This window comes from Acinetobacter sp. ANC 4910 (assembly GCF_004331035.1).
GTDB lineage: Bacteria > Pseudomonadota > Gammaproteobacteria > Pseudomonadales > Moraxellaceae > Acinetobacter.
The window spans coordinates 115,343-230,685 of record NZ_SJNT01000004.1 but is presented as its reverse complement, the minus strand read 5'-3'; the positions used below and the strand labels follow the sequence as shown (position 1 = coordinate 230,685).

The window sequence follows — 115,343 nt, the reverse complement described above, 5'->3', positions numbered from 1 at the left end:
CTGAAACAGCCATTGTTTGTATATTTAGGACACTGCTGGATTAGAATTTTTTCAGCATTTGGTAACGCGGATTTGTTATTTAGCAGGATTTATACATTCAAAAATTAATTTTATAGTGATGACTGATTTATGGGGGAGGCGACGAGTCAATTTAATATTTTATATAAGACATAGTAGGTTATTTTGATCAGGTACAGAGAGTGAATACACCCTCATCTGTACCCGAGGATTTAAAGTTTTACGCTAAGCTATTTCGTTCTAAGATCGCTTGATCAAACAGTTGTTTTTCTTTGATTTGATGTTCTACAGAGAAGCGAATGAAAATCACACTGAAAGCTGCAACCGTAACGAGTCCACCTAAAATCATAAGACAAGTTTGAACATCAAGCAGACCTTTAAGCAGGAAACCTGCTGCGACTGCACCCACATTACCCCCAGCACCAATAATCCCTGCAACACCTCCTAAAGCATCGCGGTCAATAAAAGGCACTAGTGCATAAGTTGCTCCACATGCCATATGGGTAAAGAGCGCAAAAACAGTCATGCTGATGATCGCAAGGCTAACTACATTCATTTGCGAGAATAGTATAAGGAATAAACCTTCGCATAAAATTAGGATGAATAAGATTTTGGTGCGTCCATCTAAGCCTTTTGCAACAGCAACCTTATCCGAAATAATGCCGCCCAAAGCACGGGCAAAAAGTGCCAATAAACCAAAGATACCTGCGGTTAAACCTGCTTCTTTAAGTCCCATATTGAAGTGATCCACATAATACATTGCAGCAACATTATGAATGAAAATTTCAATACCAAAACATGCAGCATAAGATACAAAAAGAATCCAAACACGGTAATTGCGAGCAGCTTGCAGCAAAATTGCTGTACCGCCTTTTTTGCCGCTTCCCACTTCAATGCCTTCTTTACGAAGTTCTTTAAAATTCCCTTGAGGGCAATCTTGAGTGAACTTCCAATATAAGATGCCCACAATGACCATCATGATACCTGGTACAAGCAGGGCAATACGCCATCCCATGCTTTGTTCTACGCCAAACATTACAATTGCCCCAAGAATAAGTGGCATGAGGGCTTGTGTTGCGCCGCCGCCTGCATTACCCCAACCTGCCGCCGCCGCGTTTGCTGTACCCACGACATTGGGTGCAAACATAATACTGGTATGATATTGGGTAATGACAAAACTCGCGCCAATGGCACCAATCAATAGACGGAAAAATAAAAAGGATTCGTAGGTATTGGCAGCTGCAACGCCAAATACAGGAATACTGCCGAGTAATAAAAGGGCAGTATAGGTCTTTCTGGGGCCATATTTATCACACAATGGACCAACAATCAGGCGAATTAAAATAGTAATGGCAACGGCTGCAATATTAATGTTGGCAATTTGATCTTTGGTTAAATTAAATTCGCCTTTAATCACAGGCATGAGCGGCGCGCAGGCAAACCATGCAAAGAAGCAGACAAAGAATGCGAGCCAAGTCATATGGAACGCACGCATGGCGGGTGTAGAAAAATTAAAAAGTTTAATTTGTGTCGCTTTTTTTGCATCGCTATTTATTGTTGAAGACATAACCATCCCCTGAACTGAGCGTAATTTTGTTTACAAGTTTTTTAAGTTGCTTGTAATCCGATCAGAACGGACATCGTTGGCCGTCTATATGTATTGTGAATCTACGTTGATTCATCTTATAGAGATAAAGCAAGCAATATGCCAAAAGTACTGATGGATATTGGGTTTTGTTGTAGTGCTATTAAGAATCTGATTTATATTTAAATTATTTTTTTTACTGATGTGACCTGTCGATTGTTTATGTTTAATGGAATACTAAATTGACTGAAAATAATTCAATACTGGATGATGTGTTTAAAAATGCATCGCAATAATGCATATGAATAAAAAAGGACTGTTGGGATGTGATTTCATCAACAGCCCTTTTTTAGCCTCAAGATGAATTGAGAAAGTAGGTAGAGTATTACTCGTTTTTTAAAAGCGATAACCAATGCCTGCATAAGCGAGAATTGGATTAATTTCTATGTCCGCTTTGGAGCGGATAAGTTCACCGAGTTTGGCATCGGTCACAGTAATGGTGGTGTCATTACTGAGTTGAGCATAACTGACCGAGCCTACAGCAAACCAATTGCTATTAAAATCGTAGGTAAATCCAACTGTGGCAATCGGTGCAAAGGCATCAGATGCTTCAAGATCCACTTGAGGATTGGCAGAACTGGTTTTACCTTCTAAAGATGCTCCTGCATGACCTTCTTTAATATTGGCAATCATATGACCTGCAGCAATTAAATCCTGCTCAATTCTTGGATTCATTTCCAATTCATTAAAATAAGCATACATGACACCTAAACCGATATAGGGACGAAACTTATTAACCCCAGTTTTGCCAAAATGATATTGGAGCTCAAAAGCAGGTGTCCATGCCCGAGCCGAAGCAGCAGCACCATGAGCAGCCAAATCGGTAATCAAAATATCATTTTCAAGTTCCAGTTGACCTAAAACACTGCCTAAAGGACTGGCAATAGCTGAAAAGGGAGCATAGATTTTTCCTTGACCTTGTAAATCGACTTTAGGAGGAATCCCTGCTTTGACCTCAACTGAAATATGGTCTGTAAAGAAATAATTACTCATGATGCCTAAAGTTGTAACATCATCTGCTTGAAGTCCAGTACCTGCATTATCCCATTGGCTTAAGCCTTGTATTTCGGCAGTACCACTTAGACTTGAGGGAATAGGTGCATCAATAGCAGCTAATCCTTGAAGTGTCGCGTTGAGCAATGGATTAACTTCACTGCCCGATCGAATATTGTCTAAAACAGTCTGAGCTTGAATAGTACCGACTTTCGCAGTTTCACCTTCTTTAACTGCCGTATTGACCCGGAACGGTTGGGCTTGACCTTGTGGCATGACGTGCAGGGCACCGACAGAAACGGAGAAGCGTTTAAAGCCATCGCCATCTTGTAGGCTGAAATAGGGGGATTTAGCATGGCTAAATGTAGGAATAAGGGTCATCGCAATTGAGAATGCTAATCCTGTTTTTTGCATAGGGGACTCCATGTCCATTCTTCATCATTTTTATTCAGGGGCATTATTCAATAGTGTAGTTAAAGAAAACTGTTGTTTTCGAACGGGAATCTTTTTTAAAGATTGTGAAAAATACCGTGATTTTTTTGTGATTATGTTAATTACGAATAGATCGTGTAATTAGGAAATAGGAGGATTAATCTTGGTTTTTAAAGTTGGAAATTGCTCCTAAATAGCTATAAGTGAATAAAAAAATATTCTAGAAGCATGATTTTTTGACATAAAAAAGATCACCCGAAGGTGACCTTTTTGACAACGAACTTAGCGTTTAAGCCAATGACACAGATTCAGTTTGAAAACGTGATAAATCTTCTTCTGGACGGGCTGTTAAAATTTCAACACCGTCTTTAGTCACTAAAATGGTGTGTTCATATTGTGCAGATAATTTATGGTCTTTGGTCACAACAGTCCATTTATCACCCAGTAATTTGGTTTGCCATACCCCTGCATTGACCATAGGTTCAATGGTAAAGGTCATACCTTCTTCAATAATCATACCGCTGTTGCCTTGACCATAATGCAATACTTGTGGCTCGTCATGGAACACCGTGCCAATACCGTGACCACAGTATTCACGAACGACGCTAAAGCGTTCAGACTCAACATATTTTTGAATCGCTAAACCAATATCACCAATGGTCGAACCTGGTTTTACAGTTGCAATACCACGGTACATGGCTTCTTGTGCTACTTTACACAAGCGATCTGCAAGAATAGATGTTTCATCTCCAACCACGTACATCATATTGGTATCGCCGTGGTAACCATCTTTAATCACGGTGACATCAATATTTAAGATATCGCCTTTCTTTAAGATTTTACTTTCAGATGGAATACCGTGACACACCACGTGGTTCACAGAAGTACAAATGGTATGTTGAAACGCAGGACGACCCGGTGCTGCACCATAACCTAAACATGCAGGGATCGCATTTTGTACGTTCACAATATAATCGTGACAAATCGTGTCTAATTCGAGGGTCGTTACCCCTGGTTTGATATGCGGTTTGATCATATCCAACACTTCGGCCGCCAGTCGTCCCGCCACACGCATTTTTTCAATTTCATCGGCAGTTTTAATTAATCGACGGGGAGCTTGATAAGTTGTATTCATGATCTCTAAAAACTTTTGGAAATTTATATGTGACTATGGTATAAATAGCCGCCCATTTTATCAAATGCTTTTTCGTGAATATCTTTACGAGTCATTTGATTGAAATAGGTAAAAAATCCGCACATATATCGACACATTACTCTGGGTGCCCTTAACGGGTGGAGAATGCGGATATATGGAGGCCTAACCCAAACTTTAAGGTAAAGAAAATGGCAGATTACAACGTAAGCATGCGCGACCTTCTTCAAGCAGGTGCGCACTTTGGTCACCAAACTCGTTTCTGGAACCCAAAAATGCGTCAATACATTTTTGGTGCGCGTAACAAAATTCACATCATTAACCTTGAGCACACTGTTCCTGCGTTAAACGATGCTTTGAACTTTGTTAACAATCTTGCAAGCAAAAAGAACAAAGTATTGTTCGTTGGTACTAAACGTGCTGCTTCTAACATCATCCGTGAACAAGCTCAACGCGCTGGTCAACCATATGTAGATCACCGTTGGTTAGGTGGTATGTTGACGAACTGGAAAACACTTCGCCAATCTATCAACCGTTTGAAAGACCTTCAAACTCAATCTCAAGACGGTACTTTTGCTAAGCTTACTAAACGTGAAGCTTTAGAACGTACTCGTGAGATGGACAAACTTGAACGTGCTTTAGGCGGCGTTAAAAACATGGGTGGTTTACCTGACGCATTATTCGTAATCGACGTTGACCACGAATCAATCGCGATTAAAGAAGCTAAAAACCTTGGTATTCCTGTAATCGGTATCGTTGATACAAACTCTAACCCAGACAACGTAGATTTCGTTATCCCGGGTAATGACGATGCGATCCGTGCAGTAACACTTTACGCTTCTGCTATGGCTGATGCGATCCTTGCTGGTAAAGAGTACGCTCAAACACAAGCAAATGCACAAGCAAAAGGCGACGAAGCTGCTAAAGAAGCTCCTGAGGCTTAATGCGTTTTGACGCAAGCTTGTCATTTTTGCGACATGTGATGGTGGCAAAGTAAGCGTCATGTATGCAGACGGCCCATGAGCATCCCTCTGGGCCGTTTCTGTTCTAAAAAGAATTCATTTTCTACCGATTTTTAGGAGATACACATGACTGCTATTACTGCAAGCATGGTTAAAGAATTGCGTGACCGTACTGGTTTAGCAATGATGGAATGTAAAAAAGCATTAACAGAAGCGAATGGTGACATCGAATTAGCGATTGATAACCTACGTAAATCTGGTCAAGCTAAAGCTGCTAAAAAAGCGGGTAACATCGCTGCTGACGGCGCGATCACTATCGCTCAAGAAGGCAACAAAGCTATTCTTTTAGAAGTAAACTGCCAAACTGACTTCGTTGCTAAAGACGAAAACTTTGCTGGCTTCTCTGCTAAAGTTGCTGCTGCTGCACTTGCTGCTGGCGAAACTGATGCTGCTAAAATTGCTGAACTTAAACTTGAAGATGGCACGACTGTTGAAGAAGCGCGTATTGCTCTTGTTCAAAAAATCGGTGAAAACATCCAAGTACGTCGTGCTAAAATTGTTGAAGGTGAAAACCTTGCAGTTTACAAACACGGTTTAAAAATTGGTGTTGTAGTTGCTTATACTGGTCAAGCTGACACTGGTAAAGGTGTTGCAATGCACGTTGCTGCGTTCAACCCAGTTGCTGTAACTGCTGAAGGCGTTTCTGCTGAGCTTATCGCGAAAGAGAAAGAAATTGCTGAAGCGAAAGCGATTGAATCTGGCAAGCCAGCGAACATTGTTGAGAAAATGGTAACTGGTTCAGTTGAGAAATACTTGAACGAAGTTGTACTTGAGCGTCAAATGTACGTAATTGACAACGATAAGAAAGTTGCTGACGTATTAAAAGCGACTGGTACAACTGTTGCTCAATTCGTTCGTTTCGAAGTGGGTGAAGGCATTGAGAAAAAAGCTGAACTTTCTTTTGCTGAAGAAGTTGCTGCTGCTCAAGCTGCTGCAAAATAATTTTATTTTGCAAAAAAAGCCCCTTCTGGGGCTTTTTTTATATCAAATAAAAAGGATAAAAAATGATGAATAAAACAAATTTGAGAATAGGCGTTGTTATTCTGGTGCTTATTGCTGCATATCTAGGAATAAACCGAGAACAGCATACGCCTCCTAAAAATGAATCTCCAATCACAACGCCATCGGAAACAGTATCAACAGTTGATGATCATCAGAAAATACAACAGGCATTTCAGCAACAACAAAATAATATTCAAGTCCGTGCAAGTGGCGTGGTAAAAGCGATTCTTGCGGATGACCATGAAGGATCAAGACACCAGAAATTTATATTGTCGTTGCAGAATGGCTTGACTGTATTGGTCGCGCATAATATTGATTTAGCACCCAGAATAGAAAATCTGCAAAAAGCCGATACGGTTGAGTTTTATGGTGAATATGAATACAACCCAAAGGGTGGGGTAATACATTGGACGCATCATGATCCAGAGCGTCAGCACATTGATGGTTGGTTAAAACATCAGGGAAGAATTTATCAATAAAGAATGAGAGAGCAATTTTGTTCTATACAGCAAAAATAGACATGCTATTTTGCATGTGCAATAGGTTTGACTGGCATGAATGAAGAATTAATTGTATGAGTAAAGTGAAGCATGAGTTTGTAAAATTTAAGCATGTCCAAGAATTGGGTGGCTTAGAGTTACTGAATGCTTCGTATATACAAAAGCAATTCTCTAAACATGTGCATGAAGGCTATTGCATCGGGGTGATAGAAGAGGGCGCACAATCATTTTATCGCACAGGTGCACTGCATATTGCACCTAAAGGACATATTATTTTGGTGAATGCAGATGAAGTGCATACGGGTTCATCTGCAGTGGAAACAGGATGGCGTTATCGCGCCATTTATCCGACACCTGAAATGTTAAGAGATGTGAGTCAAGACCTTTTCCAACCTTCAGGAACCATGCCGTGGTTTCCACATGCCGTGATTCATGATGAAGGCTTGGCGCAACAACTTAGCTTGTTATTCGACCTGTTAGAAAATAAAGATAATCAATTGTTTAAACAAACTTTATATCTATCTACGCTGGCTTATTTAATGTCACATCACAGCTGCACTAAGCTGGGTGAGTTGCCATTACCTGAAGCGCAAAATCGTATATTGATGATTAAAGATTTATTGGCGAGTGCACCTGAAAAAGAGTATTCACTGAATGATTTGGCTGAAACAGCGGGCTTAAGTCCTTGGCATTTTTTACGGCAATTTAAAAAATATACGGGTCTTCCACCACATGCATGGCTTATTCAGTTTCGTTTGCATCAAGCGAAGCAGCTTTTAAAACGTGGTGAAAATATTGCTTTGGTGGCAGATTTATGTGGCTTTTCAGATCAGAGTCATTTTAATCGGCATTTTAAAAAATCGGTGGGTGTGACACCTTTGCAATACGTGATGAGTCTACGTTAGAGAAAAACTGCTCTGATCTGAAAGATATACTTTAAGTCACTTATATTTATTGTTTTAATTGAGAACATTTGCCACGTATTTGAGTTTTTATAATTCCAGAATAATTAAGCAATTTTGTACAAGATCATCCTGCTGCAAAACGCCTATTTTATAGGTGTGTTCATTCGGTAGATGTCTTTATGGATTTTTCTCCTCAGCAATTGATTGCTGCAAGTAATCATAAATCTCAAGATTTTATCCAAGGTGCTTTAGATATTTTCCCTTTATCGATTGCGGTACTGCCATGGGGTATTTTGGCGGGTTCAGTTGCCATTGATGCGGGGTTGAGTATTCCACAAGCGGTGGCGATGTCAGCGGTTGTGTTTGCGGGTGCGGCACAACTAGTAAGTTTGGGAATGTGGTCTGCGGATGCAACAGCACTTACAATTGCAATTACAGTATTTTTTTTAACCAGTCAGCATTTTATTTATGCCTTAACTTTGCGTAAAGATATCTCTATTTTGGCGAGTTATTACCGAATTCCTTTGGGATTCTTATTGACGGATGAATTATTTGCAGTCGCCATGACTAAGCAACTGCGTCGTCCATATTATTTATTGGGAGCAGGCTTATGTTTTTATCTCGCGTGGATACTATTTAGCCTATTGGGAATTTATTTGGCTTCGACAGTTCCTAATTTGTCGAACTTGCATTTAGATTTTTCTATTGTCGCTGTTTTGGTGGCGATTATTGTTCCCTTTATTAAAAATTGGATGAGTTTGATTGGGGTCATCACCACAATTCTAAGCTCGCTGTGTTTAACCGTGTTGCATATAGAAGCATCAATTTTAATCTCTGGCATGTTGGGAATGTTTGTTGCGGTGTGTCTAGAACGTTGGGAGAAAAAAACATGAGTTGGGCATTTATTTTTTTGTTGGCTGCAATTGTGTTTTTTAATCGTTATCTATTTTTAGAACCTAAAGTTGCTATTCAATTTCCGATGTTTTTCGAGCGAATGTTGAAATATTCAGCACCCTGTTTATTAAGCGCAATTTGTATGCCGATTATTTTTTTTGATCAAGGTGAATGGAGATCGTTGCAGGGCAATAGTTATTTTTATGCCACGATATTTTGCGTTCTTGTATGCTTCTTTTTAAGAAAAATTTTAATCAGTTTGGTGTTGAGTCTGCTGTTTTTTTATGCATTAGAAGCTTGGGTGTTTTAATCGAGTTCACGGTGGAAAACATTGGGAAGATCCAATTCCACTGTGGAAATTGTACTTGTGCGCTAAATGGCGTTCATTTGCGCTCTAACGCGGGTTTTTAATTTGGGCACCAGTTTATTTAGATATGCATCCATACACCAAATTGGGTCAATGAGGAGAAATTGGAGGTCTTTGAAGAAAGAAGGTTTCTTTCCTTCAATTTTATGTCCATAAAACTGCCCAATCCAAGCAAAAATGAACAAAGCAATATAAAAACCGACCCCAACAGGTAAAATTAAAACCAGCCATGCCATTACAAAAATCAGGGCTGCCATTGCTACAGCTAAAACAAGATCAAGTCGACTATAAAAAATAAGAGTGAGGGTTATAATGAGAGCAGTAAGCAGTACACTAAAATGCGCCAAAATACCAATAATTGAAAATAGGATTGTTGGTACGCAAAGCCAGTGAATCATTTTATTGGTTTTATTTTGGTGGCTTTCACTGTATTCATCGAACCATTCGTTTATCGTTTTCATGCGTTGCTCTTGTAATTGTTTATTGTACTTTTTATGTCCTTGTTTCGAAGAAACTATAAAATAGAAAATAAATGAGATCAAAATTTGAAATTAAATTTTAGTCCATTTCTATCATTTGTTTTGTCATTCAGTAACGCAGCTCAAGTCGTTTGAACTGCGTTATGTTGGCTTTCACAGATTTAGTTTCCTGTATGAAAAACTTCTTTACCTTCTTTGAAAGTGGCAAGCACTTTAATATTTTTAATTTGATCAGTAGGAACAGTCATGGGGTTCTGATCTAGAATCACAAAATCAGCTAATTTCCCTGGAGCCAGTGAGCCTTTGCTGTCTTCTTCAAAATATTGATAGGCGGCCCAACTGGTCATGCTCTTGAGCGCAAGATAGGGACTTACACGTTGATCGGTACCTAAAATTTTACCGCTACGCGTTACTCGGTTTACAGTGGTGTCCAAGGTCATCATGCTATTGGGAGGAATGACGGGTGCATCATGATGTTCGGTAAATAAAATCCCTTTTCTTAAGGCTGAGCCAGTCGGGGAAATATTTTGGGCGCGTTGTAGACCTAAAGTCTCATGAATATGCCAGTCTCCCCAGTAATAAGTATGCAGAGAAAAGAAAGAGGGTATCAGCTTCAGTTCTTTGGCTTTATCCAGTTGATCTTCCCGCATGGTTTGTGCATGAATAATTACATTGCGTCGATCTAGGATTGGAAATTTAGCTGTGGCTTTTTCAATGGTATTTAAATATTGATCAATTGCGGCATCGCCATTGGCATGCGCTAAAATTTGCCAATTATTTTGGAAGGCTAAATCAATCAGATTTTGTACCGTACTTTGTTGTGGGAAGGCTGCATAACCCCGATAAGATTTTTTTTGGCCTTCAGGTGGGACTAGATAGGGTTTGGTGAGCCAAGCAGTTTTACCTTGTGGAGATCCATCCAGACTAATTTTGACGCCCCCAATTCTATAATGGTGTTTATATTCTCGATTGGTGCCATGTTGCAGCATATAGTTTTTTTCGGTACTGATATCTGGATAGACCACCAAATCTACTGGCAATTTGCCATTTTTCGCTAAATCTCGCCACATTTCTGAAGTCCCTGCATCTGCTCGACCTTCTTGAATGGTGGTGTATCCATTTTTGACATAGGTCTGCACCGCAGTGAGTGCCATTTTTTCCATGGTTTCAGGTGGCATATGCTGGAAAATTTGAATCATGGCTTTAAAAACCACACTTTCCTCAAGTACGCCATTGGGTTCTTTTGAATTTGCTTTACGACGGATGACCCCACCAGTTGGGTTTGGTGTTTGGGCGTCAATTTTGAGTAGTTTGAGGGCTTTTGTATTGACCGTCGCCAAATGACCAGATTGATGTAAAATTATGATAGGTTGGTCTGTTGAGATTTTATCTAGTTCAGTCGCGGTAGGGTGGCGCTTTTCAGTTAATTGGGCATCATCATATCCGTTGCCAATAATCCACCCCGAAGCTTGTTGAATGAAAGCGGGATTATTATTTTTCCATGTTTGCATTGCTTGAATCAGAGAGGGAATATCTGTGACTTTGCCATCTGGTGGGGCATAAAGATTAGCAACGCTTTGTTGTAAGCCAACACTATTGGCATGGCTATGTGCATCGATCAGTCCGGGAATCACAGTATGGTTTTTTAAGTTAAAACGCTGTGCACGCAAATTGAGTCGTTTTGCATCAGCAAGAGAGCCAGTAAATTTGATCATCCCGTTTTCAACTAACATCGCTTCGACATATGTCGGGGTATCGCCTTGCATGGTGAGAATAGGGCCGCCATGCAGAATAAAGGTAGAATCTTGTCTGGGGTCTATTTTTTGACCGCGATGAATATGTTCTGAGATGGAGTAGCTACACGCAGACAATAAAACCGTACTCATTAGAGCAAAAACTTTCAAATGCGAAGTTGTTAAATATTGGATTGATTTTGTCATTAGATCGTTTCCCCCGACAGGTCGTCGATTTTTTGTCTTTTTTTTAAAATAACATATTAATTAAATTAGAAAATAAAAAAAGCCACTTAGATGTGGCTTTTTATCAAATGTATTGTGCATCAGTGAAATTAAGAATTGGGACCTGCAACGCGTTCAATGCTTACTTTTGCTGTTCCTGCATTGGTGATACCAAGTTGTTTTGCAGCACCATAAGAAAGATCGACCACACGGTTGCCATGGAATGGACCACGGTCATTGACTTTCACAACCACACTTTTACCGTTATTTTTGTTGGTCACACGAATGTAGCAGTTAAGTGGCAAGCTACGATGAGCTGCTGTTAATGCATTCATGTCAAATGTTTCACCATTTGCGGTTTTACGACCATGGAACTGACGACCATACCATGAGGCAACACCAGTTTGGCTAAATTGACGAACAGTGTTTGAGGCAACATCATTTAACTTGTCAATGACTGAGGGCTCATTTGCTGGGATTTCAATTTTCGCAGCAATCGTTTCGCGGCGAATTTTATCTCCAGAACTCTCAGTAATTGAAAGGCTATTTAGATTTGAAAAGTGAGAGTTAAAACTCTGAGCATCTTTGTTTAAAACACGTGCTGCTAAACGTGAATTATCATTGTCATTATTTAACGACGATGATTGAACCAATTCTGCCTGTGACTGGGTCAGGGCGAATGTGGTGGTTATGGCAAGAATATATTTCATTGAAGAATGCATAAAATCTCCTAAAGGCGGGTTTGCAGAGCAGTAATTCAGTAGTAAAACCTTGAATTACAAGCAAACGGGCCGATTTATTCACTTGTGCAACTACATTTGACGAGATGGATAATATTCATGCCACGGTAAAGGTGTCTAGTCTTTATACCGAAATCTTTACAAAAAGTAGGTAATTAAATTGTTTTGTGGTTAATAAATATACAATATTGTAACATAATATTTAATTTGTCTATTTTATGCACTTTTTGATTAAAAAAAAGATTGACTTATTTATTTTTTGTAAAAAGCTAGCCTTAACGGCTAGCAATTTCAGTGCCTAATTGCCACACAGCGGTGGCATACATACGGCTCTTATTATAGGTAGTAATCACTTGAAAATTCGGGTAAGTAATATAGTAAATTGAGCCATAACTCTCTTGAAGTTGAATGACATTAACCATATCTAAATCATCAATTTTTACCACTGGATTGATGGGTGAAATACCCTGCGGTTTTAACACGCCATAAGGTGTAGGTTGTTCAAGGTTTTTGGCAATAATGGCATCAGGTGTCGAACCTGTGTAACGCGCCGCAAAACCAATCGGTTGATTGCGCTGCCAGCCATGTTGCGCGAGATAGTTGGCAATAGAACCAATCGCATCAACTGCTGAATTTCTTAGATCAATATGTCCATTACCATCGTAGTCCACGCCATATTTAGGAATGTTACTGGGCATAAATTGTGGATAGCCAATTGCACCTGCATAAGACCCTACGACAGAGTTGGCTGGCACACCATCTTTATAAGTCCATGCAATCAGTGCAGACAGCTCATCTTGGAAATAGGCAGCACGACGTTCATAACCAAATGCAAGCGTCGCTAAGGCATCTCGAGTGATGAAATTGCCTTTATTTGCACCAAAACCTGTTTCTACGCCTAAAATGCCCAAAATCACCGATTGCGGAACGCCGAACTGCTGTTCAGCTCGATTTAAGGTATCTGCATATTGATTTTTGAATCGAACACCACGTTGAATGGTGCTTTCCGACATGAAATTGGTTTTGTAGTCATACCATGGCTTACTTTCGCCTGGTCGGTTCATAATATTGATAATGTTGGGAAGATTTTGAGCACCATTCATTGCCCAATCGACTTGTTCAGCCGTTAAACCATAGCTTTGCATGGTTTTTTGTTTGAAACTGGAGTACTGGGGATTATTGGCAAAATCATTTGCTTGGCAAAAACTGGTAATTGAAAAAGCACCAATAAGTAAAGATAAACGCTTCAGTTTTTTATAAATAGACAAATTCGTCATATAGGTTAAATCCCAAAAATTATCGATGTGTATGAATTGACATCACAACGCCAAAAGTGGCCATTAGAGTAATAATTGCAGTACCGCCATAACTCATAAAAGGTAAAGGCACACCCACTACCGGTAAAATACCACTGACCATGCCCGCATTGACAAAGACATATACAAAAAATGACAAAGCAAAACTGCTTGCTACTAAACGTCCAAAGTTATGAAAACTGTTTAATCCAATTTGAAACGTTCGGCTAATGATTGCAAAGTACAGTATAATCAATATGATAATACCAATCAGCCCAAATTCTTCAGAAAATGCAGCAATAATAAAATCGGTATGACCTTCAGGTAAAAAATGTAAGTGAGATTGAGTGCCTAAGAGGTATCCTTTACCTAAAACTCCACCAGAACCTATGGCAGTTTCTGATTGAATAATATTCCAACCTGTACCCAGTGCATCTTCTTCGGGATGAATGAGCGTCAGAACACGTTGTCGTTGATAATCATGGAGTAAAAATTGCCAAGCAATCGGGATGATGAGTGCGGCAAGTCCAATTGCGACGGTAATTAAGCGCCATGACAAGCCACTTAGAAATAAAACAAAAATCCCACTGGATAAAACCAATAAAGAGGTGCCGAGGTCAGGTTGCTCAGCAATAAAAATAAAGGGAATGCCAATAAAGATTAGACAAATGCCAATCTGACTGATTTTAGGGGGTAAAGGTCGTCGAGCTAAAAACCATGCAATCATTAAAGGCATGGCAATTTTCATAAATTCACTGGGTTGCACACTGCCGAGTCCAGGAATGTCGATCCAGCGCTGTGCCCCTAAACGGACCTCTCCAAATAGTTTCACTCCTATTAGCGACAAGAATGCAAATATATAAAGATAGGGAGCAAAGGATTGATACACCTTGGGTGGAACCTGTGCAAGCGCTAACATGGTGAAAAAACCAATCGCAAAACTGATGGCTTGTTTCGACACTAGATTCCAGTCTTGCTCGGAAGCACTATAGAGCACGGTTAAACCTAATAATGCAGTGAGCAATAAATAGAGGCATAACCACGGATCTAAGTGTAATTTGTGCCACTTTGATGGTAGGGAAGTAGTACTTAAACCATCACGGGGTGCATGGCGTAAGAATTTGGACTGTGGAGGAATAGTCATGGAAGATATTAATAGAATAAAGTCTTAGGCAGTATTTTGCGCTTGCTACCATATACCTGTGTATTGAAGCTGTATATCAATATTTAGCAATAAAAAAACCTAGCAAAAGCTAGGTTTCCGATAGTTTAATTTTCTATCAATGATGGAACAGCGTATCGTGATACTCTGCCATAATTATAAGTTCTTCCTTGGTTAAATGTGGGAAGATTTTATCAATTGCAATATGCACCGCTTTAATGACCGCCGCAGAGCCGATATCCGCCGCTTTACGCTTAATCATGCCCAAATCGAGGGTTTTGTTAAAATCATTCATGAAATGACGTACAGTTGCTTCTGCGAACTGTTTGTACAATTCGACCATCACCGATTTGTTAATGTCAGCCCCTGAACGAATTTCAGCAAAATTTGACTTTAAATTAGTCACCAAGCTGGCATCTAAACTTTCACCAACACGATATTGAGCTTGTGCATCTTTAAATAAGCTTTTTTCAGAAAACTCGATAGATTGTTTAACCACATCATTTGGAGCTTTACTTAAAAGTTGCTTCAATAGCACCGCAACCGTGGATTTAATGTAACCTGCTAATTTCTCAGCAGTATCACGTTTATCACTTGGCGGAAAACGACGGACTAACTCCGTTAAAATGGCGTCAATAATTTCGTCATTAATCAATAAAGCAGTTTGGTCACGTAAAGGGTAGAGTACTTCACTCGAGTTTTTCTTTTGCTGACCAGTTTGAATACTATTTAATAGTGTTTCAGAAGGGACAAAACCAAAAAAAGGCATTGTTATTTAACCTCAGTATTATTCATTTTATTGTCGCGCCAAGCGAATTGGGCGAGGCATCCATGTTAAATCCGATACCCGACAAGGATTGATGTCTAAACCACCTCGGCGGGTATAAGCTGCATAAACCATAAGCTTTTCAGGTTGTAGATTTTGCCAGATATCGGCATAGATCTGTTCCACGCATTGCTCATGAAAGCCATTATGCTGACGGTAGGAGATAATATAGGCTAAAAGTGAGCGATAACAAGGCTTTTTACCCTGATAACGGATAAAAACTGTACCCCAATCGGGTTGACCTGTCACTGGGCAGTTACTGCGCAGTAAATGTGAATAGAGTTGGATTTCCAGATGATCCGTATTTTCATGATCGAAGCTGAGCAGGGAAGCATCGGGTTGATTTTCCAGACGTTCAGGGACTAAGTCATCAATACAGATACCTTCGGGCTGATAAATGGCTAAATCATCCACTTGGAACAATTGAATTGTTACTGTCGCGCCCGCAGCCGCAGATAAATCTTTTTCTACAGTAGCTATAAATGTGGCTTCAGAATTGAATTGAGTAAAGTTCAGACTATTAAAATAAAGCTTGAGTGATTTGGACTCAATTAAATTAGGTGAAGACGCAGGTAGCGTTAAGCGACCAATTGCAACTTGAGGAATACCTTGAGCATTAAGCCAAGAAATTTCAAACACGTGCCACCAGTCTTTGCCCTGTTGAATGCCTTTAATATGGGCATAGCTTGAACGTGCTTGTGCACGAGCAATGGGAAAAAGAATATCTGGTTGATATGTTGATGGATATTGGGTGTCTTTACCGAGTAAAGAATGTTCTACACTCATTATTCACGCATTCCTGAGCCACGAGAAAGTAAATAATACGCTATACCGTAAAGGACAGCACAACATAAAGTCACTACGGTGAGTGAAATCGAAACGTTCACATCACTATGACCTAGAATTCCGAAACGGAAAGCATTGACCATATATACAATAGGATTAATTAAAGACAGATTTTGCCAAAATGGGCTAAGTGCACTGATGGCATAAAACACACCGCCTAAATAAGTTAAAGGGGTCAGTACAAAAGTTGGAATGATTGAAATATCGTCAAAAGATTTGGCGTAAACAGCATTAATAAAACCACCCAATGAAAATAATAATGAGGTCACAATCACTGTATATATAGTTACAAACCAGTTAGTAATATATAAGTCAGTGAAAAAGAGACTCATGGCGGTGACAATAATACCTACCAAGACCCCGCGAGATAATCCGCCCAACACATAACCCCAAAGGACTAAATGTAAAGGGACTGGACTCATAATTAGTTCTTCAATACTTTTTTGGAATTTGGCACTAAAGAAACTAGAGGAAACGTTGGCATAGCTATTGGTAATTACCGCCATCATAATTAAGCCAGGCACAATAAACTGCATATAGCTAAAGCCACCCATTGAACCAATCCGTGAGCCGACTAAATTGCCAAAAATCACAAAATAAAGACTCATGGTAATCGCTGGCGGCAATAATGTTTGTGGCCAAATTCGCATAAAGCGGCGAACTTCTTTATGAACCAAGGTGAAAAGAGCAACACGCATTTGAGTCATGTTCATGGTGTAGCTCCTTCCAAATTTTTCTCTACAAGTCTGACAAACAGCTCTTCTAAGCGGTTGGATTTATTTCGCATACTACTCACTTGAATGCCTTGTGCTTCAAGTAACTGAAATAATTGATTTAAGGTATGAGCTTTGTCCATGGTGACTTCAAGCGTGACTGGATCAATTAAATTGAACCGCACCCCAATAATATCAAGATGTAGGGGTTGAATTGGTTCTGCCAAGTCGAAAATAAAGGATTCTTCATGTAATTGGTTGAGGAATGCTTTCATGGTGGTGTCTTCTTTAATCACACCGCGGTCAATAATCGCAATGCGGCGACACAACATTTCAGCTTCTTCTAAATAGTGTGTCGTTAAAATGATGGATGTCCCATTTTCATTCATTTCTGTCAGGAAGTCCCACATTGAGCGGCGTAGCTCAATATCGACACCTGCTGTAGGTTCATCCAGAATAAGGAGTTTAGGTTCATGCATCATGGCGCGTGCGATCATGAGGCGACGTTTCATACCACCTGACAGCATACGACCTTGGGTATTTCGTTTTTCCCAAAGCCCTAATTTTTCTAAATAATGCTCGGCACGTTGCTCTGCAATTTTACGAGGGATACCGTAATAGCCTGCTTGAGTCACCAAAATATCGAAGGTTTTTTCAAACTGACCAAAGTTAAATTCTTGCGGCACAACGCCTAAGCATTGCTTGGCGTGTGATGGGTGCGTATCAAGATTATGACCAAAAATTTCGACAGTGCCCGCGGTCTTTTTGGTTAAAGAACTAATGATACCGATGGTCGTCGATTTGCCAGCACCGTTCGGTCCAAGAAGCGCATAAAATTCACCTTCTGGTACGGTTAAATTAATTCCTTTAAGGGCTTGAAAGCCATTACGATAAGTTTTGGACAAATCTCTGATCAGTAATGCATCGGTCATGAAGTTCTCACAGCATATAGAGTGTGACTATTGTGAGCGATCTTGATAAATAAACCAAGTAAATTACAGGGAATACTGCGTTGCATACTTAGAACATTGATTAAACTCTAATCATAAAAATGAATGATTTATATATAGTTGCTTTCACTTCTTTATTTTTTTGCTATGATGTGCACGCGCGGCCATAGCTCAGTTGGATAGAGTACAAGTTTCCGAAGCTTGGGGTCGTGGGTTCGATTCCCGCTGGCCGCACCATTTTTCTGTTCTTTGATGTTTTAAGTTGCTCTAAAAAATTATAAATTTTAATAAGATAGAGAAAATTTAGAAGACATGATTCAATTATCCTTTCATCGCTTAAACATTTAATCCAATCATAGCTTTCTGTTTTAAATATTTTTTTTTGGAGTGACTTTAGATTTTAAAGTGCTAGATGATAGTGTAAAAATCTATAATTTAAATTTAACTAACCTGAATCGCGGATAAGAAATTAACTTGAAAGCCATTAGGGAGTTACCACACAACCTATGCTTTCAGCCATCATGTTTGATTTTACATATTTCTTTTGCATAATCGATGACTTTTTTCAGAAATTCGAAGTAACCTATTGGCTATTTTTAAAACGCAGCAACAAACGTTCAAGAATATGAAATCTGTTGAACTCTCAACATCAGATGAATGCCACTTAAAGCAGCATAAGAAGATAGAGACTTTATTTAGCCTGTTAAAAGGGAAGTATCATTTGGTGACGAGTAAGGCTAGAAGCATTGAAGGATACTTAGCTGGGATTTATGCTTCTTTATGTGCTTACCAATTATGCTATCAAAACAAGCCAACTATTCGAGTAATGCAACTATTGGTTTAAACAGGATTCGGGTTAATAATAAAATATGGAAACTTTCATAATAAAAAAATAAATCTTTATCAAAAATAATGTTTATGAAGATGAGGGGTATTTATTGAGGTTTTGGTGATAAAGGTAAAATAAAAATAAATTAAAACTTATAAATATATAAATTTGAATGTGAATAAAATCATGGGTTATATTTTAAAAAATGATTTTATTTTCGGATTAAATTATAAATATAAGAAAAAAATAGTGCTAGCTTAGGTTTTATAACCATCTAACTGAGTTTTTATAATGACTTCAAAAATTGAAATAAAATTGGAAGACGCGCAAAACATTCCAAGGGATTTTTATCAACAAGAGAGTCTGGCTCATATCATCCGCTCAGATGAAGAAGCCATACAAGTTGCTAAAACGCTGGCAGTAGAATTTGTGAAAGAAGCCTCTCAACGTGACTATCAACGACAATTGCCATTGCGAGAAGTGCAACAATATTCAGCATCGGGTCTTTGGGGTATTACTATTCCTAAGCAATTTGGCGGTGCGGGTGTCAGCTATAAAACTCTTGCAGAAGTGGTCAAAATTATTTCAAGTGCAGATTCATCTTTAGGGCAAATTGCACAAAACCATTGGGCGTTTTTAGAACATATTCGTTTGGATGCTTCATTGGAGCAGCAAGAGTTTTTCTTTGCTCAAGTTTTGCAGGGAAAACGTTTTGGCAATGCATTTTCTGAAAAAGGTTCTAAAACTGTTGCAGACTTAACAACAAAAATTGAATTTAAAGATGGGCACGCTGTTATTAATGGCCAGAAATTTTTTGCCACAGGCGCATTACTCGCCCATTGGATACCTGTAGTGGCTGTAAGTGAAGAGGGTAAGCCGTTTGCTGCATTAGTGCCTCAACACACGCCAGGCTTGACGATTGTAAATGATTGGAGCGGATTTGGTCAGCGTACTACAGTCAGTGGTTCAGTACATTTAAACAATGTTCAAGTCGATTTAAAATACATTGTACCAATTCATCAAGCCTTTGAACGTCCAACCGCAGCAGGGGCAATTTCGCAATTTATTCAATCTGCTATTGATGCTGGCATTGCACGTGGTGCAATTGATGAAACGATTGCGTATGTCCGTGCTTATGCACGCCCGTGGATTGATTCGGGCTTAGAACAGGCATCTCAAGATCCGTACACCATTGCCAATATTGGTGAGTTAAAAATTAAACTGCGTGCAGCAGAAGCTGTTTTGGCTTTAGCGGGTGAAGCAATTGATCGCGCGTTGTCGAATCCAACAGAAGAAACTGTGTCTGAAGCAACTTTAATTACAGCAGAATCTAAAGTGCTGACCACAGAGATTGCCTTATTGGCAGCCAATAAGCTATTTGAACTTTCGGGTACACGTTCAACACTATCGGAACTGAATTTAGACCGTCATTGGCGTAATGCGCGTACACATACTTTGCATGATCCCGTCCGTTGGAAACTGAATATTGTTGGGAATTATTATTTGAATGATGTTCCTCCACCACGTCATGCATGGAGTTAATAGGAAAATATTATGACTATTCAAAATAATCAAAACTTGTCTTTAGGGGCTCATTACGAGCAAGTGGCTGGAAAATTCCGTGCTATTTTTCAGCGCATCGCAGAAGGTGCACTAGAGCGTGAAAAAAACCGAATATTGCCTTATGAACCGATCCAATGGTTAAAGCAGGCAGGTTTTGGCGCGGTACGTGTTCCTGTAGCTTTTGGTGGAGATGGCGTATCGCAAAGACAATTATTCCAACTCTTAATTGAGCTGGCAAAAGCAGATTCTAATGTGGTTCAGGCATTGCGTGGACATTTTGCTTTTGTGGAAGATCGTTTAAATGCCCATAAGACAGAGCCACAAACCTTATGGTTTGAGCGTTTTGTAAAAGGTGACCTTGTAGGAAATGCATGGACGGAAATAGGCAATGTGGAAATAGGTGATGTCGTCACTCGTGTGACAGAGTCCCAAAGTGGAAAGCTCGTTGTGAATGGCCAGAAATATTATTCGACAGGGACTATTTTCGCAGATTGGATTGATTTATTTGCCTTCGATGAAACAACAAATCAGCACGTTATTGCTGCTGTTTCAACACAGGTAGAAGGTATTCATATTGTTGATGATTGGGATGGTTTTGGCCAAAAAACCACGGGCAGTGGAACATTAAAAATTGATAATGTACAAATTGCTCGTGACCATATCTTGCCATTTCAAGAGAGATTTAAATATCAAACTGCATTTTATCAAGTCGTACATTTAGCGACTTTGGCTGGTATTGCACAAAATGCGGTAGAAGTTTTTACGCATGAAGTGCGTAAGCGTACCCGCATCTTCAGTCATGGCAATGCAGAGTTGGTTCGTAATGATGCACAAATTTTACAAGTGATTGGCAAAGCCTCTGCACAGGCATATGCGGCTGAAGCAATTGCTTTAAGCACTGCTGATGCATTAGACCAAGCGTATTTGAGTCATTTCCAAAATGATGAAAATACAGAATTACAAGCGAATGACTCTGCTGAACTCGCATCTTCACAAGGGCAGGTAGTCATTTCGGAATTGGTGCTAAATTTAACGACAGAACTGTTTAATGCATTAGGTGCATCAGCTAGTACAACAGAAAAGCAACTAGACCGATTCTGGCGCAATGCACGTGTGGTTTCTTCCCATAATCCACTTATTTACAAACAGAAAGTGATAGGAGATTGGGTGGTAAATCAGGCACCTTTGCCTTATGTTTGGCAAATTGGAAACAGTCCAGTACTTAATCAAAAAGAAATTGCCGCTTAAAATATACGGATAAAGAAACCGTATAAATATACGGTTTCTTTATGAGAGTCTTAAGTAATGATAATAAGTGATTCATTTTAAAATAATATTTTTGATGAAATTGGTTGCACAAACCTGTTGATCATCCTTTATAAAATATTCTTTACAATATTAAAAATGAGATAAATTTAAAGCAGCGATTGCAGAATATGGAAAAGATCTATGGTGTGGTTCTTTTATCAACTAAATAGATCATCATTTAAACTAGAAAAATCAAGATCACCAGATTTTAATATATCTTTAATTATATCAATCACTTTTCTACATGGTGGCGTTAAATAGGTATGTGGTGACATAGATAATGATAAATAGCGCTTAATATTCGGATGGATAATTTTGACAGCAGTCAGCTTTTTACCTTGAACATGATTTTTTATTGCTTGAGGACCTAAAATTCCATAATAATTTCCACTTTCTATTAGATGCATTTGCATGCTAATTGAATCCGCTTCAAAATTAATATTGAGCGTTGTTTGTTTTTGGCGTGCAATATTTTCCAAATGAGTCACCCAGCTACTTGGTCGGCAAAAAGTGACTAAAGGTAAGCCATCCAACTGAGTGAAATCGATACTTGGATTTTTTAATAAAGGATCTTCTTTTCTACCGACTAAATAAGTTTCAACTTCGGCTAAATATAAATCACCATTTTTCGATGATGCATTAAAACGATAGTGTAAAGATAAATCTACCGATCCTTCTTCCAGCCATTTTTCTAATTGCACGCCTTGTCCTTCACGTACCGAAAGTTCAATTTGTGGATATTCCTCTTTAAGACGATGACTCACAGTCGTGAGTAAAGGATGTGCAGTAGAAGGAATACCACCAATTCGAACTTTACCCATTAAGTTTTTACTGGAATGGTGAATATCATTTTGTAATTGTTCCGTCAGTTTGACCCAATGGCGAATTTTTGGAAGTAGAAATAACCCTAAATCCGTAAGGGTGACTCCACGACCTGTACGATGAAATAATCGTCCACCACAGAAATCCTCTAACTCTTGTAATTGGCGACTGACGTGCGGTTGGCTCGTGTTATAGAACTGAGCTACTTTACTTAAACTGCCCAAATCATTTGCATCTAAGAATAATTTCCATTGCGTGTAATTCATTTCATCACTCCTGTGAGATATACCAATTCAGTATAGCTGAAATAAGGAAATTACGGATTCTCGAAGAATTTCATACAGCCTATACTTTAATCATAAAGTTTAAATATTCAATTAAATTATTGAATTATATTAATTTTATAGCTTTAATTTGATGATATACAAGGATGCAAAAAATGAGCATTGATTTACGCGGTTTAACACCAGCCCCTGTGACTCCATTTACTCGTGATGGTGCAGTTGACCATGCAGCAATCCAACGACTCGGTTCTTGGCTTGGTAGCATTGATGGAGTTAAAGGTTTGGTTGTTCTGGGGCATGCAGGGGAAGGTACATTCCTCTCTCAAAAAGAACAGCAACAAGTTATCGAAAGTTTTGTGAAGTCTGTCGATAACAAAATTCCAGTAATTGCAGGCATTACCTTAGAAGGAACTGAAGTTGCTGCACAAGAAGCTAAGCGTGCAGTTGCAGCAGGCGCCGCTGCTGGTCTCATTTATCCATCACATGGTTGGTTGCGTTTTGGTTATCAAAAGGGTGCACCGCAAGACCGCTATAAAGCAATTTATGAAGAGAGTGGCTTGCCTTCGATTTTGTTCCAATATCCAGATGCAACAAAAGCAACGTATGACTTAGATACTTTATTAGATATCTCTGCTCAACCAGGCGTTTTTGCAATGAAAAATGGTGTGCGTAATATGCGTCGTTGGGATGTGGAAATTCCAATTATTCGTCGCGAACGCCCTGATCTGCAAATCCTTACTTGTCATGATGAATACCTATTACACACCATGTTTGATGTCGATGGTGCACTGGTAGGGTATGGGAATATTGCACCTGAACTTTTAATTGAAATGATTAAAGCAGGGAAAGCAAAAGACTATGCAAAAGCACGTGCGATCCATGATCAGTTGTTACCTGTAACACGTAATGTTTACCATCGCGGTTCACATATGGAAGGAACAGTTGCACTCAAACATGCCTTGGTTGCGCGGGGTATTTTAGATCATGCAACTGTACGTTCACCATTGTTACCGCTAGCAGAAGGTGCTGAGCAAGAAATTCATGAAGCGATGCATTTAGCTGGTATTGGCAAGGTGGCTGAAAAACAGGCGGTTGCCTAATAGCATCAGGGCTAACGTAAAACGTTAGCCCTTTTATCATGTACACTGCCTGAGGCAAAGTTCGGACATGAACCAAAAACAAGAATTAAAAAGTACGACATTGCTGGCGACAGGTAGTTGCAGCGCATAACAAAAACTACGAGGAGCGTAGTTGATAAGGAGATTGAAGATGACAAATCTAGCGGATATGGAATTAATTCATCATCATCAACAAAAAAATGCTGAAATTATTGCAAGACTTGAAAGAATTCCTGTGACACGTCGGTTGCAATTTATGCGTGTCACCATCGGTATAGCAACATTTTTTGATGCCTATACTGTTCTCGCAATTGCCTTCGCTTTACCCCAATTGATTAGTGAATGGCATTTAACCCCTGCATATGTGGGCGCAATTATTGCGGCTGGATATGTTGGTCAATTATTTGGTGCTGTTTTCTTTGGATCACTGGCTGAAAAGGTGGGTCGGTTAAGAGTTCTTTCATTTACTATTCTACTTTTCGTGGCGATGGATATTGCCTGTTTATTTGCATGGAGTGGCTTATCTCTATTGATTTTTCGATTCTTTCAAGGTGTAGGGACAGGCGGTGAAGTACCGGTTGCAAGTGCCTATATCAATGAATTTATTGGTGCAGAGAAACGTGGCAAATTTTTCTTATTGTACGAAGTTTTATTTCCTTTGGGATTAATGTTTGCGGGAATGGCAGCTTATTTCTTAATGCCTATTTATGGCTGGAAGGTCATGTTTATTGTTGGACTTATTCCCTCAGTATTTGTCATTCCCTTACGATTTTTCTTAAAAGAATCACCACGGTGGTTAGCATCGAAAGGACGTTTTGAAGAAGCTGACCGTGTTGTAACACTTTTTGAACAGGGTGCGATAAAAAATGGAAAAATTCTACCTGAGCCTGTAGTGAAGGAAATTAATCCGCAATCAATGGCAAAAACAGATTGGCGTGAACTTTTTAGTGGAATCTATCGTAAACGTACCTTCACACTCTGGGGTATGTGGTTCTGTGTTTATATGGTGAATAATGCAATGGTGACGTGGTTGCCATCGCTTTATAAACAGCATTTTGGTTTGTCATTGCAAACTAGCTTAGGTTACGGTTGGATTACTTCTGCTGTTGGAGTCATTGCTTCCATTATCTGTGCATTAATGATTGATAAGGTGGGGCGACGTCCTTGGTATACTGCTGCATTCTTTCTCGCCATTATTCCACTCATGAGTTTGTCTATGTTGGGTGCTAAAACAGCGACAGAAGTTGTTGTTCTGGCGACATTAAGCTACGCAATTTTACAGACCATTTCTTTTTCCTTGTATTTATATGCCGCCGAATTATATCCGACAAGATTAAGAGCAATGGGTATAGGGTTTAGTACAGCTTGGTTACGTGCAGGCTCTGCCATTGGACCACTCATGGTTGGGCTGGTTGTGTCAGGTTATGGTATCCAATATGTATTTAGTGTTTTGGCCGTAGTTGCATTGATTGGTGGGCTTGTAACATTCTGGTTTGCGATTGAAACCAAAGGCCAAATGCTCGAAAACCTCTCTCCTTAAATCACTTTCTTATTTTCTATAGTGAATTTTGCCTAACTGTAAAAGTTAGGCAAAGGGTCATGTATGCCAAAAAAAAGGACTTTTAAATGAATCCATATATTTTTTGTGGGGTGGTGGGGTGTTTGTTATCTACATGGAGTTATGCAGAACAAACATCTGATTTCGGAACATTTGAATTAAAATTGAATACTCGCTATTGGAATGATGCAGGGGTGGCTCATCCAACTTTAAACAATACTCACCCTTCTGAAGTCAGCTATGAACAAAGTGCTTTAGGTGCTGAATTTAATTATAGCTCCAAATATTGGAAAAACTGGCTGGGAATGGATGGGTCGTTGTACGCAGTAACCAAATTGTTCGACGCTGGTAAACCAACAACCCAATTATTAGAAGTCCAACCAAATGGAAAATTAGATCAAAATTTTGCGACTTTGGGACAACTGTATCTTAAAGTCAAAGTCTTAGATATTGGTGAGATGAAAGTCGGGCGCCAGTTACAGGATTCATTATTGCTGAAAAGCACGACGAATCGTGCTGTTCCCGATACATTCTCTGGAGCGAGTGCGAAGCTCAAACTCAATGATCAAGTTAAAACATACATCTCTTATTATGATCAATGGAAGCCACGTAGCATGGATTCTTTTGAAAAATTAGTCACGGACAATAATGAGAGAATTTCTTATGTTGGTCTTATTGGTGGGTCATATCAGATTCAAAATTTAAATATCTCAGCGGAATATTTAAAGAGCAAAAACTATTTAGAAAAATATGGTGCAATTCTTCAATACAAATTGCCAGTTGCAGACAATATGTGGCGCATGAGTGGTGGCGCATTTTTTTCTCGTGATGGCGGTACCTTGTTTAAGTGTGGTGCTGAATTGGATTTAGATTGTGTGAAAGGGCAAGACATTGATAACCGAGGGAGAGGATATTTCTTAGACCTGAATTGGTTAAGGCATAACATAGAGGCAGGATTTGCGGTTTCTAAATTTGATGGATTTTGGATAGAAGATAATTTTTCTACTTATTCAGATCGAGTGAATATTTTAACTCAGGACCATGGTACCAATCCATTTCCTACAGCTTCTGCAATAGGACCTGATTTTAGCAATAACGATGAAACAGCTATTGCATTACGGCTTAAATACGATTGGAAAGATAAGATCAAAGGTTTAAAAACCGAAGCTAAATATATTCATGGTTTTGGAGCTCATCAAAGCAACATAAGTAGTACCATTGAAGGCGAAGAAAATTTCTTAGATCTGACGTTGAGTTATGCAATTCCTTGGGTGAAGAATATGGATGTTCGATATTCTTATTTGAATTACGACTCAAAGTTTAAGCATGGGCAACTCGGAGAAAAAATTAATGGGATGACTCGTAAAGATTGGGATCAGCATCGTGTATTAATCAACTATTCATATCAATTTTAGGTGATTTGAGCGAATAAAGGTTAATGAAGTGAAAATCTAAAGAATTACCTTGAGCTTGATCAAAGTTTAAATGTGAATAAATAAAGGTTAAATATTAGACCACTTACTTAATAATTATTCAATGTGTTTTTGATATGTTCCTTGTGGCTTAATGTCACAGTGACTTGCCAAATCTATGGCATAGACTTATAGTGAAACTACAGTAGCTAGCAACACAAAGAGCTACGAAGTAGTTGGACGGATCATTGACAGCTAATTGAATTTGCAACGTTAAGTTCAAATAAAAAATCAGCACTAGCCATCCAACATAAAAGAACTCGCAGAAATGCGAGTTCTTGCTGTTATAAGATTCTATATTTAACAACAGCATTTATTACATTACTTATAACAATCATAAATCTTCAATTTTTATTGCAACTTGACGTACACATCATATTTTTTCAATTCTAAGATCAGACCATTTATCATTTTATTTGTATCAATATTGAATTGTTCAGAATTCAATTCTTTCAAATGTGTTCCATCAAAATAAGATATCGAGACGATTTCCCAATGCTGAATGACTTCAGTTTGCTGAATCTCTAAACTTTGCAGTTGCCACTGTTTGTCCATTTGCGGTGGAATTACACTGCGAATAATCAATTGTGAACTACATTCCAGAGGTGAATCAGGTGGGAAGCTAATGACCCAATTGCCGACTTTTTTAAGATGTGCAGGATGATCATCTGGATGAAAAATTAAAATGTACGGCATTATTTCAGAACCTAAATAGCTCTATTTCATTGGAAATTAGATTTAAAACTATATGACTTAGGTAGAAAAATGCCATGCAAATAATCCTAACATTCGGCATATCAATTGATTATTTAGTGTCAGTTAATTGATTTATCAAATGATTTCTCAATTCATTTATTCATAAGTAAAACACTATTCAGAATAGCCTAAAACAAAATAAGTCTTAAAATTTCACGCTGGATTAAGCCGTTGCAGTGAAAAATTAATTTGATGCAAAATTCGATTCAGTTCTTTGGGCGGAATGCGAGTTTCCTGTAGCTGAGTAATCCATTGCATCTGGCATAATTTGAGCGCACGAATATCCTCTGATCCTTGAATGCGTAGAATCAGTTGTTTTGCCATGAGCCCGCAGTATTTTTGCAGCAGTTGCGCCATTAAATATTTAACATCGTCAAAATCCAACGCGACTAAATCTTCAAATTTAGGTTCAACTTCTATAGGTGAGTTAGGTTGAACGATTTGTTCTTCACTGAGTCGTACAGCTTGTGGTCTAGGTTCAGTAATAACTGATTGAATGGGCTGTTGAGGTTCTTGCGTTAGACCGTGGGTAAAAGCATTTTGCTGTGCTGTATGCAGTGTTTGAAGCGATGTTGTTTGAATTTGATCAGTTGTTTCAGTCTCAGCCAAAGACCGAATACTTGACGCCATAATTAGCCCCATTTCGCTTAACTGTTCAATCAGTTCTGGTGGGGCAAGGCGCTGTTTGAAGATTTCGTTCATGGACTCAAAATCTTCAGTTCCGATAAGAACCAGCAAGCGACGCTGTCTTGCATTTAATGGCAAGCTACGTTGTTTTAGTGCGTCATGTCCTAATTGTGTTTTAGAATAGTGAATCATGTCTTAATTTATTCCATGAGATAAATTAAGCAGACTATACTGCGTGAAAATTACACTATTGTTAAAATTTAATTACAAATCATAGATTTATAATGTGACTAAATTCGCATTTTCTAGTGCCTTACGTAGGTAGGGATCAAGCTCATCTTGGCGAAGTAACCATTGGATATAGTCAGCAGGCAGGTCTGTAATATTGGTGCCGCGATGTTTGCCGAAGTTAATGCTTCGTGGAATTCTCGCATCTTCAGAAGCAGCATAAAGTTCTTCAATACTGTTAATATTTAGTTGATGAACAATGTGCATTAAAATGTTGGCAGTCAGAATAATGTCCATATCTGCACGATGTGCTTTTTTAATCATTTCTCGGGCTTTTTCACTGCCTTTGCTGATCATATAGATTAATGCTGAGATATTATGCGCTTCAGCATCGGGCCAAACGCGACGTGCCAGTGCTAATGTGCAGATTGCTTTTATTGAACTGGTATCGACACCACATTTTTCAATGGCGCGAATATCATAATCGACATTATGGCCAATAATATATTGTGTATCGGTTGGGAGGATAAAACTACTGTAGTGAGGTCGATCTATCAGGTCAGATTCTAAAATATGATGTACTGCCATAGCTGCAAAAGAGATCGGCTCATCTACGCTATAGAGTTGGTCAAATAATTTGGACTTATCTAGAGTCAGTTTGCCATTTTCGACTTCAATAGGTGCATATGCAATTTCGATGGGTTGACCATTTAAGGTATGAGTTTCTGTATCCAAAATAATGGCATGCATATAAAAATCCTAAAGTGCAGCAGAATGCCTCAATTTAACATTTTCGGGACTTATGAAACAAATTTAATGTGTCGATGGGCTTTGATTGCGGAAGGTAAATGCTGAAAGATGTTTAAGATTTATGTTGTCCAAATTGAAATAAAATTGAACATGATGATAAAAAAGAGTAAAAATAAAACGTTGCTGAGAATAAAGCAAAAAACAATAAAAACTGAATAAGGATATAAACGATGCAGAGAAGAATGCTGATCGCCGTTTTGACCAGTACGGCTATGTTATTAAGTGCGTGTCATGATGATGATCATGATTCTTATAATTCGGGGGATAATATTCCCAAAAACAACATTGCAAATCCTGTTGTTTCTACACCAACACTTTATAACCTAACTGACATGTCTGCGACAGCGGGTGAAAGTGTGGTCATGACTTATAAAATGCTCGGCATTAATAATGAAGAAGTGCAAGCTACGGCTTTGGTCTTTACACCAAAAACAGCACCGCCTGCCAAAGGTTGGCCAATTGTAGTTTGGGCACATGGTACTACTGGCGTTGCGGATATTTGTGCACCTAGTCGTAGTCAATTAAATAGCTATATTAAAGCGATGATTGATGGTTTATTAGCGGCAGGCTATGTAGTGGTTGCTCCAGATTACGAAGGTTTGGGTGAGCCTGCAAATAATGAATTACATCCTTTCTTAAATGTAAAAAGTGAGGCATTTTCAATTACTGATGCAGTTGTCGCTGCACGAAATTATTTGGGTAATAAAGTGTCGAATCGTTGGATGACTGTCGGGCATTCACAAGGTGGACATGCCGCTTTGAGTGCGGCGCAATATCAGTCCAGAGCACAACTGGATTATAAGGGAACCGTAGCGGTTGCACCTGCTTCCAATCTTGAATTGACTTTGCTGGCTGGCGAGAGTCTTGCAGCGCAACAAACCGATTTAAAGAAAAAAATTGATACTCTGGCTTCCTTAGATACCTTTACAGCTTTAATTACCGCAGGCTTACGTAATCCAAATCCAAGCTTGCAATACAGCCAAGTGTTTAAGTCCCCAACCGATAAAATTGCTGACAATGCTGAAACGGATTGTTATCCCTCTTTGGAGCAAGAGTTTGGTTTAGGTATGAACACTTATGCAGAAGCGAACGCAGATGATATTACCAACTACCCAAGAACTCAAAGTGGTTTTATGACCTTATCTCCAGTGAAAAAGTTCTTAGATATAGATTCACAGCCCCTTCAGGTTAAAATAAGTACGCCTATTATTATTTATCAAGGTGCTGCCGATACTACAGTTCCAAAACTGGCGACGGATAGTTTATTAAGTGGAGATGCCGCTAAAAACTCTCCAATTACTTATAAAACCAATACGACTTGGGATCATGGTACGGCTTATGTGCTAAATATTCCGAATATTTTGATAGATGTACAAACATTAATGCCAATTCAATAAGTTGAGTTGAACAAAAGAAGCTTATGTTTTTTATCAACATGAGCTTTTTTATGTAAAACAGAGCAAACATCGTTCTCAATATTTGCAAACTTCGTGCTACAATACGCGCCAATCTTAGCACGGCTTAAAAGCCCTAAATACATAGGACCTCGCTAATGTTTGCCAATATCTCTATTGCTGAATTTGATCCAGAATTAGCTCAAGCAATTTCTAACGAAGACGCTCGTCAGGAAGCTCACATTGAGTTAATCGCATCAGAAAACTATTGCTCACCAGCAGTAATGGAAGCTCAAGGATCAAAACTCACTAACAAATATGCAGAAGGCTACCCAGGCAAACGCTACTATGGCGGTTGTGAATATGTAGACGTAATTGAACAATTAGCAATTGACCGTGCTAAAGAGCTTTTTGGTGCAGATTACGCAAACGTGCAACCACACGCAGGTTCACAAGCAAACTCTGCTGTTTACTTAGCGCTTCTTAACCCAGGCGATACTGTTTTAGGTATGAGCTTGGCTCACGGTGGTCACTTGACTCACGGTGCTAAAGTTAGCTTCTCTGGTAAAACATATAATGCAATTCAGTACGGTCTAAACCCAGAAACTGGCGAGATCGATTATGAAGAAGTTGAGCGTTTAGCTGTTGAACACAAGCCACGTATGATTGTTGCTGGTTTCTCTGCTTATAGCCAAATCGTCGATTGGCAGCGTTTCCGTGATATCGCGGATCAAGTGGGTGCTTACCTATTTGTAGACATGGCACACGTTGCTGGTTTAGTTGCTGCGGGTGTTTACCCAAGCCCAGTACAAATTGCTGACGTAACAACGACAACTACGCATAAAACTTTACGTGGTCCACGTTCTGGTTTAATCCTAGCAAAAGCGAATGAAGAAATTGAGAAAAAACTTCAATCAGCAGTATTCCCAGGAAACCAAGGTGGTCCATTAGTTCACGCGATTGCGGCTAAAGCAATTTGCTTTAAAGAAGCGATGGCACCTGAATACAAAGAATATCAACAACAAGTAGTTAAAAATGCTCAAGCGATGGCTGAAGTATTAATTGCTCGTGGTTATGATGTTGTTTCTGGTGGTACAGAAAACCACTTGTTCTTGTTATCTTTAATTAAACAAGACATTACTGGTAAAGATGCAGATGCTTGGTTGGGTGCTGCTCACATTACTGTGAACAAAAACTCAGTACCAAATGACCCACGTTCTCCGTTTGTTACTTCGGGTATCCGTATTGGTACACCAGCAGTAACGACTCGTGGTTTTGGTGAAGCAGAAGTTCGCGAATTGGCGGGTTGGATTGCTGACATTCTAGATTCAAAAGGTAGCGAAACTGTTATTGCAACAGTTAAAGCGAAAGTTGAAACTGTATGTGCTAAGTTCCCAGTATATGCAAAATAATTAGCAATATGCTTGAGAAGCCTCCCTCAAGGGGGGCTTTTTTTATATCTATACAAAATGCTTATCATCACCATTCTTCATTTTCTGTTATAAATAAATCAGTACGTGAAAATAAAGAACAAACAAATCATTACTTCAACATGATTTTTTAAAGAAGGACGGTTTTATGGACAAACCTACCATTATTGTTTCTGAACAAGACCTGAATCGTTTAGAAACCATGTTAGAACACCAATCAAAATTAACGCCGACTATGGAACATTTAGAAGAGGAGTTGGCGCGTGCAAATGTTGTTGCTCCGCAAGATGTTCCTGCCAATGTCGTGACCATGAATGCACGTGTTTTGGTGACCATTGCGCCAGACACGACGGCTACCGAAATTACCTTGGTTTATCCGCATGATTTTCGTGGAGATAAAGGACAGGTGAATGTGCTTGCTCCTGTAGGTGCAGCAATTCTGGGACTCGCTGAGGGGCAGGAAATTGAATGGCCACAACCTGATGGACATTTAATGAAAGTTAGAATCGAACGCGTGTTGTATCAACCTGAACGTGAAGGCGATTATTTATAAGTTTGACGCTTAACGCATGCAATTAGGTCAAATCTGATCTGTCGAAAAGCCATCATAATGCTATGATGGCTTTTTTATGAAATCTTAGAATTTATCTTTAGATTGATTCTCTAAACTGTTGTGGAAAGGCGTTTTATGCGTGGTTTATACCTCATTACCAATGATGATCCGTTAAATATATTGCTAGAAAAATTACACGCAGCTTTGGCAACTGGACAGATTGCTATTCTTCAATATCGCCGTAAAAAAATAAGTCAGGCGGATCAGCCAGTAGAAGTTGAGCAAATTAAAGCAGTATGCGAGCAGTATGCTGTACCTTTTGTGATTAATGATGATTTGGCTCTTGCACAACAATACGGATTGGGTGTGCATTTAGGGCAGGATGATGGTGAAATTGCTGATGCAGTTGCCCGTTTGCCACAAGGGGTAATTATTGGGCGCACCTGTTTAAATTCTTTAGCCTTAGCAGAAAAGGCGATTTTGGAAGGTGCGACTTATGTGGCATTTGGTGCCGTCTATGCAACCGCAACCAAGCCAGAAGCAGGGAATGTGGGTATTGAAGTGATTGCTCAGGCGAGGCAGAAATTTGCAGTGCCTATTTGTGCAATTGGTGGTTTAAGCGTTGAAAATTCAGGGCTTGTGATCACCAAAGGTGCGGACCTTTGCGCGGTAATTAGTGATATATTAGCGCTGAACGTAGCTGACATCCCATCCCGTGTGCATGCATGGGCACAGTTATTTGCTAAAACAGCATAATGTTGTAAGTCGATTATTTTCTATTTAGGTTGAGTAAATTCATGAGTTTATCTCCAAAGCAAGAACAACTATTTAAACAAGCCAGCAAACATATTCCAGGTGGGGTGAATTCGCCTGTACGTGCATTTAATAGCGTGGGTGGTACACCCATCTTTATTGAAAAAGCGCAAGGGGCTTATTTGTTTGATGTGGATGGTAAACGCTATGTGGATTATGTTGGCTCTTGGGGGCCAATGATTCTTGGACATGCCCATCCCGCTATTATTAAAGCAGTTCAAGAGGCTGCGGTAGATGGTTTAAGTTTTGGTGCACCAACAGTACATGAAACCACTTTGGCCGATGTGATTTGTGAAATTATGCCATCGATTGAAATGGTGCGTATGACCAATTCAGGTACTGAAGCAACCATGACGGCGATTCGTTTGGCACGCGGCTATACCGGTCGTGACAAAATTGTAAAATTTGAAGGCTGTTACCACGGTCATTCTGACTCATTGTTGGTAAAAGCGGGTTCAGGTTTATTAACCACAGGTGAGGGGGAAGCGACTTCTGCGGGTGTGCCTGCCGATTTTGCCAAACATACCTTAACCCTACCGTATAACGACATTGCAACCTTAAAAGAGTGTTTTGCTAAATTTGGTTCTGAAATTGCGGGTGTAATTGTAGAACCTGTAGCGGGCAACATGAACTTGGTAAAACCTATTGAAGGTTTCTTACAAGCTATTCGTGAAGTCTGTGATGAACATGGTTCTGTGTTCATCATTGATGAAGTCATGACGGGTTTCCGTGTTGGTTTAGGTGGTGCACAGGCGCATTATGGCGTAACTCCAGATTTAACCACTTTAGGTAAAATTATTGGTGCAGGTTTACCAGTCGGTGCTTTTGGTGGTAAACGTGAAGTCATGCAATGCATTGCACCTTTAGGTAAAGTGTACCAAGCGGGAACATTGTCGGGTAACCCATTGGCGATGCGTGCAGGCATTGAAATGTTCAAACATCTACGCCAACCAGGTTTTTATGAAAACTTAATAGCCCAATTAGAAAAGCTCTTGGCAGGATTACAGCAAGAAGCGGATGCTGCTGGCATTGCTTTTAAAACTCAACAAGCGGGTGCCATGTTTGGTCTTTACTTTACCGATCAAGAAGACATCACCAGTTTCGATTCAATGCTGAAATGTGATGTAGCTGCATTCCGTAAATTCTTCCATGGGATGTTAGACCGTGGCGTGAACTTGGCGCCATCGGCATTTGAAGCAGGCTTCATTTCAAGTGCACATAGTGATGAAGATATTGCATTTACCATTCAAGCTGCAAAAGAAACCTTTGCTGAAATGAAAGCATAAGACGCAGTGATTGTTCAAAAAAGCCTGTGACCATGTTGCAGGCTTTTTTATGTAAGGAAAATTGATGAAAACCAAATATTGTTTAGAGTTGGCTGATGCTGAATTGATCTTAAATGCAGCCTATGCGTATGCTTTACAACATGGCTTTGCGGTGAGTATCGCGGTCGTTGATGAAACAGGCTGTTTGTTGAGTATGAAGCGTATGGATGGTGCATCTCCAATGACTGCGAGATTGTGTCATGAAAAAGCACAATGTTCGGCCATCAGCAAACGTCCTACTAAATTGTTTGAAGATTTAATTCGTAATGGACAAGATGGATTCCTGACAGTCGAAAGTCTTTCTGGAATGCTTGAGGGGGGTGAACCTATTTTATATCAAGGGGAACTCATTGGGGCAATAGGAATTTCTGGTGTTAAATCATTTCAGGATGCAGAAATTGCTCAATATGCCATTCAAAAATTTCTGGCACAGGTTCAGCTTTAAGCTTACTAAGCATTACTCAAAATGACTCGACTTAAATCTTCTTAAAAAGAATGAACGCTAAGCTTTACATAAAATTTTTTGGTCATGGATTCTCTTGAGCCAAGCATTCTCGGTGAGGTAAATATTAAAGTAGCGATTAAAGCTACAGCGTTGAATTCACAATGCTAAAGCACAGGATGCTCCCATTTGAGATTTAGAGTGAACATACTGGGTTGAAACCATTGGAGATAAAATCTTTAGAACCGACTGATCGGATGAGTACGTAGATGTGTATTGAGAGCGATACTATCGATGCAGTTTTAGGTAGGAGAATCGTTTGCGTGAGATTTGGCGCAGGATTTTAAAGCCTATGTTGTTGATTTTATGATGGTGATGCGTTTAGGTAAATTATGTCGTGCCAATCATATCCATATTCATCATTAAGCTGTGAAGCAAAGCATAACTGTCAAAAAAATGATTCAGTGCAGGACGCATAATTCTGAATGTGAGTGAAATCGAACTTTTTTGGATAAAATCGTAAAAAACGCTGACTTTTGTCTATTTTTGCATTGTAATTTACAAAGGAGCTTCTTATTATTGCCCGCTTGTTTGCACAGTCAGCTTGGAATATCTCTTGAGTCAATTTCTGAATGAACATCTGATCCACCGTGACGAGAATTTTATGGTAATCCATAAACCCGCGGGGATTCTTACAGTGCCAGGAAAAACGGCTGACTTACAAGACTGTGTGATTAATCGGTTGCTCCAAGAAGAGCCGAGAACCTTGTTGATTCATCGTCTAGATCGAGATACCTCGGGTATTTTGGTCTTTGCACTTTCTAAATTCGGACAAAACCGAATTTCACGTCAGTTTCAAGAACGCCAAACGTCAAAAATTTATCAAGCGGTGGTGGCTGGACACTTGCAAGGTGAGGGAACTGTAGATGTACCTGTGGTGTATGATCCATCACGCCCTCCGTTGCATATTGCTGACCCAAGTCATAACAAACCAGCCCTAACTCATTGGAAGGCGACCGAACATTTTGAAATGCAAGGTCAGCCTGTGACTCGTGTAGAACTAACACCGATTACAGGGCGTTCGCATCAGCTCCGTGTACACATGCAATATTTGGGACATCCTATTGTAGGTGATACGTTGTATGCCACGCCAGAGCAACTGTTATTGGATCGCTTATGCCTACATGCAGAGCGTTTAAGCTTTCTACATCCTAAAACAGAGCAGTTAGTTGAATTCTACTGCCCAGTACCGTTTTAAGGCGAAAAAAATACGCTTCAGATTCGAATAAGCCCACTTTTTTAGTGAGCTTTATGTCAAAATATATTGCTTAAAGCCATGAAACTTTGTTCAAATAATATTCTCTTTTGAGCAATTATTTCTTGGTCTACATTTGAGATAAAGGTGGAAAAATTGCAGCAGTTTGCTATTGGTCAACGTTGGTTATCTGACACAGAAACAGAGCTTGGCTTAGGGGTATTAATTGACGTTGATGAACGATCGATTAGCATCTTATTCCCAAAAAGCGACGAAACGCGAGTATATGCCCGAAACAATGCCCCTTTATCTCGTATCGTATTTAATACGAATGATGAAGTGCATGATCAGGAAGGAACGCAATGGCTGGTCGAGTCATTGGAGCATCATCATGGTGTGGTACGTTACGCTGTCGTGCGTAGCTTAGAAGATGGTACGCAAGAACGTAAAACCCTGAATGAAACCCGTATTGGCGCTCAAATTCAATTATCTAAGCCTTTAGATCGATTATTGGCAAGCCAAATTGACTATAAAGAATGGTATGACCTGCGTATTGAAGCCATGCTGATGCAAGCCAATATGCAAAGCAGCCCATTACGTGGCTTGGTTGGTGCGCGTGTTGGTTTAATTCCACATCAACTTTATATTGCACATGAAGTGGGTAAGCGTTTTGCACCGCGTGTTTTACTGGCCGATGAAGTCGGTTTGGGGAAAACCATCGAAGCGGGTTTGATTATCCACCAACAATTAAAAACAGGCCGTTCCGAACGTATTCTGATTTTAGTTCCTGATTCATTACAGTATCAGTGGATGATTGAAATGCGCCGTCGTTTCAATCTAGCATTCTCTATTTTTGATTTGACCCGTACCGCGTCTATTAAAGAACATGACCCTGAACTCAATCCATTCTTGACTGAGCAATGCATTATTGCCAGTGTTGACTTGATGATTGACCATGACGACTTACGTGAACAAGCATTGGAAGCTGGTTTCGATTTGTTAGTCGTGGACGAAGCTCATCACTTAATGTGGAATGAGGAAGACGGTGGCAATGATCGTTATGATCTGGTCGAAGAGTTGGCTGAACAAACTCCGGGCGTATTATTGTTAACGGCAACACCAGAGCAACTGGGTGTTGAAAGTCATTTTGCCCGTTTACGTTTACTCGATCCGCAACGTTTTAGTTCATTAGACCGTTTCTTGGATGAAGAAGAAAAGTATCAACATACTGCAAAAATTGCAGAAGTGCTGATGTCTGATTTACCTCTAGAAGACAGTCATTTAGCAGCAATTGAACAGTTATTGGGTCACCGTATTAGCGATGAACCAGAACAACGTTTCCGTGCAATCCATGAATTACTTGACCGTCATGGTACAGGTCGTATTTTATTCCGTAATACCCGTGAAGCGATTCAAGGCTTCCCAGGTCGTGACTGTCAGCCTGCACCATTACCTGCACCAGAAAACTGGTCGAAAGATGGCAAATTGCGTGAGCAAATGTGGCCTGAAGAAGCACAGCTTGATGGTGCTTGGATGGAATTTGACCCACGTGTGGGCTGGCTCATGGAAATGTTACGTACTCAGTTAAAACACAAAAAAGTGTTGTTGATTGCACGTAGTGGTCCTGTGGTAGAAGCTTTGGAAAATGCGCTGCGTTTACATGCAGGCATTCGTACCGCCATGTTCCACGAAGGTATGAGTTTGCTTGAGCGTGACCAAGCAGCAGCTTATTTTGCTGAAGATTCTTATGGTGCACAAATTTTACTCTGTTCTGAAATTGGTTCAGAAGGTCGTAACTTCCAATTTGCATCGGACTTGGTGTTATTTGACTTACCTGCCAACCCTGACGTATTAGAGCAGCGTATTGGTCGTTTAGACCGTATTGGTCAAGAAAACCGTATTCAAATCCATGTGCCATACCTAGAAGGTACTGCCCAAGAGCGTATGTTCCGTTGGTATAACGAAGCGCTGAATATTTTTAGTAATATTTCGCCGACGGCACAAACGCTACAAGAAAACTTTATTGTTCATTTAAAAGACTGTTTGCTTGCAGATATGGGGCAACAGTTCGAAGATTTGCTTGAAGAAGTTAGCGTACAACGTGAAGCATTAGAAGCGGAATTACAAGCAGGGCGTGACCGCCTACTTGAATACAATTCATGCCGTCCGATTGTGGCGCAAGAAATTGTGCAAGCACTTGAAGATTATGATGACAACACTACTTTGCCAATGTTTATGAAGCGATTTATGGCTTCAACCAACATTGATTTTGATGAGCAAAGCAATGGTACGGTCATTATTAAACCGACAGATCAAATGCAAGTTCAGGGCTTAACCTTGGATGAAGATGGAATGACTGCGACGTTCTATCGCGATCAAGCCCAAGTCCGTGAAGATGCACAATATTTGACTTTAGAACATCCATTCACTGAAAGTGTCATGGAAATGATCAATACGCAGGCCTTTGGTAGTACCAATGTTGCGATTTTAAAGTCGAATGCATTAAAACAAGGTTCAATTCTGTTAGAAGTTTGGTTCAAGGTCGATGTAATTGCACCGAAAGCATTGAACTTACCATCAAGCTTGCCACAACAATTAATTCGCGTATTACTCAGTGAAACTGGGCAAGATTTGTCGATGAAGATTGAACCAAGCATTCTTAAGCCGTATTTACATCATTTAGACAGCAATAGTTGCCGCCAAGTGGTGAAAGCACGTCGTGATGTGATTGAAGAGCGTTATCAACAAGCCTTGAATATTGCCAAAACTGCTTTGCCAGAAATGAAGCAGCAAGCCAAAGAAATTTATGGTGGAAAATGGCAATATGAAATTGACCGTTTAAGCTACTTGAAGCAATTTAATCCAAGTATCCGTGAAGACGAAATTACACGTTTGCAAAAATTGCAAAAAGAAGGCATTGCTTTATTGGATGGTTTATCTGTGACTCCAGACGCCATTCAAGTGTTAGTTGTGGTTAAACCATAAGGTTTAACTTTCGATTTAGCCAATAAAAAAGCACCTGATGGTGCTTTTTTATTGGGAATTTTAACTGCTGATATATTTAATGAATTTGTGATTCATCCAAATGACGCGCACCTTCCAAAATCATACGAATCATAATCATGGTTTGCTCTGCCATTGCTTTACGTTCTTCATTCGGTAAATCAATGACTTTGGCTCCCATGTTAAATACCAACTGGGTAATGGCTTTGGCTGCTAAGTCAGGGTGTGCCATTTTGCTGTGATTGAGACGTTCAAGGCGGATCAAGTCATCTTTAAGTTCTTGCTGGAAATAATTGAGCTGTCGATCTACTGCAAGTTTATACGAAGCAGAGCCTGTATAACCTTCACGTAATAGCAGGCTTAAATTACCTTCATCGGTATTCAACTGCTCAATAAATACTTCAACCGAACTACGAATAATGCTGCTTTGCTTGATCGCTTGTAAACGTGCTTCATGCAGAATCTGACGTAACACGTTCCCTGAACGGTCTATCAGTTCAATGGCAAGCTCATCTATATCTTTGAAATGTCGATAAAAACTATTAGGTGCAATACCTGCTTCACGCGCAACTTCACGTAGACTTAAAGAGGCAATACTTTTCTGTGGTCCAATCAGTTTGAGTGCTGCTTGGAATAATTCATCTTTCGTAATGGTAGCTTTACGACCGACAGAACGTACCACAACGGGTTCATGTGCCGTACTAAGGTCATGAGTCGTAGTATCGTGTTTTGTTTTGATCGAAGGCTGGTTCATATTTTTCAATAGATTAAATGCTTTTTTGCATTATAGCCTTTACTGCTTGTGATGGGAAATGAATAAAAAAATACGAATATATATACAAATATATATACATGTGTATAATAATTAAAAGTCAATTGCGTGGTCTTAAAGATGTTCATGCTAAAAAAATCAAATTCTCCCCTTAATTTTTTAGTCGACAGTGTTGTTGATCAGCACTCGTTGAATTTCTGGTTACAAAAACTCAATCCCCTTTGGTCGGTTGACCAAGCCCTCGGCAAGATTGTTCAAAAGGACAATACTGCTGAAGAGATGGTAAGTTTGACGATTGAAGTCAACCGTCATTTCAAAATGGGTCAAGCGGGTCAGCATCATCCTGTGATGGTGGATGTGAAAGGTGCACGTTATGAGCGGACGTATAGTTTGACTCAAATTGATGCCCAGCATGTCTTGCTCACGGTTAAAAAAGTGGAACAAGGTAAAGTCAGTAATTGGTTGATCAACCAAGCTCAAGTCGGTGATGTACTTGAATTTGGTCAGCCTTATGGCGATATGTTGTTGCCTGCACAAAAGCACCCCTTGATTTTGTTGGCCGCAGGTAGTGGTATTACCCCAATGTACAGCTTATTGACTGCTTTAACTCAGTTGGAGCAATTACCCGAGCGTAAAGTGCACGTGATGTATTGGGTGAAACATTATGCAGATTTCGCATTCAAATCTTATTTTGAACAATGGGCGAAGCAATATCCACAGTTTTCTTATCACGTGTTTTATACCCAAGAAGAAAATGCAGATGCACGCTTAAACGCTGCTCAGGTGGACGCATTGACAGATATTGATCAGTCAATCGTGTATGCCTGTGGTCCTTCAGGTTTTGTACAGCAAGCAGAGCAATTGTTTGCTCAAGCACAACTGTTCCAAAGCGAAGCCTTTAGCATGACGCCTGTGGCAAATGATGATACGGGCTTTGTGAATGTGACTTTAAGTAAATCCAACAAAGTGGTTGCAATTCCACGCGGACAATCCATTTTGGTGGGATTGGAACACGCCAATGTCAAACCAACTTATGGTTGCCGTATGGGTGTTTGCCATAAATGTGTATGTAATAAAGTACAAGGCTCAACCCAAGACATGCTGAATGGTCAACAGAATAGCGAGCCAAGTAATCCATTAAAACTGTGTGTAAGTTCTGCCAAAACAGATCTTGTGATTGATTTATAAGAGAGTTCAATATCATGAATATGCCTGTAAAAGCACAATATTTTAAGAACCCAAAAAATCGTGAACTTACTCAATTTGAGTTAGATGAATTGGCGCGTGAATTAGACGCGATTAAACAAGAAGTCTTGGATGATATTGGCGAAAAAGATGCCAAATATATCCGCCGTGTTTATTCAACGGTACAGTATGCTTCAATTGCTGGCCGTGCCTGCTTATTTGCAGGTTGGTTCCCACCAGCATGGATTTTGGGTACAGGCTTATTGGGCTTTGCCAAAATCATGGAAAATATGGAATTAGGGCACAATGTCATGCACGGTCAATATGACTGGATGAATGATCCTAAATTTAGTGGTCAAAACTACGAGTGGGACATTGTTGGAACCGCCGACAACTGGCGTCAAACCCATAATTATAAGCATCATACCTATACCAACATTAAAGGTATGGATGATGATATTGGTTACGGTTTGCTGCGTTTATTCCCAGAACAACGTTGGAAACCAGGCTTTTTATTACAGCCTTTGTATAGCATTCCATTTTGCTTGTTGTTCCAATGGGGTGTCGCCATTCAGAATCTTGAAATTGGTAAAGTTTGGTTTGGTCGTAAATCTAAACAAGAACTGAAAGAAGAGTGGAAACCGTTACAACGCAAAATTGGCAAGCAATTGTTTAAGGATTATGTATTCTTTCCATTGATTGCAGGTCCAGCAGCATTGCCTGTATTTACAGGGAACCTTGTAGCAAACGGGATTCGTAATATCTGGACTTTTAGTGTAATTTTCTGCGGTCACTTTACCAAAGATGTTGAAGTGTTCCCGAAAACAGTCTTGCAAAATGAAAGCCGTGGCCACTGGTATATGCGTCAAATTCGTGGGTCTTCAAACTTGACGGGTTCAGAAGCATTCCATATTTTGACTGGGCATTTAAGTCATCAAATCGAACATCACTTGTACCCAGATGTACCTGCGCGTCGTTACCGTAAAATGGCGCCTAAAGTACAAGCAGTGTGCGAGAAATATGGTTTGAATTACAGCAATGCTAGTCTGGTAAAACAGTATGGCAGTGTAATCAAACGTATTGTGAAATATGCTTTCCCATTCAAGAAATAATTGAATAAAAACCACTTCTTCGGAAGTGGTTTTTTTATGTCTCCTCAAGTCCAGTTTTTTACTGGATAGTTTTTGGTTAGATCAGAATAAAAATACAACATCTTCAATAGATTGAATTTCCAAACTGGCTTGAATGATTTAGCATGAGACATCACAGATTATTGTAGAGTCCAACGATGTTAGAACGCGGTATTTATCAGCACTATAAAGGTCAGTTGTATCAGGTATTTTCTGTCGCAACGCATAGTGAAACTGAAGAAAAGTTGGTGGTCTATCAATGCTTATATGGCGATTATTCTTTATGGGTGCGTCCTTTAAGTATGTTTACCGAGCAAGTCACTTTAGACGATGGGAAAACGGTTCCTCGCTTTAACTTGATACAAAAAACTGCTATATGAATAGACAACATGAAATAAAAAATGAAATTTAACGTATAGCCAATTTAAAAGTGGAATGTCTCGATGAGTATGAGTCAACAATTTAAAGCAAGAATAAATGATTTATATGTTTCTTTTAAAAAGCATGATGTCACTCAAAAAGACCGATTACGACGTTACCGCAATATTGAACCAGATTCTGCCCAGTTTTTAGCGATGCAAATTCGGATCCAGAAATCCAAGAAAGTTCTAGAAATTGGAACATCGACAGGTTATTCGACCTTGTGGTTGGCAGATGCCTTACAAGTCACGCAAGGACAGCTCACCACCTTAGAAATTGATGCTGCACGCAGTCAGCAGGCACAGCAGTTCGCGCAAGAATTTGGCTTGGACTCATTAATACAGTTTTGGGTGGGAGATGCTAAAAATTATTTAGCTGAATGTACCGAAAAATACGATTTGATTCTACTTGATGCGGAACGCGATGCCTATGTGGACTATTGGTCAGATTTAAAACGCTTATTGTCTAAACAAGGTGGAGTTTTAATTGTTGATAATGTGATTTCACATGCAGAAGAAGTCAAGACTTTCACACAATTAGTGAAAGAAGAGGGCAATTATTTGGTATCGACTTTGTCATTGGGTGCAGGCTTATTGTTGATTACTGCTAAAGATTATGATTTTTGATGTGATGCAAACCATTGATGTGAAAAATCAGGGTTTACCCTGATTTTTTTATTGTTATTTATTGGATGGTAATGCGTGTGAAGTGCAAGTCGTATTCTAGATATTTGTGTACAAAAGCGGCTTTATCACTACAACGTAGCATGTTGGCGTAAACAAATTGGGGCACAGGATGGTAGAGTTCTCCAGAACCATTATTATAAAAAATTTTTAAGTATCTTGAAGTCGCATTGTATTTCCAAGAAGTCACGGCAAGCATTATTCCCATACATACCTCCTTGAATTTGTGAATAAACTCAATGAACCCTTCTGTTTGATTCAACATAAATAAAACAAAAGGCTTACTTCAATGTATAGCAGAAATTACAGGGACTTCAAATATATTCTAAATAAAATTACATGAAATTTAGTTGTAAAAAAACCACGCATAAGGCGTGGTTTTTTGATTCAATCTAATTTAAAAAATTAGATTTTACCTACTAGGTCGATAGACGGAGCAAGAGTTGCATCGCCTTCTTTCCATTTAGCAGGGCACACTTCACCTGGGTGAGAGTGAACGTATTGAGCAGCTTTAACTTTACGAAGAAGTTCTTGAGCATCACGGCCAATACCACCAGCGTTGATTTCAACGATTTGGATTTTGCCTTCAGGATCAATAACGAAAGTACCACGGTCAGCAAGACCAGCAGCTTCGATTAATACTTCGAAGTTTTTAGCAAGCGTCCAAGTTGGGTCGCCAACCATTGGGTATTCAATTTTTTTAATTTCAGCAGAAGAATCGTGCCAAGCTTTGTGTGTGAAATGCGTGTCAGTAGAAACTGCATAGATTTCAACGCCTAATTTTTTGAATTCAGCGTAGTTGTCAGCAAGGTCACCAAGCTCAGTTGGGCATACAAAAGTGAAGTCTGCTGGATAGAAGAATACTACAGACCATTTGCCTTTAAGATCAGCTTCTGTAACTTCAATGAACTGGCCGTTCAAGTAAGCTTGTGCTTTGAATGGTTTAACTTCGGTATTAATTAAGCTCATCATTGTCTCCATGATTGAGGTTAGTTTTTGAATTTGGAAGTAGAATATCGAATTTTTTATTATTGCTGAAACAGTATTTTTACATCACAAGCATCGGAAAAACCGAATAAGTAATTTAAACACCATTCCACTCAATAGCATCATCGTTCATTACAAATGAATTTGATGATGAAAAAATGACAATACGTCACAATCAAATTGTCGTATTTAGATCGTTATTCAACATGCAGTCATCTGTCTAGAATTTCAAGGCTAAAATTGAAAAAAGATATTTTATGTTGGTGTAGTTGTCTATTTTTCTGACAAATTCAAGTACGAAATGCGGTAAGACGCTTTCTCTCTGCTTTAGTATTAAGCCTTTAATTTTAGCTATGAAATGATTAAATGGAGTGAAATATAACCATATTTCATGAGCAGATTCGCTATCGCGTTGAAGATGCTTTCTCTATGGCAGCTTAAGGCGTAAAATGATCGATTCAAATTTTTACTGGGATAACTCATCTGTGCAAAGTCATTTAAATATCGATCAATGGGTTATGGCCCGCGACCGTCATCGTTTAAATCGACTACGCCGTAGCAAAGATGGTGATCCACAGCAATATCAAGAGCTGTTTGAACAGTCTAATCTTAAAGTTCGTGCGCGTTTTGCCCGTCTGCCACAAATTAAACTGAATCAAGACCTGCCTGTTACGCAGTCGGCTGAACAATTGATGGCTGCGATTCAACAGCACCAAGTCATTATTGTGGCAGGTGAAACAGGTTCAGGTAAAACCACACAGTTACCGCAAATTGCCATGTTAGCAGGGCGTGGCTTAACAGGCATGATTGGCCATACTCAGCCACGTCGTTTGGCCGCACGTAGCGTTTCACAGCGTATTGCTGAAGAAGTGGGCGAAAAACTCGGAGAATCCATCAGCTTCAAAGTTCGTTTTAATGAACAAGGCTCGCAAGACTCGATTGTGCGCTTAATGACAGATGGTATTTTGCTGGCTGAGCTTTCGCATGACCGCTATTTAAGTAAATACGATACGATCATTATTGATGAAGCGCATGAGCGCTCGTTGAATATTGATTTTATTATGGGTTATTTGAAGCAGTTACTGCCAAAACGTCCTGATTTAAAAGTCATTGTGACTTCTGCAACTTTAGATGTGCAGCGCTTTAGTCAATATTTTTACGGTGCGCCCATTTTTGAAGTGGAGGGTCGAAGCTTTCCTGTCGAAGTGCGTTATCGTCCAATTTCCGAGTTAAGCATCGGTGGGAGTGATGATGACGAATTTGATGATTTTGAAGAGAATCTGCCACGTGCGGTAGTACAAGCGGTAGAAGAATGTTTTCAAGATGCACAGGAAAAAGGTCATCCTGAACATGCTGATATTCTAATTTTTGCCAGTACCGAGCAGGAAATTCGAGAATTACAAGAAACCTTGCAGAAATATGGTCCACGTCATACTGAAATTTTACCGCTTTATGCGCGGTTGGCTTTGGCAGATCAACAAAAGATTTTTAATTCCTCAGGTGGTGGTCGACGCATTATTATTGCGACTAACGTTGCCGAAACCGCTTTGACTGTACCGAATATTCGCTATGTGATTGATAGTGGTTTTGCCCGTATTTCACGCTATAACTATCGTTCACGTGTGCAACGTTTACCCATTGAAGCAATTTCTCAAGCGGCAGCTAATCAACGTAAAGGGCGTTGTGGACGTATCGCACCGGGTGTATGTATTCGTTTATACAGTGAAGAAGATTTTCAAAGTCGTCCTGAATTTACGGAACCTGAAATTAAACGCACCAATTTGGCTTCTGTTATTTTGCAAATGCAAAGTCTGAATTTGGTTTCGCTTGAAGCCTTCGATTTTATTGAGCCACCAGATCACAGGCTTGTGAATGATGGTCGTAAACTCTTGGTTGAACTGGGTGCAATGACTGAGAAAAATCCTTCTAAGCCTTCTTTGGATAAAGAAGGACTTGAAAAAACGCCTCTTTCTAATAAAGGGGTTGGGGGAGACTCTCTCACCAAAATTGGTCAACAAATGGCAAAAATGCCAATTGATCCACGTTTAGCCCGTATGATTTTGGGTGGGGCGCATTTTGGTGTTTTAAATGAAGTCCTGATTATTGTCGCGGCTTTGGCAGTACAAGATCCTCGCGAGCGCCCTGCGGATAAACAAATGCAGGCAGATCAAAAACATGCCTTATTCCGTGAAGCCGATTCAGACTTCCTGTTTTATTTGAAGTTATGGGAAGCGATACATGATCCTGTTGAGTCCATGAGTGAGAACAAGCGTCGTACTTTCGCACATCAACATTTTTTAAGTTGGTTGCGCCTACGTGAGTGGAAGAAAACGCATGAACAATTGTTGGATCTGGCCAAAGGCTTAAACCTTTCCTTTAATGATAAAAAAGCCAGTTATGAAAACTTACATCGTGCTTTATTAACAGGACTCTTATCGTTTATTGCCAATAAAACCGATGAACGTAATGTCTTTATGGCAGTCCGCCAACAGAAAGCACGTGTATTTCCGGCTTCAACTTTACATAAGAGCAATACGCCGTGGATTATGGCGTTTGAAATGGTGGAAACCTCACAGGTTTATTTGCGGACCTTAGCCAAAATTGAACCTGAATGGATTCTTTTGGCTGCTCGTGATTTATTGAAATACCATTATTTTGAACCGCATTGGTCGAAAAAAGCCGGTATTGTAAATGCCTATGCACAAATTTCATTGTTTGGTTTGATTATTGAGCCAAAACGAATGATTAATTATGAAAAGGTTGATCATCTTGCAGCGCATGAAATTTTTCTAAGAGATGCCTTAACCACAGGTAATTTGGGCATACTTCCGCCATTTTTAAAGCATAATTTATTAAAACTAGAAGAAGTGGAACGGGTCGAAGACAAATTGCGTCGACGTGACCTCGTGGTAGATGAAGAAACGATTTATCAGTTCTATGCGGCTAAAATCCCCGTTGAAATTGCCAGTCGTCGTAGTTTTGAAGATTGGCGTGCCACCATTGAGCCTACGCAACCTCGTTTCTTGTACGTAGAAGATGATTCATTGTGGTTGAATGATCGTCCGACCACACAACAGTTCCCTGATTATTTGCATAATGGTGAGCTACGTTTAGCTGCAAGTTATCGTTTTGACCCAAGCCATGATGAAGATGGGGCTACGGTTAAAATTCCTGTGCAGGCTTTACCACAAGTGGATGAAAACATTTGGTCTTGGGGAATTCCAGGTTGGCGACAAGATTTAATTGAAGCCTTATTAAAAGCGTTGCCAAAAGATAAGCGTCGTAATTTAGTTCCGATTCCTGATACTGCAAAAAAAATCATGCAGCGGATAGATGCGGTACATCTACGTGAGCATTTATTTAGCTTCTTGGCATTTCAACTCCGTGGCGAACAGATTACTGAAAAAGATTTTTCTTTTGAAAGAATAGATCAATATTTGCTGCCTTTCATTAAAGTGATTGATGAAAAAGGGCGTGTAATTGAGAAGGGGCGTAATTTAGCTGAATTAAAAGCACGTTGCCGTACCGAAACCCATAGTCCCGTCAAGCAAGCCAAAGGACAATTCCAAACTTTCCCTGAAGATTTTGTGTTTGAAGCTTCGCATAAAGTTACAGGGGTTGTGGTCAAACAATATCAAGCACTTGTTCCTGTTAAAGTTTTTGCAAATTTAGATGCTAAAGATACTTCAGGCATTGTGATACAGACCTTTAATGACCAGAATGAAGCGATTAAGCAGCATCGTGAAGGGATTATTCATCTGATGCATTTACAATTGGGCGACTTGGTTCGTCAATTGAAAAAGCAAATTTCCAAGCCAATGGCGCTGGCATATTCGCCACTAGGTGACAAGGCAAAACTGGAACAGATGTTGGTTTATGCCACGCTACAATTAGCCATTACTGAACTGCCAATTAATCAGGCGGAATTTCAGCAATTACTGCTCAAGGTTAAACAAAACTTTTTAACGCACGGTCAACAGGCGTTAAAAATGATGAGTGAAATTTTTATTCAGTGGCAAAGCATCCGCCAGAAATTATTAATGCTAGATGGCGATATATTTGGACGTAGTATGGATGATATTGAAGACCAATTGGACCTAATGCAATTGGCGAATTTTGTCTATAGCAAACCCGTCGATGTGTGGACTGAGTATTCACGATATTTAGCAGCTTTGCTATTGCGTTTGGACCGCTTGCCCAATAATCTCCAACGAGATATTGCTGCCATTGGACAGATTGATCCGTGGATGGATAAATTATTTCAATATAAAAATGACGTTCGTTTGAAAGAATTGTATTTCATGATCGAAGAGTTACGTATTTCGTTGTTTTCTCAGCCGATGAAAACCAAGATGCCTATTTCTGCGACACGGCTACAAAAGCTATGGGAACGTCTTAGTATCGGTTAAAATTGAGCGAATTTAGAGAAGGAGTTTTACATGGGCATTCGTATTACAGGTACAGGCTTGTTCCACCCAGAACACGTCATTACCAATGAAGAGCTAGTTGAAAGTCTAAATGCTTATGTGGAACAGTATAACCTTGACCATGCTGAGCAAATTGCAGCAGGCGAGTTAGAAGAACGTCGTGGTTCTAGTGCCGAATTTATTGAAAAGGCCTCTGGTGTAAAGCGCCGTTATGTTGCTGAAAAAGCAGGTGTATTAGATCCAAACCGTTTACGCCCACGTTTAGCTGAGCGTAGCGATGATGAGCTATCCATTCAGGCTGAGTGGGGCGTGATTGCTGCAAAGCAAGCTATGGAAAATGCAGGTGTGACTGCAGAAGACATCGATGTTGTGATTTTGGCATGTTCAAATTTACAACGTGCCTATCCAGCGGTTGCGATTGAAATTCAGACGGCACTGGGTATTCAAGGTTATGCCTATGACATGAATGTGGCATGTTCTGCGGCAACCTTTGGTTTAAAACAAGCCTATGATGCCATTAAGTCGGGTGCGCGTCGTGTGTTGTTAGTAAACGTTGAGTTAACTTCAGGTCATACCGACTACCGTTCACGCGATTGCCACTTTATTTTTGGTGATGTTGCGACGGCTTCAATTATTGAAAATACTGAAACTAAATCTGGTTTTGAAATTTTAGATACCAATTTATTTACGCAGTTTTCCAACAACATTCGTAATAACTTTGGCTTCTTAAACGGTTCTGAACTCACTTCACGTGATGACAAGCAATTCCGTCAAGATGGTCGTAAAGTGTTTAAAGAAGTTTGTCCTTTAGTGGCAAAAATGATTACGGCTCAGTTGGAAAAGAACAACATCTTGCCGAGTCAAGTGAAGCGTTTTTGGTTACACCAAGCCAATGTCAACATGAATGAACTGATTTTGAAATTAGTTGTGGGTAAAGAAGCAGCTGAAGCGGATCCAAGTTTAGTTCCTATTATTCTCGATGAGTTTGCCAATACCTCTTCTGCAGGTGTCATGATTGCATTACATCGTTCTGCGCACGAAGTGAATGATGGTGAATATGGTGTACTGTGTTCGTTCGGTGCGGGTTATTCTGTAGGATCAATTTTGGTTCAAAAGCACGTCGCTTAAGCTTATAGCGTTGAAGCCTGTATTTTTGGCTTAGCGTTATAGACTCGAAAACATCCTCTCATATTCAGGGTTATGGGCTTGAATGATGAGGGGATGTTTTTTATGTTGAATTAACATAGAAAGCAGTAATTTCTATTTTAAATGAATAACATAAGATTAAAAATTAAAACCATCAGGCCGCTTGAGTCACTTGATGGTTTTAAGTTTCACATGAGCATCAAAGATTAAAATTTCTTCTCTACGCTGAACAATATGCTAGGAATGGCTTGACTTGTACGTGCTTGATAGAGGCTGCCATCAGATTGATCACTCAGACGTTCTTTGTAGTCAGTACTTAACAGGTTACGCGCGCTTAATGTGGTCGCCCAACCCTGTTTAAAGCGTTTGGTTGCACTGATGTCCAAATTGACTCGTTCGTTACTGGTTCGATCATAGGGCTGATTTTCTAAAGCACGGGTAAACTCTGGGGTATAGCTGAGATTGGCACTGGTCGAAATTTGCCACGGCTGATAGTTATAAGAAAGCCCCATACTGGCTGAATAGGGTGCAACATCACTGACTAAACGATCTTGATGCGTTATATCATCTTCGACTTTGGCGCGAATGGTCGAGAGTTGACTATTGAGCATCCATGAATGCCCTTGAGCAGTTTGTTTTAATGCATAACGTCCAGAGAGCTCGACACCATAGGTGGTTGCGTGATCTTGGTTTTGAGGGCGTTTTACATAACGTCCATTTTCTTGTTGAATTACAGATTCAATATAATCATCAATTTGACGGTAGAATCCTGTGATGTTTACGCCACCCGCAGGCATATTAAAACCTAAAGTGGACTCATAAGCGGTAATTTTTTCAGGACGTAAAAATGGATTGCCGCCGCGGTCTGGGTTATTTAGGCTGCCTGCATCACTGTCAGTCGAAACAGACACCGTGGGTAATAAGTCGTCAGCTTTGGGGTTACGAAATGCCTGACTGATATTGGTTTGAAGTGACCAATGATCATTAAAATTATAACGATGTGCAACGACTGGGCTAAGGTTTTGGTCATCATAATCGACTAAGCCCGTACGATGTATCCATTCTTGACGTAAACCAAGAGTCAAAGTTTGTTGATCAGTAAAACGCCAACTGCCTTCGCTATATAGGGCATAACGTTGTTCATCTAAGGTATCGGCTGTATTGCTTTCTAAGCTGCTTGAACGTGTATCTAAGCCAAACTTAATTTGACGATGTTCATCAAATTGGCGGACACCATCATATGCCAAACCCAGTTCTTCAATCTGCTGATCTATATACTGGGAGGAAAGTGGAGATCGGGTCAGTTCAGTTTCATTTTGTTTTTCATAAGACAGACGGACTTTGTCCGAGTTCTTATTCACCTGACGTTCGAAGCGCGTGTTCAGGCGCATACTGTCATTTTTGTCTTGTTGAACTTGATCGGAACGTGATCCATCCCGTTCATGGTTACGATAAAACAGTTCCGCCACAACCTTCTTTTCATCATCAATTTCATATTCCAGGCGTGGACTAATCATGGATGCTTTACGCTCAGAAACATTCTTTTGTACACGAGTTTGGTTTGCCGTTTGAGTTTGTGTTATTGAAGTGGTGTCGTCCCAATTTTGATTGGCAGATAGGCTATATAACCAAGGGCTATCACGACCATCCATTTGTAGCGTGACATTCTTGCGCTCTTCTTCTGAAGCTCCAGAGTGGTTAAATCCATAGCCAACTCGAGCTGTTCCACCAAGACGTGAACTTTGTAATGGTTCTTTTAAAATAATATTAATGACGGCAGAGGCGGCAACAGAAGCTTGAGTGACACTCGGCTGCTTGGTAATTTCAATACGCTCAATCATGTCTGGCGTAAGGGTATCAATAATGGACATACCCCCACGAGGTCCGCCTTGTACAGGTTCACCGTTGATCATGAAAATAGGTGCACCGCCACCACGGAAGCGCATACCTGATGCTCCACCTGGACCACGCGGACCAGTAGCAGATGGCATTTGAAAACCTGTTGCACGTCTTAAGGCATCGCTGACAGATTGATCGCCATATTTCAGCATTTCTTCACGATTGATAATGGTTTTTGCAATTGCACTAATATCATTATTTTTATTTGTAGGTGCGTTGGCTTGGAGCTTTAATGTTTTTAGAGTTTGTATAGGTTCTTCGGTCACTTTGGGGGTTGAATCAGCCGCCCAGCTCACTGAATATAAGCTGAGTAAGGCAACAGTTAAGGCACTCTGTTTCCATGCAGACGATAAAGCATCCATGAACAATGTTTCCAAATGTAATTTCGCGTAAGATTAAACTAAAATTGTGTAGAAAGATTGTGGAAGTGTAGATTTCATCCTATTTGGGATAAATCCAAACAATACAGCCAATTTTTTATTATTTTTTGATGACTTAGCTTTTATCGTATGGTTGTTTATGTATGATTTATTTTGATGATGAATAAGGTGATGAGTGAGCAGACAAGATAAGAAGGCAGAGTTGCTTATTTTAATGGCTATGATACAACAGAGAAGTGTTGGTCATGATTTAAATTGCTATGCAAGTTACTGAACTGGTTCCTTTATTTGAAATAGAGGTGAATCGACAGGAAGTTTTGGCTATTCAACGGAATGAATTGGTCCCTATTTTTAATAATGCGGCGTTGTTGTCTGGCTACGCTGAGCAGCTTGTTCAAGCTCAGTCCGTCTTGTTACAAGGCGTCGATCCATTGATGACTCAGCAGTTTAGACAAAGTATTGAAGAGCTTATTCAAGCCTTGACGCAATCGAATAAATACCTAAAAAAGCGCAGATTTAATGCGTTGCAAAAGTGGCTTGGCATAGACATTGAACATGGTTCGGGACAAATTGACTATTATAAAAACCTTGATGTACTTTTGGATCGTTGCCAACATTTAAGCCAAAAATTACGCTTAGAAATACAAAAGTCACAATCGAGATTTCAGCAATTACTGGGTTTACGGTTAAGAATGGCAAATTATGTGGTTGCGGCACAAGAGTTTGTACATGAGTATCCTAAAATGCTACGTACTCAGCATCCTTTAGATCAATTTTCTGAACGGTTGTTGAAGAAAATTCACAGTTTGCAAACCGTACAAGCCAGTAATGATATTGCCATGCAGCAAATACAACTTTCTCAGCAATTGTCTTTAGGCTTACTTGACCGTTTTACCGAAGCGCAGCAAGTGCTAATTCCTGCTTGGCAATATCATGTCAAACAAAGTCAACAGACAGACTCGACTTCCGAGCTATTAAAGCTAGATAATAGCCGTGAAAAATTGATTAAAACTTTAAGAAAATCATTAGAGAAACCTTCGGGAAACTCTTCATAAAATTAGGTGAATTATGACCAATTCTGAGCAAAATAATTTAACTGTAATCATGACACCAGAGATGGTGGAACAACAGTTTCAGCAACTCAATTTAAAAGAGCTAGGCTTGCAAGCCTCAGATTTGGCTGAGGTGATGACTGCAACCAAAGAATTGGAAGAGATGAGCCATCAGAGTGTTGCTGAATATGGTAAGCATATTGCCACGCAAACGTCTACTTATACGGATGAATTGTTAGGTTTGGTACAAAACAAAGATTTAGATGCAACGGGACAAAAGTTGAATCAAGTTGTACAAGTGGCACAGCAATTAAACAGTAGCAGTATTCTAAATCAGTCTAAAAGTTCGGGCTTTTTGGGCAGTATTTTGAGTAAATTCAAAGGGGCGAAGCAGAGTTTTGATCAGCACTTTAATACCACCAAGGAGCAAATTGATGCTTTGGTTAAAGAAATTGAAGCGTCGCAATCGGGCTTAAAAGATCGAGTTAAAACCCTCGAACATATGTTTAATTCAGTCCAAGATGAATATAAACAGTTAGGCGTTTATGTGGCTGCAGGCAAGATTAAGCAGCATGAAGTGCAACAGCAAATTGCTCAACTCACTACACAAGAACAAGATCAAACCCTTACCCAGAAAATTTACGATCTGAACCATTTATCGAATAATTTGGAGAAACGAGTCAGTGATTTGCAGGTGTTGCAGCAATCTGCAATGCAGACTCTACCCATGATTCGGATTATTCAGTCCAATAATTTAATGTTGGTGGATAAGTTTTATGCCATCAAAAACATTACTTTACCCGCTTGGAAAAACCAAATTAGTTTGGCCATTTCCTTACAAGAGCAAAAAAATAGTGTGCAGTTGGCAAATACCATTGATGATGCGACCAATGATTTATTGCGCCGTAATGCAGATTTACTCCACCAAAATTCAGTCGATACAGCACGTGCCAATCAGCGGTCTGTGATTGATATCGATACCCTTGAGCATGTCCAAAATACTTTAATTCAAACGGTGAATGACGTACTTCAAGTGCAAAAAGAAGGGATGCAGAAGCGAGAAGAGGCAGCACAGCGCTTACGTAATTTACAAAGTAATTTGAGTCAGTTGGTATTAGAGTCAAATCAACGCTAAATCCTTTTAGTCTGTTGTAGGAGGTCACTTGTCCAAATTAGAAGATGAATATGCAGTTAATACCGCCAATATTCAGCAAGGTGTGCAGACTTTAAAGCGTCGGCAAACACATCTGATGGGGTGGTGTATATTCACAACCAGTTTGGCACTTGTGGCTTTGGTCAGTTATTTTTTACAACAGGATATTTTGTATAGTTGGTTTGGCATTAGTCCTGAAGTCAAACAACTGCATATTCCTGTTTCGGCTGATGCTGAGTTAACCCAATTTGGGCAAGCACCAAATTACTTTTTTAATCTATTGTCTTGGTTTGGCTGGTTGTTGTTAAAAATGATCAGTGCCTTTATTGGCGCATTTTTTGTGATTCACTTTCTCAAAAAAATCCGCTTCTTTGCCATACGCTTTCAATCTTTTGTACTGAAACTTGTTGGTTGGATAATTGCATTTGTGTGTATTTGGTCAGCGTTGACCTATGTTCAGTATGATTGGAAAGATGAAGCAGATGATCCTTATGCAGCAGCAATTGAGTATAAAACCAGCTTACATGAGAGTGAATTGGCGCAAGAGTTAAATCAAACCCAGTTTGCCGCACCAGTAAAAGCGTATATTTTGGCACAGATTGCCTTATTGCACTCGCCTGTCGATGAAAATGCGGCGATTCCTTATGTGTTGACTTTGGTTGAAGCCGAGCAAAACGATCCCGATTTTATTCAATATGGTTTTAGCCCTTCACAATTATGGGCGATGCAGCAGCAACTTTATGGTAAAGCGATTACGCCCTTAGCAAAATCTATTTCTCCACAAATTGAACAAGCTCATAAGTGGGGGAATATTTTACAAGTTGTGATTATTTCAGCATTTATTGTAAACGTTATTTTGAGCTTAATTCTGTATACATTTTCGGGGTATTTCCATGCAAGAACACGTAGAATTGAGCAAAATTTAAAAAATGTCAGATAAGTATTTCATGTTATTTAAGATTTTAATTAATTATCTAATAAATCGATTGTATTTATAAATACAAACTGTTTTACCAATTTAATATTTTTCACTATGATGTCTTCATCAACTTAATTCTCTCCACTGGAGTCGTTAGCAATGTTAGATCAAAATACTTCTGCTCAATTAAAAACACTTTTAGAGCGTCTTGAAAGCCCAATAGAAATTATCGCGTCTTTAGATGCTTCAGAAAAATCTGAAAAAATTAAAGAACTGGTGAATGAAATTGCGGTGTTATCGGACCAAGTGACTGCGCGCTTTGATGGTGAACATACACGTCGTCCAAGCTTTGCAATTGCCAAAGCAGGAGAGCAACCCCGTGTACACTTCGCGGGTTTGCCAATGGGGCATGAGTTTACCTCATTAATTTTGGCATTGTTACAAGTATCGGGCTATGCACCAAAAGTTTCTGAAGAAGTGTTAAATCAGGTTAAAGGTTTAAATATTCAATCGAACTTTGATGTATTTGTATCGTTAAGCTGCCATAACTGTCCAGATGTCGTGCAAGCTTTGAACCTGATTGCCATCTATAATCCAGGTTCGACGGCTACCATGATTGATGGTGCATTCTTCCAAGAAGAAGTGGAACAACGCAAAATCATGGCTGTACCAATGGTGTTCCAAGATGACCAGCATATTGGTCAAGGTCGTATGACGTTGGAAGAAATTATTGCCAAATTAGACACCAATTCTGCTGATAAAGAAGCAGCCAAGTTAAATGCTAAAGATGCTTTTGATGTGTTGGTAATTGGTGGTGGACCTGCGGGTGGTACAGCGGCAATTTATGCAGCACGTAAAGGGATTAAAACAGGTATTGTGGCTGAACGCTTTGGTGGTCAGGTGATGGATACCATGGATATTGAAAACTTTACTACTGTACAGAAAACGGTAGGTCCGAAATTCGCACAGGATATGGAAGCACACGTTCGTGAATACGGTGTAGACATCATGAATTTGCAACGTGTGAATAAAATTACTGGTGCAGATCAAACAGTGAATGGTTTGGTTGAAGTTGAACTTGAAAATGGGGCAAAACTTGAATCGAAAACAGTGATTCTTTCGACAGGTGCGCGTTGGAGAGAAATGAATGTACCCGGCGAAGCAGAATATCGTACTCGTGGTGTTGCATACTGCCCGCACTGTGATGGTCCATTGTTCAAAGGTAAACGTGTTGCCGTGATTGGTGGTGGTAACTCTGGTGTAGAAGCGGCAATTGACTTGGCAGGTATTGTTGAGCACGTGACTTTGGTTGAGTTTGATACTAAACTGCGTGCTGACCAAGTGTTGCAAGACAAGTTAAATAGCTTGCCAAATGCCACTGTGATCATGAATGCATTATCTACGGAAGTTATTGGTGATGGTGCTCAAGTGACAGGCCTGAAATATAAAGACCGTGCAACCGATGTTGAACATACTGTTGAGTTATCTGGGATTTTTGTACAAATTGGTTTATTGCCAAATACGGACTTCTTAAAAGAGAGTGCAGTTGAACTCACTCCACGTGGTGAAATTGTGATTAATGAACGCAATGAAACCAATGTGAAAGGCGTATTTGCTGCGGGTGACTGTACCACTGTACCGTATAAGCAAATTATTATTGCGACGGGTGAAGGTGCAAAAGCGTCTCTATCTGCTTTTGATTACATGATCCGTTCTGGTCAATAATAAAAAAGAGCCAACATACACTGAGTTATGTTGGCTTGCTATTAAACTTTTTACTTTTTATAGGAACTGAGGACGCTAACACCGATGTTCCTTTTTTTATTGTTTATTATTTTTCCCCCGATAACTTGATCAAAAAATTTTTATTTTTAAATAATATTGAGCGCTTTAAATTTTTCCTCCAATGCTGCTTTGCTTTCAATATGTTCAGGATGAACTTCAATACAATCGATCGGGCAGACCGCCATACAGGTTTGATGCTCATAAAAACCGACACATTCAGTACAACGTGCTACATCAATCTCATAAACTTTTTGCCCTTCAAAAATCGCATCATTGGGACATTCTGGTAAGCACATATCACAATTGATACAAGCATCCGTGATTCTTAAAGCCATGACTTAACCTGCCACGTAAGCCAATGACGAAGCTGAAATATCAATTTCTGAATTAGGCAGATTACGAATCAGCAGGGCATATTGCATATCGACATCAGCAGGAATCGGAATATCGACAATATGACCTGAGCCTTTGGCATCAGGAATTGAGTTCGCCTTTTTATCCAAAATTTTGGTCAGTACAAACTGAATATTGCCTTGCGGGGTCATGAGTTCCAAAGAGTCACCCACCACAAAGCGGTTCTTTACATCAATTTTAATGTAGTTCCCGTGACGTTCTAACACCTCACCACAGAATTGTTGATGGTCAAAACGTGAAGAACCTGTTTCATAATTTTGGTATTCACTGTGGACATGGCGACGTAAAAAACCTTCGGTATAACCACGGTTTGCCAAGCCTTCCAGTTGTAACATTAGTGAAGGATCGAAGGGTTTGCCTGCCAATGCATCATCAATGGCTTTACGATAAATTTGTGCAGTACGCGCACAGTAGAAATAAGATTTGGTTCGACCTTCAATTTTGAGGGAGTGAATACCCATTTGGGTCAAACGCTCAACATGTTGTACTGCGCGCAAGTCTTTAGAGTTCATGAAATATGTGCCGTGTTCATCTTCTTCTGCGGCAAACATGTCTTCTTCATTACGTTGTAGCAGGACAGGTTCCGCGCATTGGTTCTGGGCGATGGCATGTTGTTCATCTACATCACTATTGCAACACTGGTTTTCTTGTACTTGATGCACAGGAATCACATCACCTGTTTCGTCTTCTTGCGCTTGGTGCAGTTTGTAATCCCAACGGCAGGCATTGGTGCAAGCACCTTGGTTCGCATCACGTTTATTCATATAGCCTGAAAGAAGGCAACGTCCAGAATAGGCCATGCACAATGCGCCATGCACAAATACTTCAATTTCCATGTCTGGAACATGATTTTTAATTTCTTCAATTTCTTCCAGTGACAGTTCACGCGACAAAATCACGCGAGTGAGCCCCATATTTTTCCAGAATTTCACAGTTGCCCAATTCACGGCATTGGCTTGGACTGAAAGATGCACAGGTATGTCTGGAAATTGCTCGCGTACCATCATAATTAAGCCAGGGTCCGACATAATTAATGCATCTGGCTGCATGGCAATCACAGGTGCTAAATCACGAATGAAGTTTTTGAGCTTGCTGTTGTGCGGTTGAATATTCACTACAACATAAAATTTTTTACCTAAATCATGTGCTTCCTGAATCCCGATGGCGAGATTATCATGATCAAACTCATTATTACGAACACGTAAGCTATAACGTGGTTGTCCTGCATAGACCGCATCGGCACCATAAGCAAATGCGTAACGCATGTTTTTTAAAGATCCAGCAGGAGAGAGAAGTTCGGTAACGTGGTGAATGCTCATGACAAAATAAAGGCATACAAATAATATGTCTTTATTGTATGGATATAAAAAAAGGATTCAACCCAGTAAATTAGTCGGTTTTATTCTGATAAACCTAGATTTTTCAAAATTTGACAGTGATCAATGGTGGTATTGCTGGAACAGGATAGACGTAGTTCCTGTAATTGGCTTTGAAATGAGATCAATTCGGCAATGTTTTTTTCCACTTGTAAAATATGCTGTTCGATCATTTGATCAACAACTTGGCAACCTTGCTGTGGTTGTTTAATAAGATCAATCAATTGTTGAATTTCGGCAAGTGACATGTCCAAGGCACGACACTGTTTGATAAATTGCAGGCGTTTTAAGGTCGATTCATCATAATATTTATAATTATTTTCGGCCCGGTAGCTAGGGATAATCAGATGCTTTTTTTCGTAAAAACGTACTGTATCAACAGGCAATTGCGTTTTTTTTGCGAGTTGGTGAATTAAATAATGCTGCATGGCTTGACCTTAGAGCGAGTCCATAGTTTTAAATAAGCATAATATAGATTGAGGAGTATGGAAATGGCTTGTAGTTGTAGTCACGAACCTGCACCAATTAAACCGAACAGTAAATTTAGAACGGCTTTATGGATTGCACTGATTATTAACCTGATGATGTTTTTTGTTGAACTGATCGGTGGGACTTATGCACACTCTTCAGCACTCTGGGCAGATTCACTCGATTTTTTTGGTGATGCGGTGAATTATGCCATTTCGTTGGTTGTATTGGGGGCAAGTTTATACTGGCGCGCGACGGTTGCATTGCTCAAAGGGATGTCAATGGTTGGCTTTGGGCTAATCGTTATTGCAAAAACAGCTTATAGCTATGTTCAAGGTATTCCACCCGAAGCGATTACGATGGGGATGATTGGCGTTTTGGCTTTAATTGCTAACGTGATTTCAGCTTTTATTTTATATGCTTTTCGTGATGGCGATGCCAATATGCAATCGGTTTGGTTATGTAGCCGTAATGATGCCATTGGCAATATTGCCGTGATTTTTGCCGCGATTGGGGTGTTTGGTACAGGGAGTTTGGTTCCCGATTTGATTGTAGCTTTAATCATGTCATTCTTAGGTTTAACAGGCGGTTATCGTGTTATTAAGCAAGCATTGGCAGAGCGTAATAGCAGTGAAACTGTGAGTAGCTTAGAAGAGTGCTAATAATTAAAGAGAGTAATACACTCTCTTTTTATTTCAACGAATGACTTGTGGTGGTAGATAAATAGTAAATTCATTGATTGGTTCAATCAGAGCGCTATAGGGATTAAGTTGGTCTTCAAAGGAAACCAAATTCAGTCGATCAAGCAAGTCAAATTTTGCATGAAGCAATTGAGCTGGTTTTAACCGTAGACGATCATGCCAAACGCGATAGGTTCCTAATTGACCATCACGACGATGATAAAAACCTGCGAGAGGATGGGTGAGATAAACCAAATGACTTTCTAGATCTGGGAAGCCTGTATAATTCCATCGGTCATCTTTTGATTGTGCGAGTTGTAATTCAGCATTTGCCCATGCCGACTGGGTTTGCATCTTATATTGCTTGTAGTAGCCGTACTCATCTTGATGACATTCAAAATTGAACACAGCCGAATGCCAAGGAAGTTGCCATAAATGGCGAGGGACAATCAGTGTCCATGAATCTAAGGTAGTCCCTAAAAACCACACACAACGTTCTTGCGTGTGCTGATCGATGACATAGACACGGTAATTGGTTTGTCCCATGCTGAAATTGGGAAAAGGAAAAACAGCAGAGCTAAAATCCACATCAATAAATGGTACAACCGACATGAGTGCTTGCTCTTTACCTTGATATTCGATGGTATCGAGCTTAAATCGAGGCGGGATGATGTCGTTAAAGCGTGCAGGTTCGATAGCGTAGCTAATGATTGAAAAATGTTGTAATTTACATTGCACATCAATGCCAGTTGGTTTCGGGCGTGGATGTAAAAAATCTTCAAATTTTAATTGTTGAAAAGTCATTGAATTTTTTAGAAAGTTTATTGTAATTGTAGTTATTCTAAGTAAAGTTGCTCATGCCGTAAAGCCATCGACCAAAGATATGTCGATGTGAACATGGCAAGATAAAATTATGTACTGAGTAGATGCATTTTGTTCCAAAACTTTGCCCAAAGATCTAGATATTCCTGTACCACAGTCTGGTATTCGTTGCTTTGAATGTCTTGGTAACTTTGGGTGAAGAGTGACCAAATGTCATCTTCATGATTGTCATCATTGGCTAATCTATTTGTATGATCAACAATACCGTGGCAATCATAATAACCTTCGGTTAAGCGCGAATCATATTTCTCTAAATTGATGCGTAATGCTTCGCTATATTTAATCACTTGTAATTCTGCACAGGCTAAAATTAATAACAAGTGCTCGTATGAGTCTAAATGTGATTGAATAAACTGATCAAGTTCGCATGCTTCGTTACATACTTCTTGTTCATTAAATGGATCAATCTCTAAAGCTTGAAGTAATTCCATGAAATAAACCAAATGCGATTTACTTGGAGAACTAAGTGGTAATTGATAGGTGTTAAAACCTAACTCATCAATCAGATTCAATGACAATAAGTAACGTGCATAGGCTTTCGCATGAACACGCTGCTGCCTATGAATGTTTGGGTGCTGTTCTAATTTGCATGCTTGGTAAATGAGCATGCTTAATGCATCGGTAAAGACTTTGACAATTGCGGCGAAATAATTGATATGAATTAACTTGAGCTGCTCAAGTGAAAGCGCTTGGTTATGTAAGCGTTCTAGAATTTTTTGTTGAAATAATGGATGTTGAAGACTGTACTGTTTGAGTGTGTTCACTTGCTCGATATGCCGATGCCATAGAGATGGTTCCACCGAATGCCGAATAAAATTTAAAGCTTCCAATCGCGCATTTTCTGATTGTGTAAAAGCAAGTGTACTCATGTTCGAGATGTCAGATTTTGAATGATTTAATCATATTAAAAAAAAGTTAAATATGCTATAAAGATTTATACAGCATGCTTCACTTTTATTGATTTATTATTATAGAATAGACACATACGAAACTTTACGTATGAACTCAGTCATCACATTTAAATAATGATATAATGTAACTCATATGTTTTTTATTTAAAAAAGATGCCCTTTTTTTATTTCATTTTGACCCACTTCTGCTTAAAGATAAGTTTGGTAGGTAAATAGCATGTCCAAGAAAGACGACATTATTAGTACTGCGCTTCATCTTTTCAATTCTTATAGCTATAACTCGATTGGGATTGATCGAATTATTAGTGAATCGGGTGTCGCTAAAATGACATTCTATAAATATTTTCCTTCTAAAGCGAAACTAATTGAAGAGTGCTTACACCGTAGAAATATGAACTTACAAGAATCTTTAGATGCAGCAATTGCTCAGTGTCGGGCTGAAGAATATTTAGACCATATTAAAACCATTTTTTACTGGTACCACGCTTGGTTTCAGATGGACGATTTTAATGGATGTATGTTTCAAAAAGCAGTTGAGGAGGTTTCCAAGGTTTATCCTTCAACCATGCAACCTGCAATGGAATACAAAGAGTGGTTGACTGAACGTATCCGGGTTGCACTGGAAAAATTAGGGATCGCCCAGTCTTTTCAGCTTGCTAGCCTATTGGCAAGTATTTTGGATGGTATGACCATACAAGCTCAAATGGACAAGAACTTAGTTAAAATTGATGAGTATTGGAAACGAGTCTATAAGCTGATTCAGCTTGAGCTTATGGAAGTCTAAATAGACTTTCATTTAACGGATAAGTGAAGTAATTAGAGCTGGCATCCAAATAAAAAAGCGTGAATACCATAAATGGTATTCACGCCTCGCTGATAGTTCCCTGATATTAATATTTTAGTCGGCCCCGAGCAGAAGCTGTCTAAAATATTAATGTTTTAGAGGAGCTTAAAATCTCCTTTCTTATATCGTTTATTATAATTATTATAAAGTACCCTCTGGATTGATTATAAATTACATCAGCTCAACAAAGTCACATACAGAAATAGACAGACCTGTCTGTTCTTGATTCGAATTATAGGTGCTTTTGTTGATCTCGACAACACTTTTTAGTCGATTTATTGGAATTTATGACGAAATTTTGCGCTTTAGGTTAAAAATTACACATTTTAAGTAAAAATTAACTTACTGAAAAATAAAAAAAACCGAGGGATTCCCTCGGTTTTAACTTAAAAAGAAGATTATTTCTCAACAAATGCGCGTTCAATCACATAATCGCCAAGAACACCCATACGTGGTGATTCTTTAAGACCATGTTGATCTAAAAGTGCAACGACATCATCAAGGAATGCTGGGCTACCACAAAGCATTGCACGGTCAGTTTCTGGGTTGAAACGGGGTAAACCAATTTTTTCAAAAATTTCGCCAGTTTCAATGACTGTGGTAACACGCCCTTGGTTTGGATATTCTTCACGGGTAACTGTTGGGTAGTACACTAACTTGTCTTTAATGCCAAGTTCTTCAAAAAATTCGTTGTTTGGTAACTCATTCAGAATAAGGTCTTGGTAAGCCAATTCAGAAATGAAGCGTGTACCATGTACAACAATGACTTTTTCAAAGCGTTCGTACGTTTCAGGGTCACGAATAGTCGACAAGAATGGTGCAAGACCTGTACCTGAAGAAAGAAGATATAAATTCTTACCAGGGTTTAAGTCATCAAGAACCAAGGTACCTGTTGGCTTTTTAGAAACTAAAATCTCATCGCCAACTTTGACTTGTTGTAAAATAGAAGTTAAAGGGCCATCGGGTACTTTAATTGAGAAAAACTCAAGTTCTTCTTCATAATTTGCACTTGCAATAGAGTAAGCACGCATAAGAGGCTTACCATTGACTTCAAGACCAATCATCACAAATTGACCATTTTTAAAACGTAATGCGGTGTCACGTGTCGTCTTAAAACTGAAGAGCGTGTCATTCCAGTGGTGTACGTGAGTAATCTTTTCGACGTTAAAAGCAGCCATGAAAGGTCTCAATAAATTATCAAATTAGAACAGCTTGCTATTCTAATCTAAAATCATTCTCGATAAACTGAATATATTTAATTGAACTTATCAGAAAAAGTGATTATGTCTGAAATTCAGCTACCCATTATTGGAATTATGCACTCACCATATCAGGAAAAATTTGGAATTCCACGACAGCCCAATTTGGTTCAAGTGCAGTCTTATATAGAGATGCAAGCGCCTTATAATGATCTGGCTGCATTTGAAGGGATTGAAGAATTTAGTCATCTATGGTTGGTCTGGCAGTTTCATGACAATAAGAATCAGCATAAAAAAGACCAGTTCCGTGCACAAGTTCGTCCACCACGTTTAGGTGGAAATAAGAAAATAGGGGTTTTTGCGACACGCAGCATGTATCGACCTGCACCGATAGGATTATCCGTTGTACAGTTACAAGCCGTAAAAAAAGAAGGGAAGTCAGTCAGAGTTTATCTCACAGGGAGTGATTTGTTAGATGGAACCCCGATTCTAGATATTAAACCCTATATTCATTATTCTGATGCTGTATTTGAGGCACAAAGCGGTTATGCACAACAAGAACCAAGGCGAATGAAGGTACATTGGTCCAAGTTAGCCTTATTAGAAAAGCAGCGCTTGTTGGCACAGCAGTTTACAACTCAAGCACGATTTGAAGAATTAGATCAGGTATTGTCATTAGACCCACGACCCGCTTATCAAGAAGATAGTGAGCGAATTTATAAAATGAAATTTGCTCAGCTAGATGTAAGTTTTGTCATTCAGGGTCAAAGCTTAGAGGTGATTACCTTAGAATCCATTTAAACTGCTTAGTTGCGCTTGAGTTTATCTTGGTACATATTTTTGTCTGCTTGTAAGCAGGCAGCCAGAATGCCATCACTTGGGTCACGGAGTGCAAAGCCAATTGCTGCACTAATTTGTTTGCTGTAGAGATTGTGAATAATTCGTTCTTGGTGAGCTTGGGAAGATTCTAAGTCATTTTCTACGGTCAATATTGCAAACTCATCTCCACCCAAACGTGCAATGATATCGGTATTACGGCAACTTTTGGTTAAGACGACTGCTGTTTGACGAATGAGTTCATCACCAGCAGCATGTCCGTGTGCATCATTCATGAATTTGAGATCGTTTAAATCTAGCATAAAGACGGTGGCATGATGCCCATAGAGTTGGCAACGTTCTTCCTCTGCAAGGATAAACTGATCCCAAGCCCGACGGTTATATAGACCTGTGAGTGGATCACGCAGAGCTTCTGCTTGTAAGCGTTCATTTTTACGGGTTTGCTCAATTTCTCTCAGTTCAGTTTGTAAGATTTGACTGAGTAAATCTCCCAGTAACTCAATTAAATTTTGCTCTTCTTTAAGGCTTTCAGATTTTGGTTCTGGATCAATCGCGCATAAAGTTCCAAATAGACTGCCGTCTTCTTTGGTTAGTGGTTGACCAATATAGGCTTTAATTTTGAGTTGTTGTGCAATGGGTGCTTGGCGATAAGCGGGGATATCATCGGATAGCGGGGCAATTTTAGGACCATTGCCCAAGACCATCTGAGAACAAAATGAATCGGCCCAATTAAATACTTGCCCCGCATGTACATCATAAGCATGATCTTCTGTTTGTAAGATAATCCAGTCTTCACCTTCAACACGGGTAATCATCCAAAGACCAAAACCAAAGCGTTGATATAAAAAATTAAGAACAGCTTGTCCTGCATCATGAAAGCTTTTAAAACCAATGTCGTTCATTGCACGAACCTTTGACAACAGAAAATAAGGAAATAAGTTCAGGTATTATTTTAAATGATTCTTAATTAATAATTGGTTGTATCACACCATAATGCAAAAATGAATCGATTTAAAATGCGAGTTAAGTCTCGTTTAAAATAATTAATGTGTACCATCTTAATTATTACTATTTTTATAAAATAAAGGATTTTGCCAAATGTGAGTCTAAATCCTGCTTTTAATGGAATAGGCTCAATAATATACATAGAATTATTTAAGAAATCATCCACCATAAAATCAAAATAAAAACCAACATATGTAAAATTTGAGCAGGTGCAAAGGCTAGGGCATATTTACCTCCTCCTGTGAGGCTTGCATTGATAGATTTGGCGACTGCATGGGTCACCATTCCTAAAATGAGGGCATAGACAAGAGTGTGATTGGCGGGATCCCCTTGTACAACAATTGCAGCCATTGCGGCATGGATTTCAAATAAAGATGCTAAAAGCGTCCCTATAATTAAGCCTACATCGCCTAAGAGTAAACTTAAGCCATAAACGCCTGCCTGAATAATTGTGAGCGTTGCTGCAATAATTGCAGCTTCTTTAAGGCTAAACATGCGCCCATCTGGATGTTCTATTGGAGTAGAGGGTTTAGTTTTACGCATGAGCCACAGTCCCCACAGTATTAGAATACTCATGGCTACGAATGCTGGAAGAATAATTAGCTTGAACCAATTTAAATTAATCCCTGCGACGATGAGGAGGAGTTGTAAAAGGGTAGCTACGCAAGATAGTAATGCAGCACCTGCATTGGGTACGGCTTCAGCACGTCCTGCACGCACTTCCATACCTAAGCTGGCAATCGTGGCGGTACTTGATACAAAACCAGAGGCTAATGCAGACAAAATGAGTGCATTCTGGGCAGAGAGTAAGCGTTTTGCAATGTGAGCAAGTGCTTGAACAGCAAGAATTAAAGCCAGTAGTTTAAGAATAATGTGGGGGTTTAATACCGTCCCCCAAAGTGGCGTGTTGGGTGTTAGCGGCAATGCAACCAAAATCAGAGCCAGCAAGAATAGACCATCTCGAAATTCTCGTTCCGTTATCCATTGACTAGCAAAGCCATGAATTGGGTGTTTTAGCATTAAAATGATGGTGAGTATGACTGATAACCCTGCTGCGAAAGGCGCATGCCAGATACAAAGTGCCCCGATAAAATAAGTCATCACAAAGGCTAATTCAGTTGTTACACCTGGGTCATCTACTTGGTTCCGAAGTGAAAATACTGTTATTGCCCCAATAATTATGGCACCCACAATACCAATGATCGGGCCCAAGGCAAAACACAGAGCCCCCATTAAGGCACAGATAGCAAAAGAGCGTACACCTGCAAAACTGTTGGGGTTTTCACGTTGTTTGCTTCTTTCTCGTTCTAATCCAATCACTAAGCCACAGCCCAAAGCAACCGCCATCATAGTCAGCAGTTCTTGAAAAGATGCCTGTTCTAAGGTCAGATTAAAGAGGAGATTGGACATGAGTAATTTAAAACCTTGTTATTGTTGATCTATATTTATGTGAAGAATGAATTTTTTTATGCTTTCCCCCCTAACCGAAGGTATTTTATTCTTTATACCATAATTCAGACAGAAACTATGAACTACCTCACCAAGATTAAAAAAATCAATTTGGAGATATCAATATATTAATCAGTAGTTTTAACGATTTAAGTCAATAAACATCCCAGAAATAAAGTCTGTTATAGTGTCGCTAGAAATTGAGGCTTAGAATAATGAATTTTAATTTTGAAATTGATACGACTTGGTGTTTAGAGCAATTATTTAAAGATGGCCGCATTGATGAGCGTGAAAAAATATTAGTACAAACGACGCACCGTCAACGTGAGCAGCTTAGATGGCATCCATTGCAGTGGATTGCAAATTTTAATTTAAGAGATCAGCTTCATCCTCAAGCGACTTTATCCCTGAATCGTTTAATGCAATGGTTGGCAGATAAGTCTAATCTCCCTTTATATGTGATTGATCCTCTCAAAGCGGATGTGGGTGCGCTGACCAATGTAATGTCGCAAGAGTTTGCTGTGCGTAACAGAATTCTTGCAGTAGAAGTGAAAGCTGATGAAATCTTAATTGCGACGGATCAACCTTATAAAACGGAATGGGTCGGTAATCTTGAGCGCAGTTTGTTGCCTAGAAAGATTCAACGGGTGCTGCTCAGTCCAGATCAGTTGCAGCGGTATTTGGTCGAATATTATCAAGTGAGTCGTGCGGTATCGAACTCGCAGAAGTCTGGTACTTATGATCGTGAAAATAAGGGTGTGGAAGCTTTATTGCAATTAGGCGACACGCAAAACCCTGATGCGAATGATCAGCATATTGTGAAATTGGTCGATTGGATTTTGCAGTTTGCATTTGAACAAAGTGCCAGTGATATTCACATGGAACCGCGTAAAGATACGGGTAAAGTCCGTTTTCGTATTGATGGAGTGTTACATACCATTTACAACATGCCTGCCAATACCCTGACGGCTGTGATTTCTCGAATTAAGATTTTGGGTCGCATGAATGTCGCGGAAAAGCGTAAACCACAAGATGGACGTTTAAAAACCCGTACCCCTAAAGGACAAGAAACTGAATTACGTTTATCCACTTTACCTACAGCATTTGGTGAAAAGTTGGTGATTCGTATTTTTGATCCTGAAGTTTTGGTGCGTAGTTTTGAGCAATTAGGTTTTGAAGGCGGCTTGTTAAGCGATTGGCAAAGTTTAACCTCACATAGTCATGGCATTATTTTGGTGACAGGACCAACAGGTTCGGGAAAAACCACGACTTTATATTCTTCCATGAAGAAGTTAGCAACGGATCAAGTGAATGTATGTACCATTGAAGATCCGATTGAAATGCTGGAACCGAGTTTTAACCAAATGCAGGTGAACACAGCCATTGAGCTGGGTTTTGCTGATGGCGTGCGCGCACTCATGCGTCAAGACCCCGATATTATTATGGTGGGGGAAATCCGTGACCACGATACAGCCAATATGGCAATTCAGGCGGCATTAACGGGTCACTTGGTGCTTTCAACACTACATACCAATGATGCGCCATCGAGCTTGACCCGTTTACATGATTTAGGTGTGCAACCGTTTTTGACTGCTGCAACAATTCTTGGTGTGTTAGCACAGCGCTTGGTACGTCAACTTTGTCCACATTGTAAAAAAGAGAGTCATATCAATGAAAATGAATGGGAACATTTAACGTTTGATTACATTATGGAAATGCCCGAAAAAGTTTATAGCGCCGTCGGTTGTGAAGCATGCCGTCATACAGGATATAAAGGTCGTGTCGGTATTTACGAATTTATGCCGCTTAGTTTAACCACCAAGCAATTGATTGGTGCAAATGCAAATTTAAATGAGTTACGTCAACAGGCGAAAAAAGAAGGCATTGAACCTTTACGTATTGCAGGTGCGCGTAAAGTTATTGCGGGCATGACCACTTTAGAAGAAGTGTTAAGAGTCGTGCCATTGAATTAGGACTTGTTGGTTATTTATTTGATTCAAATGAATCACTATATTTGACCATTCGGTCTAGGTTTTGCTCATTGTGTTGAAATATGCTGCATTGAGCCCATCTTAAGATTCAACTCATGTTATTTTGTTTTAATTGCATTAACCAAATCAAGACATGAATATGTGAGGGTGAAGTAATGAATGTAATTTCTAAAATAGCAGTAGGTGCAGCTTTGGTAGTTACAGTGAGTAGTTTTGCGCTTGCCAATACAGCAGTAGTGAATCAGCAGGCGATTGCTCCAACACAAATTACCGTCAAGCAGGCATTAACATTAAAAGATGACACGCCCGTAAAACTAAAAGGCTATGTTGTCAAAGCTTTGGGTGATGAGAAATATCAGTTCCAAGACCAGACAGGCAGTATTACGGTCGATATTGATGATGAATTATGGCGTGGTCAGCCTGTATCAGCAAAAACACCTGTGACCTTAACGGGAGAGGTCGATGTTGATTATCTGCCAACAAAACGTGTTGAAATTGATGTTAATACTTTAACTTTTTAATCAGACATCCATTGAACAAAAGCCACATGCAAAACATGTGGCTTTTGCATTTTAAACCAGATCAAGGCATGCTGAGATTAAGCACCTAATATGAGTACATGATGCGTATATTATTAGCTGAAGATGATTATTCCCAAGCCGAGAGTATTAAAACTTGGTTAGAAATGGACGGTTATAGTGTAGATTGGGTTGACCGTGGGGATTACGCGATTCATGCCATACAACAGCATCAATATGACTGTGTTTTGTTGGATCGAGGTTTACCGCAAGCCACGGGAGATGACATTCTCAAAACCATAAGAACACGGCAGCAAGGTATTCCTGTCATTTTTATTACGGCAAGAGACAGCATTCATGACCGTGTTGAAGGTTTAGATTTAGGGGCCAATGACTATTTGGTCAAACCGTTTAGCTTGGAAGAATTATCAGCGCGAGTCCGTGCTCAATTACGTTTGCAGCAATCATCTACAGGTCAGTATGTATCTTTTGCCAATTTACAACTGGATCCACAAGCCAAGGTTGTTCAGCAAAATGGGCAGGTGATCCATCTCACCGCGAAAGAATTTCAGATTTTATATAAATTAATGCAAAAACCTGAACATATTGTGACCCGAGAACAACTCGAAGAGTCGCTATATGCGTGGGGCGAAGAAATTGAAAGTAATGCCATAGAGGTATTTATTTATCAATTACGTAAGAAAATAGGCTCTAGTTTGATTAAAACAGTTCGAGGTCTAGGCTATCGAATGAATCAGGAAGGTTAAATGGTTACCCAACATATTTCGCTGCAAAAGAGACTGGTAAAGACCTCTGTGCTAAGTTCAGTCGCGGCAGGGGTGGTCGCTTTTGCTTTGTTGGTGGGTATCTCAATGTATCAAAGTATGAGCATGCAAGACGAAATTATGGATGAAATTGCCGATGCTTTGCTTCTTGTTCAACCCAATCAAAATGAAGGACCGCATATCGCACAGTTGAGTGATGAATTTGATTTACAATATCAGTTGATCCATCAGCAAAAAGTCGTGCTTCAATCCGATTCATTTGAATTGGCATCTGTAGTGAGTTTTTCAGATATGCAGCATGAGCATTTTGATTACCTTTGGTTTCAACATGCACTGTGGCGAAGCTACCAATCCTTCGATCCAGATACCCAGATGCAGGTGGTGATTTATCAACCCATGCAAGTTCGCTTTGAAAATGTCTTGAGTAGTTTTGCTGTATATGCGGTTTTGTTGATGGTCTTGTGGTTGTTGCAATGGTTGTTTGCACATTTCGCGATTGCCCGTCAGTTCAAAGTCATGCAAATGCTATCTAAAAAAATAGCGGACAAAAGTGCACAGGACTTAACGCCAATTACGCAGGATGCCCCCATCATTGATGAGCTTCAGCCCATTATTTTACAATTAAATCAGTTATTACAACGTCTAGATCAGTCACTGCAAGCAGAGCAGCGCTTTACTGCAGATGCATCGCATGAATTACGTTCCCCGCTTTCTGCGATTCAATTACGTTTGCAGGTACTCAAACGGAAATACCAAGATCAGCCACAATTTACGCAGGAATTACAACAAATTCAGCAAGATGTCAGTCGTGGTACCCAAGTGCTAGAAAACCTCTTGCTTCTCGCGCGTTTAGATCCGACAGAAACGGCAGATTTACCGCTATCATCGCTTAATTTAAGCCAATTGGTGATGGACGTCTGGAACAGTTTAGAGATATTTAGCCAGCAGAAACAAATCCAACTCGTGTCCAATTTGGATCCCAGTTGGATTGAGGTAAATCCTGAGTTAATGACGGTCTGCTTACGTAATCTTTTGGATAATGCCATACGTTATAGCCAACCCCATAAATGTGTTTCTATTCAAGTCACGGTCAAGCAACAGCAGGTGTGCCTCTGTATTGAAAATGAAGGTGAAGGCGTGGACAGTGATACGATCTCGCGTTTGGGTGAGCGTTTTTATCGGGCTTTGGGCAGTAAAACGACAGGTTCGGGGCTAGGGCTTTCGATCTGTAAAAAAATTGTGCAACTGCATTATGCGAGCATAGATTTTTCGGTCTCTTCTTATGGCGGCTTAAAAGTAGAGTTGTATTTTAGAAAATTTGAAACACCTGAAATTTGAGCTATTGTGCTATTTAGCCTGTAAATAAAAAAGCAGTACGCGCTGACATACTGCTAGTTCCCACGTTTATTATTATCAATTTATTTTATTTTTATTTCGTGAGAATAAGACGATTATTCCGAGTTAAACGTAGACGATATTCTTCACCTGCATGCATGATGCGAATTTCACGTCCAAGGGCAAAAAGATTATTGGAATGTAGCATTGGCAGTGCATGTGCAGATTCAGTGTGACGTGTAAATAAGCTAAAAGGTGCGTTCATTTTTTTGTTTGCTCCGTGGTGTACTTTCGAGTGATTTAAATGATAATCATTATCGAATAGACCTGTCAACGGGAATTTTAGCAATTTATAAAAAAACTAAATTTACTTACACTTAGACTACTTTACTGTGATGGAACTTGTTATGTCCAAGCCGAATATTCATGTCGCAATTGCCTTATTACTACATCAAAATAAAATATTAGTCGGATGGCGCAGTGCTGAACAGCATCAAGGGAATAAGCATGAATTTCCTGGAGGAAAAGTCGAAGCGAATGAAACGCCATTGGATGCTTGTCGCCGTGAAGTCTTTGAAGAAGTTGGCGTGGGACTGAATGACTGGCATGCATTTGATGTGATTTGCCATGAATATGATGATGTGGTGGTGAATTTGCATTTATTTCATGCCATAGTGCCCGCAGCATTATTAAATGAAATTCAACAGCCATGGACATGGTATAGCCGTACAGAATTGCTGAGTCTGAATTTTCCGAAAGCCAATTTTAGCATTTTGCAGCGATTATACTGGCCAAACCAAATTAAAATTTCTGAGCATTTGAATGATTTGGAACAGCTTAAACCACAGCAATTACTGTATTGGCGCGTGGAACATGAAGCAGCAGATTTGGAAGATTTAGAGCAATTGTCTGAACAGCAGGCTAGTCATTTAATTGTGAATATTCAAGCATGGCAACAATTGACGCTGCCAATGCAGAGAAAAGTAGCTGCAATTCATCTTAAACAGCATCAGTTGATGGCATTTAAGCGTGGAGAACTACCTGTGGGTTTCCGTTTCATTGCGGCATGTCATGATGTCGTGGCCATGCAACATGCACAAAATATTGGTTGTGATGCCATTATTTTGAGTCCAGTTTTGGCAACAGCGACCCATCCTGATGTAGAACCATTAGGCTGGGAACGGTTTCAAGAATATGTTCAGCAAGTGGATATTCCCGTGTTTGCTTTGGGGGGAATGCATGTTGAACTGTTACAACAAGCGCAGTTACATCATGCTTACGGTATTGCAGGGATTCGATATCTTTAAAAAAACTTGGTAACTTATTTATAAAATGCAGAACAAACAGGCATTAAAGTGATTTTAATGCCTGTTGAGCTTGCTGTACGGTTTTACGGTTATTTTGCTTTTGCCCCGCTTTTGCTACGGCTCCCCAAAGTTGCTTTTTCATGGCTTGGGTTTGTGCATAGCTTAAACCGCGACGGGCTAAGGCTTCTGCGTTGGCAGGCTGATTTTTTTGATTAGCAACTAAAGCCAGAAACAAGAAAGTTTCCGCTGACTGCGGTGCTAGACGTTGTGCACGTAAGGCAGCCGCTTCAGCATCATTCCAACGCCCTTGTTTATAAGCTTGCTGTGTTTGTTGCATTAATTGTTTAAAGGCTGGAAGTGAGCGTCCATCTTCAAATTTCTGCTGAGATTTTTGTTCAGGCACCACGACTTGCACTTTTTGCCGTTTAATTTCTGGTTGATCATACGGTGTAATGACCACACCAGAAGATTTTGGTTGTGCAGCTTTGGGCTTTTCGGTGTTAACAGCAGGTTTAGCACTTTCTGGCTTTGGTAGGCTTTGGCAGCCTACTAAAGCCATAACAGCAGCAGAAAGGAGAATGGATCTCAACATATGCAATTAAAATTCCTTAGTTGGCATAAGTTCCGCTCGAAATGACACGACCTGAATTTTGATCCAAGTCATTTTGCATGTCACTTTCACTCTCGCGGATATAGTTGTCCATACTATCGGGTTGTGCTGGTTGGTTCTGGTTCATTTCCGTATCAGGTGTGTAAACTGGTTCCACTTGGTAGTGAGGAAAGCCGCATGCTGTAGCACGACGTGGTACAGCACTCCTTAATAACGGTATATACAATGCACCTTCACAACCCTGAGCAGATAAGTTGCCTGAGCCACTATCGATCCATTGCCATTGCACATCGTCGGTTTGACGTAAATTGACTGGTTTTTGACGTAATTGACTCATGACATTGGTCCAAACAGGTAAAGCACCTGAAGAACCTGTCAGTCCTGTGACTTTATTGTCATCTAAACCAAGCCAAACCACACTGAGATAATTGCCTGAATATCCTGCAAACCATGAGTCACGGGTATCATTGGTGGTGCCTGATTTGCCAGCAAGCTTTAATGAGCTTGGTAAAGTACTGTAAGCAGAACGACCTGTACCTGAATTCATTACCTGTTGTAGGCCGTAATTCACAATATAGGCAGCCGCAGGATCTATGGTTTGTTGCACAGTTAAACTATAACGCTCTAAAACACGACCATTAGAATCGACCACCGAGCGGATTGATTTAATCGGATATTTGAAACCGCCTGTAGCAAAGTTTCCATAGATGCTCATGACTTCCATCGGAGACATATCTACCGCACCCAAGAAAATCGAAGGGTAGGTTGGAACGTTGGAAGTCACCCCAAATTTTTTCAAATGATTAGTAAAGCTGGCAACCCCAAATTCTTGTCCAAGACGAACAGCAGACAAGTTATAAGAATTGGACAGGGCTTGTACCATTGGGACTACACCATGTTCACCACCACTATAGTTTTTAGGTGTCCAAGATTTACCTTCACTTGGAATGCTAATGTAGCTGTCTTCAATTGGGCTGGCCCAGTTGTAACGTCCAGACTCAATTGCATTAAGATAAATCACAGGTTTGAGTAATGAACCGACTTGGCGTTTTGCATCAAGTGCGCGGTTAAAACCAGTAAAATCTTGGGTCGAACCCACTGCAGCAACCAGTTCACCATTTTCAGGATGAGAAACTAATACTGCACCTTGTAAGTCTTTTAAGCGTTTTGGATTATTATTGCTTAAACGTGCAACAGAATTCTTAAATGCAGTTTGGATATTGGTTTGTGCAATTGGATCAAGTGTGGTGAAGATTTTTAAACCTTGGTTGGTTAAATCAGACTCTTGATATTCAGTCCGTAATTGACGACGCACAATATCTAGAAAATCTGGGAAGCGTGCAGGTCCTAAAGTGGGTTTTGCTAAAACATTCAATGGGCGTGCAATTTCACGCTCATATTGTTCTTGCGATAAATAACCCATGACCAACATATTATTTAACACGATATCCCGGCGCTTTTTAGCACCTTCAGGGTTACGCCAAGGATTGAATAAAGAGGGTCCTTGTACTAAACCAACCAAATAGGCTTGTTGCGAGATATTGAGTTCACGTAGAGGTAAACCGAAATAGAATTGTGATGCCAAACCGTAACCATTAATAGAATAGTTACCATTTTGTCCCAAATTCACTTCATTTAAATATGCTTCAAGAATTTCATCTTTGTTGTAATGTAGCTCAACCAAGAGCGCCATTAATGCTTCATTGACTTTACGCTTTAAGGTACGTTCTGGGCTTAAATAAAAGTTTTTAACCAACTGTTGCGTAAGCGTCGAACCACCTTGGCGTTTTCCTCCAGTCACATTACTGACCAAAGCACGTGCAGTCCCTCGAACAGAAATACCATGATGCTTATAGAAGTTACGGTCTTCAGTCGCGATTAAGGCTTCAATTAAAGGTTTTGGCACATTGGATAATTTAATCAGGACCCGATCTTCATTGTGCTGCGGATAAATACCGCCAATTAAAAGCGGTTCTAAACGCGCAATCCCTGTAGAAGATGGCTTGGTTGCACTCACTTCACTAATCTGGTCATTTGCAAAGCTGACTTTTAAGACTTGTTCAGGTTCAATGCTATCACCGAAGTCAAAACCGCGGGTATGAACAAATAAGGTATCCCCAGTGCTGACATAATTGCCCGATTTGGCATAACTATCCACATTTTTATAGCCCAATAGTTTCAATTCTTGATCGAAATCTTTTTGGCTAATAGGGGCGTTGGTGTAAATTTCTAGCGGGCGAGCAAAAACCTTCGCAGGAATATCCCAGCGCTTACCTTCAAATTTTTCTCTCACAATATTATCTAGACGGATCAGGTAAAAACTAAATGCTAGAAAAGTACCAATGACCAATATGGAGAAAATAAGTGCGAATAATCCTATGCCACGTTCAAACTTCATAAAAGGTGATAAGATCCTGATAAATTTTGCTAATCATGCGAAGCTTTTTCCCATTTTGCAATAATAAATCTGTCACAGATGCGAAAAGCCATACCAATAAATGGGCTAATCAGGCTATTTATATGGTTTTTTATTTCATTCGGGTTTAATGATATGATAAGCCAGAATCCTAACGGAGCGATCACATAGGTGCAACTTTCACACAAGTCTTTTCGGAATATTGGATTAATTGGTCGACCAGACAAATCTTCTGTTGTTGAAACTTTAAGCCTCATTCACGATCATCTTATGAGCTTGGGTTTACATCCTGTTTTTGATGCAGAAACCGCCGAGCTTGTCCCTTATAAAAATACACAAACGGTCAGCCGAGCCTTATTGGGTGAAGTTGTAGATTTGGTTATTGTGGTTGGGGGTGATGGTTCCTTATTACATGCTGCACGTTCTTTGGTGAAATATAATACGCCTGTTATGGGTGTAAACCGTGGACGCTTAGGTTTTCTTACCGATATTAAACCGACTGAAGTTATCTATAAGTTAGATCAAGTCTTACAAGGTGAGTTTCAGCAAGACCGTCGTTTTTTGTTGGAAATGGAAGTTCGCTCCAAAGGTGAAACGATTCATGATGCAATTGCCTTAAATGATGTTGTGCTGCATTCGGGTAAATCTGTACACATGATTGACTTTGAATTAAACATCGATGGGCAATATGTGTACCGTCAGCACAGTGATGGGTTGATTGTTTCTACACCAACGGGTTCAACCGCCTACGCATTATCGGGTGGCGGACCTATTGTGCATCCAAGTATGGATGCGATTTCCTTAGTCCCAATGCACCCACATACCTTGTCATCACGTCCCATTGTTGTGGGCGGACATAGTGAAATTAAAATACTCATTCGTGAAAATCGTGTATTGCCAATGGTCAGTGCCGACGGGCAACATAGTGTTTCACTCAATGTGGGAGATAGTTTGCATATTCGCAAACATCCATTTAAATTAAACCTCTTGCATCCGCCTGGGTATGATTTTTATATGGCTTGTCGTACTAAACTAGGTTGGAATCGTGATTTTGATTCATTGCAACAACAGGATTAAATATGAATATTGAACAAATGCTGGCTGTACTCGATCCTGATATTGTTGGTCGTTTAAAGACTGCGATTGAAATTGGGAAATGGCCAAATGGTGTTGCATTAACCAAAGAGCAACGTGAAATTTGTATGCAAGCTGTGTATGCGTGGGAAATGAAGCATTTACCAGAAACTGAGCGTAGCGGTTATATTGACCGTGGCACAAAAGAAGAGGGCGAAGAGTGCGATGATGATCATCACAAAAATGAACTTGAATTTAAGCCCATTCGTTTTGTTTAAGCCAAAAAAGCTTTGCTAATATCTGAGATATAAAAAAGGACTCTAAATAGAGTCCTTTTTGTTAATACAGGTATTTTTGTCATTACACTGGAATGGCAGAATTAAAAACGATTTAACCAAAGTGCTTTCGCTTTCAGCATCGCGTCAGGGTAACTTTCGCATACTCCCATGGTATACAAAGCTATGCCCATAGTTTCTATAACCGCAGTTTCACCATATTCATGCTGTTGCTGACCTTGCCAGACAGATTTAAACACAGCCAAATCGAGTTCTTCTTCGACGGGACTTCGGTTGTCTGTCAGTTTAGGAAGCTCGTGTTCATAAAGTTCCCCATTTTTAATGCCACAAATTAAGGTTTTGGCATCAGGATTGCGTTCGAACTCACCACCTTCACCTTTAATAACAGCACTGTTTTGATAACCGAGTTTAAAGGCAGCCTGTTGGTGAGAGCTACGATATGCAGGATGGAAAATGGCTTGTAAAGAGGCTTTGGCATTAAACGGATTAATCAGTCGCGCTAGGGTATGAATTGGCGAGCGCAATCCCATGACGTTGCGTAATGCAATCAGTTCACTCAGGATAGGTGAAATAACCTCTAAGGGTAAATAGGCAAAATTACGTTGTTGTAGTTGCTGTTCAACATCATCTTGGTTTTGGCAGATGGGGAAACCTAAATATTCAAGCACTTGTTCAGTATACACACGATTTAAGGTGTGCCCAGCCGCACCATGCATGACAATTTTATAGCCATGATGCGCCAAAGTTAATGCAGCCAATAAGAACCAAGGATAATGCTTGCGTTTCCCTGCATAGGAAGACCAGTCTAAATCTACGTTAAGAGTTTTAAAATTTAACGAGTCACGTGTTGCTTGTACAAAACCAGCCAATTCATCAACAGATTCTTCTTTCACACGCAACAGCATCAAAAAAGCACCCAATTGCACATCCAGTACTTCACCATTCAAAATCATTTTGAATGCTTGATAGGCTTCATCATAAGTTAATGAACGTGCACCATTCTTGCCTTTACCGACAATACGGACAAATTGGGCAAAAGGATGCTCAAAATCTTTGTATAAATTTCTTTTGGTTGTCATTCGCTCAGATCACTGTGTAATTTCGTGTTTTGGGGAGAAAAGTTTAAATTGATAATAGAAAGATTTTGATGTAAAAGAAAGAAAAATGATGGCTTGGATATACGACCAATGTCTAATAAAAAACGAACATAATTTAATCGAATTTGAAAATATATGTAGATTTACTGTTCAAAAATTCGGTAGAATCCCAACAAATAAGGATGACTGTTAAGTTTTTCTTATGAGTTGTTTTTTCTATCATATTGAAAATACTCATTTTCAATAGTCTAACTGCGACGGAATCGCGGATATTATTATTTAGTTTAATGAGAAGGTATTAAGATTGACTTAATACCTCTAGCCTTTTGTAGTGATTATAAAAGGAATTTTTAAGGGCTGTGTATTCTTAGGAATAGACAAATATTGGATGTTTCTAGTTCTAGAAATATGTTTAGAAGTAACGCTATGGCTAAAAAACCCATCTATAAATCACTGTATTTCCAAGTGATTGTTGCCATCATTGCAGGTATTCTGGTTGGTCATTTCTCTCCAAGTGGAACCCAGATTGTAAATGGTGCTGAACAATATGTCCCAGGTTTAGGCGAACAGCTGAAACCTTTAGGTGATGCATTTATCCGATTGATTAAAATGATCATCGCCCCAGTGATTTTCTGTACAGTTGTTAGCGGTATTGCTGGCATGGAAAGCATGAAATCAGTGGGTAAAACGGGTGGTATTGCTCTCCTTTATTTTGAAATCGTTTCTACTATTGCCTTACTCATTGGTTTATTGGTAATTAACATTGCCAAACCAGGTGTAGGCATGAATATTGACCCTGCATCTTTAGATGTATCGGGTATTTCTAAATATGTAGAATCAGGTCAGTCACAAAGCACTGTCGATTTCTTAATGAATATCATCCCACATACTGTGGTGGGTGCCTTTGCTGAAGGTGAAATTCTTCAAGTATTGTTATTCGCTATTTTATTTGGATTCGCACTACATAAATTAGGTGATTCTGGTAAGCCAGTTCTTAAGCTGATTGACCAAATTTCGCATGTCTTCTTCAATATTGTAAATATGATTATGAAGCTTGCGCCTATTGGTGCTTTTGGTGCAATGGCATTTACCATTGGTAAATATGGTATTGGTAGCTTAGCGCAATTGGCTCAGTTAATTATCTGCTTCTATATTACCTGTTTATTGTTCATCTTTATTGTACTGGGTTCAATCAGCCGTTTTTGTGGTTTCAGTATCCTTAAAATGATTCGTATGATTCGTGAAGAATTATTGATTGTTTTAGGAACATCATCGTCAGAATCTGTATTGCCACGTATGTTGAAGAAACTTGAAATTGCAGGTTGTGAAAAATCTGTAGTGGGTCTCGTGATTCCAACAGGTTATTCATTTAACTTAGATGGTACTTCAATTTACTTAACCATGGCTGCGGTCTTTATTGCTCAAGCAACCAATACTCAATTAGATATTTCACATCAAATTACTTTGTTATTGGTGTTGTTGATTTCTTCTAAAGGTGCTGCGGGTGTAACGGGTTCAGGCTTTATTGTGATGGCGGCAACTTTGTCTGCGGTAGGTCATATTCCTGTTGCTGGTTTGGCCTTAATTTTAGGTATTGACCGTTTCATGTCTGAAGCACGTGCATTGACCAACTTGGTGGGTAACTCATTGGCAACAATTGTGGTTGCAAAATGGGTGGGTCAATTAGACAAAGACCGACTAGACTTTGCTTTAGCGAATCCTGAAGAAGTGGATAAGCTTATGCTAGAAGAAAATAATCCATCTCACGCTTAATTGTGAATCATTTAAAGGAAGCTGCGGCTTCCTTTTTTTTATGGCTATAGCGTTGACCTGATTGCTGTAAATAAGACATAACATGTACATGACGACAACAAGTAAATTGCCTAGCATGGCAACACGTAAAATTTAAAACAACAAAGGAAGAATGATGTTAGCTCACGATGCAGATTTAGAACTTTTTAAAGATAATTTTAAGCGCTTTATGCAAGAGCATGTTGCCCCAGATTATGACCAATGGGAACGTGAAGGCATTATGCCGCGCACAGTATGGAATAAATTGGGTGAAAATGGCTTTTTGTGTGTAGATGTGCCTGAGCAATATGGTGGCTATGGTGTGTCTACCCATTATTCTTTAATGTTGGTGGAAGAGTCTGCTCGTGCAGGATATGGGGCACTTTCTACCGCAATTTCATGTCATTCTGAAATTGCTGCACCTTATATTTTGCATATTGGAACAGAACAGCAAAAACAATATTGGTTGCCGAAAATGGTTACTGGCGAAGTCGTGGGTGCGATTGGGATGACTGAGCCCGGTGCTGGATCAGATTTACAAGCAATTCGTAGCACTGCAATTTTGCAAGACAATCATTATGTGCTGAATGGTTCGAAAACTTTTATTTCAAATGGACAACATGCTGACCTCGTGGTCCTTGCAGTGAAAACGGATCCGCAAGCACGTGCTAAAGGGGTGTCATTGCTTTTATTAGATACCCATTTAGATGGATTTAAGAAAGGAACCAATTTAGACAAGATCGGGTTGCATTCTCAAGATACCTCAGAATTATTTTTTGATAATGTGCAAGTACCTAAGGATCAGTTATTGGGTCAGGCTGGACATGGATTTAACTATCTGATGCAAGAGTTACCGCGTGAAAGAACAGCGATTGCCGCGACGGCTTTAGGTGCTATTCGTGGGGCACTGGATGTGACCACGCAATATGTACAAGAACGTCAGGCCTTTGGACAAAAGATTGGTCAATTTCAAAACACGCGTTTTGTACTGGCACAGGCAAAAATTGATGAACTGGCAACAGCAGCCTTTTATAACCAAAATTTAGAACTTTATATGCAAGGTAAACTTGATGTAGAAACAGCCGCAGCATTAAAAAGTTTTTCAACCGACATGCAAATGAAAGTTGCAGATCAATTACTACAATTATTTGGTGGCTATGGTTATATGACGGAATATCCAATTTCCCGCTTCTATGTCGATGCTCGAATTCAGCGGATTTATGGCGGAACCAATGAAATTATGAAAGAAATTGTCGCGCGTGGAATGCTTGGCCGCTAATAATATAAAAGAGCCGAAAGGCTCTTTTTGACTTAAAGTTTAAGTACAGTCAAACTTTCGCGAATAAAGGCGGGTAGATCTTCTGGGGAACGCGAAGAAATATACAAATTATTGTCATTTACCACAGCTTCGTCATAAAACACCGCACCTGCATTAAGCAAATCAACAATAACAGATTTCATGGTGGTCATACGTCGACCTTTTACCACGCCTGCGTTAATCAGTAATTGTGGACCATGACAAATACTCATGATCGGTTTTTGTGCATTGGCAAAGCGGCGGACAAAATCGACATAGCGTTCATCTGCCCTTAAATTATCTGGTGAATAGCCACCAGGAATAAGCAAGGCATCAAATTCATGGACTGTCACATCATCAATGCTTAAATCAATAGTGACGGAATATCGGCGTTTTTTTCCATAAACAATATTGCCTGCTTTGTTTTCAATATTAATTACACTATGGCTCGCGGCACGAAAGGCTTCAACGGGTTCGACATATTCCATGTCTTCAAAGTCATGTGTGACTAAAACTGCAATTCTTTTTGGCATTGTTATTCTCCGAATAGCATTTTTAAAATTAAAATAACAGACAAATTGTGAAATACATCATATTAATTTGTGGTTAAATTGTGATCAATTGAGGTAGGTGCTAGACAATTTGTTTTTATTTATAAGTTTGATTCAAAATTAGAGGTATTCAGTTTTAAATATCAAACAAATATTTTGTGTATTGATTGTAATTACAAGAATATCAAGAAGAGTGTTTAAGAATCGCATCATCAGAATCAACCAGATATTGATTATCTTGTAGCTCAGCTTGAAATCTTAAATTTAGTCCATCACTTTTATACTCAGCATTTAAATATTTCGGGCTAGTGGCTTGAAAACAAGGTAAATCCAAAGTTTATTGCATACCATTTAATTGAAGTCTTGATATACTGTCGGCATTCACGTTTTCGAAGGGCGAAATAACAATGATCAACGACGATCAAAACACTACGACTTCTCTGGACTTGACCAAGATTCGCGAAGATATTGATTCTGTCGATCAACAGATTCAACAACTGATTAATCGTCGCGCGCGCTTGGCCGAAGCAGTAGCAAAAGCAAAGTTTGCCTCTGAAGAGAATCCAATGTTTTACCGTCCTGAACGTGAAGCACAGGTTCTGCGTAATGTGATGGAGCGTAATGAAGGTCCTTTGTCCGATGTAACAATGGCGCGTTTATTCCGTGAAATTATGTCAGCGTGCTTAGCCTTAGAAGCTCCACAAAGTATTGCTTTCTTGGGGCCAGTAGGAACATTTACACATTCTGCTGTACTTAAACATTTTGGTCAGGATGCTGTAGTTCGCCCGTTGCCAACGATTGATGAAGTATTCCGCGAAGTTGAAGCAGGCAGTGCCCACTATGGTTTGGTGCCAGTTGAAAACTCATCTGAAGGGGTCGTAAACCATACTTTAGACTGTTTTAAATCATCTACTCTCAATGTGATTGGTGAAGTGGAACTGCGTATTCATCATCAATTCTTAATTTCTGAAAATACTCGCAAAGATAGTATTAAGCAGATTTATGCACATCAACAAACCTTGGCACAGTGCCGTAAATGGTTAGATGCACATTATCCAGGTGTAGAACGTGTTGCACTCAATTCAAATGCAGAAGCGGCGCGCCGTATTCGTAATGAATGGCATTCGGCTGCGATTGCATCTGATGTTGCTGCAAGTATTTATGATTTAGAAATTCTGCACAGTAACATTGAAGATAATCCTGAAAATACGACACGTTTCTTGGTGATTGGTCGTGAAAAAGTGCCACAAAGTGGTAATGACAAAACCTCTTTATTGATTTCGGCACATGACCGCGCGGGTGCATTACTTGAAATCTTAGCACCTTTTGCAAAACACCAAATTAGTTTGACCAGTATTGAAACACGTCCTGCTTTACCAGAAAAATGGGCGTATGTGTTCTTCATTGACCTTGAAGGGCATATCGAACAAGAAAATGTGAAAGCGGCAATTGAAGAAATTCGTCCTTTAGTCAAAGAAGTGCGTGTATTGGGTTCTTATCCAATCGCTGTGCTATAACATTCGCCATAAAAGATGGTGTTGCTGTCTCGCATATTGAATCTAACCTAAAATTTGGAATAGGTATTGATATGTTGAGACTGCTTGCAAAAATCTTTAAGTTAAACAAACTTAGACATGACAATATCGTTGAAATGCACTTGCCAAAGTGTTGGGTTTAGAGGCGAAAGCATAAAAGATGACACAGCCATTATTTGAAAAAGTTGCATTTATTGGACTTGGCCTGATTGGTTCAAGTCTGGCTCGTGTAATAGTTGCTGAAAAATTGGCGAAACAAATTGTCGCATCAACGCGTTCAAGCAAAACCTTGGAAGATGCAAAAGCTTTAGGCTTAATTACCGAGGGCTTTAGTAATCCAGTCAATGCTGTTCAGGGTGCTGATTTGGTGGTACTTGCTTTGCCTGTACGAGCAACTGAAAAAGCTTTAGCGACGATTAAGCCTTATTTATCTGATAATTGCATCATTACCGATGTGGGAAGCACCAAAGGTAATGTTGTCGATGCAGCCAAAGCTGTCTTTGGCGAAACGCTGCCTGCTGGTTTTGTACCAGGCCATCCAATTGCGGGGGCTGAACATACGGGCGTACATGCAGGTAAAGTCGATTTATTTGCACATCATAAAGTCATTCTGACGCCTCTTCCAAGCAGTGCGCCTTGGGCGGTTGAAAAACTGATGATGCTTTGGCAAGCGGCAAAAGCAGAAGTCATTTGCATGGATGTGGAAAAACACGATGAAGTGTTGGCGCATACCAGTCATTTACCGCATTTGATGGCTTTTAACTTGGTCGAACAATTGGCCAATCGAGCAGATAATTTGGATATATTCCGTTATGCTGCGGGTGGTTTTCGTGATTTCTCACGTATTGCGGCCAGTGATCCACAAATGTGGCATGACATTTTCTTTGCCAATAAAAAAGCCATTTTAAATGCTGTAGATGGATTTGAACAACAACTTGCTGTACTCAGAAAACTGATTGAAGATGAAGATTCGCCAGCCTTAATGGGCTTGCTTGGCAATGCTCAAGCTGCGCGACAACATTTTAATCATATGTTAGCCAAGAAACCCCTGATGGAGAAAAATAAGGTGACACAACAATTTACCATTTTGCCAGGCCCTAAGACGTTCCAAGGTAAATTTACCGTGCCTGGAGACAAGTCTGTGTCTCACCGCTCTATCATGTTTGGTGCGATTGCAGAAGGCACGACCCATGTAACAGGTTTTCTTGAGGGTGAAGATGCTTTAGCGACGTTACAAGCCTTCCGAGATATGGGTGTGAGTATTGAAGGTCCTAAAAATGGTGAAGTGACCATTCATGGCGTTGGCATGCATGGTCTAAAAGCACCTGCGGGCGCCTTGTATATGGGCAACTCAGGCACATCTATGCGTCTTTTATCAGGGATGCTGTCTGCACAAAAATTTGATTCAGTCATGACGGGTGATGCCTCTTTGTCAAAACGCCCAATGGAGCGTATTGCGAAACCGTTACGTGAAATGGGGGCACAAATTCAAACCACAGGTGAGCGTGGTACACCGCCAGTATCGATTACTGGTAGCCAGCCTTTAAAAGGCATTCACTATGATTTACCAATGGCTTCTGCTCAGGTGAAATCAGGCATTCTATTGGCAGGTTTATGGGCAGCAGGTGAAACTTCTGTGACTGAGCCAGAGCCAACACGTGACCATACTGAGCGTATGTTGCGTGCTTTTGGTTATGAAGTGAAAACTGAAGGTAATCATATTTTGCTGCAAGGTGGTGGTAAGTTGGTTGGTACAGATATTCAGGTGCCATCTGATATTTCTTCTGCTGCATTCTTTATGGTTGGTGCTGCAATTACTGAAGGTTCAGATGTGATACTAGAAGCTGTAGGCATTAACCCAACGCGTACAGGTGTGATTGAAATTTTGAAGCAAATGGGTGCTGACCTCACTGTTGAAAATGAACGTATTGCAGGTGGCGAACCCATTGCAGATATTCGTATTCGTGGCAGTCGTACTTTAAAAGGTATTCATATGCCTGAAGACCAAGTACCACTAGCGATTGATGAGTTCCCAGCGTTGTTTATTGCTGCAGCTTGTGCTGAAGGGCAAACTGTACTTACAGGTGCAGCAGAATTGCGTGTGAAAGAATCTGACCGTATTCAAGTCATGGCAGATGGTTTAAAAACTATGGGCATTGACTGTACTCCGACAGAAGATGGCATCATCATTGAAGGTAAAGGGAAATCTGGTGACTGGTCAGCGATTTTCACTGGCGGTGAGATTGAATCCCATCATGACCACCGTATTGCGATGAGCTTTAGTATGGCTGGCTTACGTAGTTCAGGTGAGATTAAAATTATGGGTACAGAAACTGTTGCAACTAGTTTTCCGACATTTACTGAACTAAGCAATCAAGCAGGTTTAGCGATTCAGGTCACTGAATAAGCGTTATGACTCAACAAGTCAGTTATTTATGATTTAACAGCCAAGCAAATGCTTGGCTGTTTTGTTTTTATTGCTTATGCTAAAACCATAAAACAAAAATGCCTTTAGGTAGAGCTATGCGAAAATTACAATTCACGGCCAATTACGAGCAGCATCAACATATCGTGGAAGCAAATAACCAATGCCATATTACCCAAGAATATGTGGCAGATTTATTGGTAGGTAAGCTGAATCAATATGGATTTCATACCTTGCCGCAAAGTGGTGATCATGTTGCTGTAAGTGTAGATAATCACGCTTTACCTTTATCCATTACCTGTCAAAGTTCAGATCAAGAAGGGCATTTGGTTTGTGAGATTACCTCATATCCAACCGAGGATCAGGATTGGTTGGATCGTATTACGGAACAAAGCTTATTGAATCAATTGGCACAAGCTGTTGAAAATACCTTGAAGCAAGACACTACCTTTAGTGAGTTTGAGTGGCAGTGAGAGAACAAAGTAGCACTCAAACTCAATCATAGATCGGCTTAACTCATATACGGCTTACCCAATTAAGTTGTAAAAGGTAGTACTTTGCTGTTTCAATCCAAGATGTTTTTGATGTTATACCGCAATCACACGCAGTTTAGCTCGCTATGACATGGGATGTACCAGAGTCTGATGAACAGTTCCGCGAAGTGTGGATGTCATGGTTACAAAAGATGCAGTCTCAGGACGAATTGGTTTTTGTTATAAGAGATCAAAACACTCGCGAGTTTATTAGGTTATGTGGTCTACATCGTCTAAAGAGTGAAGCGCCGACTGTTGGAATTTGGGTAAAAGAGCAGCAGCATGGACATAAATTTGGAAGAGAGGCTGTTGAAACTTTGATTAAATTCGCGTTTGAAGAGTTAGAGTTACGATAGCTATATTATCCTGTAGCCGAAGAAAACTGGGCGAGTCGAAAAATTGCCGAAGCTTTGGTTGGTAAGATCATAAAGCACTTGGCCCAAAGAAAATATATGGCTGTGATTTATGAAATCAGTCAGCACGTTGCTTAAAGATTTTGTTGATGAAAGCAGAGTTTCATTCAGTACTTAAAAGCTCTGCTAAATGTATCATCATTCATTCAGTAGATACGCTGAATGAATGATAGAGCTTAAAAAAGAATTAAAAGGAAAAATTATTAAAATAAGAATGTAGATTTTATTCCACACGTAACCAAGTTTGACTACGGCCTACAGCGGAAACACCGAAATAGCCACGTAAAAAGAGTTTTTTACTATTCGCACTCACCTTGCCTTTTAAGCTATACATCTTTCCAGAAACAGGATCAAGAATTTTACCGTTGCTGTAATTGATTTCATCTGTAGTTTTTAAACCAGAGATTACCTGCATGCCAACAATAGGTTTGTTGGTAAACGGTGGTGGGCAATTGGTACAGAATTCTTTCGGTGAATAACCTGCTCTAGGTGTGAGTTTGATGACTTTTCCTGCGTAAGTGTTATTTGATTGCTTTTCAATTTTTACCAGAGCTTTGGGCTCACCCGTTTTGTCATCAATAAAGTGCCAAGTACCAGTAATATCCTGTGCAAAGCTTGATGTAGTGGCTAAAGCAAGTAAAATTGCCCCAAAAAATGTTTTCATAGAATCGTTGACCGCAGTTTTGAAATTTAAAAGTGGAAAGCTAAAGTATTGATTGTATAATTAATTATTTAAATAATGATGTGCATAAAATGCCAAACCCTCCACCGAAATAAATATTTTATATAAGTTCTCGCCAAGAATTTATTGGTGTGAGCTCAAAATTATTTATTCAAAGTGGGGGTGTTCAAGAAAGAAATCACATGACAACAGGGAATGATTTCTTTCTTGATATTTGCAGATTAAACCAGTAAGAAGCGTGAAATCGCAATACGTAACTGTTTTAAATACCCAGTAAAGAAGTGATTCGCACCCGGTAAAACTGTAACCAAATGACGCTGAGGCTTTGCCCAAGCAATCATATCTGAAAGTAAAGTGACTTCGTCTGCTTCACCGTGAATAAACAGAATATCGCCTTTAAGATCAGGAGTTTGATAGTGACGAACACCTGCAACAGTCGCAGTCGGCAAACCACACAAGATAGTTTGAATAGATCTGAGTTCACTTGGTAAAGCATCGTAGCATTTTGCCATGACATGTGCACCAAAGCTAAAGCCGCCCGCATAAAAAGGTAAGCCAACATGCTGTAAACGCGCATGATGAATAACTTTTAATACATCGTCAGTTTCACCATGCCCTTCATCATGAACACCTTCACTCTGACCTGAGCCACGGAAGCTTGGACGATAAACCACACAGCCATTTTCAGCTAAAATTTGAGCCAAAAGTGCTGGAACTTTATGTTGTGGCGTGCCGCCTTGCAATGGGTGAGGGTGGCAAATTACCGCGAATCCTTTCACTTCGCCTTGTGGATAATCAACGAAAACTTCAATTTGACCCACTGGACCGGGAATGAAAATTTGCTCGGACATAAGATAAATGGATTAATAGCAGGAGAATCCGCTATTTTACCGATTATGATCAGTAAAAACACAGATTGGAAAAAAAATAAGTCTACTGTTATAGTCTGTTTAATTATTTTTTAATCAAATTGTATATGCTCGCCTTAATTTCTCCTGCTAAGACTTTAGATTATGAATCTGCACTTCCAACTGACCAATACACTTTACCAAGACTGCTAGAGCATTCACAACAACTTATAGACGTAAGTCGTAAACTATCTGCTTCAGAAATCGCCAATTTAATGAGTGTCAGTGAAAAAATTGCACAATTAAATGTAGCACGCTTTAATGACTGGCAACCTGAGTTTAATTTTTCCAACGCTCGTCAGGCCATTTTTGCTTTTAAAGGCGATGTCTACACGGGGTTAGATGCTTATGATTTAACTTTGCAAGATTTGGAATTCGCACAAACCCATTTACGCATGTTGTCGGGGCTTTATGGTTTATTACGTCCTTTGGACTTGATGATGCCGTACCGCTTAGAAATGGGCACCAAATTAGCCAATGCGCGTGGTCATAACTTATATGAGTTTTGGGGTGACAAGATTACGCAATTGATCAATGCGGACTTGGCGCAGGCGAATTCCGATTTATTGGTGAATTTGGCTTCAGATGAATATTATAAGTCTGTAAAACAAAGCAAAATACAAGCGGAAATTATTAAACCAGTATTCTTAGATCAGAAAAATGGTAAATACAAGGTCATTAGTTTTTATGCGAAGAAAGCACGTGGCTTAATGGCTCGTTATATGATTGAAAATCGATTGAATCGCGTAGAGGATTTAAAATATTTCAACACCGATGGTTATTATTTTGATGCGACCAGTTCAATTCAAGGCGAGCTGGTCTTTAAGCGTGATGAACAAGTAGCTTAAAAATAAGCCCCTTAAACAAAGGGGCTTTTTAATTTAGCCAACCCAACCACTTGGCGTATCTTGAATAAGCGGTTGTGTAGATGGTGGAGGAGGTGTTACAGCTCCTTGGCAGCCAACCAAGTAGTATGATGTAAGTAAGATCACTAGAAACGTACGCATAAGCACCTCATTTAACGAAACAAAATAGATTTCATCTACCCTCTGGATTGCCTTGTTCGCTAGATGCTTTATATACAGTTGAACCAATTGACGAAGCTGTCTATGCATTGTTAAGTGCATATTAGACTCATGATTCAGTCAAATAAGATCTGATGAATGACTTATAACTCACTCAAATTCATCAAAGCTGAGCACATTTCATGTTGTTGTATACAAGCATAGCGCAAGTCAACAAAACAGCATTCTTCATGTGAAGATCTGACTTTTTAGAGTAGCGGAATATCGCCAATCAGAATCTTTGGGCAAGATCATACTTTAGAGATAGATTTGCTCAATGTAAGTAAAGCAAACTTGATCAGGACAGCGTTTTAGTGTCCGAGGAGATATCAAGTTATTTAATCTAGGAATTAAGTCAGCAAGAAACTGGTTATAGAAAGACCAGATTCGAAAAGAATGTAGCTGGGTAGATTAATAAATGAAGTATAACATGAAAATTCACGTATTAATCGTTTATTATTAAAGCACTTTCATATTCTTCTGCCTCTGATTGGCAACATATTGAAAGTGCTGATAAAGAAATTTTAACTGTTGTAGAGGTTCAATTGCATTAAATACCTTTAAAGGCTTCAATTGCCCGCTGACGACTGGATTTTAAATCTACAATCGGGTGGGGGTAGTTCAGTTTTAAGTTTGCGTTCTTGGCAAATGGTTCATGAATACTTTTGGCATCGAGATGGGCTAATTCAGGAACCCATTTGCGAATATAGTCGCCATTAGCATCAAACTTTTGTGATTGGCTAATCGGGTTAAAGATACGGAAATAGGGTACAGCATCTGTACCTGTAGATGCACACCATTGCCAACCGCCATTATTTGCCGCTAAGTCGCCATCAATTAAATGTTGCATAAACCATTGTTCACCAAGCCGCCAGTCAATCAGTAAGTTTTTACATAAGAACATTGCAGTGATCATACGGACACGATTGTGCATCCAGCCCGTGGCAAGCAGTTGTCGCATTCCTGCATCAACAATCGGGATGCCAGTCCGTCCTTGTTGCCATGCCGCTAAATCTTCAGGTGCATCACGCCATTGAATATATTGGGTACTTGCTTTGAAAGGTAGGTGCTTAGATACCTGCGGAAAGTCATACAAGATATGTTGATAAAACTCACGCCAAAGCAGTTCATCTAACCATGTTTGCTGTCCTAAATTTTCAGGGAGGAAATGTCCTTGTTGCGCGCTGAATAGGGCTTGAATACATTGGCGAATGGAAAGCATACCAATGTTCAAATAAGCCGATATTTGACTAGTACCCTGTGAATGAGGAAAGTCTCTTTCATTATGATAGTAGCTAACTTTATTTTTAATGAAATCATCTAAGCGTTGTAAGGCATAGTCTTCACCGACAGGCCATTGAGTTTCAAAATCAGCATCAAGTGTATTGCTCCATAATTCAGCGAGTTTAGGAACCTTGCTATCTATCATGAGATTGATAGGTGCTTGAGCGATGGGTCTTGGGTAGCACTGGGGTAGACTAATCCCGAGTGCTTCGTAACAGGCTTTTTTAAAGGCACCAAAGACTTGATAGGGATGCTGTGATTTATTCCGAATGGAACCAATTGGGAAAAGCGTACGATCTTGATAAAGTTTTAATGATTTCTCATGTTGCTGGAGTAAATTTTGAACTTCGCTATCACGCTTTAATTCATTTACACCCAACTCAATATTGGCATGAATCGTTTGCACTGCATGTGCTGTGCTTAAATTTAGTAGTGCTTGAGGAATATCCTTCCACAAAGGCACTTGTTGAATGATGAGAGGAATATTCAGTTGCTGGAGTTGTTCTTTTAATGAATGTAATTGACGTAAGTAAAAATCTATTTTAACAGGCGCATCATGGTGAATAGCCCACTGTTCGGGAGACAAGACAACCACAGCAATACAGGAGTCAGTTTGCGTGGCATACCAAAGAGCAGCATGGTCTTGTATACGTAAATCTTGTCGGAACCAAATCAATTGCATGAGCTTAGTACTTGAATAAACAACTTATCTTGATTCTAAAACGATTTGCTAAAATTCAGTAGGATGAGATGTATAAAAATAAAACACTAGATGTAAAAAAAGGGCAAAGTTAAATTTGCCCTTTTTTGATCGGTCGATCTTAGTGGTGATGACCGCCCGCACCGTGTACGTGACCGTGATCTAATTCTTCTTGAGAAGCTTCACGGATTTCTACGATTTCAACTGCGAAAGTTAAGTCTTGACCAGCAAGTGGGAAGTTTGCATCAACGATTACGTTTTCGCCTTCAACTGCTTTAACAGTAACGATTTGAACGCCGTCATCAGTTTGAGCTTGGAATTGCATACCTGCTTGAATGTTGTCAACGCCTTGGAACATTTGCGCTGGAACTTCTTGTACTAGGTCTGGGTTGTATTCGCCATAGCCTTCAGCAGCAGGAACGTTAACAGTGAATTTTTCGCCTACTGTTTTGCCTTCAAGCGCTTTTTCTAAACCAGGGATAATGTTGCCCGCACCGTGCAAATATGCAAGTGGTTCACCTTGAGATTGGTCGAGAGTTTCACCCTCTGCGTTAGTCAATGTGTAGTGGAAAGAAACCACGTGGTTATTTGCAATAGCAGTCATGTTATTGATCCATTCAATTTTTAAGGGTACATCATAAAGTGAAAAGCAGAATTTGTTGACTGTATTTCATCAAAAATTCTGCAATTTGTACTTTTTTACGACATTTTAAAGTTAATAAGGGCAGTTTAAAAAAATTCAATGCAATTTAATATTAGGTGCCAGTTTTTTGTTCATTGCATCTTTTGCCATAAAATAAGCGGTGCGGGTATATCCATGTAAAGTTGCTTGATGCATACGATATAACGAGATATAGAGCGATTTCGCCACCCAACCTTGCACATTCACTTGCCCGAGTAATTCTCCTACAGCTTTATGATGACTTAATGACACCAGAGAGCCCTTATCTGCAAATTTAAACATCGGTTGTGCTTTGTTTTTAATTCGTGCGGACATTGCACTGACCAAGAAATGGGCTTGTTGACTAGCCACTTGTGCACGTGGCCCAAGTACAGGTTCATCGGCAATCGGTTGGCAATGTGCACAATCACCAAAAGCAAAAATATTCGGGTCTGTTTTCGTTTGTAGGGTCGCGTAGACTTTTAAACGGTTTAAATGATCTTTTTCAAATTCTGTCAGTTGTTGAAATACTTTAGGGGCTTGAATCCCTGCACACCAAACTTTTAGGTCTGCGGGAATGCTGGCACCATGAGCGAAATAAATGTGTTTTTTATCAATTTTGCTGACCCGCTTATGAGTCAAAACTTGAATATTGGCATGATGGAGCTCGCGTAAAGTATGTTGTGATATTTTCTCTGACAGTGCAGGTAAAATGCGGTCTGCAGCTTCAATGAGTGCGATTTTTACCCGCTTAGGATCTATTTTATTGAGTCCATATTGATGGAAACTTTGTGTGCTTTGCACCAGTTCGGCTGCCAATTCAACACCCGTTGCACCTGCACCAATAATGGCAATATTCAAATCCGTGGGCGAAGATTGGGTTTGCGCGGCCACATATAAGTGCAAAAGTTGTTGCTGAAATTGTTCGGCTTGTACGCGACTGTCTAGAAAATGGCAATGTTCACGTACGCCTTCTGTGTTGAAGTCGTTCGATGTAGAGCCGAGGGCAAAAATAAGCGTGTCATAGCGAAGAGAATAGTGCTGCCGATCTTCGTTCGCACCAGAAAGTGGCTGTTCTAATAAAATACTTTTATGTCCACGATCTAATTCAGTAAAGCGACCTAAAACAAATTCATAGTTATGTTGTGCTGCATGAGCATAATAATTCAGTTCTTCAGTGTGGGCATTCAGTGCGCCAACTGCAATTTCATGTAAAAGCGGTTTCCAGATATGCGTTAGGTTTTGGTCGACCAAAGTAATTTGAGCTTTTGCATGTTTGCCGAAATGTTCTCCTAATAAAGTGGCAAGTTCTAATCCTCCAGCACCACCACCCACAATCACAATTTTATGTAGTTCGTTCATTTTGACGGACCTATTTTATTATTAAAAAAAAGAAGATGGCTTAACATGCCATCTTCTTTTATTCAGTGTGTTGAAATTGTTTTACAAGTTACAACAACTTACATAAACCAAACTAAAGCATTTAACTTTAATGGAGTGGATAAATTTTCACTTTAAAATCATCTGAACCAAAAAAGGGAAGAATGTGTTTGATCCAGAGCAGAAAACGCTCGAATACATTTGCTTCTTCAATTTGAACATCATCTTCAATTGCAATCGTACGAATCAGTCGATTGTTCTGATAAACATGCACGGTCGCCAACTGCATGACTTTTGCTAGTGGAGCAGTCAAAGCATGCTCATTCATTTCAATATTTAAATGTGTTTTTGTTTCTGCCAAAGGGTCAACAGGATGTAAGCTGCCATCACCTGTATTGAGCATAATACGCTGATTAATCTTGTCGTAAGTGCTTAAGTCAATTGCATAAGGTTGGTCGTACAAAGATGTTGTAATCAGTTCAGGTGCTTGAGTTTGGACTTTGAACATTTTCAGTGTGGATTTCACCACGGGCAGTTCTGCAATCAGTTGCTTGTTTTTAATGGCAATTTCATTGCGTGTGTAGGTATATGCCAAATTCATCAGGTCATGAGCCACTTCTGCACGTTTTGCAGCACTCTTAGTTCCCATGACCACAACCACTAGACGACGATTTGGCGCATCAGGATTCATGCTTGGACGATTTGCTGTAAGGGCCAGATTATAACCTGCGGCTTTGGTGTAGCCTGTCTTTAAGCCATCAACGGTAGGGTCTATTTTCAAGACTAAATTAGTCGCATGGTGATAGCGTTGATTATAGCTAAAGCTTTGTTGCTTGGAATAATACAAATAGCCTGGCGTTTGTTTGGTGATGGCTTGCCCCAACTGGGCTAAATCATTTGCAGAGGAATAATGCTCAGGCATGGTAATTCCTGCTGGGTTTTGAAAGTGAGTGTCTTTCATGCCGAGCGCTTTTGCTTCCTGATTCATACGCTCTACAAACTTTGGGATACTACCTGAAATACGCTCGGCAAGTGTCACGGCTGCATCATTTGCCGACATCACAATTAAACCCGACAGAAGTTGATCTACCGAAATTTTTTCGCCTTCCTTTAGGTACATTTGTGATTCATCCCACATGACCGTTTTTACAACAGGTGTGGCTGTGAGTACCTCATCTTTACGTAAATGTCCTGCTTGAATTTCTTTTAGCGTAATATAACCAACCATCATTTTTGTTAATGAGGCAGGTGCACGCTGTGCATGGCTATTATGTTCAGCAATGACTTGCCCAGATTGTGTGTCTAAGATCGTCCATGATTCGGCTTGGACACTTTCGGGAACTAAGTTCAGGAGCGTTGCATTTGCAAAAGAAGAACAGAGCAAAGCAAATAGAGCGAGGAGGTAAGTGAAACGTTTCAAAGGTATTCCTATCAAGCTAATCCATCAGCAAGAAACTGACAAAAACTAGGGGAATGCTATGCCTTTTTTAACCTGATGGCTAGTCCGAGTTGCAGACAAATAACACAGTTCTGCATCGGTTTAGAAAAAAATGCTAAGCTAGTTGCCAAGATTAATTATTTTATTTTGAACTGCCTATTATGTTGCATTATCAAATCGAATTTGACGATTATCGCCAGCATCTTGTACATGTCACAGTGCGCTTTTTGGCAAACCCAACCCAAATCCTTTCTCTCCCAACTTGGATTCCAGGTAGTTATCTAATTCGTGAGTTTTCCAAGCATATTGAGTCGGTACGTGCTTATGATGAATCGGGACGCATTCTAAAAATTCAGAAATTTGAAAAGAATAAATGGCGCTTGTTCAATACAGATCATGAATTTATTACAGTTGAATATGATGTCTATGCCTATGACTTATCTGTACGTGGTGCCTATGTCGATCAGAACCGTTTATATGTCAATCCTGCATGCGCCTGTTTAGGTTTGGATGGTCAGGAAGAAAAAGAAATTGAAGTTGAACTGTTCTTGCCTGATGAATTAAAACATTTCCAATTGGCAACAGGCTTAGCATCTAAAAGTTTGGTCAAAGGTCGTTATACCTTAAAAGCCAAAAACTATGCAGAACTGATTGATGCACCGTTTGAGTTGGCTGAACAAACTCGTTTTAGCTTCAATGCTGAAGGCATAGCGCATGAATTTGTGGTTTCAGGGCAACATGCCATGAATGCCGAGCGTATGCAGCAAGACATCGAAAAAATCTGTGCCACTGAAATTAAAATATTTGGTTCGGTACCGTTTGCCAACTATACCTTTATGACCATGGCAACGGGCAATAGCTATGGTGGTTTAGAGCATCCGAACAGCACCAGTTTAATTACACCACGAAGTGATTTGCCAAAAGTAGACGAACCTGAAGAACCGTCGGAAGATTATCAGCGCTTTTTAGGCTTGTGCAGCCATGAATATTTCCATTCGTGGTTAGTGAAGTTTATTCGTCCTGAAAATTTGGTCAATTACGATTTAAATAAAGAAAGTTACACCACCTTGCTTTGGGTGTTTGAAGGCTTTACTTCATATTATGATGATTTGATTTTGCTACGCAGTGGCGTGGTATCACAAGAATCTTACTTAAAGTTATTAAAAACCCAGATTGATCGTTATCTACAGAACCCTGGTCGTAATGTGCAAAGCGTAGCGGAATCCAGTTTTGATGCGTGGGTCAAGTTCTATCGTCAGGATGAAAACTCGAATAACGCAGGTACCAGCTATTACAACAAAGGTTGTTTAGTCGCATTGTGTCTGGATTTAGGTCTGCGTTTACGTGGTTCAAGCTTGGATGCCTTAATGCGAAAACTATATGAAAATGCACAAAAGGGTGTGCAGGTACACGAGCGTACGATTGTTGAGCTATGCAATGAGTTGACTGGTGATAATTGGATTGAACAAATTAACCATTTAATCAATACAGTCGATGAATTACCGCTCGATCAATTATTCCCAGAATTTGGCTTAAGCTACAGTTTAAAAAATGACAAATCATTGCCATTTGGCATGAAAGTTGTAGACAAGCCAGAGGGCGTATTGATTCAGCAAACTCGCCGTGATGGTGCTGCTGCACAAGCAGGTCTTTCAGCTAATGACGTTATCCTTGCGATTGATGGCTTAAAAGCCAGTGAGAAATTATTAGCTCAATATGCGAAGCGTGAGAGTACATTTACCGTATTTGCCTTCCGTCGTGATGAGCTGATGCAATTTGAAATTCAAGCTGGCGAAATTGGCTTAACCACTGTGGAATTAAAAGTGGAAGATCAGGCGAAGGCAGATGCTTGGTTAAAAGCTTAAGCTGTCGGGCTTAAATAGAGTTAAAAAAACGATGCTTTTTAGCATCGTTTTTTATATTGAATTCAAAACCAGTTTTGAAGCATCAGTTCCCACGGTAAGTAGAATAACCATAAGGGCTAATCAGCAGTGGAATGTGGTAATGCTCAAGTGAGCCATCAATCACAAATACCACTGGAACCTCTGGAAAGAATGAACGTTGATTCTTTTGACGGAACCAGTCACCCGTTTTGAAGGTAACTTTATAGATGCCTTTCTGTAAAGCGGTGTCTTTGGGATAAAGCTCAGTAATTCGACCTTGTTCATTGGTTGTACCTGAATTGATCTCGACCCATTGATTGTTTTGCTGCGTTTCTAGCACGACTTTCACATTTGTAGACGGTAAACCATTATCCAAATTGAGTACATGAACACTTAAGGGATTTTGTGCAAAGCAGAAAGAAGAGAGGCCAAGTCCAACAAGTGGCAAGAAATATTTAACCATCTGATTGTTCCTAAAGCTTAAAAAAGATTGATTTTAAACAATCAATCAGAGATCAACATTTCATTATGTAACCGTCACCAGAAGCGACAGAACATTAATGAACAATGGATACGCAGAGCCAACTCAGCGTTATGGTTGTTCTCTTTTAGTTGGAACCAACATCCGTGATACACCTCTAAACTCTGCAATTGTTTCTTGCTTTTGGTTCACCACCTGAATGTCGTAAAATTCGGAACGACCTGCTTGGGAGCGTAACTCCGCAGTTGCAGTGAGTACATCGCCTATCTGTCCAGGTTTAATGTAGCTGATATTACAGTGCTGTCCCACGGCAGGGGAATCACCTGTATTGCAAGCTACGGCAAAAGCACCATCTGCTAAAGTGAAGATAATTCCGCCATGACAAGTACCATGTCCTTGAGTATGTCGTTTTTCAACCAAGAGCTGCACTTTGGCATAGCAGTCTTTATAGTCAACTAAGCGGGCACCAATGTCTTGCATCACCTGATCATTGTTAAATAATGTATGTCCTTTTACCGGGTCCATGTTTCATCCTTTTTTGATACATTTATGCTAAATATTATTAAATTATGAATCATAATTAGCATTATCATAGAGCCTGATCAAGTGGTTTTCATAAAAATGAGAAATTTGAAAGTTCAACAAATATTCAAGGCTCAGGAGGAAATAGATCGTAATTTAAGATGAATTGATTATCGTATCGCCATATATTGGATTACATATGAACATTAGCGATTTGAAAGAATAACGATAAGAATAAATAGTGCAGGGGATGTTTTGTTCTATATATAAATGATTGACTTTAAAAAGTGTTTAAAAAAACCACACAAACTGTTGGGTATTTTCTCACGAAATGTCGTTATCACAAGATATATCGTTGACTGATAAGCGTTGAAGGCCGATACTCTCAGGGTTTATTCAAGCAATCGGTTCGTAGGACTGGGCCAAAAGTCTAGTTCTCAATACTCAATTTAACACAAGGGGCTATATATGGCTGGTGGAAAGTCAAACATCATTTACACACTGACTGATGAGGCGCCATTGTTGGCGACTTATTCGCTACTGCCGATCATTGAGACCTTTACTAAATCTGCTGGTGTAGAGATCGTTAAAACGGATATCTCTGTTGCCGCACGTGTTCTTGCAGAATTCTCTGAATGCCTAAAAGAAGAGCAAAAAGTGCCAGACAATCTTGCAGAACTAGGTCGCCTTACACAAGATCCTGACACAAACATCATCAAACTTCCAAATATCAGTGCATCTGTTGCTCAGTTAATAGCATGTATCAAAGAGCTTCAATCAAAAGGCTATGCGATTCCTGACTATCCTGAAAACCCAACCACTGAAGATGAGAAAGCGATTAAAGCACGTTATGGTAAGTGCTTAGGTTCAGCTGTAAACCCTGTTTTACGTGAAGGTAACTCTGACCGCCGTGCACCTGCTGCAGTAAAGAATTACGCTAAAAAACACCCGCACTCTATGAGCGAGTGGAAGCAATGGTCACAAACTCACGTTTCACACATGGAAGAAGGTGACTTCTATCATGGTGAAAAATCGATGACGCTTGATCGCGCGCGTAACGTGAAAATGGAATTGATCACTAAATCTGGTGAAACCATTGTACTTAAGCCAAAAGTTGCGCTTCTAGATGGCGAAATCATTGACTCAATGTTTATGAGCAAGAAAGCACTGTGTGATTTCTACGAGAAACAACTTGAAGACTGTCGTGAAGCAGGTATTTTGTTCTCATTGCACGTTAAAGCAACCATGATGAAAGTATCGCACCCAATCGTATTTGGTCACTGCGTTAAGATTTATTATAAAGATGCATTCGAAAAACATGGCAAATTGTTCGATGAGCTCGGTATTAACGTAAACAATGGTATGGCTGGTCTTTACGAAAAGATCGCAACTTTACCGACGTCTTTACGTGAAGAAATCATCGAAGATTTACACGCTTGCCAAGAACACCGTCCTGCACTTGCAATGGTTGATTCTGCGAAAGGCATCACAAACTTCCACTCTCCAAACGACGTGATTGTAGATGCTTCTATGCCTGCAATGATCCGTGGTGGTGGTAAAATGTGGGGCGCTGACGGCAAACCTTATGACTGTAAAGCAGTAATGCCTGAGTCAACTTTTGCGCGTATCTACCAAGAAATGATCAATTTCTGTAAGTGGAATGGTAACTTTGACCCACGTACGATGGGTACTGTGCCTAACGTTGGTTTGATGGCACAAAAAGCTGAAGAATACGGTTCACATGACAAAACTTTCGAAATTTCTGAGGCGGGTGTTGCAAACATCACTGACCTAGAAACTGGCGAAGTGTTGATGTCACAGAATGTGGAAGAAGGCGATATCTGGCGTATGTGTCAGGTGAAAGACGCACCGATTCGTGACTGGGTAAAACTTGCTGTAAACCGTGCACGTAACTCAGGCATGCCTGCGATTTTCTGGCTTGACCCGTACCGTCCACATGAAAATGAACTCATCAAGAAAGTACAAACGTATTTAAAAGATTATGACACTGCTGGTTTAGACATTCTGATCATGTCTCAAGTACGTGCAATGCGTTATACACTTGAACGTGTAGCGCGTGGCCTAGATACGATTTCTGTAACGGGTAACATCTTACGTGACTACTTGACTGATTTGTTTCCAATTATGGAATTGGGTACTTCAGCGAAAATGTTGTCTATCGTTCCGTTAATGGCGGGCGGTGGTATGTACGAAACTGGTGCGGGTGGTTCAGCGCCTAAACACGTACAACAACTCGTAGAAGAAAACCACTTACGTTGGGATTCTTTAGGTGAGTTCTTGGCGCTTGCAGTCTCGCTTGAAGAGTTGGGCATTAAAGAAAATAACGCTCAGGCTAAACTTCTTGCGAAGACTTTAGATCAAGCAACTGGTCAGTTATTGGACAATGATAAGTCTCCATCACGCCGTACAGGTGAGTTGGACAACCGTGGTAGCCATTTCTATTTAGCGAAGTTCTGGGCTGAAGCTTTGGCTGCTCAGGATGAAGATGCTGAGTTGAAAGCGAAGTTTGCGCCACTTGCAAAAGTACTTGCTGAAAATGAAGACAAAATCATTGCGGAGCTTTCTGCTGTTCAAGGTAAAGCTGCGGACATCGGTGGTTACTATGCTGTAGATACAGCGAAAGTAACTGCTGTAATGCGTCCAAGTGCAACGTTGAATGCTGCACTTGAAACTGTTTAAGTTTAGCAAAATCGGCTTTTAGCCGATGATGTGAAAAAAGCCGATGCAAATGCATCGGCTTTTTTTATTTTGTAATATACATACAATTGATGTAACAATGTCTTAAGTGTAGATTTGAATTAGAAAAATAGATGAAAGTTTATAAATATAGGTATGGTTCAAAGTGTGATTTAGAATCTTTAAAACAAGATTATTTCTATGCACCACATCCATCTAAACTCAATGATCCATGTGAAAATTTATTTGATACAGGGGATATTGAGCACATTTTAGCTAAATTGGCTGATATTAGTTTAGTTTCGACAAAAGGAGTTTCTGAGAGTTTTTCTACTTTAGTTGTGAAATTAAAAGAAGTAGGTATCTATTCTCTAAGTAAGACAGTTTTAGATGAGCTTCTTTGGGCATATTATGCAGATTCTCATAGAGGTTTTTGTATTGAATATGATTTAGAAAAATTGGGTGAATTGAGTAAATTTGCTGGCTCTTTTGATGTGACATATCAAGACTCAATTCCTAAAATTCAATTTGATATGTTTATTGGAGCTAAAAATATAGTTGAAACTCTTAAGTTAACAGCAGGAACAAAATCGAAAGCTTGGCAACATGAAGATGAAATACGAATTGTTATGGATCAGTTTGGAGAAGTTGAATATAACTTTAGAGCTGTAAAGGCGATTTACTTTGGATTAAGAATGCCGAAAAAATGGCAAGATTTGCATGAAGATAATGAAAAACTACCTGATCATTTATCTCAAGTGAGTCAAGATCAAGTCATGCATACTTTGAAAGGTAGAGGCATTAAATATTATCAAATGCTATTAAAGCCAAATAGTTACCAGTTTGAATATATTGAAATTGAAGATTTATTTAAAGATTCACCTAAATATAAAAGTAATATTAAATCTATAGATAAGTCTTTGATTGATTATAATGATTATGGGTGGGGTGTAGAAAAGCAATATTTTGATAAAGTAGCAGAGGTTATTAGATGTGATCCGTATTTTGAAAAATTGGACTCAATATTTATTTCGTCAAGTGAATCAAAAAGTAGAAATGAGCCAATAATTTATGTTGGCTTTTATAAGTCGGGAAATGATTTATTGCCAAATAAGCGGTATTTGACTTTGACTCAAATTGATGAGCTATATAAAGAAATAAATTTATAATAAAAAGCCCACTGACGTGGGCTTTAAAGCAATCAACTTTTAACGACCATTACGTCCGCGACCACGTGGTGCTTTTGTATTTGGGCGTGTTGTACCATTGGTTTTACGCTTTGGTTTCTCACTTTCATCCATTTGCCAGATACGTTTAGTACCTGAAGTCTTCTTCACTGAACCATCTTTGTTCTTACGAACCATAGGTTTACCACCAGTACCGCCCGGTTTTTTCACATAAGAGCGTGAACGGTAAGGTTCTTCAGCAGGAATATTTTGAAAGTCAGGGTATAAAAGTGGCTCAATTTCTTTAGTTTCACCTGGTTGTAAACCCATTTGAACCAAATCAATTGCACCAATTCGAGTACGAATTAAACGTAAAGTTGGAAAACCTACAGCAGCAGTCATACGACGGACTTGACGGTTACGACCTTCACAAATCGAAATTTCGGCCCAAGATGTAGGGACAGATGCACGGAAACGTACAGGGGGATCACGATCCCATAACCACTCAGGTTGTTCAACCTTAGATGCTTTGGCAGGTAAGGTCATGCCATCTTTTAATTCAACACCTTTGCGAAGTTGCTCTAATGCTTCTTCGGTTACATCACCATCAAGCTGTACTAAATAAGTTTTGTACTTTTTGTTTGCAGGGTTGGTAATGTATTGATTTAAACCACCGTGGTCAGTTAAAAAAACTAAGCCTTCAGAGTCCATATCAAGACGACCAGCTAAACGCAAAGTCGAATCGTCTATAAAATCAGACATCGTCATGTGTGCTTCGTCTTTACGAAACTGCGACAGCACATCATAAGGCTTGTTAAGAATGACTATTTTCACTTTAACCTACTAGAAAATTTAAAAAATTTGTTTGGACTTGTTTGAATTACCCGTTTGGTTACCCGTATAAGTGGGAGTAGGTCGGGAAGGGTAAAGAAAAAGCCCACGATATTGGGGCTACTATATCAGATTTCGGCTTGTGCTCCTCAATTTTATTCTTTACATCTGATGTGTAACTCTCTTTGCTTTGAACCCTGCAAGTATTCGTCGAATATCTGATTTTATGTGTCTTTCAGGAGATTAGAGAAACGATCTAATTCAGTACAACGTTTATGTCTGAGCTTGAATAAGCTCGTCGCATGCTGAAATATTGCTCTTAAGAGTATTCAATGAGTGAGATTCATCTCCTTTGAAATATGAATGGATAGGGAGATAGACACCTGCAAAAGTCAAACCATTTTCATAGCTAGCAATGGTTGAAAATGCAGTGCAATACACATCAAAGACAGGGTTGATGATTTCTTCCATCATTGCAATGGTAATGTGTGCTGGGTAGGTGATTGCGTTGCACTGATCAACATGCAGCGGATGCTTAAGTAGCATACATCTTTAATACATTTTTTAATGTTGTAATTCAATATGTTGTGGAAGAAGTTTCATGCCTATAAGGAATTCTTCTTTAGACACAGATATTCACGGATCATTGAGTTAAAGCATTGGGTTCCTTCATTTATTTTCATTGCTATCAGGGTTCGAATCTTTCAGTCGAATTCATTTCATGTCGGACACGACTAATCTGGTCATAGATGACTTTACGCATTCGGTTTATAGCGCCAAGAGGTTTGTGCTCAGCTAATGCATGCCATGGCGTAAAGGAGAGGTTTTCACAAAATTTATTTTGCTCTGGGGTATCAAATACTTGCTGAGGAATACGAATCGTTGCCACCTTGTAAAAAGGGGCTTGGTCTTCTTTCCATTCTGTCATAGAGTCTTCAACGGACATGGAGGTGGATGTTCGAGGTTGGACTAAAAACTCCATGCATGCATCACTTTCTTGCAAACTCGTACGGAGCGCATCTCTTAAGAAGTTCTGCTGAGGTTTAGCTGGAATAGGGCTGACAACAGTCGAACACGCTCGAGCAGAATATTTTACCGCTTGACGATTGCTACCTAATCCTAATTGATAGGGCACCATAGACCAGTATCTAGTTTGCAGTGGATTCGAAATTTTATTTCTAGTATTTAGGGCAATCCAAGTTCCTTTTGCTCCTAATGCAAAAGGAATATGCAGTTTTTTTAGAAATTTGTCACTATTGATATCTTGCATGAATGACAGATAGCGAGCGGGGTCGTTAGCAAAAAAGACAGGATGATTGATCATGATGAAATCTTGCGTGGAAGTGGCCTCATCTGAAATATTTTTCCCTGGCACGGCTAAAAGTTTGATTGCCATGCCACGTGCATCTTTTTTTATATCCGCCTGTTTAGCATTACTCGATCCATTGGAAAAGCGAATCCATGCTTGATAGGTTTTGCCCGGAATAAAAGCACCTTGAATCAGGTTTTGAGGCAATGTTTCATTTATTTTGAATTCTGCGCGTACGCAACCATGGGCTTTAGGGTGTGCATCACGTAGCGCGATATCTGTGGCATATTGTTTTCGGATTGACATCTCAATGATGTCTGCAATTTGCTGAGCCGTGGCTGCCTCATTTGGATAAAGACTTTCACTTAAACTGGGATCTATATTGGGGTAAATAAGTGCTTTAGGGGTATTCATCACTACAGGTGGAGTGTTTGCAGACGCAATAGTGGTAACACTTGTGAACAATACAGTGGGAAAAAGTAAACCTAAGAGCTGAGGTCTTTTGAAGTTGGGCATTGATTGTCTCCTTGCTTTAAAGCTTAATTTTTTTAATTTTTAGCCAGATGACGTGAAATGATTCAGACCTATTTAATATATCGAATAATGATAATCTCTGCGGCATTTTTTTATTTACTGGCTTTCTATTGAAAATCTTAATTGTGATTCTTCGAAAAAGTGATGAAAATTTGATAAGAGTCTGAACGCTATTTGGTGATATTTATATCCCTCAATTGATAAAAATTATAAAAGTGAGCGATCATGAGAGAAAAAATGAATGTCTAGCTTATGGGAATTTGTATTACAAACCAGAAGCTTCTGAGCTTTGCAACTGTCGAGAATATCAATTTAATCTGGTTGCCAAGATGATTTAATTCATTTCAGGCTGACGGGCTAAAGTCATGGATCATTGCTTGATTTAGCCCAATATGGGTTAGTATTTTATGAAATATGGTTCTAGGGGTTATGCCGTCCATTTTCAGAGGAGAGAGTAAAGACATCTTCTTGCATGATTACTTTAAATATGTTGTGAGCAGCTTATTTCTTTTTGAGGGTATTTTTTTTTGAATAGAGCCTGAACCTTGAGCAAATTTAGCTTTGGTTGCATCTGTAATTATTTAATTGTTTTACATTAACAATGAATGGTAGTAAAAACACAATTTGAAAAAAATGGTAATGCATTGCGCTTAAAAATAAAACAGTTTGTGAACAGAACGTATTTTGTGAAATGTTCATAGTAAGTGCATATCCATAAAATGACTTTTGAGGATTAGCCCAATGACAAATACAACAATTTTTGAAGCATTAAGACAAAGTCACGACAAGCAGAGAATGTTATCTGAACAATTAATTCAGACTTCGGGAGACACTGAAGAAAGACATGAATTGTTCAATGAATTAAAAAATGAATTGTTTGCACATTCAGTCGCAGAAGACAGATATCTTTATATTCCACTTATGATGACTGATTCAGGTCTTAACATCACCCGTCATGCATTGGCAGAACATCACGAGATGGATGAGTTGTTAGAGCAATTGAGCGAAACTGAGTTTAGCCATCCGAGTTGGTTGGTGATTGCAAAAAAATTATCTGAAAAAGTCCACCATCATTTAAAGGAAGAGGAACATGGTTTTTTCCAACAAGCAGGAAAAATTTTAGCTGAACAGCAAAAAACGCAATTGGCTAAGCAATATTTGAAAGAATATAATAAATATCTGAGCAAGGAAAAAGATAGTCTAACCAGTTGATGTGGGAGTGGATGTATATAAATTGGCACTACATGAAAATTCATTTAAAAAAAAGCATCTTTTAACAAATATTTTAAATATATCTTTAACCAAAGTATTGTAAATCGTTCTCAGTTTTGGCAGTATTAGCACAAGATTTAAAGCTGATAGTTCCCTGACTTGTTTTAAATTTTTTAAAGCCTACATGACTCATTTGTAGGCTTTTTTTTTTGCTTAAAAATTATATCGCATGAATTGAGGTTGCGGTTTCGTCTAATGAAGAAATTGCTTTGTTTTCTGTTTTGAAGCTGAGAGGATTTTGCAAGATAACCAAAACACTATTGGGAATTGTAGGGCTCATGGTTAGAATTAAGTCAATTTAAAAAGCTCACATTATTAGAATGAAACCTCAATACCGAAGCATTAAAATTATAGCTATCTTATTACCTCTTAGTTGCATGTTGCTGGCATGTAAACCGCCTGTTTCAGGTGAGTCTACAGGTTGGAAATATCCTGTCTTACAGTTTCAATTGGCTCGTCAAAATCTTCCAGTGCAATTACCTATGCCTGTTGAAGGCGTCACCTCAAAACAAATAAATGATACATGGGGTGCTGCAAGAGGTCAGAATCGTAAACATGAAGGTATTGATATCTTTGCTAAAAGAGGAACTACTGTACTCAGTACAACGCAAGGCATAGTTGCTAAAGTTGGTCTAGACAGCTTAGGTGGCAAAGTTGTGTGGGTGATTGGCCCAGATTTAAGTCGACATTATTATGCACATTTAGAGGCTTATGCTCCACATTTAGAAGTAGGTGATTGGGTTGAGCAAGGGTCAGTACTGGGTTCTGTGGGCAACACGGGCAATGCGAAAAATACACCACCACATTTACATTATGGTATTTATTTTACTGGGCAAGGAGCGGTGAACCCTTATCCATTTTTAAGCCATAAGCAGGGTTTATAAAGGTATATTCTTAGCGTGTCAGGTCAAGAAGATGATTGATCTAATTACATGAAAGACAAGAACAGGTTTTAGAGCATATTAAAAAAACATTGCCCGATTTTTCACGATTATTCAATTTCTTTAGAATATCCAATTATTCTCAATACGACCAATTTTAAAGGCTTGGAATAAAATATCTGCATGATTAATCTGTCATTGCTTTACTATTTTGGCTGGTTTTTGCATGTGGGCGAGTAAACCAAAACAGTTGCAAAGTGCCGAGCAATAGTACCGCAGAGGCAATGCTAAATTGTTGATGATAAGACACACCAAAATGCTGCAAAGTGCTAAAGCTAATACCGCCAATCAGTTGAATGGTGGCAAAACTGAGCGTTGCCATACTCCACAATTTTTTATATGCCAGACCGTACAATTGCAAAATGGTATAGGAGGTGAGGAAAACCACGGCAGGGTTAAGTAAACCTGTGAGGAATGAAGATATAAAGGTAAAAATAGGCGAAAAACTCAGTACTGCAATTAACACAGCAAAGATGTAGATGCTATATAACACTTTTAGTGCAGCAAAATTCCCGAGTTTTCGCGCCAAGACATAAGCGCTATACGCCCCCAAAGCACTGCCTAAGCCGTATAGAATCCAATTGAAATTAATCCAGAATAAATTCAAAACCAATACATGGCTCAAGTAGTCAATCCAGAATAAAGAATGGGGAATATAGGCAAATGCGCTACAGGCATATGCAATTAACAAGCTGTAGTAAATAAAGCTAACTTGATTTGATTGGGACTGTGTTGCAGGAGTGACTTGTAGTTGAGCTTGAAATGGACGTACCAGAAACCAAAGTAGTGTGCTCATAGCAAAAGCGAAAGCACACAAGATCAACCACGCAGTAGAAATTGCAATTCGGTCGAGATAAGGCATAAATAACGTGGCACATAAAACCCCCAAGCCAATGCCACTAAAACCAATAAAGTTGATTTTAAAGCGATGTTGTAAATCGCTGCATTGTGCGACCACACTTGGGGATAGAATCATTAGTAAGCCACCACTGATACCTGAAATAAAACGCCATGTTAAATACCAAGTTTCTGAAAAACTGGAAAAGGCACAGGCAAATAGACTCATTGAACCCAAAAAAGCGGCGCTAATGATATAGATTGGCATTTTAGGATTTTGTGGGATTTTCATGGCCCAATAGGCACCGACCAAATAACCTAAAAGGTTGGAGCTGCTTAAAATACTGGCAAAGTTATGACTCCATTCGTAGGCTTCGCGTGTTGAAGGCAATAAGGCCGTATAGGAAAAACGCAAAATACCGATGCCTAAACACATACTTAAACAAAGAAATGCGCTGAGTTTGAGGGTATTTGAGAACGTCCTGTTCATAAAATTTGACTAATTGTTTAAAAAAGACACTTGAACTATAAGGTGAAAAATCTAGAAAGACAATCGCTGACGTTTCACCTTTAGTCGAGGTCCATTCAAAGTTGGGGAAGATTAACGGCTTACTTTTGTTGGCATCTACCGCATCCCCAATGGTGTAGTAATGACCTCCCGCAACATGATGCACACTTTTCCACGATGGGTCAGCTTCATGGTAATACCAATGTCCATCACGAAATACGCGGTCATCTGCATAGGCTGCAACCACTTTCCCTATGAACAGATCATGTGCTTGCTGATTATGTGGTTCAGGAATTAATTCACAAATCAGCCAAGCGGCACAGCCTTCTACCACGGGTAAGTTAAAACCGTCAAAATGAAAAAGTGGGGTGTGGCAATGCTCAAGTTTAGCTGGATCATCAAACTGGCTGATTGAACCTAAGGCTTGTACCAACTCAATTTGCTTCAAGGTCGGAACTTGTAGCGCAAAATAGCCTGATTGTTCAATTAATTTTCGGGTTTTGGTGCTTTTATCCAGTACGACAGATACTTTAGCAGGCACCAGTTCTAGGGCGCAGGCCCAAGCTGCTGTCATGACATTTGTTTCTTGCTTATGTTGTGCAGATACCAATACGGTTGGGCCATGATTGAGTAAACGATACGCCTTTGCCAGTTCGACAGGTTGAATGTGTGGATTTAACAGCTCAGCCATATTTAGATTCAATAACATTATTTTCTTGGACATATCATAACTCTGATTGTTGCAGGAGTAGTCTAAATTTGAACACTTGGTGAGTCTGTACAGGTAAAGCCAAAAGTCGAATTGAATTTTGATTTATAATAGGGGTTACATTATTTAGGGAAAAAACATGAATATGCCCTTAATCATCAATGTCATACTCTTTGTGGCATTGCTGTTCTTATTAAGTCGGACACGTCATACCCATTGGAGCCTTGCCAAAAAGGTGCTTGCTGGTCTCTGCTTGGGGGTAGTGTTCGGTTTACTCTTGCATGTGGTTTATGGCACAGGTTCAACAGTGCTGCAAGAGTCAGTGCAATGGTTTAACTTGGTGGGTAAAGGCTATGTCAAACTGTTGCAAATGGTGGTCATGCCGCTAGTCTTCGTTTCCATTTTAGGCGCGGTGATTAAACTGCATGATGCAGGTTCACTCGGTAAAATCAGTTTTATTAGTATCGGTACGCTTTTAGTTACAACAGCGATCGCTGCTTTTGTCGGTGTGGTGGTGACCAATGCCTTTGGACTCACTGCGGCAGGTTTGGTTCAAGGTACTCAAGAAACTGAGCGTCTGAATGCGATTCAAACCGACTATGTCGGACAAGTGACAGATTTACAAGTTCCAGATCTATTTTTATCGTTCATTCCGAGTAACCCTTTTGCTGAACTGACTGGCGCACATCCGACTTCAATTATTAGTGTCGTGATCTTTGCGGTATTCCTTGGTATGGCAGGCTTAAACTTAATCAAGGCGGATGCAGAGAAAGGGCAAAAACTGCTTGCTGCAATTGAAATTATGCAAGCATGGGTGATGAAATTAGTTCGCTTAATTATGACTCTTACGCCTTATGGTGTGTTTGCCTTAATGACCAATATTGTGGCGAATTCGAAGTTGGCGGATATTCTGAACTTGGGTGGCTTCCTTGTCGCATCTTATATTGGTTTAGGCATCATGTTTGCGGTGCATGCAATCATTTTGTTGCTGACGGGTGTCAATCCAGTTCAATTCTTTAAAAAGGTTTGGCCTGTATTAACTTTTGCATTTACCAGTCGCTCTAGTGCGGCAAGTATTCCACTGAATATTGAGGCACAAACGCGCCGTCTGGGCGTGCCTGAGTCGATTGCTAGCTTCTCAGCCTCTTTTGGGACAACCATTGGTCAAAATGGTTGTGCTGGTTTATATCCGGCCATGTTGGCGGTGATGGTTGCACCAACCGTTGGGATTAACCCATTAGATCCTATCTGGATTCTGACTTTAGTCTGTGTTGTAACGCTTAGTTCTGTCGGTGTTGCAGGTGTGGGTGGTGGTGCAACCTTCGCTGCCTTAATTGTGTTGCCGATGTTGGGATTACCCGTAACTTTAGTGGCGTTACTCATTTCGATTGAACCTTTGATTGATATGGGGCGTACGGCGTTGAATGTGAATGGTTCAATGACTGCGGGTATGGTCACCAGTCAAGTCTTGGGGCAAACCGATCAAACCATTTTTAAACAAGAAAATGTTGATTTAACTGAAAATTAAATTCTTTGTTCAGTTGTAAAATTGAAAGTCAGTATTCTTAAATATTGGCTTTCTTTTTTTGCACGATGAAAAACTGTACCCATAAATCAAATAAATTTGTATCTGTTATTGTTTGACTGTCACGGCATAATAACCATGAAACAATGGAGAAAAATTATGAAAATGTATCAAGTCGATGCTTTTAGCAATGCATTATTTAAGGGTAATCCTGCGGCAGTGATTGTGACTGAGCAATGGTTAGATGAAGCATTGATGCAAAATATTGCTTTGGAAAATAACCTGTCTGAAACTGCATTTGTAAAAAAGATTGATGCCGAGCATTTTGAAATTCGTTGGTTTACACCTACAGCAGAAGTTGATTTTTGTGGGCATGCAACTTTAGCCAGCAGTTTTGTGCTATTTAAAGATTTTACTCCAGCCAAAACCATTCATTTCCATGTGAAAAAATTGGGTGTTTTTGTTGTGAGTCAGGCGGACGATGGAAAAATTTGTATGAATTTCCCAATCCGCCGTGCAGAAAAAGTAGAAGATTATCCTGAACTTTTAACTCAGGCACTCAGCAAGCCATTTAAAAATGTTTATCTGAATCAACAGGCTTTTATTGTTGAGTATGAAAGTGTGCAAGACGTTTTGGATGAGCAACCCAACTTAGAGTTGTTAAAGCAATTGGGTTCTTTACGTACTGCTATTACCGCACATAGTTCAAGTGTAGATGTTGCTATTACTGCTTCAAATGCAGAGTATGATTGTGTGTCACGTTATTTTGCCCCTGCAATAGGCATCAATGAAGACCCTGTTACAGGTTCTATTCACACTGCGATAGCGCCATTGTGGGCAGAACGATTAAACAAAACAGAGTTGATTGCATATCAAGCCTCTACGCGAGGTGGCGAATTATATTGCAAAATTGTTGATCAGGAACGCATTGAAATTTCAGGTTATGGCAAACTCTATATGCAGGCAGAGTTGTTCCTGGATTAATTATATTCGAACAAAGCAACGCTCAAAACTGAGGGTTGCTTTGCAAAACTTCACTATAAATACCATTTTCGATTCCGTAAGATAGGCAGCTTATAAAATATTTATATAACTGAATATATTGGAATTAACATGTTAATGCGGTTGAAAAAACTTACTTTCTCTCTGTTTTTTGTTGGTTTAAGTTCGGCTGCTTGGGCACAGCCAGTTTTGGTCAAATCAGATCATCAAATTGAAGAATATAAATTAGATAACGGTTTTCGGGTGATTTTGGCACCTAATGATAAAGAAAATAAAGTCTATATGAGCACCATATATCTGACAGGCTCATTGAATGATCCGCAAGGTAAAGGAGGGTTAGCACATTTGTTAGAACACCTTGCTTTTAAGGGGACACAAAATGTCAAAGGTGAAGAATTCCAGCGTAGATTGGATCAATACACTTTAATGACCAATGCCAGTACTGACTATTATTCGACCCGCTATATTAATGTCGTGCGTCCTGAACAAACCGCTTTGAATGAAATCTTGCATTTAGAAGCCGAGCGTATGGATAAATTAGTGCTGCAAGAGAAGTTTGTTCCTTCTGAAATTGCCATTGTGAAACGTGAGCGGGAAGTACGTCTGGATCAACCTTTTGCCGTATTGATGGATCAGATGTGGAAATCGGCTTATGGCAACCAGTATTTAGGACGTTTACCCATTGGCGATTTAAAAGAATTGCAGTCCATCAAAATGAATGAACTGAGCCAGTTCTATCGTACGTGGTATGCACCCAATAATGCAGCAATGGTGATTGCAGGTAAATTCGACAAAGGGCAAGTGTTGAAGCAGATTGATCAGCAGTTTAGTTCAATTCCTGCACGTCAAATTCCTGCTCAGGTTCAAGTGCCGCAGTTGGATGCAAGTAAAATTAAACAGCGTGAATTTACTGTGGCAAAAGGCAGTGATTTAGCCAAGTTCAATATTTACTTGAACGGAAAAAATGAACAGATCAAACCCGCTTTAGCTTTGTCGCCGTTATTATATACCATGCAGCCGAGTGGGCATTTATATCAAAGTATGGTGGAAACTGGCACCAGTACTATGGTGCAGGCAACCACATGGCTAGATCGTGATTTTAACTTGGTGTTTATGGGCGCAATTTATGCACCGAATCATAATGCTGAGCAGGTCGATCAAGCGCTCGATCAAGGGGTAGAAAAAGCCCAAGATTTTAATGAAACAGAATTAAAGCGCGTGAAAAGTCTCATTCAAAATCAGGCCGACAGCATTCAAAGTAACTCTGCGGCATTGGGTTCACGTCTGGCGGATTATTTTGTAGCGAGTCAGGGACGTTGGGATCAATATTATGTCGATCTCAATAACATTCAAAACCTCAGTCTGAATGAGGTCAATCAGACCTTAAATCAGTTCTTGGTCAAAGAACATCGTATTACAGGTGATATTCAGCCTACTCCTGAAGATCAGAAAAAAGCCATGCAACAGCAGCAGGCAAAAGCGCCAAAGCAGACCTTAGACCAACAGGCTCAAAAAACAGAACCACTCAAAGATGTGAGTGTGTATCAACAAGAAGTAGCACAATATGTTGCAAGTTCTCAGCAATATTTGGAAAAGAACGAGAAGAATATTCAACGCGGTGTATTAAAGAACGGGATGAAATATGCACTTTATCCTGTTGCGACCCGTGACAATAAAACTTATGCCACCATTAATGTGGAGTTCGGTACAGCCCAAAGTTTGATGAACAAAAGTGAAATTATTGATTTCACTTCTTATTTATTGCTCCGTGCTTCAGATAAATACAGTCTGCAAGACATTGCCGATAAATCGATTGATGCAGGTGGTTCAGCAACAGCATCGTCTAATGGTAATGGCATGACCATTCAAATTGTGGCGAAAAAGGAAAAGTTTGCAGAGTTCTTTAATTACATTGTGGATGTCATGAAGAACCCAAAGTTTGAGCAGTCACAGTTTGATTTAATTAAATCTCAAACATTATCGAGCTTAAACCGTCCCTATACAGAACCTGAAACCGTTGCAGCACTGACCATTGCGCGTTTAATTGAAATCTATCCGCAAGGAGATTTACGCTATCACTTTGAGCCTGAATATGCCAAAAAACAATTTCATGCTTCTACTAATGAGCAAGTGAAGCAACTGTATCAGCAGTTCTTTGCCATGAATCATGCACAAATCGCCATTACAGGGGAGTTTGATGCCAAGAAAATGTTGCGGACGATAAAAAAACAGTTTGGGAACTGGAACGGCACTCAAGCTTATACGCAACTCACGTCTGAATATACGCCGTATAAAGCACAGAAGCAGCATGTGCTGTCAGAGCAACGAGAATTTGGCAGCTATCAAAGCTTACTGACTTTCCCACTAGGTGAGGATCATCCAGATGCACCAGCCATGTTGGTCTTTAGTTATATTCTCGGAGATTCTCAACTGTCTTCACGTTTAGCTCAGGAATTGCGTGAGAAGAATGCTTTGGTGTATGGCTTTGGCAGTGAAATTCAGTTAGATGATTGGGTGAATTCAGGTGTGTTGAGTATTAGTGCCAATTACACCGCAGGTAAAGCTGAGCAAGTGTCGCAGGCTGTGCATAAAGTTTTACAAGAATTGCTAGATCATGGTGTCACAGAACAAGAGTTAGAAGCGGCTAAAGCCGATATTCTAAAAAATCGCGTAACGGCTTTGGAAGATGAACGCAATATTCATCAAATGCTAACCTCACAATTAGAACAAAACCGCGATTTATTGTTCCGTAAAAAACGTGATCAGGCGATTGCCAACTTGACCAAAGCAGATGTAGACCAAGCCATCAAAAAATATATTCATCTCGATCAATTGGTTGAAGTGTTGGCGGATCAATATGGGCAGGCTAAGCCTTAGTTTTTCTGAGTTCTAAGTATCTTGAATGTTTTAATAAAAAGTCACAATTTTGTGGCTTTTTATTTTATAACTTGTAGTTAAATTAAACAGATGGTAAAAAATAAACAAAATTTTATATTACTTCTTAATAACGAAAACATCATTTTGATTGAGTCTATCTATATGAAGAAAATTCTAAAAATTTCTGGTTATTTGCTTTTTGTATTTGCAATCGGTACTTCTTACGCTACAGCAGCGACTGAAACGCGTGTCATTCGTGCTGAAAATGGGCAATTGGTGTCACTTGGCGATAGCTATATTCAGTTGGTGCAAAATATGCAGCAACCTCCAATATCGATACGGAATTACGAGTGGGAAGAAGGCCGGAAGCAGCTTACTGCATCAGACCATGTGTATTTGGTGGGGAATACCTATTACACCGTCACCATTGTAGATAACGTAATAAAAAAGATCGTTTGGGATCGTAAAGTTTAAACAATAAAAAAGCCCTGAGTCTAAGCTGAGGGCTTTTTTGTTTTGCCATTAATTAATGGTCATGATCATGCTTGTTGGCATGGAATTCCTCGTTATGGCGGAAACGTAAATAGTTCTCGAACTGTTCACAGTATTCGTCATAGTTATCTTCTAACATCATTTGGAATTGTTGCATGACATAAGACATCACT

At 39.6% G+C, this 115,343-nt stretch carries 101 protein-coding genes, 1 tRNA gene and 3 pseudogenes (1 of these 105 cut by a window edge); 57 read left to right on the top strand and 48 right to left on the bottom strand.

All coding sequences use genetic code 11. The features are described 5' to 3' along the window. Positions 1–238 precede the first annotated feature (238 nt). The 3 genes from E0H82_RS05925 to map all read right to left on the bottom strand — a co-directional run bounded on the left by E0H82_RS05925 (position 239) and on the right by map (position 4,223). The gene (locus E0H82_RS05925) at positions 239–1,585 is read right to left on the bottom strand and encodes an MFS transporter (RefSeq protein ID WP_131263785.1); all 1,347 of its coding nucleotides are present in this window, start codon (positions 1,583–1,585) and stop codon (positions 239–241) included. 414 nt (positions 1,586–1,999) lie between these two features. After that, a complete protein-coding gene (locus E0H82_RS05920) occupies positions 2,000–3,070 on the bottom strand; it encodes an OmpW/AlkL family protein (RefSeq protein ID WP_131263784.1) in 1,071 nt (356 codons plus the stop codon). Between the two features lie 307 nt (positions 3,071–3,377). Continuing rightward, positions 3,378–4,223, bottom strand: coding sequence for a type I methionyl aminopeptidase (map, locus tag E0H82_RS05915; RefSeq protein ID WP_131263783.1), 846 nt, complete (start codon positions 4,221–4,223; stop codon positions 3,378–3,380). A 209-nt stretch (positions 4,224–4,432) separates the two neighbouring features. Between map and rpsB the strand changes: the two genes are divergently transcribed. The 6 genes from rpsB (at position 4,433) to E0H82_RS05885 (ending at position 8,874) form a co-directional block, all read left to right on the top strand. After that, on the top strand, positions 4,433–5,185 hold the full coding sequence (gene rpsB, locus E0H82_RS05910) for a 30S ribosomal protein S2 (RefSeq protein ID WP_116759304.1): 753 nt from the start codon (positions 4,433–4,435) through the stop codon (positions 5,183–5,185). A gap of 144 nt (positions 5,186–5,329) precedes the next feature. Then, positions 5,330–6,205 carry a translation elongation factor Ts gene (gene tsf / locus E0H82_RS05905; RefSeq protein ID WP_016167396.1) on the top strand — a complete coding sequence of 292 codons (876 nt, stop codon included), beginning with the start codon at positions 5,330–5,332 and terminating at the stop codon, positions 6,203–6,205. A gap of 62 nt (positions 6,206–6,267) precedes the next feature. Then, positions 6,268–6,744: a DUF3465 domain-containing protein gene (locus E0H82_RS05900; RefSeq protein ID WP_131263782.1), complete on the top strand. Its 477-nt coding sequence runs from the start codon at positions 6,268–6,270 to the stop codon at positions 6,742–6,744. 95 nt (positions 6,745–6,839) lie between these two features. Beyond that, positions 6,840–7,670 (top strand): helix-turn-helix transcriptional regulator, encoded by an 831-nt coding sequence (locus tag E0H82_RS05895; protein WP_131263781.1) that lies wholly within the window; start codon positions 6,840–6,842, stop codon positions 7,668–7,670. Between the two features lie 179 nt (positions 7,671–7,849). Continuing rightward, the gene (locus tag E0H82_RS05890; protein WP_131263780.1) at positions 7,850–8,563 is read left to right on the top strand and encodes an AzlC family ABC transporter permease; all 714 of its coding nucleotides are present in this window, start codon (positions 7,850–7,852) and stop codon (positions 8,561–8,563) included. Then, positions 8,560–8,874 (top strand): AzlD domain-containing protein, encoded by a 315-nt coding sequence (locus E0H82_RS05885; protein ID WP_131263779.1) that lies wholly within the window; start codon positions 8,560–8,562, stop codon positions 8,872–8,874. The genes E0H82_RS05890 and E0H82_RS05885 overlap by 4 nt, the downstream gene beginning before the upstream one ends. 62 nt (positions 8,875–8,936) lie before the next feature. Here E0H82_RS05885 and E0H82_RS05880 read toward each other — a convergent pair whose 3' ends face one another. The 9 genes from E0H82_RS05880 to E0H82_RS05840 form a co-directional block, all read right to left on the bottom strand. Next, entirely contained in the window at positions 8,937–9,392 is a 456-nt protein-coding gene (locus E0H82_RS05880; protein ID WP_131263778.1) for a DUF962 domain-containing protein, read from the bottom strand. A gap of 179 nt (positions 9,393–9,571) precedes the next feature. Then, on the bottom strand, positions 9,572–11,350 hold the full coding sequence (locus E0H82_RS05875; protein WP_171458263.1) for an amidohydrolase: 1,779 nt from the start codon (positions 11,348–11,350) through the stop codon (positions 9,572–9,574). Positions 11,351–11,478: 128 nt separating this feature from the next. After that, positions 11,479–12,090, bottom strand: a complete 612-nt coding sequence (locus tag E0H82_RS05870) for a septal ring lytic transglycosylase RlpA family protein (protein WP_131263777.1) — start codon at positions 12,088–12,090, stop codon at positions 11,479–11,481. A 293-nt stretch (positions 12,091–12,383) separates the two neighbouring features. Further along, positions 12,384–13,385 (bottom strand): lytic murein transglycosylase B, encoded by a 1,002-nt coding sequence (gene mltB / locus E0H82_RS05865; protein ID WP_131263776.1) that lies wholly within the window; start codon positions 13,383–13,385, stop codon positions 12,384–12,386. Between the two features lie 19 nt (positions 13,386–13,404). Beyond that, positions 13,405–14,547 carry a rod shape-determining protein RodA gene (rodA, locus tag E0H82_RS05860; protein WP_131263775.1) on the bottom strand — a complete coding sequence of 381 codons (1,143 nt, stop codon included), beginning with the start codon at positions 14,545–14,547 and terminating at the stop codon, positions 13,405–13,407. Positions 14,548–14,683: 136 nt separating this feature from the next. Further along, positions 14,684–15,334 (bottom strand): hypothetical protein, encoded by a 651-nt coding sequence (locus tag E0H82_RS05855; RefSeq protein WP_131263774.1) that lies wholly within the window; start codon positions 15,332–15,334, stop codon positions 14,684–14,686. A 27-nt stretch (positions 15,335–15,361) separates the two neighbouring features. Next, positions 15,362–16,177, bottom strand: coding sequence for an NADPH-dependent 7-cyano-7-deazaguanine reductase QueF (gene queF, locus E0H82_RS05850; RefSeq protein WP_131263773.1), 816 nt, complete (start codon positions 16,175–16,177; stop codon positions 15,362–15,364). Continuing rightward, a complete protein-coding gene (locus E0H82_RS05845) occupies positions 16,177–16,950 on the bottom strand; it encodes an ABC transporter permease (RefSeq protein WP_131263772.1) in 774 nt (257 codons plus the stop codon). The genes queF and E0H82_RS05845 overlap by 1 nt, the downstream gene beginning before the upstream one ends. Further along, positions 16,947–17,882, bottom strand: coding sequence for an ABC transporter ATP-binding protein (locus tag E0H82_RS05840; protein ID WP_131263771.1), 936 nt, complete (start codon positions 17,880–17,882; stop codon positions 16,947–16,949). Before E0H82_RS05840 ends, E0H82_RS05845 begins: the two co-directional genes overlap by 4 nt. A gap of 178 nt (positions 17,883–18,060) precedes the next feature. On the opposite strand from E0H82_RS05840, the gene E0H82_RS05835 reads away from it, so the two are divergent. The 4 genes and pseudogenes from E0H82_RS05835 (at position 18,061) to E0H82_RS05820 (ending at position 21,540) form a co-directional block, all read left to right on the top strand. Then, positions 18,061–18,137: transfer RNA gene (locus tag E0H82_RS05835), tRNA-Arg, on the top strand. A 382-nt stretch (positions 18,138–18,519) separates the two neighbouring features. Next, positions 18,520–18,744 (top strand): annotated as a pseudogene (locus tag E0H82_RS16675) (IS982 family transposase); the annotation flags it as partial. A 345-nt stretch (positions 18,745–19,089) separates the two neighbouring features. Beyond that, positions 19,090–20,271 (top strand): annotated as a pseudogene (locus E0H82_RS05825) (SfnB family sulfur acquisition oxidoreductase); the annotation flags it as partial. Positions 20,272–20,283: 12 nt separating this feature from the next. Further along, complete coding sequence (locus E0H82_RS05820; RefSeq protein WP_131263769.1) at positions 20,284–21,540, top strand: acyl-CoA dehydrogenase family protein; 1,257 nt, start codon at positions 20,284–20,286, stop codon at positions 21,538–21,540. Between the two features lie 218 nt (positions 21,541–21,758). Here E0H82_RS05820 and E0H82_RS05815 read toward each other — a convergent pair whose 3' ends face one another. Further along, positions 21,759–22,688, bottom strand: coding sequence for a LysR family transcriptional regulator (locus E0H82_RS05815; protein WP_131263768.1), 930 nt, complete (start codon positions 22,686–22,688; stop codon positions 21,759–21,761). Between the two features lie 173 nt (positions 22,689–22,861). Here E0H82_RS05815 and E0H82_RS05810 point away from each other — a divergent pair, with 173 nt between their 5' ends. From E0H82_RS05810 to E0H82_RS05800, 3 genes are all read left to right on the top strand, one after another. Next, a complete protein-coding gene (locus E0H82_RS05810; protein WP_131263767.1) occupies positions 22,862–23,806 on the top strand; it encodes a dihydrodipicolinate synthase family protein in 945 nt (314 codons plus the stop codon). A 169-nt stretch (positions 23,807–23,975) separates the two neighbouring features. Next, complete coding sequence (locus E0H82_RS05805) at positions 23,976–25,364, top strand: MFS transporter (protein ID WP_131263766.1); 1,389 nt, start codon at positions 23,976–23,978, stop codon at positions 25,362–25,364. Positions 25,365–25,450: 86 nt separating this feature from the next. Further along, positions 25,451–26,797, top strand: coding sequence for an OprD family outer membrane porin (locus E0H82_RS05800; protein ID WP_131263765.1), 1,347 nt, complete (start codon positions 25,451–25,453; stop codon positions 26,795–26,797). 408 nt (positions 26,798–27,205) lie between these two features. Here E0H82_RS05800 and E0H82_RS05795 read toward each other — a convergent pair whose 3' ends face one another. From E0H82_RS05795 to E0H82_RS05785, 3 genes are all read right to left on the bottom strand, one after another. After that, a complete protein-coding gene (locus E0H82_RS05795; protein WP_131263764.1) occupies positions 27,206–27,550 on the bottom strand; it encodes a hypothetical protein in 345 nt (114 codons plus the stop codon). Between the two features lie 213 nt (positions 27,551–27,763). Next, a complete protein-coding gene (locus tag E0H82_RS05790) occupies positions 27,764–28,429 on the bottom strand; it encodes a hypothetical protein (protein ID WP_131263763.1) in 666 nt (221 codons plus the stop codon). Positions 28,430–28,516: 87 nt separating this feature from the next. Continuing rightward, the gene (locus tag E0H82_RS05785) at positions 28,517–29,215 is read right to left on the bottom strand and encodes a DUF3820 family protein (protein WP_131263762.1); all 699 of its coding nucleotides are present in this window, start codon (positions 29,213–29,215) and stop codon (positions 28,517–28,519) included. 230 nt (positions 29,216–29,445) lie between these two features. Between E0H82_RS05785 and E0H82_RS05780 the strand changes: the two genes are divergently transcribed. The 8 genes from E0H82_RS05780 to rapA all read left to right on the top strand — a co-directional run bounded on the left by E0H82_RS05780 (position 29,446) and on the right by rapA (position 39,472). Beyond that, positions 29,446–30,672, top strand: coding sequence for an alpha/beta hydrolase (locus tag E0H82_RS05780; protein ID WP_131263761.1), 1,227 nt, complete (start codon positions 29,446–29,448; stop codon positions 30,670–30,672). A gap of 155 nt (positions 30,673–30,827) precedes the next feature. Beyond that, positions 30,828–32,081 carry a serine hydroxymethyltransferase gene (gene glyA, locus E0H82_RS05775; RefSeq protein ID WP_131263760.1) on the top strand — a complete coding sequence of 418 codons (1,254 nt, stop codon included), beginning with the start codon at positions 30,828–30,830 and terminating at the stop codon, positions 32,079–32,081. A gap of 166 nt (positions 32,082–32,247) precedes the next feature. Further along, entirely contained in the window at positions 32,248–32,652 is a 405-nt protein-coding gene (rnk, locus tag E0H82_RS05770; protein ID WP_131263759.1) for a nucleoside diphosphate kinase regulator, read from the top strand. 135 nt (positions 32,653–32,787) lie between these two features. Then, positions 32,788–33,408 carry a thiamine phosphate synthase gene (gene thiE / locus E0H82_RS05765; protein WP_131263758.1) on the top strand — a complete coding sequence of 207 codons (621 nt, stop codon included), beginning with the start codon at positions 32,788–32,790 and terminating at the stop codon, positions 33,406–33,408. Positions 33,409–33,449: 41 nt separating this feature from the next. After that, entirely contained in the window at positions 33,450–34,751 is a 1,302-nt protein-coding gene (gene hemL / locus E0H82_RS05760; protein ID WP_131263757.1) for a glutamate-1-semialdehyde 2,1-aminomutase, read from the top strand. A gap of 64 nt (positions 34,752–34,815) precedes the next feature. Next, positions 34,816–35,235, top strand: a complete 420-nt coding sequence (locus tag E0H82_RS05755; RefSeq protein ID WP_131263756.1) for a GlcG/HbpS family heme-binding protein — start codon at positions 34,816–34,818, stop codon at positions 35,233–35,235. A 613-nt stretch (positions 35,236–35,848) separates the two neighbouring features. Beyond that, on the top strand, positions 35,849–36,490 hold the full coding sequence (locus E0H82_RS05750; RefSeq protein ID WP_131263755.1) for an RluA family pseudouridine synthase: 642 nt from the start codon (positions 35,849–35,851) through the stop codon (positions 36,488–36,490). Between the two features lie 144 nt (positions 36,491–36,634). Continuing rightward, positions 36,635–39,472 carry an RNA polymerase-associated protein RapA gene (rapA, locus tag E0H82_RS05745; RefSeq protein WP_131263754.1) on the top strand — a complete coding sequence of 946 codons (2,838 nt, stop codon included), beginning with the start codon at positions 36,635–36,637 and terminating at the stop codon, positions 39,470–39,472. Positions 39,473–39,548: 76 nt separating this feature from the next. Here rapA and fabR read toward each other — a convergent pair whose 3' ends face one another. Next, a complete protein-coding gene (gene fabR / locus E0H82_RS05740; protein WP_116761705.1) occupies positions 39,549–40,244 on the bottom strand; it encodes an HTH-type transcriptional repressor FabR in 696 nt (231 codons plus the stop codon). A 138-nt stretch (positions 40,245–40,382) separates the two neighbouring features. Here fabR and E0H82_RS05735 point away from each other — a divergent pair, with 138 nt between their 5' ends. The 4 genes from E0H82_RS05735 (at position 40,383) to E0H82_RS05720 (ending at position 43,623) form a co-directional block, all read left to right on the top strand. Beyond that, complete coding sequence (locus E0H82_RS05735; protein WP_131263753.1) at positions 40,383–41,450, top strand: ferredoxin reductase; 1,068 nt, start codon at positions 40,383–40,385, stop codon at positions 41,448–41,450. A 14-nt stretch (positions 41,451–41,464) separates the two neighbouring features. After that, positions 41,465–42,559, top strand: a complete 1,095-nt coding sequence (locus E0H82_RS05730) for a fatty acid desaturase family protein (RefSeq protein WP_131263752.1) — start codon at positions 41,465–41,467, stop codon at positions 42,557–42,559. Positions 42,560–42,735: 176 nt separating this feature from the next. Beyond that, a complete protein-coding gene (locus tag E0H82_RS05725; RefSeq protein WP_131263751.1) occupies positions 42,736–42,957 on the top strand; it encodes a DUF1653 domain-containing protein in 222 nt (73 codons plus the stop codon). Positions 42,958–43,020: 63 nt separating this feature from the next. Continuing rightward, a complete protein-coding gene (locus E0H82_RS05720; RefSeq protein ID WP_131263750.1) occupies positions 43,021–43,623 on the top strand; it encodes an O-methyltransferase in 603 nt (200 codons plus the stop codon). 58 nt (positions 43,624–43,681) lie between these two features. Here the strand turns inward: E0H82_RS05720 and E0H82_RS05715 are convergent, their stop codons facing one another. Further along, positions 43,682–43,888, bottom strand: coding sequence for a KTSC domain-containing protein (locus E0H82_RS05715; RefSeq protein WP_016167443.1), 207 nt, complete (start codon positions 43,886–43,888; stop codon positions 43,682–43,684). Between the two features lie 197 nt (positions 43,889–44,085). After that, positions 44,086–44,649: an alkyl hydroperoxide reductase subunit C gene (ahpC, locus tag E0H82_RS05710; RefSeq protein ID WP_131263749.1), complete on the bottom strand. Its 564-nt coding sequence runs from the start codon at positions 44,647–44,649 to the stop codon at positions 44,086–44,088. A gap of 503 nt (positions 44,650–45,152) precedes the next feature. Between ahpC and hrpA the strand changes: the two genes are divergently transcribed. Further along, positions 45,153–49,076 (top strand): ATP-dependent RNA helicase HrpA, encoded by a 3,924-nt coding sequence (gene hrpA, locus E0H82_RS05705; RefSeq protein ID WP_131263881.1) that lies wholly within the window; start codon positions 45,153–45,155, stop codon positions 49,074–49,076. Positions 49,077–49,106: 30 nt separating this feature from the next. After that, positions 49,107–50,222 (top strand): beta-ketoacyl-ACP synthase III, encoded by a 1,116-nt coding sequence (locus E0H82_RS05700; protein ID WP_131263748.1) that lies wholly within the window; start codon positions 49,107–49,109, stop codon positions 50,220–50,222. Positions 50,223–50,446: 224 nt separating this feature from the next. Here the strand turns inward: E0H82_RS05700 and E0H82_RS05695 are convergent, their stop codons facing one another. Then, complete coding sequence (locus tag E0H82_RS05695) at positions 50,447–52,501, bottom strand: TonB-dependent receptor plug domain-containing protein (RefSeq protein ID WP_131263747.1); 2,055 nt, start codon at positions 52,499–52,501, stop codon at positions 50,447–50,449. A 278-nt stretch (positions 52,502–52,779) separates the two neighbouring features. Between E0H82_RS05695 and E0H82_RS05690 the strand changes: the two genes are divergently transcribed. From E0H82_RS05690 to ahpF, 4 genes are all read left to right on the top strand, one after another. Then, complete coding sequence (locus tag E0H82_RS05690) at positions 52,780–53,574, top strand: tellurium resistance protein (protein ID WP_131263746.1); 795 nt, start codon at positions 52,780–52,782, stop codon at positions 53,572–53,574. 13 nt (positions 53,575–53,587) lie between these two features. After that, on the top strand, positions 53,588–54,706 hold the full coding sequence (locus tag E0H82_RS05685; protein ID WP_131263745.1) for a toxic anion resistance protein: 1,119 nt from the start codon (positions 53,588–53,590) through the stop codon (positions 54,704–54,706). Between the two features lie 28 nt (positions 54,707–54,734). After that, on the top strand, positions 54,735–55,664 hold the full coding sequence (locus E0H82_RS05680; protein ID WP_131263744.1) for a hypothetical protein: 930 nt from the start codon (positions 54,735–54,737) through the stop codon (positions 55,662–55,664). A gap of 138 nt (positions 55,665–55,802) precedes the next feature. After that, positions 55,803–57,368: an alkyl hydroperoxide reductase subunit F gene (ahpF, locus tag E0H82_RS05675; protein WP_131263743.1), complete on the top strand. Its 1,566-nt coding sequence runs from the start codon at positions 55,803–55,805 to the stop codon at positions 57,366–57,368. A gap of 146 nt (positions 57,369–57,514) precedes the next feature. Here the strand turns inward: ahpF and E0H82_RS05670 are convergent, their stop codons facing one another. From E0H82_RS05670 to E0H82_RS05660, 3 genes are all read right to left on the bottom strand, one after another. Further along, the gene (locus E0H82_RS05670; RefSeq protein ID WP_131263742.1) at positions 57,515–57,763 is read right to left on the bottom strand and encodes a YfhL family 4Fe-4S dicluster ferredoxin; all 249 of its coding nucleotides are present in this window, start codon (positions 57,761–57,763) and stop codon (positions 57,515–57,517) included. A 3-nt stretch (positions 57,764–57,766) separates the two neighbouring features. After that, positions 57,767–59,161: a tRNA 5-hydroxyuridine modification protein YegQ gene (gene yegQ, locus E0H82_RS05665; protein ID WP_131263741.1), complete on the bottom strand. Its 1,395-nt coding sequence runs from the start codon at positions 59,159–59,161 to the stop codon at positions 57,767–57,769. 80 nt (positions 59,162–59,241) lie between these two features. Next, positions 59,242–59,646, bottom strand: coding sequence for a MerR family transcriptional regulator (locus tag E0H82_RS05660; RefSeq protein ID WP_131263740.1), 405 nt, complete (start codon positions 59,644–59,646; stop codon positions 59,242–59,244). Positions 59,647–59,709: 63 nt separating this feature from the next. Here E0H82_RS05660 and E0H82_RS05655 point away from each other — a divergent pair, with 63 nt between their 5' ends. Continuing rightward, positions 59,710–60,348, top strand: coding sequence for a cation transporter (locus E0H82_RS05655; protein ID WP_131263739.1), 639 nt, complete (start codon positions 59,710–59,712; stop codon positions 60,346–60,348). Between the two features lie 33 nt (positions 60,349–60,381). Here E0H82_RS05655 and E0H82_RS05650 read toward each other — a convergent pair whose 3' ends face one another. Then, positions 60,382–61,170, bottom strand: a complete 789-nt coding sequence (locus E0H82_RS05650; RefSeq protein WP_131263738.1) for a DUF2071 domain-containing protein — start codon at positions 61,168–61,170, stop codon at positions 60,382–60,384. Between the two features lie 107 nt (positions 61,171–61,277). Then, positions 61,278–62,117 (bottom strand): hypothetical protein, encoded by an 840-nt coding sequence (locus E0H82_RS05645; protein WP_131263737.1) that lies wholly within the window; start codon positions 62,115–62,117, stop codon positions 61,278–61,280. 259 nt (positions 62,118–62,376) lie between these two features. Here E0H82_RS05645 and E0H82_RS05640 point away from each other — a divergent pair, with 259 nt between their 5' ends. Continuing rightward, positions 62,377–62,943 (top strand): TetR/AcrR family transcriptional regulator, encoded by a 567-nt coding sequence (locus tag E0H82_RS05640; protein ID WP_116761669.1) that lies wholly within the window; start codon positions 62,377–62,379, stop codon positions 62,941–62,943. Between the two features lie 458 nt (positions 62,944–63,401). On the opposite strand, the gene E0H82_RS05635 is transcribed toward E0H82_RS05640, so the two are convergent. Next, positions 63,402–64,181 (bottom strand): ferredoxin--NADP reductase, encoded by a 780-nt coding sequence (locus E0H82_RS05635; protein WP_131263736.1) that lies wholly within the window; start codon positions 64,179–64,181, stop codon positions 63,402–63,404. Between the two features lie 105 nt (positions 64,182–64,286). On the opposite strand from E0H82_RS05635, the gene tsaA reads away from it, so the two are divergent. Continuing rightward, the gene (tsaA, locus tag E0H82_RS05630; RefSeq protein WP_131263735.1) at positions 64,287–65,003 is read left to right on the top strand and encodes a tRNA (N6-threonylcarbamoyladenosine(37)-N6)-methyltransferase TrmO; all 717 of its coding nucleotides are present in this window, start codon (positions 64,287–64,289) and stop codon (positions 65,001–65,003) included. Positions 65,004–65,008: 5 nt separating this feature from the next. On the opposite strand, the gene E0H82_RS05625 is transcribed toward tsaA, so the two are convergent. Beyond that, positions 65,009–65,941: a sensor domain-containing diguanylate cyclase gene (locus E0H82_RS05625; protein WP_131263734.1), complete on the bottom strand. Its 933-nt coding sequence runs from the start codon at positions 65,939–65,941 to the stop codon at positions 65,009–65,011. 253 nt (positions 65,942–66,194) lie between these two features. Further along, complete coding sequence (locus E0H82_RS05620; protein ID WP_131263733.1) at positions 66,195–67,454, bottom strand: MgtC/SapB family protein; 1,260 nt, start codon at positions 67,452–67,454, stop codon at positions 66,195–66,197. Positions 67,455–67,708: 254 nt separating this feature from the next. Between E0H82_RS05620 and E0H82_RS05615 the strand changes: the two genes are divergently transcribed. The 4 genes from E0H82_RS05615 (at position 67,709) to E0H82_RS05600 (ending at position 72,125) form a co-directional block, all read left to right on the top strand. Further along, a complete protein-coding gene (locus E0H82_RS05615; protein ID WP_131263732.1) occupies positions 67,709–69,466 on the top strand; it encodes a GspE/PulE family protein in 1,758 nt (585 codons plus the stop codon). Positions 69,467–69,639: 173 nt separating this feature from the next. Continuing rightward, positions 69,640–70,005 (top strand): NirD/YgiW/YdeI family stress tolerance protein, encoded by a 366-nt coding sequence (locus E0H82_RS05610; RefSeq protein WP_131263731.1) that lies wholly within the window; start codon positions 69,640–69,642, stop codon positions 70,003–70,005. A 101-nt stretch (positions 70,006–70,106) separates the two neighbouring features. Then, positions 70,107–70,769 carry a response regulator transcription factor gene (locus E0H82_RS05605; protein WP_131263730.1) on the top strand — a complete coding sequence of 221 codons (663 nt, stop codon included), beginning with the start codon at positions 70,107–70,109 and terminating at the stop codon, positions 70,767–70,769. Next, on the top strand, positions 70,770–72,125 hold the full coding sequence (locus E0H82_RS05600; RefSeq protein WP_131263729.1) for a sensor histidine kinase: 1,356 nt from the start codon (positions 70,770–70,772) through the stop codon (positions 72,123–72,125). Positions 72,126–72,216: 91 nt separating this feature from the next. On the opposite strand, the gene hemP is transcribed toward E0H82_RS05600, so the two are convergent. Beyond that, on the bottom strand, positions 72,217–72,387 hold the full coding sequence (hemP, locus tag E0H82_RS05595; protein WP_044739433.1) for a hemin uptake protein HemP: 171 nt from the start codon (positions 72,385–72,387) through the stop codon (positions 72,217–72,219). A gap of 142 nt (positions 72,388–72,529) precedes the next feature. Here hemP and E0H82_RS05590 point away from each other — a divergent pair, with 142 nt between their 5' ends. Next, on the top strand, positions 72,530–73,429 hold the full coding sequence (locus tag E0H82_RS05590) for a thiamine phosphate synthase (RefSeq protein ID WP_131263728.1): 900 nt from the start codon (positions 72,530–72,532) through the stop codon (positions 73,427–73,429). A gap of 43 nt (positions 73,430–73,472) precedes the next feature. Here the strand turns inward: E0H82_RS05590 and E0H82_RS05585 are convergent, their stop codons facing one another. Together E0H82_RS05585 and mrcB are read right to left on the bottom strand one after the other, a co-directional pair. Further along, positions 73,473–74,021 (bottom strand): tetratricopeptide repeat protein, encoded by a 549-nt coding sequence (locus E0H82_RS05585; protein ID WP_131263727.1) that lies wholly within the window; start codon positions 74,019–74,021, stop codon positions 73,473–73,475. A gap of 16 nt (positions 74,022–74,037) precedes the next feature. Beyond that, entirely contained in the window at positions 74,038–76,437 is a 2,400-nt protein-coding gene (gene mrcB, locus E0H82_RS05580) for a penicillin-binding protein 1B (RefSeq protein ID WP_131263726.1), read from the bottom strand. A 189-nt stretch (positions 76,438–76,626) separates the two neighbouring features. Between mrcB and E0H82_RS05575 the strand changes: the two genes are divergently transcribed. Both E0H82_RS05575 and E0H82_RS05570 read left to right on the top strand, forming a co-directional pair. Continuing rightward, a complete protein-coding gene (locus tag E0H82_RS05575; protein ID WP_131263725.1) occupies positions 76,627–77,532 on the top strand; it encodes an NAD(+) kinase in 906 nt (301 codons plus the stop codon). A gap of 2 nt (positions 77,533–77,534) precedes the next feature. Further along, the gene (locus tag E0H82_RS05570) at positions 77,535–77,807 is read left to right on the top strand and encodes a YeaC family protein (RefSeq protein WP_131263724.1); all 273 of its coding nucleotides are present in this window, start codon (positions 77,535–77,537) and stop codon (positions 77,805–77,807) included. A 101-nt stretch (positions 77,808–77,908) separates the two neighbouring features. On the opposite strand, the gene E0H82_RS05565 is transcribed toward E0H82_RS05570, so the two are convergent. Beyond that, complete coding sequence (locus tag E0H82_RS05565; protein ID WP_131263723.1) at positions 77,909–78,904, bottom strand: glycosyl transferase family protein; 996 nt, start codon at positions 78,902–78,904, stop codon at positions 77,909–77,911. Between the two features lie 444 nt (positions 78,905–79,348). Between E0H82_RS05565 and E0H82_RS05560 the strand changes: the two genes are divergently transcribed. Further along, a complete protein-coding gene (locus E0H82_RS05560; RefSeq protein WP_131263722.1) occupies positions 79,349–80,695 on the top strand; it encodes a dicarboxylate/amino acid:cation symporter in 1,347 nt (448 codons plus the stop codon). 154 nt (positions 80,696–80,849) lie between these two features. Beyond that, the gene (locus E0H82_RS05555) at positions 80,850–81,992 is read left to right on the top strand and encodes an acyl-CoA dehydrogenase family protein (RefSeq protein WP_131263721.1); all 1,143 of its coding nucleotides are present in this window, start codon (positions 80,850–80,852) and stop codon (positions 81,990–81,992) included. Positions 81,993–82,024: 32 nt separating this feature from the next. On the opposite strand, the gene E0H82_RS05550 is transcribed toward E0H82_RS05555, so the two are convergent. Further along, on the bottom strand, positions 82,025–82,543 hold the full coding sequence (locus tag E0H82_RS05550; protein WP_131263720.1) for a type 1 glutamine amidotransferase domain-containing protein: 519 nt from the start codon (positions 82,541–82,543) through the stop codon (positions 82,025–82,027). Between the two features lie 425 nt (positions 82,544–82,968). Here E0H82_RS05550 and pheA point away from each other — a divergent pair, with 425 nt between their 5' ends. From pheA to E0H82_RS16670, 4 genes are all read left to right on the top strand, one after another. Further along, entirely contained in the window at positions 82,969–84,078 is a 1,110-nt protein-coding gene (gene pheA / locus E0H82_RS05545) for a prephenate dehydratase (RefSeq protein ID WP_131263719.1), read from the top strand. 178 nt (positions 84,079–84,256) lie between these two features. Beyond that, on the top strand, positions 84,257–86,503 hold the full coding sequence (locus E0H82_RS05540; protein WP_131263718.1) for a bifunctional prephenate dehydrogenase/3-phosphoshikimate 1-carboxyvinyltransferase: 2,247 nt from the start codon (positions 84,257–84,259) through the stop codon (positions 86,501–86,503). Positions 86,504–86,619: 116 nt separating this feature from the next. After that, on the top strand, positions 86,620–86,994 hold the full coding sequence (locus tag E0H82_RS05535) for a hypothetical protein (protein ID WP_131263717.1): 375 nt from the start codon (positions 86,620–86,622) through the stop codon (positions 86,992–86,994). A 146-nt stretch (positions 86,995–87,140) separates the two neighbouring features. Next, positions 87,141–87,410 carry a GNAT family N-acetyltransferase gene (locus E0H82_RS16670; RefSeq protein ID WP_228258628.1) on the top strand — a complete coding sequence of 90 codons (270 nt, stop codon included), beginning with the start codon at positions 87,141–87,143 and terminating at the stop codon, positions 87,408–87,410. 280 nt (positions 87,411–87,690) lie between these two features. Here the strand turns inward: E0H82_RS16670 and E0H82_RS05525 are convergent, their stop codons facing one another. Together E0H82_RS05525 and E0H82_RS05520 are read right to left on the bottom strand one after the other, a co-directional pair. After that, positions 87,691–88,131: a DUF2147 domain-containing protein gene (locus E0H82_RS05525; RefSeq protein ID WP_131263716.1), complete on the bottom strand. Its 441-nt coding sequence runs from the start codon at positions 88,129–88,131 to the stop codon at positions 87,691–87,693. Between the two features lie 239 nt (positions 88,132–88,370). After that, a complete protein-coding gene (locus E0H82_RS05520) occupies positions 88,371–89,000 on the bottom strand; it encodes an alpha/beta hydrolase (protein ID WP_131263715.1) in 630 nt (209 codons plus the stop codon). A 125-nt stretch (positions 89,001–89,125) separates the two neighbouring features. Here E0H82_RS05520 and yaaA point away from each other — a divergent pair, with 125 nt between their 5' ends. Then, entirely contained in the window at positions 89,126–89,905 is a 780-nt protein-coding gene (yaaA, locus tag E0H82_RS05515) for a peroxide stress protein YaaA (protein WP_131263714.1), read from the top strand. A 33-nt stretch (positions 89,906–89,938) separates the two neighbouring features. Here the strand turns inward: yaaA and E0H82_RS16745 are convergent, their stop codons facing one another. The 5 genes from E0H82_RS16745 to E0H82_RS05495 form a co-directional block, all read right to left on the bottom strand. After that, on the bottom strand, positions 89,939–90,064 hold the full coding sequence (locus E0H82_RS16745; RefSeq protein ID WP_265937188.1) for a hypothetical protein: 126 nt from the start codon (positions 90,062–90,064) through the stop codon (positions 89,939–89,941). Positions 90,065–90,671: 607 nt separating this feature from the next. Continuing rightward, on the bottom strand, positions 90,672–92,087 hold the full coding sequence (locus tag E0H82_RS05510; protein ID WP_131263713.1) for a cryptochrome/photolyase family protein: 1,416 nt from the start codon (positions 92,085–92,087) through the stop codon (positions 90,672–90,674). 139 nt (positions 92,088–92,226) lie between these two features. After that, the gene (locus E0H82_RS05505; protein WP_131263712.1) at positions 92,227–92,709 is read right to left on the bottom strand and encodes an FKBP-type peptidyl-prolyl cis-trans isomerase; all 483 of its coding nucleotides are present in this window, start codon (positions 92,707–92,709) and stop codon (positions 92,227–92,229) included. Positions 92,710–92,844: 135 nt separating this feature from the next. Beyond that, the gene (locus tag E0H82_RS05500; protein WP_131263711.1) at positions 92,845–94,128 is read right to left on the bottom strand and encodes an NAD(P)/FAD-dependent oxidoreductase; all 1,284 of its coding nucleotides are present in this window, start codon (positions 94,126–94,128) and stop codon (positions 92,845–92,847) included. A gap of 127 nt (positions 94,129–94,255) precedes the next feature. Continuing rightward, entirely contained in the window at positions 94,256–95,566 is a 1,311-nt protein-coding gene (locus E0H82_RS05495; RefSeq protein WP_131263710.1) for a D-alanyl-D-alanine carboxypeptidase family protein, read from the bottom strand. A gap of 179 nt (positions 95,567–95,745) precedes the next feature. Here E0H82_RS05495 and E0H82_RS05490 point away from each other — a divergent pair, with 179 nt between their 5' ends. Further along, positions 95,746–97,449, top strand: a complete 1,704-nt coding sequence (locus tag E0H82_RS05490; RefSeq protein ID WP_131263709.1) for a M61 family metallopeptidase — start codon at positions 95,746–95,748, stop codon at positions 97,447–97,449. A gap of 82 nt (positions 97,450–97,531) precedes the next feature. Here E0H82_RS05490 and uraH read toward each other — a convergent pair whose 3' ends face one another. Beyond that, positions 97,532–97,930: a hydroxyisourate hydrolase gene (uraH, locus tag E0H82_RS05485; RefSeq protein ID WP_131263708.1), complete on the bottom strand. Its 399-nt coding sequence runs from the start codon at positions 97,928–97,930 to the stop codon at positions 97,532–97,534. A 129-nt stretch (positions 97,931–98,059) separates the two neighbouring features. Further along, positions 98,060–98,473, bottom strand: coding sequence for a hydroxyphenylacetyl-CoA thioesterase PaaI (gene paaI / locus E0H82_RS05480; protein ID WP_131263707.1), 414 nt, complete (start codon positions 98,471–98,473; stop codon positions 98,060–98,062). 465 nt (positions 98,474–98,938) lie between these two features. Between paaI and E0H82_RS05475 the strand changes: the two genes are divergently transcribed. Further along, entirely contained in the window at positions 98,939–101,170 is a 2,232-nt protein-coding gene (locus E0H82_RS05475; RefSeq protein ID WP_131263706.1) for an NADP-dependent isocitrate dehydrogenase, read from the top strand. Positions 101,171–101,301: 131 nt separating this feature from the next. Further along, positions 101,302–102,336, top strand: a complete 1,035-nt coding sequence (locus tag E0H82_RS05470; RefSeq protein WP_131263705.1) for a DUF2971 domain-containing protein — start codon at positions 101,302–101,304, stop codon at positions 102,334–102,336. A 39-nt stretch (positions 102,337–102,375) separates the two neighbouring features. Here the strand turns inward: E0H82_RS05470 and E0H82_RS05465 are convergent, their stop codons facing one another. The 3 genes from E0H82_RS05465 to E0H82_RS05455 form a co-directional block, all read right to left on the bottom strand. Continuing rightward, positions 102,376–103,167, bottom strand: a complete 792-nt coding sequence (locus tag E0H82_RS05465) for a pseudouridine synthase (protein WP_131263704.1) — start codon at positions 103,165–103,167, stop codon at positions 102,376–102,378. A gap of 270 nt (positions 103,168–103,437) precedes the next feature. Then, positions 103,438–103,710, bottom strand: coding sequence for a hypothetical protein (locus tag E0H82_RS05460; RefSeq protein ID WP_131263703.1), 273 nt, complete (start codon positions 103,708–103,710; stop codon positions 103,438–103,440). Positions 103,711–103,852: 142 nt separating this feature from the next. Next, a complete protein-coding gene (locus tag E0H82_RS05455; RefSeq protein ID WP_131263702.1) occupies positions 103,853–104,989 on the bottom strand; it encodes a catalase family protein in 1,137 nt (378 codons plus the stop codon). Between the two features lie 759 nt (positions 104,990–105,748). On the opposite strand from E0H82_RS05455, the gene E0H82_RS05450 reads away from it, so the two are divergent. Together E0H82_RS05450 and E0H82_RS05445 are read left to right on the top strand one after the other, a co-directional pair. Beyond that, positions 105,749–106,219 carry a hemerythrin domain-containing protein gene (locus E0H82_RS05450; RefSeq protein ID WP_131263701.1) on the top strand — a complete coding sequence of 157 codons (471 nt, stop codon included), beginning with the start codon at positions 105,749–105,751 and terminating at the stop codon, positions 106,217–106,219. A 380-nt stretch (positions 106,220–106,599) separates the two neighbouring features. Beyond that, positions 106,600–107,163, top strand: a complete 564-nt coding sequence (locus E0H82_RS05445) for a M23 family metallopeptidase (RefSeq protein WP_131263700.1) — start codon at positions 106,600–106,602, stop codon at positions 107,161–107,163. Between the two features lie 184 nt (positions 107,164–107,347). On the opposite strand, the gene E0H82_RS05440 is transcribed toward E0H82_RS05445, so the two are convergent. After that, entirely contained in the window at positions 107,348–108,547 is a 1,200-nt protein-coding gene (locus E0H82_RS05440; protein WP_213073958.1) for a YbfB/YjiJ family MFS transporter, read from the bottom strand. 127 nt (positions 108,548–108,674) lie between these two features. After that, positions 108,675–109,256: pseudogene (locus E0H82_RS05435) on the bottom strand (flavin reductase family protein); the annotation flags it as partial. Between the two features lie 157 nt (positions 109,257–109,413). On the opposite strand from E0H82_RS05435, the gene E0H82_RS05430 reads away from it, so the two are divergent. From E0H82_RS05430 to E0H82_RS05415, 4 genes are all read left to right on the top strand, one after another. Next, entirely contained in the window at positions 109,414–110,802 is a 1,389-nt protein-coding gene (locus tag E0H82_RS05430) for an L-cystine transporter (RefSeq protein ID WP_131263698.1), read from the top strand. Positions 110,803–110,958: 156 nt separating this feature from the next. Continuing rightward, the gene (locus tag E0H82_RS05425) at positions 110,959–111,783 is read left to right on the top strand and encodes a PhzF family phenazine biosynthesis protein (RefSeq protein ID WP_131263697.1); all 825 of its coding nucleotides are present in this window, start codon (positions 110,959–110,961) and stop codon (positions 111,781–111,783) included. Between the two features lie 129 nt (positions 111,784–111,912). Further along, positions 111,913–114,678, top strand: a complete 2,766-nt coding sequence (locus E0H82_RS05420) for a M16 family metallopeptidase (RefSeq protein ID WP_131263696.1) — start codon at positions 111,913–111,915, stop codon at positions 114,676–114,678. 162 nt (positions 114,679–114,840) lie between these two features. After that, complete coding sequence (locus tag E0H82_RS05415; RefSeq protein WP_131263695.1) at positions 114,841–115,152, top strand: hypothetical protein; 312 nt, start codon at positions 114,841–114,843, stop codon at positions 115,150–115,152. 52 nt (positions 115,153–115,204) lie between these two features. On the opposite strand, the gene E0H82_RS05410 is transcribed toward E0H82_RS05415, so the two are convergent. Then, on the bottom strand, positions 115,205–115,343 hold the final stretch of the coding sequence (locus E0H82_RS05410) for a DUF3144 domain-containing protein (RefSeq protein WP_116762576.1). The gene runs 251 nt beyond the window's last position; only the last 139 of its 390 coding nucleotides appear in the window; its start codon lies beyond the right edge, outside the window; the stop codon is at positions 115,205–115,207.

Excerpts from the sequence above, each read along its gene's own strand:
- E0H82_RS05590 (WP_131263728.1), top strand. The coding sequence starts at position 72,530 with ATGTCCAAGCCGAATATTCATGTCGCAATTGCCTTATTACTACATCAA.
- mltB (WP_131263776.1), bottom strand. The coding sequence starts at position 13,385 with ATGACGAATTTGTCTATTTATAAAAAACTGAAGCGTTTATCTTTACTT.
- E0H82_RS05670 (WP_131263742.1), bottom strand. The coding sequence starts at position 57,763 with ATGGCTTTAAGAATCACGGATGCTTGTATCAATTGTGATATGTGCTTA.
- E0H82_RS05790 (WP_131263763.1), bottom strand. The coding sequence starts at position 28,429 with ATGATTCACTATTCTAAAACACAATTAGGACATGACGCACTAAAACAA.
- E0H82_RS05720 (WP_131263750.1), top strand. The coding sequence starts at position 43,021 with ATGAGTATGAGTCAACAATTTAAAGCAAGAATAAATGATTTATATGTT.
- mrcB (WP_131263726.1), bottom strand. The coding sequence starts at position 76,437 with ATGAAGTTTGAACGTGGCATAGGATTATTCGCACTTATTTTCTCCATA.
- E0H82_RS05440 (WP_213073958.1), bottom strand. The coding sequence starts at position 108,547 with ATGAACAGGACGTTCTCAAATACCCTCAAACTCAGCGCATTTCTTTGT.
- E0H82_RS05585 (WP_131263727.1), bottom strand. The coding sequence starts at position 74,021 with ATGTTGAGATCCATTCTCCTTTCTGCTGCTGTTATGGCTTTAGTAGGC.
- E0H82_RS05430 (WP_131263698.1), top strand. The coding sequence starts at position 109,414 with ATGAATATGCCCTTAATCATCAATGTCATACTCTTTGTGGCATTGCTG.
- E0H82_RS05540 (WP_131263718.1), top strand. The coding sequence starts at position 84,257 with ATGACACAGCCATTATTTGAAAAAGTTGCATTTATTGGACTTGGCCTG.
- E0H82_RS05610 (WP_131263731.1), top strand. The coding sequence starts at position 69,640 with ATGAATGTAATTTCTAAAATAGCAGTAGGTGCAGCTTTGGTAGTTACA.
- map (WP_131263783.1), bottom strand. The coding sequence starts at position 4,223 with ATGAATACAACTTATCAAGCTCCCCGTCGATTAATTAAAACTGCCGAT.
- thiE (WP_131263758.1), top strand. The coding sequence starts at position 32,788 with ATGCGTGGTTTATACCTCATTACCAATGATGATCCGTTAAATATATTG.
- E0H82_RS05800 (WP_131263765.1), top strand. The coding sequence starts at position 25,451 with ATGAATCCATATATTTTTTGTGGGGTGGTGGGGTGTTTGTTATCTACA.
- glyA (WP_131263760.1), top strand. The coding sequence starts at position 30,828 with ATGTTTGCCAATATCTCTATTGCTGAATTTGATCCAGAATTAGCTCAA.
- E0H82_RS05700 (WP_131263748.1), top strand. The coding sequence starts at position 49,107 with ATGGGCATTCGTATTACAGGTACAGGCTTGTTCCACCCAGAACACGTC.
- E0H82_RS05445 (WP_131263700.1), top strand. The coding sequence starts at position 106,600 with ATGAAACCTCAATACCGAAGCATTAAAATTATAGCTATCTTATTACCT.
- E0H82_RS05685 (WP_131263745.1), top strand. The coding sequence starts at position 53,588 with ATGACCAATTCTGAGCAAAATAATTTAACTGTAATCATGACACCAGAG.
- ahpF (WP_131263743.1), top strand. The coding sequence starts at position 55,803 with ATGTTAGATCAAAATACTTCTGCTCAATTAAAAACACTTTTAGAGCGT.
- E0H82_RS05520 (WP_131263715.1), bottom strand. The coding sequence starts at position 89,000 with ATGTCCGAGCAAATTTTCATTCCCGGTCCAGTGGGTCAAATTGAAGTT.
- tsaA (WP_131263735.1), top strand. The coding sequence starts at position 64,287 with ATGTCTGAAATTCAGCTACCCATTATTGGAATTATGCACTCACCATAT.
- E0H82_RS05455 (WP_131263702.1), bottom strand. The coding sequence starts at position 104,989 with ATGCCCAACTTCAAAAGACCTCAGCTCTTAGGTTTACTTTTTCCCACT.
- E0H82_RS05570 (WP_131263724.1), top strand. The coding sequence starts at position 77,535 with ATGAATATTGAACAAATGCTGGCTGTACTCGATCCTGATATTGTTGGT.
- E0H82_RS05880 (WP_131263778.1), bottom strand. The coding sequence starts at position 9,392 with ATGAAAACGATAAACGAATGGTTCGATGAATACAGTGAAAGCCACCAA.
- E0H82_RS05810 (WP_131263767.1), top strand. The coding sequence starts at position 22,862 with ATGAGCATTGATTTACGCGGTTTAACACCAGCCCCTGTGACTCCATTT.
- E0H82_RS05715 (WP_016167443.1), bottom strand. The coding sequence starts at position 43,888 with ATGGGAATAATGCTTGCCGTGACTTCTTGGAAATACAATGCGACTTCA.
- hemL (WP_131263757.1), top strand. The coding sequence starts at position 33,450 with ATGAGTTTATCTCCAAAGCAAGAACAACTATTTAAACAAGCCAGCAAA.
- E0H82_RS05460 (WP_131263703.1), bottom strand. The coding sequence starts at position 103,710 with ATGCTACTTAAGCATCCGCTGCATGTTGATCAGTGCAACGCAATCACC.
- E0H82_RS05660 (WP_131263740.1), bottom strand. The coding sequence starts at position 59,646 with ATGCAGCATTATTTAATTCACCAACTCGCAAAAAAAACGCAATTGCCT.
- E0H82_RS05895 (WP_131263781.1), top strand. The coding sequence starts at position 6,840 with ATGAGTAAAGTGAAGCATGAGTTTGTAAAATTTAAGCATGTCCAAGAA.
- E0H82_RS05415 (WP_131263695.1), top strand. The coding sequence starts at position 114,841 with ATGAAGAAAATTCTAAAAATTTCTGGTTATTTGCTTTTTGTATTTGCA.
- pheA (WP_131263719.1), top strand. The coding sequence starts at position 82,969 with ATGATCAACGACGATCAAAACACTACGACTTCTCTGGACTTGACCAAG.
- E0H82_RS05635 (WP_131263736.1), bottom strand. The coding sequence starts at position 64,181 with ATGGCTGCTTTTAACGTCGAAAAGATTACTCACGTACACCACTGGAAT.
- E0H82_RS05490 (WP_131263709.1), top strand. The coding sequence starts at position 95,746 with ATGTTGCATTATCAAATCGAATTTGACGATTATCGCCAGCATCTTGTA.
- rodA (WP_131263775.1), bottom strand. The coding sequence starts at position 14,547 with ATGACTATTCCTCCACAGTCCAAATTCTTACGCCATGCACCCCGTGAT.
- tsf (WP_016167396.1), top strand. The coding sequence starts at position 5,330 with ATGACTGCTATTACTGCAAGCATGGTTAAAGAATTGCGTGACCGTACT.
- uraH (WP_131263708.1), bottom strand. The coding sequence starts at position 97,930 with ATGGTTAAATATTTCTTGCCACTTGTTGGACTTGGCCTCTCTTCTTTC.
- E0H82_RS05620 (WP_131263733.1), bottom strand. The coding sequence starts at position 67,454 with ATGTCCAATCTCCTCTTTAATCTGACCTTAGAACAGGCATCTTTTCAA.
- E0H82_RS05815 (WP_131263768.1), bottom strand. The coding sequence starts at position 22,688 with ATGAATTACACGCAATGGAAATTATTCTTAGATGCAAATGATTTGGGC.
- E0H82_RS05840 (WP_131263771.1), bottom strand. The coding sequence starts at position 17,882 with ATGACCGATGCATTACTGATCAGAGATTTGTCCAAAACTTATCGTAAT.
- E0H82_RS05755 (WP_131263756.1), top strand. The coding sequence starts at position 34,816 with ATGAAAACCAAATATTGTTTAGAGTTGGCTGATGCTGAATTGATCTTA.
- E0H82_RS05500 (WP_131263711.1), bottom strand. The coding sequence starts at position 94,128 with ATGAACGAACTACATAAAATTGTGATTGTGGGTGGTGGTGCTGGAGGA.
- ahpC (WP_131263749.1), bottom strand. The coding sequence starts at position 44,649 with ATGAGCTTAATTAATACCGAAGTTAAACCATTCAAAGCACAAGCTTAC.
- E0H82_RS05875 (WP_171458263.1), bottom strand. The coding sequence starts at position 11,350 with ATGACAAAATCAATCCAATATTTAACAACTTCGCATTTGAAAGTTTTT.
- queF (WP_131263773.1), bottom strand. The coding sequence starts at position 16,177 with ATGAGTGTAGAACATTCTTTACTCGGTAAAGACACCCAATATCCATCA.
- E0H82_RS05785 (WP_131263762.1), bottom strand. The coding sequence starts at position 29,215 with ATGCATGCCATTATTTTGGATACAGAAACTCATACCTTAAATGGTCAA.
- E0H82_RS05625 (WP_131263734.1), bottom strand. The coding sequence starts at position 65,941 with ATGAACGACATTGGTTTTAAAAGCTTTCATGATGCAGGACAAGCTGTT.
- E0H82_RS05650 (WP_131263738.1), bottom strand. The coding sequence starts at position 61,170 with ATGACTTTTCAACAATTAAAATTTGAAGATTTTTTACATCCACGCCCG.
- E0H82_RS05735 (WP_131263753.1), top strand. The coding sequence starts at position 40,383 with ATGTTCATGCTAAAAAAATCAAATTCTCCCCTTAATTTTTTAGTCGAC.
- E0H82_RS05795 (WP_131263764.1), bottom strand. The coding sequence starts at position 27,550 with ATGCCGTACATTTTAATTTTTCATCCAGATGATCATCCTGCACATCTT.
- E0H82_RS05615 (WP_131263732.1), top strand. The coding sequence starts at position 67,709 with ATGAATTTTAATTTTGAAATTGATACGACTTGGTGTTTAGAGCAATTA.
- E0H82_RS05690 (WP_131263746.1), top strand. The coding sequence starts at position 52,780 with ATGCAAGTTACTGAACTGGTTCCTTTATTTGAAATAGAGGTGAATCGA.
- E0H82_RS05870 (WP_131263777.1), bottom strand. The coding sequence starts at position 12,090 with ATGCATTCTTCAATGAAATATATTCTTGCCATAACCACCACATTCGCC.
- E0H82_RS05605 (WP_131263730.1), top strand. The coding sequence starts at position 70,107 with ATGCGTATATTATTAGCTGAAGATGATTATTCCCAAGCCGAGAGTATT.
- E0H82_RS05725 (WP_131263751.1), top strand. The coding sequence starts at position 42,736 with ATGTTAGAACGCGGTATTTATCAGCACTATAAAGGTCAGTTGTATCAG.
- E0H82_RS05600 (WP_131263729.1), top strand. The coding sequence starts at position 70,770 with ATGGTTACCCAACATATTTCGCTGCAAAAGAGACTGGTAAAGACCTCT.
- E0H82_RS05525 (WP_131263716.1), bottom strand. The coding sequence starts at position 88,131 with ATGAAAACATTTTTTGGGGCAATTTTACTTGCTTTAGCCACTACATCA.
- E0H82_RS05855 (WP_131263774.1), bottom strand. The coding sequence starts at position 15,334 with ATGCCTTTTTTTGGTTTTGTCCCTTCTGAAACACTATTAAATAGTATT.
- E0H82_RS05805 (WP_131263766.1), top strand. The coding sequence starts at position 23,976 with ATGACAAATCTAGCGGATATGGAATTAATTCATCATCATCAACAAAAA.
- E0H82_RS16745 (WP_265937188.1), bottom strand. The coding sequence starts at position 90,064 with ATGCGTACGTTTCTAGTGATCTTACTTACATCATACTACTTGGTTGGC.
- E0H82_RS05645 (WP_131263737.1), bottom strand. The coding sequence starts at position 62,117 with ATGAGTACACTTGCTTTTACACAATCAGAAAATGCGCGATTGGAAGCT.
- E0H82_RS05450 (WP_131263701.1), top strand. The coding sequence starts at position 105,749 with ATGACAAATACAACAATTTTTGAAGCATTAAGACAAAGTCACGACAAG.
- E0H82_RS05845 (WP_131263772.1), bottom strand. The coding sequence starts at position 16,950 with ATGAACATGACTCAAATGCGTGTTGCTCTTTTCACCTTGGTTCATAAA.
- E0H82_RS05885 (WP_131263779.1), top strand. The coding sequence starts at position 8,560 with ATGAGTTGGGCATTTATTTTTTTGTTGGCTGCAATTGTGTTTTTTAAT.
- rpsB (WP_116759304.1), top strand. The coding sequence starts at position 4,433 with ATGGCAGATTACAACGTAAGCATGCGCGACCTTCTTCAAGCAGGTGCG.
- yegQ (WP_131263741.1), bottom strand. The coding sequence starts at position 59,161 with ATGAGCATTCACCACGTTACCGAACTTCTCTCTCCTGCTGGATCTTTA.
- E0H82_RS05550 (WP_131263720.1), bottom strand. The coding sequence starts at position 82,543 with ATGCCAAAAAGAATTGCAGTTTTAGTCACACATGACTTTGAAGACATG.
- E0H82_RS05655 (WP_131263739.1), top strand. The coding sequence starts at position 59,710 with ATGGCTTGTAGTTGTAGTCACGAACCTGCACCAATTAAACCGAACAGT.
- fabR (WP_116761705.1), bottom strand. The coding sequence starts at position 40,244 with ATGAACCAGCCTTCGATCAAAACAAAACACGATACTACGACTCATGAC.
- E0H82_RS05505 (WP_131263712.1), bottom strand. The coding sequence starts at position 92,709 with ATGACTGCTATTGCAAATAACCACGTGGTTTCTTTCCACTACACATTG.
- E0H82_RS05565 (WP_131263723.1), bottom strand. The coding sequence starts at position 78,904 with ATGACAACCAAAAGAAATTTATACAAAGATTTTGAGCATCCTTTTGCC.
- yaaA (WP_131263714.1), top strand. The coding sequence starts at position 89,126 with ATGCTCGCCTTAATTTCTCCTGCTAAGACTTTAGATTATGAATCTGCA.
- E0H82_RS05535 (WP_131263717.1), top strand. The coding sequence starts at position 86,620 with ATGCGAAAATTACAATTCACGGCCAATTACGAGCAGCATCAACATATC.
- E0H82_RS05920 (WP_131263784.1), bottom strand. The coding sequence starts at position 3,070 with ATGCAAAAAACAGGATTAGCATTCTCAATTGCGATGACCCTTATTCCT.
- E0H82_RS05555 (WP_131263721.1), top strand. The coding sequence starts at position 80,850 with ATGTTAGCTCACGATGCAGATTTAGAACTTTTTAAAGATAATTTTAAG.
- E0H82_RS05640 (WP_116761669.1), top strand. The coding sequence starts at position 62,377 with ATGTCCAAGAAAGACGACATTATTAGTACTGCGCTTCATCTTTTCAAT.
- E0H82_RS05425 (WP_131263697.1), top strand. The coding sequence starts at position 110,959 with ATGAAAATGTATCAAGTCGATGCTTTTAGCAATGCATTATTTAAGGGT.
- hemP (WP_044739433.1), bottom strand. The coding sequence starts at position 72,387 with ATGAACGCACCTTTTAGCTTATTTACACGTCACACTGAATCTGCACAT.
- E0H82_RS05900 (WP_131263782.1), top strand. The coding sequence starts at position 6,268 with ATGATGAATAAAACAAATTTGAGAATAGGCGTTGTTATTCTGGTGCTT.
- E0H82_RS05510 (WP_131263713.1), bottom strand. The coding sequence starts at position 92,087 with ATGCAATTGATTTGGTTCCGACAAGATTTACGTATACAAGACCATGCT.
- E0H82_RS05730 (WP_131263752.1), top strand. The coding sequence starts at position 41,465 with ATGAATATGCCTGTAAAAGCACAATATTTTAAGAACCCAAAAAATCGT.
- E0H82_RS05925 (WP_131263785.1), bottom strand. The coding sequence starts at position 1,585 with ATGTCTTCAACAATAAATAGCGATGCAAAAAAAGCGACACAAATTAAA.
- E0H82_RS05420 (WP_131263696.1), top strand. The coding sequence starts at position 111,913 with ATGTTAATGCGGTTGAAAAAACTTACTTTCTCTCTGTTTTTTGTTGGT.
- rnk (WP_131263759.1), top strand. The coding sequence starts at position 32,248 with ATGGACAAACCTACCATTATTGTTTCTGAACAAGACCTGAATCGTTTA.
- E0H82_RS16670 (WP_228258628.1), top strand. The coding sequence starts at position 87,141 with ATGACATGGGATGTACCAGAGTCTGATGAACAGTTCCGCGAAGTGTGG.
- E0H82_RS05475 (WP_131263706.1), top strand. The coding sequence starts at position 98,939 with ATGGCTGGTGGAAAGTCAAACATCATTTACACACTGACTGATGAGGCG.
- E0H82_RS05820 (WP_131263769.1), top strand. The coding sequence starts at position 20,284 with ATGACTATTCAAAATAATCAAAACTTGTCTTTAGGGGCTCATTACGAG.
- E0H82_RS05695 (WP_131263747.1), bottom strand. The coding sequence starts at position 52,501 with ATGGATGCTTTATCGTCTGCATGGAAACAGAGTGCCTTAACTGTTGCC.
- E0H82_RS05780 (WP_131263761.1), top strand. The coding sequence starts at position 29,446 with ATGCAGAGAAGAATGCTGATCGCCGTTTTGACCAGTACGGCTATGTTA.
- paaI (WP_131263707.1), bottom strand. The coding sequence starts at position 98,473 with ATGGACCCGGTAAAAGGACATACATTATTTAACAATGATCAGGTGATG.
- E0H82_RS05890 (WP_131263780.1), top strand. The coding sequence starts at position 7,850 with ATGGATTTTTCTCCTCAGCAATTGATTGCTGCAAGTAATCATAAATCT.
- E0H82_RS05560 (WP_131263722.1), top strand. The coding sequence starts at position 79,349 with ATGGCTAAAAAACCCATCTATAAATCACTGTATTTCCAAGTGATTGTT.
- E0H82_RS05470 (WP_131263705.1), top strand. The coding sequence starts at position 101,302 with ATGAAAGTTTATAAATATAGGTATGGTTCAAAGTGTGATTTAGAATCT.